Origin of the sequence: Vitreimonas sp., from assembly GCF_035627415.1 — a bacterium.
GTDB lineage: Bacteria > Pseudomonadota > Alphaproteobacteria > Caulobacterales > Aquidulcibacteraceae > Vitreimonas.
Genome location: NZ_DASPLU010000010.1, coordinates 1 through 93816, shown reverse-complemented (window position 1 = coordinate 93816; position 93816 = coordinate 1). Strand labels below are relative to the sequence as shown.

Below are 93816 nucleotides of genomic sequence, written 5' to 3'. Positions count from 1 at the left end.
TGAGATTCTCGACGACCGGGCGCACCTCGCTGGAGACCAGCTTTTCCTTTGTTTGCGAGGAAAATTTGGGGTCGGGCACTTTGACCGAGAGCACGCAGGTGAGGCCTTCGCGTGCGTCATCGCCGGTAATCTCGACCTTTTCCTTTTTGGCGATGCCGGACGATTGCATGTAGCTGTTGACGACGCGCGTCAGCGCGCCACGAAAGCCGGCCAGGTGCGTGCCGCCGTCCTTCTGCGGGATGTTGTTGGTGAAGCAGAGCGTGGTTTCGTGATAGCCGTCGTTCCACTGCATCGAGGCTTCGACGGTGATGCCCTCGCGTTCGCCGATGACGTAAATGGCTTCGGGTATGAGCGGCGTGCGCGAGCGGTCGAGGTGGCCGACATAGGCTTTGACGCCGCCCTCGTAGAACAGCGTCTCCTCGAACGGCTCGGGGCCGCGCAAATCCTTGAAGACGATGCGGACGCCGGAATTGAGGAAGGCGAGTTCGCGCAGGCGGTGTTCGATCGTCTTGCGATCGTATTCGGTCATGGTGAAGGTGGCGGGGCTGGCGAGGAAGCGCACGGCGGTGCCGCGGCGGGGCGCGCCTTCGTCCATGGGCGCTGCGCCGACTTCGGCCAGCGGCGCTTCGGGCTCGCCCATGCGGAAGCGCATGTAATGCTCTTTGCCGGCCTGCCAGATGCGCAGGTCGAGCCACTCGCTGAGGGCGTTGACGACGCTGACGCCGACGCCGTGGAGGCCGCCGGAGACTTTGTAGGCGTTCTGGTCGAACTTCCCGCCGGCGTGCAGCTGGGTCATGATGACTTCGGCCGCCGAGACGCCCTCCTCCGGGTGGATCCCGGTCGGAATGCCGCGCCCGTTGTCGGTGATTTCCGCCGACCCGTCCGGGTGCAGGATCACCTCGACCCGGGTCGCATGCCCCGCCAACGCCTCGTCAATGGCGTTGTCGACCACCTCATAGATCATATGATGCAGCCCGGACCCGTCGTCCGTATCCCCAATGTACATCCCCGGCCGCTTCCTTACCGCATCTAAGCCCTTGAGGACCTTGATGGATTCCGCGCCATAGTCGGGCGCGCTCGCCGGTGCGTTTTGGGGAGCGGTCATGGGTGTCGAATCGTCTTGGAGAACATCCCCCAATATAGGGAACGCCAGTCCGAAAGTCTTCGAGTCCAGTGCTGTTTTGGCGCCGCAGCGGCCGGGAAGTTAGCCGGCGAAAGCGTGCGCGATGAAGGGGACCGCGAGCCATAGGGCGGCGATGGTGAAGCCGACGCCGAGGCTGGTCAGAACGCCGTCGCGCGCCGTCATGCCGATCCCGAAAAGCACGACCGCGAGGCCCGGCAGAAGCGGACCGAACGGGATGATCGAGAGCGGGAACGTGACCAGCGCGGCGAGGACGACACAGAGCGCCACCAGCGCCGCGAACGGACCGCGGGTCAGCACTTCGAGGCGCGGGCGGATGAGATCGCCTTCGACACGCTCCACGTGCGGCCGGGCGCGATCGACGAAAGCGACGAACGGGCCGCGCGGGACGCGCAGCTCGAGCACGCGCCGCGGCAGCCAGGGACGTTTCATGCCGAACGCCATTTGCGTGGCGACGAGCAATGTCACCGCGGCGGCGACGCTGGTCATGCCGGGCAGGATGGTCGCTGGCGAGATTGCGAAGAGACCGATCACCAGCAGCAGCGGACCGTAGGAGCGGCGACCCACGGCGCTCAGCAGCACGCCCAAGCGCACGCCGTCTTGCGGGCTGTCGCGGTTCACGCGGGTCGTGAGCTCGTAGAAGACGTCGGACAGGCAATCAGGCTGTGCGGCGGCGGTGCGGACGTGCTGGGCGGTATCGAACGTGGGCGGCATGGCAGCCCGAGAACGTCACCTCGAGAGGCGTGTTCCTGGGCCGACGGCGCCCGACTGCGGCCCGATCAGCACATTGGCGTGATGGCCACACGAGCGGCGCCGTTAGATGAATCATGCGTGAATCTTCACCGGCAGCGTCTCGTATCCTTTCACGAAGGAAGAGAAGACGCGCCTTGGTTCCGCCATCACTTCGATTTTATCGAAGCGCTTGAGGATCTCTTCCCAAACGATCCTGAGCTGCATTTCGCCGAGGCGATTGCCGACACAGCGATGGATGCCGAATCCGAACGAGAGGTGACGGCGCACATTCTCGCGCTCAATATCGAACTGGTTGGGATTGGCGATCACCTCATCGTCGCGATTGCCCGATACGTACCACATGACGACCTTGTCGCCTTTGCGGATCAGCTTGCCGCCGAGCTCGATGTCTTCGAGCGCCGTGCGGCGCATGTAAGCGAGCGGCGTCTGCCAGCGGATCGTCTCCGAGACTAGCGACGGGATCAGCGCCGGATTGGCCTTGAGCTTTGCATACTGCTCCGGAAACTTGTTCAGCGCATAAACGCTGCCGGTGATCGAATTGCGGGTCGTGTCGTTGCCGCCGACGATCAGGAGCACGAGATTGCCGAGGAATTCCTGCGGCGGCATGTTCTTGGTGCTCTCGCCGTGCGCGAGCATGGAAATAAGATCCGGCTTCGGCGGCTCGCTGGCGCGCTGCTGCCAAAGATTCATGAAGTAGCCTAAACACTCCATCAGCTCGGCCCGACGCTGCTCATCGCTTTCGACGATGCCTTGTCCCGGGGCGGCAGTGGCGACGTCGGACCAGCGTGTCAGCTTGCGGCGGTCCTCCCAGGGAAAATCGAACAAGGTCGCCAGCATCTGCGTGGTGAGTTCGATCGAGATCTTGTCGACCCAATTGAACACCTCCCCCTTTGGCACAGAGTCCAGCAAGCCGGCCGCACGCTCGCGAATGACCGGCTCGAGCTGCGCCAGATGGTTCGGCGCGACGATCGGCGAGACGGTCTTGCGCTGCACGTCGTGCTTCGGCGGGTCCATCGCGATGAACATCGGCAGCGGGAAGTCTTCCTCCGGATCGAACAGCACGATCGACGGCTCGGACGAGAACGCCTGGTGGTTCGTATCCACCGCCATGATGTCGTTGTACTTGGTGACCGACCAGTAGGGGCCGTTGAGGCTGTCCGGGCAGTAGTGGACCGGATCCTCCTTGCGCAGGCGCTCGAAGAACGGCCAGATCGTATCGTCGCGGAAGCGCTCGCCGCGGCTCATGTCGAGCGTGGAGAGATTGGTCGTCCAGGCGTCTTCGTTCGGATCGTAGTCGAAGACGTAATCCGGGTTGTGCCGGCCGACATAATCTGGGTTCGCCATCGCGCTTCTCCGTTCGCGCGCATCGCACCAAAAAACGGCGACGTTGTCACGCGCGCTTCGGCGACGAGCGTGGCGCCGCAGCGGAAACTTAACGATCTCGAAAACAGTAACGTTAGGCCGATGTTAGCGCCGGCGCCCGTATGAGGCCCGGCGCGAGCGTCGCGAACGGCGCTGGGGGCCGTCTCATGCTGCGCGTATTGGCTTGCATCACGCTGGAGCACAATCCGTGGCTCCTGCTCCTTGCGGCGGTGATCTGCGCCATCACGAGCGTCTCCGCCTTCGTGATGCTCGACCGTGCGATCGCGCGGCGTAAACGGCTCGGTCATTATTGGGCGATTGCGGCCGGCGTGGTGGCCGGGCTCGGCGTCTGGGCTACGCATTTCGTCGCCATGACGGCCTACGATGTCGGTCTGCCGCTCGGCTTTGCTGCATTGCCACTGTTTGCGTCCCTCGCCGTTTCGCTCGTCGCGCAAACCGGCGCGCTCTGGATTGCCTACACTTTCTCAGATGTGCGGATTCGCGCGCTGGCGGGCGCCGGCGCGGGGCTCGGGATCATCGCCATGCACTATCTCGGGATGACCGGTCTCGAAGCGGCGGCTCTTATGCAATGGGACGCCACGCTGGTTGCCGCTTCGGTGTTCTTGAGCGTGCTGTTCGCGAGTGCGGCCGTCTCCATCTTCTATGCGTCCAGCCATCGCTTGCGCGCGCTCCAGGCCGGAGCGGTGCTGGTGTTGGCGATTTGCGCGCTGCACTTTACGGCGATGGGCGCGCTGACACTGATCCCGACAGGCGGGACGGCGTCCGAAGGATTGTCGCAGACGATGCTCGGCGTCGTCGTAGGCTTCGCCGCCCTTTTGTGCTTGATCTTCGCGTTGGCGGCTGGATTGGCCGACCTCTACCTTTCCGACCGCCAACGTCTGGAGAACATTCGGCTGCGCGACATGGTCGAAGAGCGTACGGCCGAGCTCGTGGCGTCGGCGGAACGTCAGGCGGAGCTCACAGCCCGGGCGGAAGCGGCAAACGCCGCGAAATCGCAATTCATCGCGCACATGAGCCATGAGCTGCGCACGCCGCTGAACGCCATTATCGGCTATAGCGAAATGATCCAAGAAGACCTGGCGGACACGAATCCAGACGCTTCGCAAGATGCGGAGCGCATCACGGTGGCGGCGCGACATCTCTTGAAGATCATCAGCGACATCCTCGATCTGTCCAAGGCGGATGCAGGACGGATCGAGCTGGAGCGGATTGATTTCACTGTCACGCAGTTGCTGTCTGAAACCGTAGATGCGGTCGCGCCTGTGGCGAAGGCAGGCGGGGTAACATTGCGCACGGAATGGTGTGACGAGTTGGGCGCGGCCCACAATGACGGGTTCAAGATCAAGCAATGCCTGCTGAACCTGCTCTCGAACGCGGTGAAGTTCAGCCAAGGCGGGGAAGTGACGCTGCGCGCCAGGCGCGAGCGGCGCGGCGGCGCTGACTGGCTTTGCTTCGATGTCGTCGACACCGGAATCGGCATGACGGAAGCGGAACTGCGGCGGTTGTTCCAGCCATTCATGCAGGCGGATGCGAGCGTGACGCGCCGTTTCGGCGGCACCGGGCTAGGTCTGGCCATCACCCGCGAGTTCGCGCAGCTGATGGGCGGCGATGTGACCGTGGCGAGCGCGCCGGGCGCGGGTTCGACGTTCACGCTGACGGTGTTGGCCGATCTCGACTCGACCGAAGCGCTGCGCGCGGCTTGATCTGCGCGACTGCTTGACCCGGTTGGCTGGGCGCTCGTCCAATAGACTCACGTGATCGCTCGGGAACCTGTGTGCGCGGCGCTGGGTTGAACGCCAGCAGGGGAAGGAGCCGCACATGAAAACCAGCCAAACACGAACCGCGTTGTTCATTCTCCTTGGGCTCACCGCGCCGGCCATGCTCGGCGGGTGCGCTTTGGCCGCTGGCGCCGCCGTTGGGGCGGCCGCCGTCGATTACTTCTCGGACGACAACGACGTGTGCAACGGGCCGAACGACGAAGGCTTGCTCGACAGCGACTGCAACGATTAGACCTCGCGCCGCTCACGCCGCCCGCACGTGCCCATCCCGCACTTCGAAGCATTGCGCGCGGGCGCCAAAGGCTTCGAACAGATTCGCGTCCGTGCCGGTGAGCCAAGCTTGGCCCGGATTGGCAAGTAGTTCATCGAACAAAGCGGCGCGGCGCACGGCGTCCAGATGGGCCGCCGCTTCGTCGATCAGGATCAGCGACGCGCCGGCGCCGGCGTCGTCCGCCAGCGCGCGCGCCTGAGCGAGCGTCACGCCGACGAGCAGCGCTTTCTGCTCACCGGTCGAGCATTGGTCCGCCTCCATGCCCTTTGCCGCGTGGCGCGCCTTGAGATCGCTGCGATGTGGGCCGTCGAGCGCGCGGCCGGCGCCAGCGTCTCTGCCGCGCACATCGCGCAGCAGCTCGGCGAAATCTTCCTCGACATCGGCGCTCTTTGCGCCGTTCTCGAACCGCGCTTCGAGCAGGCCCTCGAGCGAGAGGATCGCTTTCGGGAATGCCCCCTCGGGGCGCGCGTCGATCGCGTCCTGCAGACGCTGCCGCGTTTCGACGCGCGCGGCGGCGATGGCTGCGCCGTGGGCCGACATCTCGCGCTCTAGGCCGCCGAGCCAGGCGTCGTCGAACACGCGGTCGCTCAGCAAGCGTTGGCGCTCACGCATGGCGCGCTCGTACTGCGCGGCAGCCGTGCCGTGCTCCGAGGCGCGCGCGAGCGTCAAGCGGTCGAAGAAGCGGCGTCGGTCGCCGGCGGGACCGGACCAGAGCCGGTCCATTGCCGGCGTGAGCCATGTCATGCGGGCAGCTTCAGCAAGCTCCGACGCCGTCGCCGGCTGACCGTCGCGACGCGCAAGGCGCTTGACGCCGCCTTCCGGCGTGCGCTCGGCGCCGGCGCCGATCACGGTCTCTTCCCCGTCCTGCACAACGCGGGCGGAAACGGCCCAGGGCTGTGCGCGCATTTCGTCGCCCGCGCGCGCGACATCGACGAGAGAGGCGCTGCGCAGGCCCCTGCCCGGCGCGAGCATCGTCAGCGCTTCGAGAATGTTGGTCTTGCCAGCGCCGTTCGGGCCGAACAGGCAGACAGGACGCGCGTCGAGCGGAAGATCGAGCGCGGCGTGGTTGCGGAAATCGGTGAGCGTGAGTCGGGAGACGTAGAGCGAGTGCGTCATCTCCCCCTCCCCTCGAGGGGAGGGGGTTGGGAGGCGGGGTGAGGCGCGATGTTCGAACCTGCGGGCGCGTCATGGAGCGTGACGGCTTCAGAGTGCGGAGCTCCTCCCCGCCCCCTGCCCCCTCCCCTCAAGGGGAGGGGGTGAGGTGCGCTATCGCTTCTCAATGCCGCGCTCGTTCAGCCGCGAGCGGGCCGATGATCTCGATGCGGTCCGTAGCGACGCCGCCGCGCCAACCCCGCGGCACCGCCGCGAACGCTTTCGGCGTATCCACTCCGTTCACGCCGGGGCGTTCGCCGCGGCGGATGGCGTCGACGATGACGACTTCGCTGCCAGCGTCGTGCATGCGCTGTAGAAAGCGGTTGGGCCATCCCCAGGCGACCCAGCCATAGTTCGACGGCACGAAGATGATGCTGTGACGGCAGGCGTCTCCCACATGGCCGGTCCAGCCGGTGAGAATGTAGCTCTTGGCGCAATCCATCAGCTGGCGGCGGCCCGTCGTGCGCGCGTTCGGCAGAAGCTCGCGCATGCGCATCGCAGGCTCCGCGCCGTAATAGCTCAGACGTTCGATGTTGGCGTTCGGCACAGCCTGAAGATAGGCGAGGAGCCGGTCCGCTTCATCGGCTTCGCGGCTCTTGAAGTTGATGAGGAAGCGCCGATCCGGGAAGGCGTCGAGCACTTCGCGCAAAGTGGGCATCAGCCCGACGCCCTGCCCGCGCAGCGGGAACGTTTGCCCGTCGTCGGCGGTGTAGCCGTAGCCGAGATCGAGCGTCTTCAGATACTCCATCGAGAGTTCGCGCGTGACGCCTTCGCCATTGGTGCGGCAATCCACGGTCCAATCGTGGAAGACGGCGAACTCGCCGTCCGTCGTCGGATGGATGTCGATCTCGACCAGGGCGGCGCCGGCGTCGAACGCGGCGCGCATCGAGGGCAGCGTGTTCTCGATCAGCGCGTGCGTCGGCGGAAAGATGCGTTCGGCGGTGCAGGTCTCACTAGTAAGGCCCTCGCGCGCAAAGGTGTGATGCACGCCGCGATGCGAAAGCAGCGTGAGTTCGCCGGCGGGATTGGCCAGCAGCGACGTGTTCAGGAGAAAAAGCGCGCCGGCCGCAAGCGTGAGCGCGCCGAGCACGACCCAGCGCTTGCGCATGGCGTTACACCCGCAGCGGCATCAGCACGTAGAGCGCGGCGTCGTCGGCTTCGTCGCGCACGAGCGTGGGCGAACCGGAATCGGCGAGTTCGAACACCGCCTCGGCGCCTTCGATCTGTGCGGCGACATCCAGCAGATACTTGGCGTTGAAGCCGATCTCGAGCGCATCGTCGCCGTACGCCGCTGGCAGGTCTTCGGTGGCGACGCCGGCGTCCGGGTTGTTCACGGTGAGCGTCACCTTGTCCTTCTCGAGCGCGAGGCGCACCGAGCGCGAGCGTTCGGCCGATACGGTGGCGACGCGGTCGACCGCCTCGGAAAATTGCTTGTTGTCGATCTTCAGCCGCTTGGCGTTGTTCTTCGGAATGACGCGGGCGTATTCCGGGAACGAGCCGTCGATCAGCTTCGAGGTCAGCACCGCATCGCCGAGCGCGAAACGGATCTTCTGCGGCGAGACGGCGATCTCGGCCATGTCGGACGCATCATCAAGCAAGCGCTTCAGCTCGTTGATGGTCTTGCGCGGCACGATCACGCCCGGCATGCCGGTCGCGCCCATCGGCGCCGTCGCGTCCGCGAGCGCGAGGCGGTGGCCGTCGGTGGCGACGGCGCGCAGCTTGGCGCCGTCGTTCTCGACCGTGTGGAAGTAGATGCCATTGAGATAGTAGCGCGTCTCTTCGGTCGAGATCGCGAAGCGCGTCTTGTCGACGAGGCGCGCCAGTTCGGTCGGCTCGATCTCGAAACGCGTCTCGAAGCCGTCGGAGGGCATCGACGGGAAGTCGCCCGCCGGCAGGATCGGCAGATGCAGGCGCGACTTGCCGGCGGAGATGAAGAGGCGCGGATCGTCACCGGAGACGTCGAGCTTCACCGCCGCGCCGTCCGGCAACTTGCGGACGAAGTCGTAAAGATAGTTCGCGGGCGCCGTCGTCTGGCCGGCGCGCTCGACTTCGGCATGCGCGCCTTCGGAAATCTCGATGTCGAGATCGGTCGCGGTGAGGCGCAAGCTGTCGCCCTGGGCCGACACGAGCACGTTGGAAAGAATGGGAATCGTGTTCCGGCGTTCGACGACGCTTTGAACGTGATTGAGCGCTTTCAAGAGCGCCGAGCGCTCGATGGTCAGCCGCATTGCTTCTTCCTGCCCTCGCCCGCCAGACCGGCGCGGCCGGGGGCGGAAAACAATCACCCCCTGGGAAGGCGTGAGTCGCCTCCGCAGGGGGTGAGAAACTAGCAGAAAGGGGCCAATGCTAAAGGCCCTATTTGCAACCTGTTAGGGCCGGGCGTCGTCGGCCCTCCAGGTCTAGGGTTCGCGGCGGATGGCGCGCGCGACGTTCTCGAGCTCGGCCTTCAGATTGGCGTCGGTCTCGGCCAGCGCGGCGATGCGATCGCGCGCGTACATGATGGTGGTATGATCGAAGCCGCCGAAGCGCTGGCCGATATCCGGCAGCGAGGCGTGCGTCATCTTGCAGGCGAGATACATCGCCACTTGGCGCGGCCGCGCGATGGCGTGACGGCGGGTGCGCTCCAGCAATTGCGCCGGCGTCATGTTGTAATGACGCGCGACGACCTTCTGCACCAGCTGAACGGTGATGCGGCGCTCCGCTGCGTCGGACAGTTTGTTTTGAAGAGCGGTGGCGGCGGCGTCTAGCGTCACGATTGTCCCTCCAGAAATCTTCCACTCGATGAGCAGTTGGCACACGGCGCCGTCGAGTTCGCGGCCGGTGACGTGCATCCTCTCTGCGATCATGTCCAGCGCTTCCGGCGCAACGCTGAAACCCGGCGTGGCGCGTGCGTGGAATGCAACACGTTGATCAAGTATACGACGGCGTAATGAAGCGCCGGGTTCAGTGATTTCGCTCGCTGCTGCGCCTTTCAATTTCGCGCGCAGCGTATCGTCAAGCCCTTCGAGGCCCTCCGCGCCATGATTTGCGGCGAGAATGACTTGGCCGCCGCGGCGCGTGACATCGTAGAAAGAATCGAACGCCTCTTCCTCGGTCGCCTTCTTGCCGCAGATGCGATGGAAGTCGTCGATGATGAGCACGTCCGGCGCGCGCACCATGTCCTTGAACACGGAGGAGTCACGCTTCTTGTGCAGCGCGCTCTGAAACTGCTCCAGGAATTCCTGGCCCGTCAGCATCAGCACTTTGCGGCCCTGCGCCGTCGCTTCACGTGCGATCGCAGTCAGCAGGTGAGTTTTGCCGCAGCCGGGCGGCGAATGGACAAGCCAGGTTGGGAAAACGGTGGCGCCGGAGGCCAACATTTGCGCGACCGCGAAGGCGCGCTGGTTGGTCTCATCGACGCAGAAGTTTTCGAACGACAGCGGCGGCAGGCGCAGCGCGTCGGCTGCCGGCGCGGTACGAACCGGCTCGATGCGGGCGTCCGCGAGGGCGCGCACGTCATCGGGAATTTCGTGTTCGAGGAGAATTTCGGTCGGCCCCAGATTGGGGACGTAGGCGCGCATGCGCGCTTCCAGCCGGTGCTGGACCTGCTGACGCAGCCGCTCCTGCGCAACGCGCGATCCGGTCCGGAACAGAAGCACCCCGTCCATTTCCGCTACCAGCCGCAACGGGTCGATGTACGAGCGGAAGAAATCCGCACCGAACTCGCCAAGCAGCTCTTTGCGCACCAGCTCATAGGCTCGCGCTGCCCCAAGTCCCGCCGTGAAACGGCGGGCTTCCTCGCCCTGATCCATGCCAACCCCCGCGTGAATCGTTTAGTTTTTCAGCCCCTGCCCAGCGGGCGCACCTCTCCTGTTCGAGCCGAAATGCGCTTTCGGCCCGATGCTACGCATCGGCATCCCTGAGGTGTCGAACAGCGAGGAAGCTCGCCAGACGGGGGAAACGATGCGCCCTTCGAACGATGTCGTCAACAGGACTTTGTTTACTATTTCGATAGTTTCCACAGGCCTGTTTACAGCGGCCTATGTCTTTGTATTTATTAACCAAAATGGGAATAGTCCGGACGGCGTAAGTGCGCCGTACACAGATGATTATTCACCGCTTTTCCGCAGTGTTGGGAACCTGGAATTTTACAGATTCGAGACAGTCCCGCGACCTGAACGTCGCCGGAACAAGGCCGATTTTTACTTCGAAAGCGCGGCGACGCGCTTGGACAAGCGGGAGACCTTGCGGCTGCCCAGGTTCTTGTGAACCACGCCCTTGCCGACCGCGCGCATCGTTTCCGACTCCGCAGCGCGGAGCGCCTCCGTCGCCTTGGCGGCGTCGCCGGCGGCGATCGCCTCTTCCACGGTGCGCCACGTCGACCGCATGCGGGTGCGACGCGACTTGTTGATCGCCGTGCGGCGCTCAATCACGCGGGTCGCCTTCTTTGCGGACTTCGTATTCGCCATGTGGTTCGGTTCCAGGACTTATAGTTTCGGTGACGAAGCGGCGGGCTATAGCGGGCGCCAAGCGCTGCGTCAAACCCTCAGCGGTGCTTAAATTCGGGCGCCCGCTTTGCGATGAAGGCGGCCATGCCTTCCTTCTGATCCTCAGTCGCGAACAGGCTGTAGAACAGCCGCCGTTCGAGCCTGAGGCCCTCGTTCATCGGCGTCTCGAACGCGGCGTTTACCGCTTCCTTGTTGGCGATCGAAGCGAGGCGGCCGAAGCCGGCGATCTTCTTCGCTGCGGCGAGCGTCTCTTCCATCAACTTGTCGGCGGCGACGATGCGGGCGACGAGGCCGGCGCGCTCGGCTTCGGCGGCATCCATCATCCGGCCGGTGAGGCAGAGATCCATCGCCTTGGCCTTGCCGACCGAGCGCGTCAGACGCTGCGAGCCGCCCCAGGCCGGCATGACGCCGAGCGTGATCTCGGGCTGGCCGAATTTCGCGGTGTCGGCGGCGATGATGAAGTCGCACATCATCGCGAGTTCGCAGCCGCCGCCCAGCGCATAGCCGGAAACCGCGGCGATCAAGGGTTTGCGCGTGCGCGCCACGCGTTCGAGATTCTGGAACGGGTCGCGCTGGTAATAGTCGCTGAAATTGGCCTCGGCCATTTGCTTGATGTCGGCGCCGGCGGCGAAGGCTTTGTCCGAACCGGTGATGACGATGCAGCCGATCGCATCGTCGGCTTCGAACGCATCGAGCGCGGCGCTGAGTTCGGCGATCAGCGCATCGTTCAGCGCATTCAGAGCTTTTGGGCGATTGAGGCGCACGACGCCGACGCCGGCGTCGGTTTCGACGATGATGTTCTCGTGGGTCATGGGCGCTTGATTGCGCCGCCAGGACGCGAAAATCAATCGGCGTCCATCGCCGCAGGCCGGACCGCGAGCTGGACACGCAAGCGGACGCGACTTTCGCCTTCGCGGGTCAAGAACAGGTGCAGCCGCTCGCGGCCGCGCTGGAACACGATGGCGCCGCTTTCAACGCCCTCGGACCAGCCGAGTTGCGGCAGCGTAGCAACGTAGAAGTCACGCACCGCGAGACCGTCGCCCGGGCCGATCGCCTCGGCGAAGACGAGCCGGCCTTGGCCTTCGAACACAGGCGCCACGTCAACCTCCGAGAAACCAGACGGCAGCGGCAGATCGGGAATACCGGCGAAATAGCGCGTCTGCGCCTGCGCCGGCGCTGCGCAGACCAAGGCGGCGAGGAAGAGCGCGCGACTCATTGCGCGAGCGTAGCACAGTAGACGCCCGTCAGCGCTGACACCGCGGGCACCAGAACGTCGAACGGCCGCCGTGGACGGCGCGTTTGATCGCGCCGGCGCAGCCTTCCGTGCTGCAGGGCGCTCCTTCGCGGTCGTAGACGCGGAAGCGATGCTGAAAGCCGCCTTGAGCGCCATCGACCTGCGCGTAGTCGCTGAGCGTCGAGCCGCCGGCTTCGATCGCTTCTTCGAGCACCGCGCGAATGGCGTGATAGAGCTTATCAAGACGTTGTGCGGAGATGCGACCCGCCGGCTTGGTCGGCGCGATGCCGGCGCGGTGCAGGGCTTCGACCACGTAGATGTTGCCGAGACCGGCGACCACACGCTGATCCAGCAGCGCCGCCTTGATACTGGTCTTCTTGCCGGCCAACGCGCGCTTCAGATACGGCTCGTGGAATTCATTGCCGAGCGGCTCGGGGCCCATGCTTTTGAAGAACGGATGCGAGTCGAGTTCGCTCTCGGCGATCAGATCCATGTAGCCGAAGCGGCGCGGATCGTTGAACTCGAGAAGAACCTTGTCTCCTTTGGCGCCCTCCTCCATCTCGATCACGACATGCGTGTGCGCAGGATCGGGCGGTTCGGCGTAGTAGAAGTCGCCAGGCTGCCGCTTCTGGCCGAGAATCGACCAGCGCCCGGTCATGCCGAGATGCGTGATCCAAACCATGCCGTCGTCCAGATGCGCCAGAATGTATTTCGCGCGTCGCTCGAGCGCATCGACGCGCCGGCCGCTCAGCCGCGCGCCGAAGCGCGGCGGAAACGGAAAGCGCAGATCGGGCCGCTTGGTCCGCGCGCGCTTGATCCGCTTGCCGACCAAAGCCGGGGCCAGCCCGCGGCGCACTGTTTCCACTTCGGGAAGCTCAGGCATGCGGCGAAATGCCGGAAATCAAACGCAAAACCATGGCGCTCCGATATAGCCCCGCTGCGGGCCGCTCGCTATGGTCCGCCGCCATGAAAGACGACGCCGCAAACGAGACCGCCTCCTTTGGCTTCAAGGAGGTGCCGCGGACCGAGAAAGCCTCGCTGGTGCGCGAGGTGTTCAGCTCGGTCGCCAACAAATACGACCTGATGAACGACGCCATGAGCGGGGGCTTGCACCGGCTCTGGAAGGACGCTGCGGCGGCGAAGCTCAACCCGCAGCCGGGCGAACTCATCCTCGACGTGGCCGGCGGCACCGGCGACATCGCGCGGCGGCTGAAGAAGCTCGGCGACGCCGCCGCCCAGCGGCGGGGGCTCGAGCCGCCGGAGATTCACGTCATCGACATCAACACCGAGATGCTCGAGGCCGGACGCGCGCGTGGTGAAGACGGTCTTAATTGGCACGAGGGCGATGCGGAGAACCTGCCGGTCGATGACCACGCCGCCGACGCCTACATCATCAGCTTCGGCATTCGGAACTGCACCGATATTCCCGCCGTGCTGCGCGAGGCGCGGCGCGTGCTGAAGCCGGGCGGGCGCTTCTTCTGCCTGGAGTTCTCGCGCCTCGCCGTCGGCGGGCTCGAGCCGGTTTATGACTTCTATTCGTTTAACGCGATCCCGGCGCTGGGGAAATTGCTCGCGAACGATGCGGAATCCTACAGATATCTGGTCGAATCGATCCGCCGGTTTCCGGATCAGGAAACATTCTTGGGCATGATCCGGGAGGCGGGCTTCAAGCGCGCGGCTTATCGCAACATGGCCGGCGGCGTCTGCGCGCTGCATTGGGGTTGGGCGGTTTAGTGGTCTGGTTCTGGGTCATTCTGGCCATAGTCGTGGCGGTGTCGATGGGCCTCGCCACCGGCGTGGTCGGCCACATCTCGCGGCTGATGCGCGTGGCCTGGACGCTCGCGCGCTTCGACGTGCTGCTGCCGGAAGAGTATTACGAGCGCTATCCGGTGCCGCTGCAGGCGACGCACACCGCTCTGCGCATCATCACCAAGCGCCGCCGCGGCCGCAGCGTCGGCGAGCGGCTGGCGCGGGCGCTGGAGCGGCTCGGCCCCGCTTATGTGAAGGTCGGCCAATTCCTGGCGACGCGGCCGGACATGATCGGCGTCACCGTCGCTCAGGAGCTGGGCCGGCTGAAGGATCGGCTGCCGCCGTTCTCGCGCGAACGCGCGCTCGACACCATCAACGCCGAGCTGGGCGGCACCGAATTGCTGTTCGGCCAGATTTCCGAAGCGGTCGCCGCCGCCTCGATCGCCCAGGTGCACCAGGCGATCGTGCCGCGCGAGGGCGTGGTCGCGATCAAGGTGCTGCGTCCGCGCATCGAGAAGAAGCTGGCCAAGGAGATGGGCGCGCTGCGCTTCCTGGCGCAGGCGATCGAGTTCTTCTCGCCACGCTCGCGCCGGCTGGAGCCGGTGCAATTCATCGACACCGTGTCGGCCGCGCTCGAGCGCGAACTCGATTTGCGCCTGGAAGCAGGCGCGGCGGCCGAATTCCGCGAAGTGGCGGCCAAGGACGGCTATCTCACCGTGCCGGAGATCGATTGGTCCCGCTCTTCGAAGCGGGTGATGACGCTCGACTGGATCGACGGCGTCCCGCTCACCGACATCAAGGCGCTCGACAAAGTCGGCGCCGACCGCAGCGAACTCGCCATCGCGATCACGCGCGGCTTTCTCGCCGCCGCGCTCGACTACGGTTTCTTCCATGCCGACATGCACGAGGGCAACATGCTCTACGGCAAGGACGGCAAGCTGTGGGTGGTCGATTTCGGCATCATGGGCCGGATCGGCCACAAGGAGCGGCGCTACCTCGCCGAGATCCTCTACGGTTTCCTGAAGCGCGATTATCGCCGCGTCGCCGAGGTGCACCAGGAAGCGGGCTATGTGCCGGAGAAGTTCACCGTCGATGAGTTCGCCCAGGCGCTGCGCGCCATCGGCGAGCCGATCTTCGGCAAGACCGCCGACGGCATCTCCATGAGCCGGCTGCTTCTGCAGCTGTTCGACGTCACCCATATGTTCGGCATGCATCTTCGCCCCGAACTGGTGCTGCTGCAGAAGACCATGGTGCAGGTCGAGGGCGTCGCCCGCGCGCTCGATCCGCAACACGACATGTGGAACGCCTCGCGGCCGATCGTGGAACGCTGGGTGAAGCGCGAACTGGGCGCCGAGGCTGTGGCGAAGCGGACGGTCGACGAAGCGGCATTGGCGCTCGCGGCGATGCGGCGGCTGCCGCAGACGTTGGCCGCGGTCGAAGCCGCCGCGCGCAAGGTCAGCGAAGACGCGCCGCGCGAAGAGAAGCACTGGTACGAGATGCCGGCGGTGTGGATCGCCTTCCTCGGCGGCGCGTTGCTGGCGTTGGCGCTGACGGCGAACGATCGCCGCCCGCCCCCGGCGCCGCCGGTGACGGCGCCCGCGCGCATCGAAGCGCCGGCGCCGCTGCAGCGCACGCCAAACCGCGGGCCGATGCCGGACGTGGTCGATGCCCCGGCCGAGCCGGTGGAGACTGAAGCCGCGCCCGCAACCGAAGCCGCGCCGCAGACGGATGCAACGCCATGAGCAAGCGCGTTCTCCTGATCATCGGCGGCGGCATCGCCGCTTATAAGAGTCTCGAACTCATACGCCGGCTGAAGGAGCGCGGCGTCGCCGCGCGCGTGGTGATGACCGAGGCGGCGCAGCTTTTCGTGACATCGCTGGCGGCGGGCGCCATCGCCGGCGAGCGCGTATTCACCGATCTGTTCGACCAGGCGCAGGAGTTCGATGTCGGCCACATCCGACTGGCGCGCGAATGCGACCTCGTCGTCGTTGCGCCCGCGACGGCGGACTTGATGGCGAAGGCCGCGCACGGCCTCGCCAATGATCTCGCCTCCGCGGTGCTGCTGGCGACCGACAAGCCGGTGCTGATGGCGCCGGCGATGAACCCGCACATGTGGGCGCATGAAGCGACACAGCGAAATTTCGCGACGCTGACCGCCGATGGGCTCCGCTTCGTCGGCCCGAACGAAGGCGAGATGGCCGAGCGCGGCGAACGCGGGCTTGGCCGCATGGCCGAGCCGGAAGAGATCCGTGACGCGATCTTCTCCCTGCTGACCGACGGGCCGCTCAAAGGCAAACGCGCGCTGGTGACGGCGGGGCCGACGATCGAGCCGATCGATCCGGTGCGGTTTCTCTCCAATCGCTCGAGCGGCAAGCAAGGCTACGCGATCGCAGCGGCGCTCGCCGAACTCGGCGCTGACGTGACGCTGGTGTCCGGTCCAACCAACCTTGCGCCCCCTCAAGGCGTGACGCGCATCGACGTGGAAAGCGCGCGCCAGATGCTCGCGGCCAGCGAAGCCGCGTTGCCGCTTGACGTTGCGGTGATGGTTGCAGCGGTCGCCGATTGGCGGCCGGCGCAAACGGCGGACGAGAAGCTGAAAAAGGACAAGACCGGCGTTCCCGCTATCAGCCTGACCGAGAACCCTGACATCCTCGCAACGCTGTCGAAGCCCGGAAAGAAGCGGCCAAAGCTGGTCATCGGCTTCGCCGCGGAGACGGAAAACGTCGAAGAACACGCCCGCGCCAAAATTGCCAAGAAGGGCTGCGACTGGATCGTCGCCAATGATGTGTCCGGCGACGTCATGGGCGGCGCCGAGAACCAGGTGTTGCTGATCAAGAAGGACGGCGCCGAGAGTTGGCCGCGCATGGCTAAAGACGCCGTGGCGCGCAAGCTGGCGGCGGAGATCGCGGCGGCGCTGACGAGCAAGAGTCCGGGCCGGAAGTAGGCCGCTACGCACCCCGCCCCTGCGGAAACGCGGCGCCTTGCCCTCTTGAGCCAGCGCGTTCGGACGCTATGTAGAGCATCCGCAAATCTGACATTCCGATTCTAGCGCCGAGCGCGCCTCACGCGCGCCTTGAGGGAAGCCGACTGCATGAGCTTTCAGAACCACAACGAACGCCGCGAAGCCGCCGAAGCCGCCAAGAAGGCGATGCTTGAAAAATTCAAGACCAAGGCGGCCCCGGCTCAGCTCGATCCGACGGAGGCCGCCAAGCGCATCGCAGAGGCGCAAGCCAAGGAAGAAAAGCGTGTCGAAGCGGAGAAGCGCCGCCGCGAACGCGTGGAATTGGAGAGGCTTGAACGCAAGCTCGCCGCCGAAGCCGCCGCCAAGGCTGAAGAAGAGCGCATTGCGAACGAAGCCATAGCCCGCGCCCAGCGCAAACGCGCCGAGGCCGAGGCCGCCGAGTTGCGCCGCTTCGAAGACGAAGCGCGCCGTGACCTGATGAACGCCGCCCGCAAGGCCGCACGCAAGTAATCAGCCCTTTTTCTTGGCGCGCTTGCCGCGGGCGACTTCAGTCGCCAGCGCGTCGAGCTTGTGCTCCCAGAAACCGCGGAAGCGGCTGACCCATTCGTCGACCTGTTGCAACGGCGCGGCGTCCACGGTGTAGAGCCGTCGCGCGCCCTCGGCGCGCACGGTTGCGAAGCCGCCGTCGCGCAGCACTTTGAGGTGCTGCGACACGGCTGGCTGGCTGATGCCGAACTCGCGCTGGATCACTTCGACGATCTCGCCCGAGGCGCATTCGCCTTCGGCCAACAGTTCCAAAATGCGCCGCCGCACCGGATCGCCGAGGACGTCGAACGCGTGCATCAAGCCTCGCCGCTATAGAATTTCCGGGTTCGCTCCGCCGCCTCGGCGGCCCAGGCGGGATCGTCGCCGCCGGCGATGGCCGCGTCACGCCAACCTTCGGCGGAGAGCCTGATGAACAGCTTGGCTTCCGCGGACGCCATCCATGCCTCGTCCGCCTCCGGCGGCTTGGCGGCGGCCGGAGTCTCGATGTGGCGCGCAAGCCCCATCAGACCCAGCTCCCAGCCGATGCCGACCGCGGCCGGGCCGAACTGATCCCAATGCGCTTCGGGATGGGCGATATGATGGAGCTCGAGACGTGTCGCGCCGCCCTCCTCGCGCAAACTCACCGTCACCCAACTGACGCCGCCGCCGAACTCCCAGGTCAGCGCCAGCTCGCGCGGCGGTTCGCATCGCGTGATCGTGCCGCTGGCGTTGCCGGTGATCTGGTACTTGCCGCCAAGCTCAAAATCGCCGCTCACCGGCGCGAACCAGCGCGGCAAGCGCTCGGGATTGGAGATCGCGTCCCAGAGGTCGTCGATGTCGGTGTCGTAACTCCGCGCCGCCACGACGACCCGCGCCGGCTTGCCTTCGTATTCGATACTGCGGACTTCGCGCGTGACCGCGCCGATCAGGCTTGAAATGTCGCTGGTCATCAAAGCGCCTCCTGTTATATAAGCGCGTACTTATATAGTTTGAGACGCTTGGCAAGTCTGGAAAATGAAAAACGGTTGCAAGGCATGGCGGGAACACGGCATGGGCGCGGCATGAGACACTTGCTCGCCGCCCTCGCTCTGATTGGCCTCGCTGCGTGTGGCGAACGCGAAGAGCGTGATTTGCCCGTCGCAGAGATCGACTGCCGGACCGGGCTCTACCGCAACCAAACCGGCGATGTGCTCGCGCTGACGCCAACGAGCGGCGGCGGTTATCGTTGGCGCATGCTGGACGGCCGCACCGGCGCGCTGAAGCAAGCGGACGGGGCCTGGCGCAGCACATTGGGCTGGACCGAAGAGCCGGACGGTTTCGCCGTCGAACTGGGCGCGTGCGGCGACGATGCGATCCGATTCGGCCCGGATGGCGCTCTGCGGAGCTACGCGCGCGCACCACTCGAGATCACCGAAACGACGTTCGAGCATGACGGGCTCACCTTCACCGGCCGATTGATCTGGCCCGCGGGCGCCGAACGCGCGCCGCTCGCCGTACACGTGCACGGCTCGGAGCGCTGGTCGGCGGTGCGCAGCAATGCGACGCCCTATCTGCTCGCGGCCGAGGGGGTGGCGTCGTTCGTCTACGACAAGCGCGGCACGGGACAATCCGAGGGCGCATACACGCAGGACTTCCACGTGCTCGCCGCCGACGCGCGCGCGGCGCTGGCTGAAGCGCGGCGCCTAGCGGGCGCACGGATCGAGCGCGACGGCTTCATCGGCGGCAGCCAAGGCGGCTGGATCGGCCCGCTGGCGGCGAGCGAAAGCGACGTGGGCTTCGTCGTTGCGCTCTACGGTCTCGCCGTCAACGCGCTGCAGGAGGATCGCTACGAGATCGTCCAGAACCTGGCGCGCGCCGGCTGGGATGAAGAGGTGCAAGCAAAAGGCGCGGCGCTTTCGGACGCGGCTGGCGTGATCATGGCGAGCGACTTCCGCGAGGGCTACGCCGAGTTCAACCGGCTGCGGCGCGCCTACCGCGACGAGCCCTGGTATGAGGACCTGGACGGCGAATTCACCAGCGAGATGCTGCCCTATCCCGAAATTGGCCTGCGCATCATCGGGCCGACGCGCGACCTGGGCACGAGCTGGGAGTACGAGCCGATGCCGGTGCTGCGTGCGCTGGAAACGCCGCAGTTCTGGATGATCGCGGCCGACGACACCGAGGCGCCGGCCGGCGAGACCATCACCCGGTTGCGGGCGCTGCAAGCCGAGGGCCGGCCGATCGACGTCGCCATATATCCCGGCGCCGATCACGGCATGATCCTCACCGAGCGACCGGCGAACGGCGAAGTGCGCGAGACCGGGCATGTGCGCGATTATTTCAGGCAGATCGCCGCGTGGATCAAAACCCGGGAACTAACCTTCGCGCGCGCCGCGGGCGCTGAGGTCAGCAGCCCAGCGTCCAGTCCGCGTTAGACGATCGGCGCCAGCTCCGCCGGAACGCAGACCACCTCCCACGACTGCATATCGAACGGCGCCAGACGATAGCCGCCGCCGCGCGGCTGCAGCGTGTGGAGCACGTGATTTGGATAGAGCGCCGCGCGCAGCCGCTCGGCAGTTCCGAAGCCGCTGCGGTCCTCCTCCGTCAGTTCGACCAGTATGACTGGCCGGTCGCGGCGCACCTGCTCCGCCAATCCATCGAGCACCGCCGCCTCGTGGCCTTCGACATCGATCTTCAGGATGTCGATGCGCGGCAGCCGCTCGCGCGCGAACAGATCGTCGCCGCGCGCGACATTGACGAAGAACGCGGCGACGCCCGGCACCGCGCGCAAAGTCGCCGCGCCGAGATTGTGACTGTCGGGCAGCACCATTTCGGCGACACCGTTGTCACGCCCGAGCGCAAGTTCGAACAGGCGCACATTGACAAGGTCGTTCATTTCCATCTTGCGCCGCAGCTCGGCCGCGGCCCGCGTGAACGGCTCGAACGCGAACACCGCATCGGCGTGACCGGCCATGAACAGGACGTGATGGCCGACATTGGCGCCCACATCGTAGTAATTGACGCTGCCGCGCGCTTGGCGGAGCGCTGCGGCGGCGCGCTTCATGAACGCCAGCTCCGCCGGCGCGTAGGCGCCCATGAAATAGACGTGCCAGTCGATCCAGTTGCTGAGGTCTCCGGCGTAGCGCTTGCCGTAGAAATCGACCTCGAATGGCGTGGGTCCGAGCCGCTGGTGCGGCGCCAGCGCCTCGAACAGCCGGCCGCGCCGGCCGATGAAGGCCGTGCGGCACCCGACCTCGCGCAGCAGGCTATGAAATGCGTGCATGGCCTTGGTGGAACTGGACTGACGCCAACGCGCGGTGCCGTCGGGCCGTTCCTCGACGGCCGAATCGGGTCTATGCCGCATGCATGGACCCGCGCACCGTCACCATCCAAGTCACGCCGCTCGCGCACTTCGAAGGGTTGCAGCTGCCGGCGTACGAGACCGCGCTCTCGGCCGGCATGGATCTGCGCGCGGCCGTCCCTGAAGACGAGCCGATCGAGATCGCGCCCGGCCAGCGCGTGCTGGCGCCGACAGGGCTGACCATCGCGCTGCCGGCCGGCTACGAAGCGCAGGTGCGGCCGCGCTCGGGGCTAGCGCTGAAGCATGGGCTGACCTGCCTCAACACGCCTGGCACGATCGACGCCGATTATCGCGGCGAGGTCAAAGTGATCCTGATCAATCTCGGCCAGGAGCCGTTCACGATCCGCCGCGGCGAGCGCATCGCCCAGATGGTGATCGCACCGGTCACGCAAGGGGTCTGGGACGTGGTGGAGACGCTGCCCGAAACCGCGCGCGGCGCCGGCGGCTTCGGCTCGACCGGGCGCGGCTAGCGCGGCGCGCACGCACGGCCTAAGTCAGGCGCATGAGTTTGAGCGCTGAAGAACGTGAGCGTTATGCGCGCCACATCCTGCTGAAGGAAGTCGGCGGCCCCGGGCAGCAGCGGCTGAAAGCGGCGACGGTCGCGATCGTCGGCGTCGGCGGCCTCGGCGCGCCGGTGGCGCTCTATCTCGCTGCGGCTGGAATTGGACGTCTGCGCCTGATCGATCATGACACGGTCGCGCTGTCGAACCTGCAGCGGCAAATCATTTTCCGCAGCGACGAGGCCGGCGCGACGAAGACAGACGCGGCGGCGCGCGCGCTCACGGCGCTGAACGCCAATGTCGAAGTCGAGCAGCGGACCGAGCGATTGAGCGAACACAATGCGCACGCGCTGCTCGAGGGCGCCGATATCGTGCTCGACGGCACGGACGATTTCGCGACCCGCTTTGCCGTGAACGCGGCGTGCCACGCGCTGCGCATCCCGCTGGCGTCGGGCGCGGTGGGGCGTTGGGACGGGCAAGTCTCGGTGTTCATGCCGGAAGGCCCCTGCTATCGCTGCTTCGTGCCGGAGACGCCGCCGGACGCGGAGACGTGCGCGCAGGTTGGCGTCATCGGCGCGCTGCCCGGCGTGATCGGCTCGATGATGGCGCTGGAAGCGCTCAAGCACATCGCCGAGGCGGGCGAGACTTTGGCCGGCCGCGTGCTTCTGTTCGACGGCTTGGCGGCGACGGCGCGCACGGTGACGCTCAGACGCGATCCGCACTGCCCGGTGTGCGGGCATGACTGACGAAGAATGGCTCGCCGCCTTGACTGCCGCCGCGCGGCGGGACCTCGAAGTGCGCGCCCGCCTGGCGCGCAGCGGCGAATTGTTTGGCGGCTATCATCCCGAGATGGAGGCGGTGCATCTAGACAACGCCAAGCTGCTGGAGCGCGTGTTCGACGCGATCGGCTGGCCGGGGCGCAAGCGGCTCGGCGACGAAGGCGCCTCGGCGGCGTTCCTGATCCTGCAGCACGCCATCTCGCGCCCCGATCTGCAGCGGCGTGGTCTGGCGCTGATGCTGGAGGCGATCCCGCAAGGCGAAGCCAACATGCTCGACGCCGCCTACCTCTCCGATCGCATCGCCGTCTTCGAGGGCGGCGAGCAGACGTTCGGCACGCAATTCGACTGGGACGCCTCAGGTCAGCTTTCGCCGGCGCCGGTCCGCGATGCGGCGCATCTCGACGAGCGCCGCGCCAGCGTCGGCCTGCCGCCCATGGCCGACACGATCGCCGAAATGCGCGCCAATGCGGCGGCGGAAGGCGAGGCCGCGCCGGCCGATCACGCGAAACGGCGCGCGGAGTTCGATGCCTGGGCCCGCCGCGTCGGCTGGCGCGCTTGACCTCTCGCCCGCGCCCGTCACTCTAGCTGCGCGGAGGGCTTAAGATGTGGAAGTGGATTCTGGGCGGCTTGGCGGTTCTGGTCGTGCTGATCGCGGCCATCGCCGGCGGCGCCTACGTCACGCTGAAGCGGCCCGACATTCCATACGCCGACCTCGCCGCCGAGTACGAAAGCCCCGCCTCGCGCTATGTCGATTTGTCGAGCGGCGTGCGCATGCACTATCGCGACGAGGGCCAGAGCGCCGGCGCACCGACGCTGCTCTTGATCCACGGCTTCTCGGCGTCGTTGCACACTTGGGAGCCCTGGGTGGCGCGATTGAGCGACACGTACCGGATCGTCTCGCTCGATCTTCCAGGCCACGGCCTCACCAGCGCCCCGGCCGACTATTCCGCCTCGATCGAAGTTTTCCGCGACGAAGTGCACGCCTTCACGACAGCCATGGGCCTGCAGCGTTTCGCCCTCGCCGGGAGCTCAATGGGCGGAAACGTGGCGTGGGAATATGCGCTCGCGCATCCCGAACAGATCGAAGCGCTGATCCTGGTCGATGCTTCCGGATGGCAGGAGACGCGCGCCAACCTCGATCGCGATCCGCCGGTGTTCAGGCTGTTGCGCGATCCCAACATCGGCCCGGCGATCCGCGATCTCGACGCGACCGGGTTAACCCGCCAGGGGCTGCAAGCTTCGTTCAGCGACGCTTCGCTGGTCGATGATGCGATGGTGTCGCGCTACGTCGAGCTGGCGCGCGCGCCAGGCCACCGCGCCATCCTGCTGCAGATGACGCTCGGCTTCCGCGAGCGGAACTACGCCACGCCGGAGCGGCTGGCGCCGTTGGCGAACATCCCGGTGCTGGTCCTGCATGGCGACAGCGACCGCTTGGTCCCGCTGGAGCACGGGCGGCAATTCCAGACCGCGATCGACGGCGCGGAGATCATCGTGTTCGAGAACACCGGCCACATACCGCAGGAAGAGCGGCCCGACGTATCGGCGATGGCGGTGCGCGAGTTTCTCTACCGCGTGCATGAGCCGCCGGCGCTCGCGGTCGCCGACTGACGCATCACTATCATGGAGGCAGGCTAGGAGCGGGGCATGCTGATTCAACGTCGTTCGCTCCTGCTCGGCGGGGCTCTCGCCGCCGCCGCGCCACGCGCCGCCTGGGCGCAGTCGCTCTCCCAGGGCCTGTTCACCAACGGCGTCGCCTCCGGCGATCCGCTGCCCGACGGCGTCGTGCTGTGGACCCGCTTCGTCGGCGGCGACGGCGCCATCGCCTGGGAAGTGGCGGAGGACGAGGCGTTCGGCCGCGTCGCGCAGCGCGGCGAGGCGCGCGCCTCGGCTGCGAACGATTTCTGCGTCAAGGTCGATGTGCGCGGCCTGGCGCCCGGGCGGCCCTACTTCTATCGCTTCCTCTCCGCCTCCGGCCCATCCTTCACCGGACGCACGCGCACAGCGCCCGCGCGCGGCGGCGACCGGCTGACGGTTGCGCTCTTCTCCTGCTCCAATTTCGGTTACGGCTATTTCCACGCTTACGGTCATGCCGCGCGCCGTGACGACGTCGATCTCGCTCTGCACACGGGCGACTACATCTACGAGATCCAGCGCGGCTCGTATCCAAACAATTCCGAAACCGTGCCGGGACGCATCATCGAGCCCTACAACGAGATCGTATCGCTGAGAGACTATTGCCAGCGCTACGCCAGCTATCACACCGACCCCGACCTGCTCGAGCTGCGGCGCGTGAAGCCGATGAGCGTCGTGTGGGACGATCATGAGCTCGTGAACGACGCCGCGCGCGAGGGCTCGCGCGATCATCAGTTTCCGAGCGAGGGCGCCTACGCCGAGCGCATGGCTGCGGCTGCGAAGGCCTATTTCGACTGGATGCCGATCCGGCGGCCCGACGTGAACACGCCCCGGCTCTACCGCAGCCTCGATTGGGGCGACCTCGCCCGCATCGTGCTGCTCGACACGCGCTTCATCGGCCGCGACGCGCAGATCGACTATCGCACCACGCTGGCGCCGCGCTTGACGCAAGGCGGCGTCGACGCGCGCGCCGCGGCGGCGGCCTTCCGCGCCGGCGTGCTGGACGACCCCTCGCGCTCGCTGCTCGGCGCCGCACAGGAGCGCTGGTTGAGCGACACCTTGGCCGAGTCCAAACGCCGCGGCCAACCTTGGCAGATCATCGCGCAACAGGTCGTGGTCGCCGATCCCGCCGCGCCGAGCGGGCTGGCGCGGTTGTTGCCGGATGATGTCTCAGCCGGTTCGCGGCAATGGTTCACGGTCGGCGAGCAGATGAGCGCGCTCGGCTTGCCGTGGAATCTCGACACCTGGGGCGGCTACCCGGCGGCGCGCACGCGCTTCCTGGAGGCGTGCGCCACCCAGGCAAGCAACGCCGTCGTGCTCGGCGGCGACAGCCACAATTGCTGGGTCGCCAACCTCGACGCCGCCGGCGGGCGCCGCCGCGCCGCGCTCGAATTCGCCGGCGGCAGCGTCACCTCGCCAGGCTTCGAGCGCTCGCTCAGCAATGCGGCGGCGGGCGAACGCGAATCGATGATCCGCACGGCGAACCCGCACCTGGCGTTCTGCGATCTGACCAATCGCGGCTACGCCGCGCTGCGCTTCACCCGCGGCGAATGCGAAGCCGAGTGGCTCGCGTTTGCGGATGTGCGGACGCCCGTCGCGCCGGCGCCGCAAGTGTCGCGGCTGCATGCCGCCGCCGGCCGCAGCGCGGGCCCTGGAGCGTGGATAGCGGCTTGATTTGATGCGCGCGGTTCGCCAGCCTGCGGCGCATGAGTGATTGGCTGCGCGGCGCTGTCGTTTATCAGATTTATCCGCGCTCGTTCGCGGACGCCAACGGCGATGGCGTCGGCGATCTCGCCGGTGCGATCGCCAAGCTCGAGCACGTCGCCGATCTCGGCTGCGACGCGATCTGGCTGTCGCCGTTCTTTCGTTCGCCGATGAAGGATTACGGCTACGACGTCAGCGACTATCGCGACGTCGATCCGCTGTTCGGGACATTGGCCGAAGCCGACGCGCTGATCGCGCGCGCGCATGCGCTCGGCCTCAAAGTGATCATCGACCAGGTGTGGTCGCATTCGTCCGACCAGCACGCCTGGTTCGCGGAGAGCCGTGCGAGCCGAGACAACCAAAAAGCCGATTGGTACGTCTGGGCCGATGCGAAGCCGGACGGCGCGCCGCCGAACAATTGGCAGGCGATGTTCGGCGGCGGCGCCTGGAGCTGGGATGCGCGCCGGCGCCAGTACTACCTGCACAATTTTCTGCCGGAGCAGCCGGATCTCAACGTGCGCAACCCGGCGGTGCAGGACGCGCTGCTCGACGTCGCCCGCTTCTGGCTCGAGCGCGGCGTGGACGGCTTCAGGCTGGACGTCGTGAACTTCTTCACCCACGACGCGCAGCTGCGCGACAATCCGCCGATTACGACTTTGAAGCGGGCGCCGGCGCGCCCGCACCAGTTCCAGCGCCATCTCTACGACCGCACGCAGCCTGAAACCCTAACGTTCCTCGCGCGCCTGCGCGCGCTGCTTGATCAATACGGCGCCATCGCCTTGGGCGAGATCGAGGACGAAGAGCCGTTGCGCGTGCAGCGCGAATACACCGACGGGCCCGACCGGCTGCACACCGCCTATTCCTTCTACCTGCTGCGCCAGCGCGCGATGACGCCCGCGGTCATCAAGGACGCGATGGCGCAATGGGAAGGCGCGCGCGGGCTGCCCTCCTGGTCGCTCTCGAATCACGACGTGATCCGCTTCCCGACGCGGCTTGCCGACGATGATCCGCAACGCACGAAGTTGATGCTGGCGCTGCTGCTGGCGCTGCGCGGCGCGGCGTTCCTCTATCAGGGCGACGAGCTCGGCCTGCCGCATGCTGATGTGCCGTTCGAGCGCCTGCGTGATCCGGAGGCGATCGCGTTCTGGCCGTCGGGCATTGGCCGCGACGGCGCCCGCACGCCGATGCCCTGGGGCCAGAACGCAAACATGGCAGGATTCACGGAAGCGCCGGACGCATGGCTGCCGCTCGATCCACGCCATCGCCCGCTGGCGGCGGATGCGCAGCAAGGCGTCGCAGGATCGGTGCTCGAGTTCACACGGGCCATGATCGCGCTGCGGAAAGCGAGCGCGGCGCTGCGCGACGGCGAATTCGTCGCGCTCGATGCGCCGGAGCCGCTGCTGGCGTTCGAGCGGCGCGCAGGCGAGGAGCGGATGCTCTGCCTCTTCAATCTCGGGCCGGAGCCGGTGCGACGGCCGCTGCCCGAGGGCGCGCTCCGGCTCGCCGTCGGCCAAGCCGAGGTGCTGACCGGAGCGGCGTCGCTCGGCGGCTATTCTGCCCTCTTGGTCGCAATCTGACAGCGCCGATCTGGCCAAGTGCTCTGATATATTATAACACTGCCATCGGGATGAGACGTTCGCGACAGAATTCGACGCGACCTTCAGCGCGCCGGGCCAGCAGGTTCGGGCCGCTGCTGGCGGCGCTGCTCGCGGTCTTCCTGCAAGCCTTCGTCGTCCAGACCCACGTCCACGCCTTCGCGTTCGGCGCGCCGGCGGTGGAACGCTCCGAGAGCGCCGCCGCCGAGAACCACGCGAGCGATGTCGTTGGCGCCAAGCACGCCGGCGCGTGCGTCTTCTGCGAAGCGCTCCGGTCCTCCGGGCGCGCGACGCTGCCTCTCGCCGCAGAAATCTCCGCCGAGCACAGCGTTGCGGCAGAAGCGAGCACGCTCGCGATCCAGTTGGCGCCGTTCGCCGCTTCGCACTCTTGGCGCAGCCGCGCCCCTCCGCACCCCGTCTGAGCACCGCACGCGCTCGCTGAGCGCCTACCGCGCGCGGAGCAGCGCGCGCACCCTAATGCTTAGAGGCCATCCATGCAGTTCCCCCACCTATTTCGCGGCCTCGTCGCCGCCAGCGCACTCATCCCCACCGCCGCTCTCGCGCAGGACGAGACCGCCGAACCCGAGATCGTCATCACCGCGCCGCTCGAAGGTTCGCGGATCGAGAGCTTGCAGGGCGCCGAAGTCCTGCGCCGCGAAGACATCGTCGAGCAACTCAACGGCGGCCTCGGCGATACGCTCGACGCGACCCCCGGAATCGCCACCACCTTCTTCGGCGCCGGCGCCAGCCGGCCGATCATTCGCGGCCTCGGTGAAGACCGCGTGCGCGTGCTGCAGAACGGCATCGGCGCGATCGACGCCTCGACCGCCTCGCCCGATCACGCCGTGACCTCGGACGGGCTCGACGCCGAGCGCATCGAAGTGCTGCGCGGCGCGGCGGCTTTGGCCTATGGCGGCAACGCCATCGGCGGCGTCGTCAATGTGATCGATCAGTCGATCCCGACGCGGCAGAGCGAAGGCGTGAGCTTCAACGGGCTCGCGGCGTATTCGACTGTCGACGAAGGCCTGCAAGGCGCCGCCCGCGTCGGCTTCGGCGCCGGCCCGCTCGCCTTCACGTTGAACGCTTCCCAGCGCGACAGCGATCCGTACGAGACGCCCGAGGGCGAAGCGCTGAACCAGTGGACGGACATGCGCGCCTATGGCGGCGGCGCGTCTCTGGTGCGCGATTGGGGTTTCGCCGGCGTCGCCGTGAAACGCACGGAAGACTCCTACGGCTTGTTGCCGCACGAGCCGAGCGAACCCGGCGGACGCATCGAACTGGAGCAGACGCGGATCGAGTCGCGCGGCGACTTCCGCATCAATGTCGGGCCATTCGACCGGCTGGATTATGGCGTCCAGCACTCGGACTACCAGCACACGGAATTCGAAGGCGACGGCGCGCCGGGCACGCGCTTCTTCAGCGAAGGCTGGGAGGCGCGCTTTGAAGCGCATCACAGCGATGATCGCCATGACGGCGTCGCCGGCGTCCAATTCACCGATGTCGACTTCAACGCCGAGGGCGATGAGGCCTTCATCACCGCGACCAACACCCAGGATTCCGGCCTCTTCCTGATCGAGCGCTACGATCTCGGCCGCTGGGGCCTCGAAGGCGGCCTGCGCTACGAGCGGCGCGAGATCGACAACGTCACGGCCGGCGCGCGCGACTTCGATAATGTGAGCGGCTCGGTCGGCGCGTTCATGCGGCCGGCGGAAGGCTGGTTCATCGGCGCCACCGTGGCGCACACCGAGCGCGCGCCGACGGCGTTCGAGCTGTTCTCCGACGGGCCCCACCTCGCCACCCACAATTACGAGCTGGGCGACCCGAACCTGGACCAGGAAACCGCGCTTTCGTTCGAAGCCTCGGCGCGGTTCGAGCGCGGTCCGGTGCGGTTCGAAGTGAACCTCTATCGCATGGAGTTCAGCGATTACATTGCGCTGGTCGAACGCGGCGACGTGTTCTGGCTCGACGAAGCCACCGACACGAGCGGCTTCGCCCCGGATGAAACCGATCCGGGCATCCCCGCAGACGCGGAAATCCTGCCGGTGTTCAACTTCGTGCAGCAAGACGCCACCTTCACGGGCGGTGAGATATCCGCAGCGGCACAGCTGTTCGAGGTCGGCGGCTTCGCCATCAGCGGCGATGTCGCCTACGATCTCGTCCGCGCAGAGTTCGACGCCGGCGGCCACCCACCGCGCATCCCGCCAAGCTCGCTGACGCTCGGCGTCGAAGCGCAGAACGAGTTCTGGTCCGGCCGGCTCGAGGCGGTTGATACGGCGGAGCAAGACCGGCTCGCGCCGTTCGAGACGCCGACCGACGGCTACACGCTTATCAACGCCGGCCTCTCCTGGCGCCCGCAAGGCGAAGCCGGCGCGTGGACACTGCGGATCGACGGACGCAATCTCACCGACGAACTCGGCCGCGTGCACAGCTCGTTCCTGAAAGACGAGCTGCCGCTGCCGGGCCGCAATGTCCGCTTCACGGTGCTGACGAGCTTCTGACGCCTACCAGACGGTGACGCGCTCTTCCGGCGGCAGGTAGAGCGCGTCATCCGGCGTCACGTTGAACGCGGCGTACCAGGCGTCCATGTTGCGGACGACGCCATTGATGCGATAGCGCGCCGGCGAGTGCGGGCCGGTCATCACCTGATTGCGCAATTGCTGTTCGCGGATCAGCTGCTTGCGATGCTGCGCGCGGGCCATGAAGAAACGCTGGTCGCCGCTCGTGCCGTCCAGCACCGGCGCCTCCGCCCCGTTCAGCGCGATCTTGTAAGCGTGGTACGCCACCTGGAGCCCGCCATTGTCGCCAATGTTCTCGCCGAGGCCGAGGCGGCCGTTGAGATTCAAGCCAGGCAACGGCTCGAACTGGCTGTATTGATCGGCCAGGCGGTCCGTGGTCGCCCGGAAGCGCGCGACGTCGTCCGCATTCCACCAATCGCGCAGCACGCCGTGCGCGTCCGACTTCGCGCCCTGATCGTCGAAGCCATGACCCATTTCGTGGCCGATGACGCCGCCAAGCGCGCCATAATTCACAGCCGGATCGGCATTCGGATCGAACAGCGGCGGCTGCAGATAGCCGGCCGGAAAGACGATCTCGTTGAACGGCGGATTGTAATAGGCGTTCACCGCATGGGGGACCATGAACCATTCTTCGCGGTCGCTCGGCCGGCCGAGACGGGCGAGATCGTTGGCCCAATCCCATTGCGCATAGCGCATCTGGTTGCCGAACGCGTCGCCGGCGCGGATCTCAAGCCCTGAGTAATCGCGCCAGCGATCCGGGTAGCCGATTTTCGGCCGGAACGTCGCCAGCTTCTGCCGGGCGATGACTTTCGTCTCCGCGCTCATCCACGGGCTTGCGTCGATGCGCTCGCCATAAGCGCGGCGCATGTTCTCGACCAGCGCCAGCGCTTGCGCCTTCGTTTCCGGCGGGAAGTGCCGCGCGACATAGAGCTGGCCAATCGCTTCGCCGAGCACGGCGTTGCTGGCCTGGATCGCGCGCTGCCAACGCTCACGCTGCTGCGGCTGGCCGCTGAGCTGGCGGCCGTAGAAAGCGAAGTTCGCATCATCGATCTGGCGCGGCAGCACGTGCGCCTTGGTGCGCGTGTAATGGAAGGCGAGATAACCCTTCCATGTCGACACCGGCGTGCGCATCACCAGGTCGGCGAGCGGACCGATCGCGCTCAGCTCGTTGACGACCCATTCGTCCGCGTCCGCGAGTCCTTCCGCCTCGAAGTGCGCGGCCCACGGATAGCGCGGCGCGAGCGCCTCCACTTGCGCCCGGCTCATCAGATTATGGGTGCGCTCGCGCTCGCGGCGATCCGCGACCGGCCAATGCAGTTCGGCGATCTCACGCTCGAGCGCCAGAATCGCACGCGCCTTGGCTTCCGGCTCGCTGCGATTGATCAGCGCCAGCATACCGGCGCAAGCGGCCTCATATTGCTGACGAATTTCGGGGAAGTTGCGGTCGTCGCGGCGATAATACTCCCGCTCCGGCAGGCCGAGACCCGCATGCGTCAGCTGCGGCAAATACCGATCCGGGTTGCCCTCATCGAGGCTGATATACGTCGCCACCGGGAACGTGACGCCCGAACCTGGCCGGCCGACGAAGCGCACCACGTCCTCATGCGTGCGCAGCGCTTCGATCTCATCGAGCGCCTGTTGGATCGGCGCAAGGCCGCGCGCGTCGATCGCATCCTGATCGAGATAGGCGTTGTAGAAGTCGGCGATCTTTTTCTCGTTCGAGCCTTCGGCGCCGCCGGCCGCCGCGACCCCCTCGATGATTGCCCGCACATCATGCTCGGCTTTGACGATCAGCATCTCGTTGGTGCCCCACGAAGTGCGGTCGTCGGGAATCGTGTTGCCGTTCAGCCAAGCGCCGTTGACGTACTGGAAGAAATCGTCGCCCGGATCGATGCTCGGATCGATCGAGGTCATGTCGATGCCGAACGCGCCGATCGCAGCCCGCGCGCGCGTCGGTGATGCTGCGCCTCCGCTTCGCTGCGCGGCGCAACCGGCGGCGAGCGCGAGCGTGGACGCCGTGACGGCGCGGCGCGTGATCGTGATCATTTCTTACTCCCCCGGACGACTTGCCTCGAACCTCGGCGCCTGCCGGTGGCGGTTCAACTGCTTTGAGACGAACGGCCCTCCTCGTGCGCCGCACGATGCAAAACGGGCCCGGCTTTCGCCAGGCCCGTTGAGTTCGCCGGCGCGAGCGCTCAGCGGAAGCTGATCGTCACCGCAGTGCGGCGGTTCAGCGGCTCGCGCACACCATCCGCCGTCGGGCGGGCGAGATCAGTCTCGCCGCGCGCTTGCGTGGTGATCATGTTGGCGTCGATGCCGCGCGCGACCAGCGCATCGCGCACCACCGCCGAACGCCGCTCCGACAGCCCTTCATTGTAAGCCGTCGAGCCCGACGTGTCGGTGTGGCCGACGACGACAACGCTGCCGACATTGCACTCGCGCGCGCGCACCACTGCTGCGTCGATCGTCTCCAGCGCCGCTTGGTTCAGGTTCGAACGGTCCCACTCGAAATAGACCGTGAACTCCGATGTCGGACACACGGTTTGAGGCGGCGGCGGCGGTGGGGGCGGCGGCGGCGGGGGCGGCGGCGGCGCTGCGGCCGCGCCGAATTCCCAACGCAGGCCGATTGTCGCCGCTTGATGTTCATAACCGGAATCGGCGCCGAATATTTCGATGTCCTCGCCGTTGAAGTAGCGATAGCCGACGTCGAGCTTCAGACGATCGCCAAGGGGAAACGCGACGCCCGCAAGACCTTGCCAAGCAAGTCCGGTTTCATCCTCGCCGAACGTGTCGAGCTGTGCGTAACCGACGCCGACGCCGACATAAGGCTCGATGCCGCCGCCGCGGTTGAAGTCATAGATGCCGTTCAGCATCACCGACCAGACTTCGGCGTCTTCGCCGAACGGATCGATTTCGTTGTTGCGATAGGCCAGCTCGGCCTCGGCGCGGAAGCCGTTGGCGAAGCCGTAGCCGGCCCCAACATCGGCCATCCAATCGTCTTCGAGATCGAACGCGGTCTCATCGATCTCGATCTCGCCGTCGATGCTGTAGCCGGCGTCGACGCGACCGTACCAACCTTCCTCCGCGTGAGCGGCGCCCGCCATTCCAATAATCAGCGCCGCGAGCGCTACGCTGCGCTTGAGTCTGCGAAACATGATCAACCCCCTATTGGAGCGGACCCCCGCCCTACGTCCGCCAAGAGGAACCTTGTAATCCCGCGGACGGGGCGCGTTAACGGTGTTGCACCCGCCAGGAGAACGTAGCCTGGGCTACGCGGGTGTGACGGCGCTATTGGGCTCTGAAACTCAGGCCGATCTCGGTGACGGCAGGATCGGCGGCGCGGACCTCGGCGCTGTCGGAAGCAAACTCGCTGTCGCCCAATGCAGAAGTATTGTTCGGCGTGCGCGCATCGAAGTGGACGCGCGGCGTGCAGCCGCCTGCACTGGCGAAGGCGCCGCCGTTCCACTCGGACACCCAGCCGCCATAGTCCCAGCCGAAGCCCCACAGACGGAACGGCCGGCCGTTCAGCTCTTCGACACGCGCGAGATCGGCGCCTACGGCAAGGCCGCTCGGGCCCGTCCAGCCGGCGCCTTCCGCGCTCACCGCGGCGGGCGCCGTCTTGGCTTCATCGCGCCAGACGATCTCGAGCCGGCGCGCCGGATCATTCGCGTAGAGCAGAGTCGCTTCGTAGCTCTGGCCTTCGGGGCCGGGCACGATCTCGGTGGAGACGTTCTCGGCGCCATAGCGTTCGATCAGCGCGTCGTTATCGACCTCGGCGAACGCGGCGCAGGTCAGATCGAGCGTGAGCGGCGGCTCCGGCGGCGTCGGCGGCGCGCTTGGCCGTTCTGCGGCGCGCTCGCAGCCGACCAGAACGATGAGCGCGGCGGCGGCAAGAACACGGGTTCTCATTCGACGCCCTACAGCATCGCCGGAATGACGCGATCCGGCGGCTTGTGACCGTCGGCGAAGGTCTTGATGTTGATGATGACCTTCTCGCCCATGTCGATACGGCCTTCGATTGTGCCCGAGCCCATGTGCGGCAAGAGCACGACGTTCGCCAGCTTCTTGAGCTTCGGATTGATCGCCGGCTCATGCTCGAACACGTCAAGACCCGCGCCGGCGAGCTCACCCTTCTCCAGCATCCGCGCGAGCGCCGCTTCGTCGATCACTTCGCCGCGCGCGGTGTTGACGATGTAGGCGTGCGGCTTCAGCAGCGCGAGCCGGCGCGCGCTGAGCAGATGATACGTCGCCGGCGTGTGCGGGCAGTTCACGGAGACGATGTCCATTCGCGCCAGCATCTGATCGAGGCTGTCCCAATACGTCGCTTCGAGTTCGGCCTCGATGTGCGGCGCCACCTTGCGGCGGTTGTGATAATGAATCTGCAGCCCGAACGCCTTGGCGCGGCGCGCGACGGCTTGGCCGATCCGCCCCATGCCGATAATGCCGAGCCGCTTGCCCCAGATGCGGCGGCCCATCATCCAGGTCGGCGACCAACCGACGAACTTGTCCGCTTCGACGATCTTCACCCCCTCAATCAGCCGCCGCGGCACGGCGAGGATCAGCGCCATGGTCATGTCAGCGGTGTCTTCAGTCAAAACGCCCGGCGTGTTCGTAACCGTAATGCCCCGCTGCACGGCGGTGGCGACGTCGATATTGTCCACGCCCGCGCCGAACTGGGCAATCAGACGCAGCTGATCGCCGGCGCGCGAGAGGATGCGGCCATCGATGCGATCGGTGACGGTCGGCACCAGCACGTCGGCGCGCTGCACGGCCTCGGCGAGCTGTTCGGCCGTGAAGGGCGCGTCATCGACGTTGAGTTCCGCGTCGAAGAGTTCGCGCAGGCGGGTCTCCACGGCATCGGGGAGGCGGCGGGTGACGACGACTTTGAGCTTCTTTGACGGCATTCAGCTTCCATAAACCACGCTGCGCGCGCCTCCAAGGTTCGCGTTAGGGCCAGGTCGGCGCCCGTCGCGTTAAGCTCAATTTCACGGCGCGTGCGCATGATGCGCGTTCGCCTTCCCGGCAGAGGAAGCGAACAAAATAAAGGTTGGGTCATGCGTCGTGGGATCTTCGCCGCCCTAGCTGCGGCCGCCATGCTCGTTCCGTTGAGCGCCGCCGTGGCCGATACGCCGATCGTCGGGCCGGACTCCAATTTGCCTGTTCCCCGTTTCGTCAGCCTCAAGACCGCCGGCGCCAACGGCCGGCACGGGCCCGGCCTCGACCACCGGGTGGACTGGATTTATGAACGCGTCGGCCTGCCGTTGCAGGTCACGGGCGAGAGCGGCCCGTGGCGGCGGGTCCGCGATCCCGACGGCGCCGAAGTCTGGATGCACGCGCAGAACCTCGATCAGCGCCGCACCATCTATGTCAGCGAAGCGACGGCGCTGCGCCGGACCGCGCACGAAGGCAGCCAAGTCGTGGCCTACCTTGCGCCCGGCGTGGTGGCCTCTGTGACCGGCTGCAACGGCGAATGGCGTCGGGTGGCGATCGGCGGCCGGGTCGGCTGGGTCCCGAACGACGCCCTCTGGGGCGGAGATTGCGCCGGGCTCTGAGGCTCAGGCGTTCGCGGCGGGCGGCTCGAATTCCACCCGCTCGTAGATTTCCGTGAACGGCAACGCGCATTCCAGCGCCGAAAGATCGAGCGCGGCCTCCTCACCCGACAATGTTTCCGCCCGCCAACCGGCCCCTGCGCGGGTGCAGATGCGCGCACGCATCTTGGTCTGCGAGACGATGACGGTCTGCTGGACGGTGGGCGTGGATTGGAAATCCTCCAGCCGCTCCACCTCGTCGATCGTAGTATTGCTCGGGCTCTCCACTTCGAACACGACCCGCGGCTCGTCCGCCGCCAAATCGCGCATCGCCTGTGTTCGCCCGCAGTCCACAGTCACATCAGGATATCGATAATTGCCTCTTGGCGTAGCGACCTTCTGTTCTTGCATTGGAAAACACGGTCCGCGCCCCAGCTTCGTCCTGAGCGCCAGCGTGATGTTCTGGGCGATGAGCCCATGCGCGCGCGTACCCCCAGCCATGAGCCGAACCTGACCGTCTATGAATTCATAGCGGCCTTCCTGCTCGGCTTCCCAGGCCAAGTAGTCCTTACCGGTCAAGGACGGCGGCCGGATTGGGCGGCGCTCGACATTCCTCTTATCTATCACAGCCTTGGCGCCCGCGAAATGACGGCGTCCGCCGCCTCGCCTTGCCCCTGCCTCACCCGGCCTGTAAGTCGGGCGGGAAATTCCCTTCTTTCGCAGAGACAAACATGGCGATCAGCCAAGCCGAGCGGCCTTCCTCCCTTTCCTATGACGACCTGATCGCCTCGGGCGAGGGCCTGATGTTCGGGCCCGGCAATGCGCAGCTGCCGCTGCCGCCGATGCTGATGTTCGACCGCATCGTCCACATCAGCAAGGACGGCGGCTCCGCCGGCAAAGGCTTCGTCCACGCCGAGTACGACATCAATCCGGAACGCTGGTTCTTCGACTGCCACTTCAAGGGCGATCCGGTGATGCCGGGCTGCCTTGGTCTCGACGCAATGTGGCAGCTGGTCGGCTTCTTCATGTGCTGGGCGGGCTCGCCAGGCCGCGGGCGCGCGCTTGGCGTTGGCGAAGTCCAGTTCCGCGGCCAGATCACGCCCAGCACGAAACTCGTCAGCTACGAAATCGACATGAAGCGCGTGATCCAGCGGTCGCTGCATATGGGCATAGGCGACGGCGTCGTGAAAGCCGACGGCGTGACTATCTATACGGCCAAAGACCTGAAGGTCGGCCTGTTCTCGCCCGAACAGCTCGAAACGCAACTGAAGTAGGAGCGCCAGCCAATGCGTCGTGTCGTCGTCACCGGCATGGGGATCGTATCCTCCATCGGCAAGAACGTTCCGGAGGTGCTGGAGAGCCTGCGCAACGCCAAGAGCGGCATCGTCGCTGCGCCCGAGTACGCCGAGAAAGGCATGCGCTGCCAGGTGCACGGCGAGCCGCAACTGAAGCCGGAAGACGTCGTCGACAAGCGCGTGATGCGTTTCATGGGCGAAGGCTCGGGCTGGAACTATGTCGCCATGCAAGAGGCGATCGACGACAGCGGCCTGACCAAGGACGAGATCAGCCACCCGCGCACCGGCATCATCATGGGCTCGGGCGGCCCCTCCGCCGCGGCCATCGTGACAGCGGCCGATACGGCGCGCGAGAAAGGCGCAAAGCGCGTCGGACCTTTCGCGGTGCCGAAAGCGATGAGCTCCACCGCCAGCGCGACGCTCGCGACGCCGTTCGAGATCAAGGGCGTGAACTATTCGATCAGCTCGGCCTGCGCGACCAGCGCCCACTGCATCGGCAACGCCTACGAGCACATCTACGAGGGCAAGCAGGACATCATGTTCGCCGGCGGCAGCGAAGAACTGGATTGGACCCTGTCCGTCCTCTTCGACGCCATGGGCGCGATGAGCACGAAGTACAACGACACACCCGCGCGAGCCTCGCGCGCCTACGACAAGGACCGCGACGGCTTCGTCATCGCCGGCGGCGCCGGGGTGCTGGTGCTGGAAGAATACCAGCGCGCGAAGAAGCGCGGCGCTAAGATTTACGGCGAAGTCGCCGGCTACGGCGCCAACAGCGATGGCTTCGACATGGTCGCCCCGTCCGGCGAAGGGGCGGCGCGCTGCATGAAAATGGCGATGAAGTATCTCGATCGCCCGGTCGATTATCTGAACACCCACGGCACCTCGACGCCGGTCGGCGACCTCAGGGAGATGGAGGCGGTGCGGGCGGTGTTCGGCGCCAAGCCGCCGATGATCTCCAGCACCAAGTCGCTGACCGGCCATTCGCTCGGCGCCGCCGGTGTGCAGGAGGCGATCTACTCGCTGCTGATGTTGAACAATGGCTTCGCCTGCGAGAGCGCGCACATCGAGGAACTCGATCCGGCGTTCGAAGATCTGCCGATCCTGCGCAAGCGCGAAGATCGCGAGTTGAATTGCGTGCTGTCCAACTCGTTCGGTTTCGGCGGCACCAACGCCACGCTCGCCTTCACGCGCGTGGCGGCCTAGTTCAGCAGGCCAACGCCGGCGAACACCGGCGGCGCAGTCTTGAACTCGACCTGGACGGCGGACCGGATTAGCTCTGCTAAGCCTTCGTTGCCGATGAGCCGCGCCGCCTCTTCCGGCGCGAACCATGCACGCTTGCGCTTTTCGCGTTCAGGCCAATCCGGCAGCTCGTACTGCACGTGCAGCGCATACGCCGTGACTTCGTAGAACACTTTGCCGTGCTTCGTGCGTTTCCAATACTCGAACGTGCCGAGCGAATAGGGTTCGACTTCGCCGGTGACGCCCGCTTCCTCGAACGCCTCGCGCGCAGCGCACTCGGCAGCGAGAGAGTCGAGCATGGCCCAGCCCTTCGGCACGATCCATTCGCCCGGGCCACGGCTGGTGATCAGCAGCACCTCCGGCGAGCCGTCGACCCAGCGCACGGGTATGGCGGCGACTTGGCTGTCGAGCGTGCGAAGTTGGACGTGAACGCAGGCTTCGTGCGCAGCGAGATCGAACGGCATGCGAATCAAACGCACGTGATCGGAACAAGTTTCTACGGTAATGACGCGGCCAGCCGAAATGACGAACGCCGGCTCTTTCGAGCCGGCGTTCTCCCAAGCGATCCCTTTGAGACGAGGGGTTAATTCGTCACGGTTTCGCTGGTTGTGTCGCCGGTCCGGTCAGCGGTGTCGCCTGCCGTATCAGCCACGCTCGCGGTTTGCTGTTCGACTTGCGCGGCCACCTGATCGGCTTCGCGCGCCGCCTCCTGGAACGAGCCTTGACTGTAGACGAACGCGAGGAGCGCGCCGGCGATCAGCACGACGCCCAGCAGCAGTCCGAAACCAAAGCCGGACTTCTTCTTCGGGTGGTCGATGATCACTTTCGTGTCCGTCACCCGCCCGTTTTCGTCGCGCTTGACGTGGGTTTCGCGGATTTCGGCCATTCCTTGCTCCTAAGCGTAATCTTCGGAGCCAAAACGCCGCCCTGCGCACGCGGTTCCGCTTGACCGCTGGCGTCCAAGGCTTTCTAGGTGCGGCGAATTTCGAGGGAGCAGAACATGGCGGACGAGTGGGTTTTCCCGAAAGGCGAGCTGATGCGCGGCAAGCGCGGCCTCGTCATGGGCGTCGCCAATGACAAGTCGATCGCCTGGGGCATCGCCAGCCAGCTGGCGGCGCAGGGAGCTGAACTCGCGTTCACGTATCAGGGCGAGGCGCTGGAGAAGCGGGTGCGGCCGCTGGTGGAGTCGATCGGTTCCAAGCTCATGCTCGAGTGCGACGCCACCAACGATGCGCAACTCGACGCTGTGTTCGATCGCTTAGGCAAGGAATGGGGCAAGCTCGACTTCCTGGTCCACTCGATCGCCTTCTCCGACAAGAATGAACTCAAGGGCTCGTTCGTCGAGAACACGACGCGCGAGAACTTCCTGCGCTCGATGGACATCTCCGCCTTCTCGTTCGTCGCCGCCGGCAAGCGCGCGTCGAAGCTGATGGGCCGCGGCGGCTCGATGGTGACGCTGACCTATCTCGGCGCCGAGCGTGTGCTGCCGAGCTACAACGTTATGGGCGTCGCCAAGGCGGCGCTTGAAGCTTCGATGCGCTACATGGCCCGCGACCTCGGGCCCGATGGCATCCGCGTCAACGCGATCAGCGCTGGCGCCATGCGCACGCTCGCCATCGCCGGCATCCAGGGCGGCCGCGGCCTCATCCAGACCGGTCGCGAATGGTCGGTGATGAAGGAAGACACGAGCATGGAAGGCATCGCCGGCTGCGCGCTCTGGCTGCTCTCCGATCTCGGCCGCTCCACCACCGGCGAAGTCGTCCACGTCGACGCCGGCTTCCACATCGTCGGCGTGCCGAGCACCGGCGAAGAGTGAATGACGTTCTGGCGTAGCGCTTGCCGTCGCAGCCGCCGCCGCCGACCGCTCGGTGCGCGCAACAAACGCACTTAGCTCGACCGGCGCCCCGCATCGTCTGTCTGCGGACGCTCGATGGCATTGTCGATCTCGATGCCAATTTCGTCGGCTTCTCCATCGTGAGCCTCGGATGTTTGCTCCGGCGGTTCGCGTTGGACTGGGCCGCGCGTTCGCGGGCGCGTATGTGGGGACCGCAGATCATCCTCCGGATCGAGCGCGCTCGCCTCGTGCTCCTGATCCATCTCGGACTTCAGTTGATCCGTCGGCGCAAGATCTTTCGCGCGTGGCCCGCGCGGCGGAACGCCGGCGAGCGTGCTCGGCGTTCCGCGCGGTTCTGTGCGGCGGTCAGGCATCGGCGCTACTTGTTCTCGCGCGGCCGGCGCTTCGGGTCGACGCCCGTGCCGGGGCGGCCGGAATCGTTCTCGACATCGCCCGGAAACGTGTTCTCGCCCTCGGCGTAGAGATCGTCGACGTCGTCAGCGTCCGCGCCCGCCATAGTTGCGCCCTTGGACGCGCCGATGCCGGGATTGCGTTTCAGATCGTCGGGGCCGGCCCGTTGGCGCTCGCGCTCCTGCTCCTGATCGATCTCAATGTCGTCGGGATTGTCGGGCGGCGGGCGGGTGTTGCGCGTGTAATCGGGTTCGCGGCCGGTATCGCGTTGTTGCGGCATGATGGGTCTCCTCTCGGATGACCAACCAGCAGCGCCGCGGCTCGTTCCGGCGCTTACGGACCCAGCTGCGCTTCGAGCAGGATGCGCTGCGCCAGCGGCAGCTCCTCTTCCCGCACCAGCAGCCGCCAGCCGCCCATCACCCCGGCGTCGAGCTGACCCGCGACTAGGCCCTGCTCCGGCATCACGACGCCGACGCCCTCCGCCTCAAGCACCGATTTGGCCACCAGCGCCTCGGAAAACGACGCGTACTTCGCCAGCACAACCACCGCCATCGCGCCACTAAACAAGAAAGCCCGCCTCTTGCGAAGCGGGCTTTTCCGTTTGCTTTTAGCGCTAGAGCTTAGTCGCCCGAGCTTTCGCGGCGCGGACGGTCGCCGCGGTCACGACCGCCGCCGCCGCGGCGCGGGCCGCGGTCGCCGCGATCGCTGCGCTCACGGCGCGGGCCGTGATCTTCCGCTTCCTCGCCCATCTCCGCCGAGAGATCGGCGCCGGTGGCCTGGTCGACCACCTTCATCGAAAGGCGCACCTTGCCGCGATCGTCGAAGCCCAAGAGCTTCACCTTCACGGTGTCGCCTTCCTTCACGACATCGCCCGGCTTCTCGACGCGCTCGCGCGCCAGCTGGGAGACGTGGACGAGGCCGTCCTTGGCGCCGAAGAAGTTCACGAACGCGCCGAACTCCATCACCTTAACGACCTTGCCTTCGTAGATCTGGCCGACCTCCGGTTCGCTGGTCAGCGACTTGATCCACTTCACGGCGGCTTCGATCGAGTCGGCGTTGGCCGAGGCGACCTTCACCGTGCCATCGTCCTCGACATTGATCTTCGCGCCCGTCTTTTCGACGATCTCGCGGATGACCTTGCCGCCGGTGCCGATCACGTCGCGGATCTTGTCGACCGGGATGTTGATCTGAACGATGCGCGGCGCCGTTGCGCCGACGCTTTCACGCGGCGCGTTGAGCGCCTTGTTCATCTCGCCGAGGATATGCATGCGGCCCGCGTGCGCGCGGTCGAGCGCCACTTGCATGATCTCCTGCGTGATGCCGGCGACCTTGATGTCCATCTGCAGCGAGGTGATGCCCTTCTCGGTGCCGGCCACCTTGAAGTCCATGTCGCCGAGATGGTCCTCGTCGCCGAGAATGTCGGTCAGCACTTCGAAGCCGTAGTCTTCGAGAATGAGGCCCATGGCGACGCCGGCGACGGGCGCGGCGATCGGCACGCCCGCATCCATCAGCGCCAACGACGAACCGCAGACCGTCGCCATCGACGAGGAGCCGTTCGACTCGGTGATCTCGGAGACGAGACGCACCGTGTACGGGAATTGCTCCGCCGTCGGCAGCACCGCTTTCATCGCCCGCCACGCCAGCTTGCCGTGACCGATTTCGCGGCGCCCGGCGCCGCCCATGCGGCCGGTTTCACCGACGCTGTACGGAGGGAAGTTGTAGTGCAGCAGAAAGCGCTCCTTCGACGTGCCCGAGAGCGCGTCGATGAATTGCTCGTCTTCCGCGGTGCCCAGCGTCGCGACGACGATGGCTTGCGTCTCGCCGCGCGTGAACAGCGCCGAGCCGTGCGTGCGCGGCAGGAAGCCGACCATCGCTTCGATCGGGCGCACCTTGTCGACCGGACGGCCGTCGATGCGGCCCTTTTCGCGGACGACGCGGGAGCGGACGATGTCGCTTTCGACTTCCTTGAACACTTCCTTGAAGACGTTCGCGTCGGCGCCGTCAGGATTGGTGTCGGACTTCACGAGGACGCCCTTGGCCTTGTCGCGGGCGATACCGACCGCTTCGTGGCGCGCGTCCTTCTTCACCACCTTGTAGGCGTCCGCGAGTTCGGCGCCGACGAGTTCGACAATGCGGCCCTTGAGCGCCGAATTGTCGGGCGGAGTGAAATCGAACGGCTCTTTGCCGGCCTTCTCGGCGAGTTCGATGATCGCATCGATCACCGGCTGCATGCCCTTGTGCGCCAGCGTCAGCGCTTCGAGCATTTGCGCTTCGGTGAGCTCCTTCACTTCCGACTCGACCATCATGATCGCGTTGGCGGTGCCGGCGACGACGAGATCGAGATCGCTCGTCTTCATTTGCTCGATGGTCGGGTTCAGCATCGGCTTGCCGTCGATCCAGCCGATGCGGGAAGCGCCAATCGGCCCCATGAACGGAACGCCGGAAATGGTCAGCGCAGCCGACGCGGCGACCATCGCCAGAATGTCGGACTCGTTTTCGTTGTCCCAGCTCAGCACCGTGATGATGACCTGCACTTCGTTCTTGAATCCATCGACGAAGAGCGGGCGGATCGGGCGGTCGATCAGGCGCGACAGCAGCGTCTCACGCTCGGTCGGGCGGCCTTCACGTTTGAAATAGCCGCCAGGAATGCGGCCCGAGGCGAAGTATTTTTCCTGATAGTTCACGGTCAGCGGGAAGAAGTCCTGACCGGGCTTCGCTTCCTTCGCATAGACGACGGTGGCCAAGAGGGCGGTCTCGCCCCAGGTCGCGAACACGGCGCCGTCGGCTTGACGGGCGACTTTGCCGGTTTCGAGCGTGAGCTTGCGCCCCGCCCAGTCGAGGGAAACGGATTTCACATCAAACATCATCGTACTCCAGGCGATGAGGCCCCTGCCTCAGCGCCGCGTCGAATGCGCGGGCGGCGGCCGCCTGCGCGGATTGCCTCCGGCCCGGATGGCCGGAGGTTCGTTCTGTCTTCTTCGCCGGGGAAGAAGGCGGTGGTTTCTGGCTCACACCCATTCCCGGATTGGCGCGAAGCGCCAAGTCCGGGACCCATAACCACGAATGCGTGGCGCATAACCTCAAACGGTTGAGTTTATGGGCCCCGGGCCTCGCTTCGCTCGCCCGGGGATGGGTGCTAAGCCCCGGCGATCAGCGCTTAGCGGCGCAGACCCAGCTTTTCGATCAGCGCTTGGTAGCGCGCTTGGTCTTTCTTCTTCAGGAAGTCGAGCAACCGGCGGCGCTGCGAAACCATCTTCAGAAGGCCCTGGCGCGAGTGGTTGTCTTTCTTGTGCGTCTTGAAGTGCTCGGTGAGGTTGGCGATGCGCTCGGAGAGGATCGCAACCTGAACTTCGGGCGAGCCCGTATCGTTCGTGCTCTTCGCATTGTCTTTGATGAGCGCGGCTTTGCGCTCTGCAGTCACCGACATCGGAACTCCTATCAGTCCGGAATGTGAAACACGCGGGTCGGCGAAAATTTGCCGGCTCGCACGTCACCCAGCGCGACCGCTTTGCCCTGAAACAAGGCGACGGCGGCTCGGGAGGCATCCACGCCGCCAATGAAGCGATCGCGGAATTTCGGCTTCAGCGCCTCCACCACATGCGGGAGGAGGACGATGGGCCGTCCCTGTCTGAGCTTGAACGCGTCCTCTCCGTTGACGGCCAGTGCCGGGATGTCGTCCAGCGCGGTCTCAACGGGTTTCAGGCGTTCTGACGCGGCGCCCTTATGGCGCAAATCCTCGAGCGCGTCGAGGGTGACGGAGTCAGCCTCGGTAAACGGCCCGACGGCGGTGCGGCGGAGACGCCAGACATGGCCTTCCGCGCCAAGTCTTGCCGCCAGATCGCGGACCAGGGCGCGAATATAGAAGCCTTTGCCCGAGCGGAACCGGAACGTGGAGAGATCATCGCCCTCCGCGCCGATCAGCTCGGCCTCGTAAACCGTGACTTGGCGCGGCTCCAGCTCCACCGTCTCGCCCGAGCGGGCGATGTCATACGCGCGTTCGCCATCCACCTTCACGGCGCTGAACTGCGGCGGAACCTGCTCGATCTCGCCGACGAACGCCGGCAGCGCGGCGCGGATCGCCTCCGGCGTCGGCCGCACGTCCGAGCGCGCGACTTCCTTGCCCTCGCGGTCCTGCGTGTCGGTCGAGACGCCCCACTTGATGGTGAAGACGTAGGTTTTCTGCGCCTCCATCAGCCACGGCACCGTCTTTGTCGCCTCCCCCAGCGCGATCGGCAGCACCCCGGAGGCAAGCGGATCGAGCGTGCCGGCATGGCCCGCCTTCTGCGCATTGAAGATGCGGCGGATGGCGGAGACGGCGTGCGTGGACGTCATGTCATCGGGCTTGTCGAGCACGACCCAGCCCGAGACGTCGTCGCCCTTCTTTCTACGACCCATGTTCTCAAGTCCCAGCGGCAGAGCCAGTGGCTCCGACGCGCGCAGAGTGATATGTTCCAGATATGGCCAATCTCGACGCCACTATCGCGCGCTTGCGGGCGCTGCCGAAAGAGGAGCAGGAGTCCGTGGCCGCGCAGATCGACCTTCTCCTGGATGAAGCCGGCGAAGACTTGCTCAGCCCGGAACAGTGGGCCGAAATCGAAGCGCGCCTCGATTCAAACGAGCCCATGACGCCGCATGCGGAGGTCGTCCGCGCCTTTCGCGACCGCGTCCGCTGATGGAAGTCGTCTGGGCTGAAAGCGCCAGACGCGAGTTCGACGCCGCCATCGCTTTCATCAACGCGGAGAGCCCCTCGGGCGCTAGGCGCATCGGCGAGCGCATTCTGGCAGCGGTGGCCCTGCTCGAACATTTCCCCGAGATCGCGCCAGCCTCGCCGCGGCATCGCAACCTCCGCCAACTGGCGGCGCCCCGCACACCTTACCTCGTGATCTACCGAGTCCACGCGAACCGCGTCGAAATCCGCGCAATCGTTCACGCTAAGCAGCGCCGACGAAAGTAGGCTCACGCTTCGTCCTCGTGCTTCAGATCACGCGCCACTTCGGGGCTGGCGAGCAATTCGTCGATATGGCGCGCTTCTTCGTAGGAGACGTCCGGCTGGAAGTGCAGCTGCGGCGTGAAGCGCAGATCGACCGACTTCGCCAGGCGGCCGCGCAAGAACCCGGCCGAACGCGTCAGCCCGTTGGCGATGCGCTGCGGATCGCCGGGCCCGAGCGCCGAGACGAACGCGGTCATGTGCTTCAGATCGGGCGAAGCGCGCACTTCGCCGATCGTGATCGAGGCGCCCTGGAGATCGGGATCGCGCAAATCCTCGCGCGCGACGATCTCGACCAGCGCATGACGCACCAACTCGGCCGCGCGCAATTGGCGTTGCGACGGGCCGGCGCCCTCATGACTTCGCGACTTGCGTTTCATCTTCCGTCTTACTGCGCCGTGTAGGCGAACGCGCCGCACAGCTCCGGGTCGGCGCTCGACGGCGGCCGCGCCTCGCCCCGGAACGCCGCGATCTTGAACACCCAGCGCCCGCTAGAGTCCACGAACTCGCTAACCGCCATATGGCGCGTCGTCTCTTCGCCGCACAGGCCAGCCCTGCGCCCCGGAATGAGGTTCTCGTCCAGCACCCGATAGAGATAGGCGTCGACGCGCGGATCGCCGGCGAGGACGGCCGCGAAGCTCTGCCCGCCGGCGCCGGATCGCTGGTCCGCCGGCACCACGTTGTAGGGCTGCGCCCGCACCGTAATGCCGTTGGCGAACGCGAACACGACCGGCCCGCCGCGGCGCCCTTCGAGGCTGACGCGCAGATTGCCGGTGACGCTACGCGCCTGCTCGCTGGTCGCGCGCCACTGCGAGCGCGCCACCGCAGGCTCTTCCTGCGGCACCGCGTCGACCCGCGTTTCCGGTTCGACGACCGTCACCGGCCGTTCGCCCGGAAGCTGCTCGTCGCTGCGCTCGCGCTGGCATGCGCCGAGCGCCAGCACCGCCGCCATCGCCGCTACGACTACCCCGCGCATTGCCTGCCTCAGAGCGACCGCTGCACCACTTCGACGTTGAAGCACTCGATCACGTCGCCTTGCTTGATGTCCTGGAACGGACCAAAGCTCATGCCGCACTCTTGGCCGGCGACGACTTGATCGACCTCGTCCTTGAACCGCTTCAGCGTCGTCAACACGCCCATTTCCTGGATCACGACATCGTCGCGCAGGATGCGGACTTTGGCGCCCTTGCGCACGACCCCGTCGGCGACGCGGCAGCCGGCGACCTTGCCGACCTTCGAGATGTTGAACACCTCGAGCACCTGCGCATTGCCCAGGAACGTTTCGCGCGTTTGCGGCGCGAGCATGCCGGACATGACGCCCTTTATGTCGTCGATCAGATCGTAGATGATCGCGTAATAGCGGATCTCGACGCCTTCACGCTCGGCCAGGTCGCGCGCTTCCTTCGAGGCGCGGACGTTGAAGCCGATGATCGGCGCGCCCGAGGTCTTCGCCAGCTGCACGTCCGATTCGTTGATGCCGCCGACGCCCGAGAGCACCACGCGCGCACGCACTTCTTCGTGCGCCAGCTTGTCCAGCGAGCCGACGATGGCTTCGGCCGAACCTTGTACGTCGGCCTTGATCAGGACCGGCAGCTCCTTGGCCGTCGAATCCTTGAACTTCGCCATCATGCTTTCGAGCGACGTCCCCGTGCGCGTAGCGGCGGTCGCCGTCTTCTGCTTCTTGGTGCGGGCGCGATAGTTCGCGACTTCGCGGGCGCGGTTCTCGTTTTCGACGACGTTCAGCACATCGCCCGGATCTGGCACGCCTTCGAGGCCCATGATCTCGACCGGCTCCGACGGGCCCGCGCTCTGCAGCTGCTGGCCGCGCTCGTTGGTCAGCGCACGCACACGGCCCATCTGGGCGCCGACCACGACGATATCGCCGCGCTTCAGCGTGCCCTTCTGCACCAGCACGGTCGCCACCGTGCCGCGGCCCCGATCGAGCTTCGATTCGATCACTGTCGCTTCGGCCGGGCGATCCGGATTGGCCTTCAGCTCCATCACTTCCGACTGCAGCAGGATGGTCTCGACCAGCTTGTCGAGGTTCAACTTCTTGGTCGCCGAGACTTCGACCGCGAGCGTGTCGCCGCCGTGCGCTTCGGTGATGATCTCGTGCTGCAGCAATTCCGTCAGCACGCGGTTGGGATTGGCTTCGGGTTTGTCGATCTTGTTGATCGCGATGATGATCGGCGCGCCCGACGCCTTGGCGTGATTGATGGCTTCGACCGTCTGCGGCATGACGCCGTCATCGGCGGCCACCACCAGCACGACGACGTCCGTCACCTGCGCGCCGCGGGCGCGCATGGCGGTGAACGCAGCGTGGCCCGGCGTGTCGAGGAACGTCACGCGCTGGCCGTCCGGCAGGCGCACCTGATAGGCGCCGATGTGCTGGGTGATGCCGCCCGCTTCGCCCGCGGCGACATCGGTTTGGCGCAGCGAGTCGAGCAGCGAGGTCTTGCCGTGGTCGACGTGGCCCATGATGGTCACGACCGGCGGACGCGGCTGCAGGTTCTCTTCCGTGTCGACGATATCGCCGGCGAGACCTTCTTCGACGTCCGATTCGGCGACGCGTTTCACGGTGTGGCCGAATTCGGTGGCGATCAGCTCGGCGGTGTCCGCATCGAGCTCATCGGCCTGCTTCATCATCTGGCCTTGGCGCATCATGAACTTGATGATGTCGGCGACGCGCACCGCCATCCGGTTCGACAGCTCCTGGACCGTGATGTTCTCCGGAATCGTAACTTCGCGCTTGATCTGCTCGCGCTCGCCGCTGCCGCCCATCATCTTGGCGCGGCGCTCTTTTTCCTTCTGCTGCGCACGGCGGTAGGCCGCGAGCGAACGCACGCGGTCGTCGTCGCCGGCGACCTGGCGCTCGACCATGTCGAGCGTGAGCTTGCCCTTGCGGCGTTCCGGCTCGCCCTTCTTCGCCGGCTTTGCCGGCGTGGGCGCGAGCGGCTTGCGCGCCGACTTGATGCGCCCGCCCAGCTCGTCGAGCAGGCCAGCGTCGGAGCGCTGCGGTTGCTGTTGTTGCTGCTGCTGCGCAGCGGCGGGACGTTGCGCCGGAGCGTTGGCGCGTTGTTCGGCGGATTGCGCGGCAGCGTTCGCGGCGGCTTCTTCTTCAGCTTCGGCGCGGCGGCGCGCTTCGGCTTCGGCGGCGACGGCTGCATCCTCGGCCGCCTTGCGCCGTTGCGCATCTTCCAGCGCCTGACGCTTCTCTTCATCGGCCCGCAGGCGCTGTTCGCGCGCTTCGCGCTCGGCCAGCGCACGGCGCACGGCTTCGTCGCGGCGGCGCACTTCTTCGTCGCTGATGCCGCCCGGTTGCTGCTGCGGCTTCGGCGGCGCCGGCTCGGCGGCGGGCGCTGCGCTGCGCGCGGAGCGCAGCGGCGGCGGCACGCCAGGGCCCGGCGCGCCGGGCGCTGCGGCGCCGCCGGCGCCCGGCCGGTTGATCGCGCGCTTCTCGCGCACTTCGACGGCCACTTGCTTGGTGCGGCCATGGCTGAAGCTCTGCCGCACCGTTCCCGTCGAGGTCGTGCGCGTCAGGGTCAGCGGCTTGCGGCCGCTCGGAGCTTCTTTTTGTTCGTTGCCGTCAGACATGCAGTCGAGTTGCCAATCCTAAATTCGTCGTCAGTTCTTCGTCGCAGGTTCGTCAATATCGGAGCGCCCGTCGCGGCCCTGGTTGGCTCCAGCGTCCGCGCCGCCCAGTTTCCACGACACAGAGCGCCAGGAAGCGGGCCAAGAGGCTGGGACGATGGCGCGAAAGCCGGCGAGGCGGGCGATTTCCGCCGCCCAGCCCATCGCCAAGCGCTCTTGAAGCAGGCAAGCGTGTATCACACGTTCCCGCCCCAACGCCACGCCCAATTCCTCGGAGGCAAAGCACCCCACGGTGGGCGGCGGGCGGCGCCAGAGCCCTATATGGAGGCTCATCAGCTTTTCGCGACCCTCCTCGGCGCCGTCTTTCGCTTCGAGCAGCAGAAAAGCCGGCTTTGCGCGAATCGCAGCCTCGACTTGCGTCGCGCCGATGGCGATCGCGCCGGCGCGGCGCGTGAGCCCGAGCTGATCCAAACAGCGCCGCGCGAGCAATTGCTCAGTGAGGCCGGCAAGATCGTCGGGAACTTTGACCTGGGCTTTGAAGGCGCGCGCGAAATGGCCCTTCTTCGCCGCCGCTTCGATGCTGGTGCGGTCAGCACGCACCCACGCGCCGCGGCCCGGCAGCTTGGCCGCGACATCCGGCGTCACCATACCGTCAGGCGCCAGCGCGAAGCGGACCAGGCCCGCTTCGCTCTCGCTTTCACCGCTGACGATGCAGCGCCGCTCACGTCCGCGGCGCGGCCGTTCAGCCTCTATCTGGGAAGACGCTGGCGACATCGTCCGCGTCTCCTTCAGTTCGCACTTCTTCGACCGGCTCTTCTTCCGGCGGCGCGTCGATCCAGCCGGCGGCGATGCGCGCGTTCAGCACCAGCGCATCGGCTTGTTCCTGCGTCAGCTCGAAGCCTTCGAGCACGCCCGGCTCGCGCACGCGTTCGCCGTTCTTGGTCTCGAAATAGCCGCGCAGGTCGTCGCCCACGAGCCCGGCGAAGTCCTCCAACGTTTTCACGCCCTTCTCGCCGAGCGCGACCAGCATCTGCGCGGTCAGCCCCGGCACGTCCTTCAGCTGGTCCTCGACACCGAGTTCGACGCGCTTGGCTTCCAGTTCAGCCGCCAGCTTATCCAGATACTCGCGCGCACGCGCTTGCAGCTCGTCGGCGATTTCGTCGTTAAGGCCCTCGATCGAGGCGAGATCCATCTGCTCGACATAGGCGATCTCCTCGACCGTCTCGAAGCCTTCGGACGCCAGCAGCTGGGCGAACATCTCGTCCACTTCGAGGGCTTTGACGAAGAGTTCCGTACGGGTCGCGAATTCCTTCTGCCGGCGCTCGGACTCTTCGGCTTCGGTCATGATGTCGATCGACCAGCCGGTGAGCTGCGAGGCGAGGCGCACGTTCTGGCCGCGGCGGCCGATGGCGAGCGAGAGTTGCGCTTCGCCGACCACCACTTCGACGCGCGCCTCTTCCGGGTCGAGCACGACCTTGGAGACTTCGGCCGGCTGCAGCGCATTGACGATGAACGTCGCCGGATCGGGCGACCATGGAATGATGTCGATCTTCTCGCCCTGCAATTCGCCAACCACCGCCTGCACCCGCGCCCCGCGCATGCCGACGCAGGCGCCGACCGGATCGATCGAGCTGTCGTGGCTCAGCACCGCGATCTTGGCGCGCGAGCCCGGATCGCGGGCGGCGGCCTTGATCTCGATCACGCCTTCATAAACTTCCGGCACTTCCTGCGCGAAAAGACGGGCCATGAATTCCGGCTTGGCGCGCGACAGGAAGATTTGCGGCCCCTTGGTCTCGCGCCGCACATCATAGATGTAGGCGCGCGTGCGGTCGCCGACGCGCAGGTTCTCGCGCGGGATCGACTCGGACTTGCGGATCACGCCTTCGGCGCGGCCGAGGTCGACGATCACATTGTAGAACTCGACGCGCTTGACGACGCCGTTGATGATCTCGCCGACGCGATCCTTGTATTCGCCGTATTGGCGCTCACGCTCGGCTTCGCGCACCTCGTGATTGATCACCTGCTTGGCCGTCTGCGCGGCGACGCGGCCGAACTCGATCGGCGGCAGGCCCTCGACATATTCCTTGCCGACAAAGGCTTCCGGATCGCTCTTCTGGGCGACATTGATCATGATGTCGGTCGAGGGATTGAACGGGCGCGTTTCAGGATCGAGCACGCTCTCGTCCACCACCGTCATCACCCGCTTCAGCTCCATCTCCCCGGTCTTCGGATCGATGGTGGCGCGGATGTCGTGCTCGGCGCCGTAGCGCGAGCGGGCGGCCTTCTGCAGCGCGTGCTCCATCGCCTGGATCACGATCTCTTTTTCGATCGACTTCTCGCGCGCGACCGCATCGGCGATCTGCAGGATTTCCAGCCGGTTTGCGGAAATGCCGGTGCTCATGGTTCTTGTCCTTCGTTCCTTTTCAACTGCTCCCCGGCGTGCGGGGGAGCTGTCAGGCGTAAGCCTGACTGAGGGGGCGACCTCAGTCGGACTCTCCCCCTCCGCTCGCTTCGCTCGCACCTCCCCCGCTTGCGGGGGAGGAGTTTTCCTCGTCGCCCGCCGCTTCTGCATCGCGGGCGCGCTTCAAATCTTCTTCGATCAGCTTGTCGGTCAGCACGAGGCGCGCCTCCGACAAAGCCGAAAACTTCAGCCGCGTATCGCCGGTATCGGTCGCGAGCACGATTTCATCGCCTTCGACCGCCTTGATCACCCCGCGCCAGCGGTGCCGGTTGTCGATCATCGCCGCGGTTTCGACCTTTGCTTCGTGACCGATGAAGCGCTCGAAATCCTCGATCCGCATCAACGGGCGATCTATGCCGGGCGAGCTGATCTCCAAGTCGTACTCGCCCTGCACCGGGTCTTCGAGATCGAACACGGGCGAGAGCGCGCGCGAGAGCCGGCCGCAATCGTCGATGCCCATCTGCCCGTCGCTGACGCGCTCGGCCATGATCTGCAGCCGCTTCCTGCGATTGCCGGACAGGCGCACCCGCACGATCCGGTAGCCGAGGCCCGAAGCCGTCGGCTCGATCAGCGCGATGACACGCTCTTCAACAGGGTTCGTCGCGCGCAGAAGCGGCTCCCTAGGTAAACAAAAAGCGGCGGAGCCCGGGGCCCCGCCGCTGAACCTCCACCGGAGGCATCAGCGATGTAACGGATGGGATATAGCGGGTCCGGGGGCCTGCGCCAAGCCCTTAGGTTTGGCGCCCCTTCTCTTGGTTTAGGAGAAGGTGGCCCGCCGAAGCGTCAGCGTAGGCGGGCCGAATGAGGTTTACCGGCGTTTGCCATTGTAACCATGTCCGCTTCTGGCCCATTGCGGACAATGGCGGTTGAGACGTGCAGTGTCGGCTATGCCCGCTCCATGTTTGAACCCGCCTCAGCGAAAGTCGAACACTTCCCAGTGACCGCTTTCGTGAACCCATTCCGAGCTCTTGACGGTTGTGCTCTCATTCCAGAGTGCGTGCCGCATCCCGAAATCTCTTAATTGTCCTGCGTGCTTCGGCAGTGGTAGTCGCGCTCGCTCTGTTGGCGCAGTGCTCTGTTGGGGCGGACAATTTTCCAGTCGTCGACCGAGACAAGTTGACGATTACGCTGCAAAGGTCGGCGTGCTTCGGAGCATGTGCCGATTATTCAGTAACGATCCATGGCGACGGGCGCGTAGTGTTTGAGACCGATGGCGAAGCGGCCGATTCGGCCTCTGGCCTCCATCGGGCGATGGCCTTCTCCTCTGGTGTGCTTGTTCGCGGACGGCACGACGACCGGATCGACCCCGCCGCCGTCGCTGCATTGGTCCAGCAGTTTCGAGACGCGCACTTCTTCTCGCTGCGCGATGAGTACACGGCCCAGATCACAGACAATCCGACCTATGTGCTCACCATTGACACTGGGCACGGCAAGAAGACGGTCGTCGACTATGTTGGCCAAAAAGTTGGGATGCCGAGATCAGTATCCCACCTTCAGGAGGAAGTAGATCGCCTTGCCGGGACGGCTCGTTGGGTCCGGGGAGCCGAGGGTTTGGTCGAGGCTCTTGCGGCCACGGGGTTTGATTTTCATTCGAGAGAAGCGGCCGTGCTGGCGTTGAATGGCGTAAGCAGCGCGGACGACTCAACGCTAGTTGATCTCATTGAGCGCGGCGCACCACTTGAAATGCGTCTGTCGGACCTAGACCCGTCAGTGCAGTCATCGGAATATGCTGGAAGCGCGTTGGTCCGTGACGCCATTAGCTATGGAAGACCCGCGTTGTTCCAGGCGTTGGTCACACGAGGGTGGCTCGAACGACTGGGCGCGGCCGAAGCGAACGCTGCATTCGCGCGGTTTGCCGCGGGCTGCAACCCCGTCATGGTTGATGTTGCAATCTCATCGGGCGTGGCAGTTGATCCTCCACCAGCACAGCGGAGACCGCCCAGCGATGATGATTCCAATGACCACCTTGAAGGCTCGGCGCTAGCGAATCTCGCAACCACTTATCAGTGCCGAGATGAAGCGACGCGGGTCGCTGTCGCTGAGCGGCTACTTGCACATGGCGCCGATCCAAATCGGCGCAACGCCCGGGGTCAGACGGCGATCTTTGGCGTGGAGAACATCGAGCTCTTAAACTTGCTCCTCGCCAACGGAGCAGATCCGCGCGTGCTCGACTATGATGGCAATAGCGCCGTATTCGGCAGTTGGACCGATACCATCGTCCTGCGATTGCTGCAGTCGGGTGCAAGCCCGATAGGCCACTATTACGACGGCAGGACGCTCACCGAGCAGGCGCGTGAGAGGAACATGCCCAGGACAGCCATATGGCTTATGGCGCACCCGTCCGCGACGGCCCTTCCCGATTGAGATTCAAGACGACCGGCGTCTTTCGGCGAAAAGCGGACTCCGAAGGGGCTATTGGCGTGTCTGCGCCGACTTCCGCATTCGCCGGCAAACCTCATCCGGCCGCTTCGCGACCGCCTTCTCGTTAACCAGGAGAAGGGACGCGCGTTGGACTCAGCGAACAACAAAACAGCACGCCCCTATTCCCGCTTGTTGCGCAAACATCACGCCCTTGCACCATCGCGCAAAAATCTATCCTACACCTCCGGCGCGGCCTTAAGCTGCTCCCATCGCTCCGCTGGAGGGCAGTTGGCCAATGTTCACCCGATGCGACGAGCGATGTGATCGAGCGTGAACCTCTGCAGCGCGGTTGAGCAAAGCGGAGGAGAAGCCCGCCGAACATGAAAAGGCGGGAGGATGCACAGGGGATTCGTGTCGAACGCACGAACCCGCGCGCCATCGGCCGAGCCGCCTCCGAGAGTGAAACATCTCCCGCGACGGCGCCGATGCCCAACGATCACGGGACGCGGATTTGCCGCGTCGTTCCGCGCCGCCTCGAGCGGCGCACTGCCTGGCGTGACAAATCCGCGTCCCGCCCTCTCGTCCGCCAAAGTCTTGGCGCAGGCGGACCTCTCTTTCGATCCCCAGGATCAACAAGGATGACGCGCGTCCGCGCGCAAGGAAGGTGAGCATGATTAGCCGGCAAGCCTCCCACCACCGCCGTCGTTGCACTGGGCGATTAGATGTGTATAATTCCCCCGGAGCATACACATGGCCCGCGCCACACGCACCAACATCGAGATCGACGACGACTTGCTGCAGGAGGCCATGCAGGCCTCTGGCCTGTCCACCAAACGCGCGACAGTCGAAGAGGCGCTGCGCCAACTCGTCGACACACACCGCCGTCGTGAGGCGCTCCGCAATTCAGCCGGCATCGGCTGGGAAGGCGATCTGGAGCAAATGCGGCTCGACGATCCGCCCGGTCGATGATCGTCGTCGACAGTTCAGTTTGGATCGCGCACTTCCGCAACGAGGTGAGTCCTGCCGTGGCCGTGCTGCGCGGGCTCCAGAAGCCGACGGCGGTCGTTACTGGCGACCTCGTGCTGCTCGAATGTCTGCAAGGGGCGCGCGACGACAAGCACGCGGCGCAGATCGAAGCCACGCTGCGGGCCTTCACCGTCGAGCCCATGTTAAACGATACGCACGCGGCAGACGGGGCGCGGCTCTACCGCCGCTTGCGTGCGCTCGGTGTAACGCCGCGCAAAATGACAGACTTCATCATCGCGACATTCTGCATCGCGCGCGGGTATCGTTTGCTGCACCAAGACCGCGACTTCGAACCAATGGTGCAGCACCTGGGCTTGCAGGTCGTCGTCTAAACCCAAAACCGCGCCGCCATCATGCTTTCCAGCCAGTCGCCGCGCTGGAGGATGCTCATATGCGTCGTGCCCGGCAGCACGGCGTACTGTGCGCCAGGGATGAGCGAAGCCATGCGGGCGAAGTGCTCGGCGGTGATGAAGTCGCGGTCGCCCATCGCGAGCAGCGTCGGCGCGCGGATGCCGCGCAGCTGCTCTTCCGTATAGCCCTCCGACGTGTTCATCAGCGTGTGGAGCTTGGTCAGCACGTTTTGCAGCCCCGCTGCGCCGTCGGGCGAGACGCGCGCATACGTCGCCTGCCAAGACTCGAAATCCGCTTGCGTCGGCAACAGCGGGATGAGGTCGGCCGATGGCTGATGCTGCGGATTCCGGTTCATCTCGATCAGCTCCGGCAGCATGCCATCCGAGCTGTATCCAGTCGAAAGCGCGGTGACGTTGCGCGTGCGCTCCGGATGGCGGATCGCCATGCCGACGGCGATCGCCCCGCCCATGCTGTGACCGAAGAAATCGGCTTGGCCGACGCCGAGATGATCGAGCACGGCCTTGGTGTCGTCGATCATGCGCTCGTAGCTGATCGGTTGGCCGGCGCGATCGGCCGTGTGGCCGTGCGCCTGTTGCTCGACGGCGATGACGCGACGCGTGCGCGCGAAGCGGCGAATGAAATCCGGCGCCCAGGCCGACTCGATCGCCATCACGCCGCCATGCAGCAGCACGATCGGCACGCCCGAGCGGCGGCCGTAGGTTTCGTAATAGATGCGGTGGCCGTCGTCCGCGGCTGCGTACCCGGATTGGCCGCCGCGAACGGCGGTGTCTGCTTCGGCGGGCGTCGATATGGCCGCGGCGGCGATGACTGCGCTGGCGCCCAGGATCGTACGGCGGGAAACGTTGTTCACGGCAACCTCCAACTGTGTGTCGCTTCCAAGACGAGTCGTGGGGCCGCGATCCTACATCGGGCGCAAAATTTCAGGCCCGGACAAACCGCAGCCACACCGGCGCGCAGTCGCCGAGCCTTTTCGCTTCGTAGCGCGTCGTCGCATGGCCCGGCCAAGGCGTGCGCCAATCTTCGGCCCGCTCGGCGGTCCAGACAAAGCGCGGATCGCGCGTGAAATGCTCCAAGGTCCACGATGCATAGTTCGCCCAATCCGTGGCGAAACGCATTTCCGCGCCCGGCTTCATCACCCGCGCCAGCTCACTCAGAAACTCCGGCTGGATCAGCCGGCGCTTGTGGTGGCGCGTCTTGGGCCAGGGATCGGGGAAAAGAATGTACGCCAGATCGAGCGAACCGTCCGGCAGCCGCGCGATCACATCGCGCGCATCGCCCTGGTGCAGACGGATATTCTGCGCGCCGCTCTCTTCGATGTGTCGCAAACACGAAGCGACGCCGTTGAGGAACGGTTCGACGCCGATGAAGCGCGCATCAGGATGCGCGACCGCCTGCGCCACCAGGTGCTCCCCGCCGCCGAAGCCGATTTCGAGGATCAAGCCCTCCCCCCTTGCGGGGGAGGGTTGGGAGGGGGGTATCAGCGCCGCATTCTGAGAAGATGCGGCCGTTACCCCCACCCCCGGCCCCGCCCCGCAAGGGGGCGGGGAGAAGAGTTCATCCACATCGATCGCCCCCTCCTCCGGCACGGCCAGATGCGGCAGCAGCGCCTCGACCAAGCCAGCCTGGCGCGGCTTCAGCGTGCGCGCTTTGATGCGGCCGTAGGTGCGGAGGGGGCGGTTCTCGTCCATTTCAGGTGTCAGGTATCAGGTGTCGGGTGTCAGGCAATGGTCGCTGCCCTCGCGCGAACTCGCAGCCGCCTCCTATATCTGATACCTGACACCCGACACCTGACACCCCCGCGGAGGCCCCCATGCGCGAGAAGCTCAATTTCTACATCGACGGCAAATGGGTCGCTCCGGCGAAGCCCCGCATGCATGATGTGATCAACCCGGCCAATGAAGAGCCGTGCGGCCGCATCTCGCTCGGCTCGGCCGAGGACGTGAACAAGGCCGTCGCCGCTGCCAAGAAGGCGTTCGACACCTGGTCGCAATCGACCATCGACGAGCGCAAGGCGCTGCTCGACAACGTCATCGCCGTCTATCAGCGCCGCCTCGGCGAGATGGCCGAGACCATTTCGATGGAAATGGGCGCGCCGCTGCCGCTGGCGCAAAGCTCGCAAGCGCCGGCGGGCCTCGGCTATCTGATGGACGCGCGCAAGCAGCTCGACACGTTCGAGTTCGAGTACCAGTACAACGGCACGCACCGCATCCTGCGCGAGCCCATCGGCGTGGTCGGCATGATCACGCCGTGGAACTGGCCGATGAATCAGATTGCAGCGAAGGTCGGCCCCGCGCTCGCCGCCGGCTGCACCATGGTGCTGAAGCCGTCCGAACTCGCGCCGCTCAACGCCGTCCTGTTCGCGGAAATCCTCGACGAAGCCGGCGTGCCGCCGGGCGTGTTCAACCTGGTCAACGGCGACGGCCCCGGCGTCGGCGCCGCGCTCTCCGCGCACCCGGACGTCGACATGATGAGCTTCACCGGCTCCACGCGCGCCGGCACGTCGGTGATGCAGGCGTGCGCCGCCAATGGCGTGAAGAAGGTCGCGCTCGAACTCGGCGGCAAGAGCCCGAACATCATCCTCGAAGACGCCGATCTGCAAAAAGCCGTCGCGCGCGGCATGATGCACATGGCCAACAATACCGGCCAAAGCTGCAACGCGCCCTCGCGCATGCTGGCGCCGCGCTCGAAGTACGAAGAGGTCGTGCAGATCGCCGCCGCCACCGCGAGCGCGATCAAAGTGCAGGCGCCCGGCGAAGCGGAAAAAGGCGCGATCGGACCTTTGGCGAACGCCACCCAATTCCAAAAGGTGCAGGGCCTGATCCAGAAGGGCATCGACGAAGGCGCACGTGTTGCCGCCGGCGGCGTCGGCCGACCCGATGGCTTCAACCGCGGCTATTACGTGAAGCCCACCGTGTTCGCCGACGTGAACAACAATATGACCATCGCCCGCGAAGAAATCTTCGGCCCGGTGCTGGTCGTCATTCCGTACGAGAGCGAGGAAGAGGCGGTGAAGATCGCCAACGACACGCCCTACGGCCTCGCCGCCTACGTGCAGGGCCCCGAACAAAAGGCGCGCCAAGTGGCGAAGAAGCTCCGCGCCGGCAACGTGCACATCAACGGCGCGTTCGGCGGCATGGGCACGCCCTTCGGCGGCTACAAGCAATCCGGCCTCGGCCGTGAAGGCGGCCCGTTCGGCCTCGAAGAATTCCTCGAAGTGAAAGCGGCGATCGGCTGGGGCGAGCAAGCGTAAACGAGGCGCAAACAAGCGCTTCACGCGGTATTAGCCATGAGCAGTCAGAGTGGCTCGTATGAACCAGCCGCTCGACCCTTTCGCGCAGAACTTCGATTCGATCGACATCGCCCAAAGCGGCGTGCGCGCGGCGTTCGAACATGCCGTCGCGATTTCGGCGCCGACCGCCGCGCCGGAATTCGCAACACCCGGTTTCTACCTGCTCGACGACGCCGGCGGCCGCTTCGTCGTCGACCGCGATTTCGGCGTCGTCTCGCTGAAGGACGATGCGCTGCTCGCGACCGAGCACGGCGCCGTCCACGGCGTGCGGCTCAAAGTCGTCGAAGCCTCGGGCTCGAGCTACGAACTCGACATCCAGCTGCGCCTCACCGGCCGCGTGCCGCAAATGGTCGGCGCCGAGGACTTCGGCTTCATGCCCGAGCAAGCAGCGCCGGCGATCGTCACCCGGCCTCGCGCACAAATCGCGTGGACCGCGTTCGCCGCAACGCATGACGCCGGGGGCGCGCCGTGTCCGCTCAGCTCCTGCGGCGCCGCGCCGTACGGCGCGCTGGTCTGCGCTGCGCTGCCCGCCGCGCGCGTGCCGGAGGCAACGCTCATTCTCGGCGAAACGCCGCCGCACCCGTCGGGCAAGAGCGCCGTCTGGTCGATCTGACCGCCGCGGCATTGAATTCCGCGCACAACGGGCACAGAACGTCGCCATGACGTTCGCGACGGGAGCAGACGCGTGGCTGAAAAGAAGTGGCGCAAACGCACGCTCGGCAATCGCCCGCTGAAGCCCGAAACCCTGATGATGGGCTACGGCTACGATCCGATGCTGTCGGAAGGCTCGCTGAAGCCGCCGCAATTCCAGACCTCGACCTTCGTGTTCAAGTCGGCCGAAGACGGCAAGAACTTCTTCGCCACCATCCAGGGTCGCCGCAAGCTCGGGCCCGACGAAGAGCCGGGCCTCATCTATTCGCGCTTCAACAACCCAAATCTCGAAGTGGTCGAGGACCGCCTCGCGCTCTGGGACGAGGCCGAGACATCGCTCCTTTTCGCCTCCGGCATGGCCGCGATCTCGACCGCGCTGCTCGCCTATCTCCGCCCCGGCGACGTCATCCTGCAGAGCCGCCCCATCTACGGCGGCACTGAAACTTTGATCCATTCGATCCTGCCGGAATTCGGCGTGACGCCCGTCGCGTTCGAAGCCGAACTCGGCGCCGAAGAGATGCGCCGCGCCGCGCTGCGCGCGAAGGATAAAGGCCGCATCGGCGCGATCTTCATCGAAACGCCGGCGAACCCGACCAACGCGCTCGTCGACATCGACGCCGCGCGCGATCTCTCGCGTTCACTCACCAATGACGGCAAGCGCCCACCCGTCATCGTCGACAACACCCTGCTCGGGCCCGTCTATTCGACGCCGCTGCAGCACGGCGCCGACATCGTGCTGATGTCGCTGACCAAATATGTCGGCGGCCATTCCGATTTGATCGCCGGCAGCGCCTCGGGCTCGAAAGCCATGCTGGCCCCCGTACGCCGCATGCGCTCCACGCTCGGCACCATGGCCGACACCCACACCGCCTGGCTGCTGATGCGCTCGCTGGAGACGCTGAAAATCCGTATGGAGGCGGGCGCGGCCGGCGCACGCAAGGTGGCGGAATTCCTGCGCGATCACCCGAAGGTGCAAAGCGTCTGGTATCTTGACTTCCTGCCGGAAGATCACGCCGATCGCCCGATCCACGAGCGCCAGAACAAGAGCCCAGGCTCGACCTTCTCGTTCGAAGTCAAAGGCGGCGAAGCCGAAGCTTTCCGGGTGCTCGACAAGCTGCAGATCATCAAACTCGCGGTCAGCCTCGGCGGCACCGAAACGCTCGCCTCGCATCCCGCGGCGATGACACATTCGGGCATGCCCGCCGGCGAACTCGCCCGCTACGCCATCCGCCCCAACCTCATCCGCATCTCGATCGGCATCGAAGACCCGGACGACCTGATCGCAGATCTCGCGCAGGCGCTGGACGCGATCTAACCCTCGCCCCGCGCAGCGGGGGAGGGGAAATCATCGCGAACTCTCTATATGTTCGGTCCATGTCGATTCCCGCCGCCCTGCCCGATCCCGCCATCGCCGAAGCGCACCAGGCGCTCGCCGACCGCACGCCGGTTGTGCTGCTGATCGGCCGCGCCGGCACCGGCAAGAGCCATTTCATCCGCGGCCTCGTCGATCGCGATCCGACTTACCCACAAGCCTTGCTGGCCCCGACCGGTCTCGCGGCGATGAACATCGGCGGCCAGACCGTGCATTCGTTCTTCGGCTTTCCGCCGCGGCCGCTGATCGGCAATGCGGAGAAGCCGAGCTATTTCTTCACCCGCACCGCGCGCGCCATCAATCGGCTGATCATCGACGAAGTCTCGATGCTGCGCGCCGACGTGCTCGATGCGATGAACCAGCACCTGCAGATCGCCCGCAAGAGCTCGCGCCCGTTCGGCGGCGTGCAGATGCTGCTGGTCGGCGATTTTTATCAGCTGCCGCCAGTCGTGCGCGGCGATGAAGGCCAGCTCTTGGAAGACGCCGGCTATTCGACGCCCTACGCCTTCTCCGCACATTGCCTGCGTGATGCGCCGCTCGCCGCCGTGCAGCTCACCGAAGTGCACCGGCAGACCAATCAGGACTTCATCCAAATTCTCTCTTCGATCCGAGAACGGCGCGGTGTCGAAGAAGCGGTGACGATCCTCAACACTGTTTGTCTCGACCGCGCGCTGCCCAAGCGTCCGGTGCTGCTCTGCGCGACGAACGCCGTGGCCGATGGCTATAACGTGCGCGGTCTCGCTTCGCTCGAAGGCGCGGCGGCGCGCTACACGGGAGGCTTCGAAGGCGAAGCGCCGAAAGCGCAAGGCGATCGCTTCCCGGCGCCGATGGAGCTCGTGCTGAAGCGCGGCGCGCGCGTGATCTTCACGCAGAACGATCCCGAAGGGCGCTGGGTGAACGGCTCGCTCGGCACGGTGAAGTCGCTCGATGACGAGGTCATCGTCGTGCTGCTCGATTCCGGCGATGAAGTCGACGTCGAACGCGCCACCTGGCCGCAAGCGCGTTGGACCTGGAACGCCAAAGAAAACCGCATGGAGGTGAAGGAGGAATTCAAATACGTGCAATTCCCCCTCGCCCCCGCCTGGGCGCTCACGATTCACAAAGCCCAAGGCATGACGCTGGACAGCGTGGAGATCGATCTCGGCCGCGGCGCCTTCGCGCCAGGGCAGACGTATGTCGCGCTCTCCCGCGCGCGCAGCATGGAAACGCTGCGGCTGACACGGCCGCTCTCACCGCGCGACGTTCAGGTGGATGAAGCGATTGCCGAAGGGCTGGCGCGGTTAGGGGCTTAGGGTCTCTCGCTCTACATACGGTGCACGATCGTCTTCTGTAGGGTCGAGCAGATTGCTCAGCCCCTCTTCAACCCCCTCTTGGGCTATGTCTTTAGCCAGGTCGGCGACACCCTCACTTAAATCTTCCGCGATGCTCTCTTCTTGCGCGCTCCTCTGCTCCATTGAGGCGATGGCATCAGATTGTTCGACGCTCTCTCGGACGACCCGAATGGCGAGCTCATCACCCGACGGCGAAAGCTCGTGCGGGGCTTCCGTGGAAACGATGCGCCACCCTTCGTCACCGCCGGCCCGAGCACTTTGCTCCACTGGAATGGCGTGACCGCTCGCGCGAACAAGTCCGCGCCCTACATCGTCGGCGTTGCGCACGAGTCCAACCAAAAGGAGCAGAAAGCCGCCGCCAACAACCTTCGCGAGAAGGCTACCAATCGCATCGAGAAGACCTCTCTTTTCCTCCATGTCCGCTACTCTCAAGAGGTTGGGTCACATAAACGGCCGCCGCGGGCTGGCGCTGTGCTCCGCGCGCACGTTGCCGCTATCGTCCTGCTCGACCAATTTCACGTCGTAACCCCACAAATCGGCGACGTGCTGCAGCACTTTCTCGGCGTCCTTTTCCTCCAGCACGATGCCGTCCATCACCCGGTGCGTCAGGATGAGCTTGCGGTCGCCGGCGAGATCGACGTCGACGATCTGAATGTCCGGATCGCGATAGGCGATGTCGTAGTGCTTGGAGAGAGCGCGGCGAATCTTGCGATAGCCGCGCTCATCGTGGATCGCGGCGACATTCATCTCTTCCTGCTCCTCGTCATCGACGATGCGGAAAAGGCCAAAGTCGCGGATCACCCGCGGCGACATGTATTGCGAGACGAAACTCTCGTCGCGGTAGTTGGCCCAGATGTCGCGCAGCGCGCCGTACGCATCGCCCGAGCCGGCGATGTCCGGCATCCATTCGCGGTCCTCGTCGGTGGGCTCGTTGCAGACGCGCTCGATGTCGCAGCACATGGCAAAGCCCAGCGCATACGGATTGATGCCGCCATAGCGGCGATCGTCGAACCCCGGCTGCATCACCACGCTGGTGTGCGAATGGATGAACTCCAGGAATGCGCCGTCGTCGATCTGCCCCTTCTCGTGCAGGCGGTTCATGATGCGATGATGCACGTAGGTGGCGCAGCCCTCGTTCATCACCTTGGTTTGCCGCTGCGGGTAGAAGTACTGGTTGATCAGCCGCACCACGCGCAGAATCTCGCGCTGCCAGGGCGCGAGCCGCGGCGCCGTCTTCTCCAAGAAATAAAGCAGATTCTCTTCCGGCAGGCCGAGCAGCGCTTTGCGCCGCTCATCCTCGTCCTTGTTCCGCTTGCGCTTGCCGACCGGCACCGTGCGCCAGAGATCGTTGAACAGCTGCTCGCCGTGCAGCCGGCGCTCCTCCTCGCGCTTCTGCTCCGAGCGCAGGTCGGCCATGCGCTTCCTCGGAAAGCGGTGCACGCCATGGCTCTGCAGCGCATGCGCCGCATCCAGCATGCGCTCCACTTCCTCCTGCCCGTAACGATCCTCGCACTTGGCGATGAAATTGCGCGCGAACTCGAGATAATCGAGAATGCCGTCGGCGTCAGTCCACTGCTTGAACACGTAATTGTTCTTGAAGAAGTGGCTGTGGCCGTAGCCCGCGTGCGCGATCACCAGCGTCTGCATCGTCGCGGAGTTTTCCTCCATGATGTAGACGAGGCACGGGTTCGAGTTGATGACGATCTCGTAGGCGAGGCCCTGATAGCCCTTACGGTAGAGCGCCTCGTTGCGCGCGAATTCCTTGCCGAAGCTCCAGTGGCGATAGAACAGCGGCATGCCGGTCGACGCATACGCATCGAGCATCTGCTCCACCGTGATCACCTCGATCTGGTTCGGATAGGGATCGAGGCCCATCTCGCCAATACCGATCTCGCCGCACGCGTCGTGCACACGCCGGATGAGATCGAAGTCCCAGTCCGGACCCTTGTAGAGCAGTTGCGAGCCAGCCAGCGTCGTCATCACCCACCCTCAGCGGCGACGCCTTCCGGCCGCCGCGCAAACAATTCGCGGAACACCGGATAGATGTCCCGCCGGTGCCGGACTTTGCGCATCGCGAACGGCGCATCTACGGCGACACGGCGATAGGCGCGCCACAGATTGGTGCTCGGCTCGCCCGCGCCTGGATGATCGTCCTCGTCATCCATGCCGACTTCGACATAGGCGTAATACTGGCAGATCGGCAGGATCACGTCTTTCAGCTGCGCCAGCACCACGGCGTTATCGCTCGACGTGTTGTCGCCGTCGCTCGCCTGCGCCGCATAGATATTCCATTGATCGACCGGATACCGATCGCGCACGATCTCGGCCATTTTGAACAGCGCCGTCGACACCACAGTGCCGCCGGTTTCGCGCGAATAGAAGAACGTCTGCTCATCCACCTCCTGCGCCTCGTGGGTGTGGCGGATGAAGACGACATCGACGTGCTCGTAGCGGCGGTTCAAGAACAGATAGAGCAGCGAATAGAACCGCTTCGCCAGATCCTTCATGTGCTCGTTCATCGAGCCGGAGACGTCCATCAGGCAGAACATCACCGCCCTGGCGATCGGCTTCGGATTCGATTCCAAGCGCCGATAGCGCACATCGACAGGGTCGATGTACGGAATGCGCTTCGAGCGCGCCAAATACTGCTCGAGCTGCGTGCGCAGCGTCTGCAGTTCGTCGAAATGCCCGCCTTCGCGTTCGAGCTTCTCGATCTCGGCGCGCAGCGCGTTGATCTCATCCGCCTTCGGCCGCTTCAGCGCGATGCGCCGCGACATCGAGTGACGCAACGTGCGCGGCACCGAGATGCGCGACGGCGGCCCGGAGACCGAATACCCCGCTTGGCGCCACAGCACCGCCTTGGCGCCCGCGACCTGGCGCTTGGCCAGATCCGGCAACTCCAAGTCTTCGAGATAAAGATCGAGATACTCTTCGTCCGACAACGCGAAGCGAAACTCGTCCTCGCCCTCGCCGCTGTCGCTCGCCTGCGAGCCTTGACCGCCGCCCTGCTCCGGCCGCGGGATGGTGTCGCCTTCGATGTACTTCTTGTTGCCGGGCAGCACGTAGTCGCGGACGCCGCCTTCGCGCGAACGATGCAGATGCGGCTCATGCACGCCGCCGGTCGGGATCGAAATCTCCCCGCCTTTGCCGGCATCCTTGATCGAGCGCGAACTCGAAGCTTCGCGCACCGCCTTGCGCACCTGTGCGCGGGCGCGGCGCAAGAAGCGCTGGCGGTTGGCGAAGCTTTTGCCGCCGGGATTGAGCCGGCGGTCGATGATGTGCATCGGCTCGCCTACCCCGCTTGCTTCACGCGCATGTACCACTCGACCAGGCGGCGGACTTGCCGCTCGGTGTAGCCCCGCTCGGTCATGCGCATCACGAACTCTTCGTGCTTCTTCTCGGAGTCGCTGTCCTTCTTCGAGCCGAACGAGATCACCGGCAGCAGGTCCTCCACCTGCGAGAACATCCGCCGCTCGATCACTTCGCGGATTTTCTCGTACGAAGTCCAGGACGGGTTCTTGCCGCCATGGCCGGCGCGCGCCCGCAACGTGAACTTCACCACCTCGTTGCGGAAATCCTTCGGATTGGCGATGCCCGCCGGCTTTTCGATCTTCGAAAGCTCCTGGTTCAGCAGCTCACGATTCAAGAGCTGGCCGGTGTCCGGATCCTTGAAGTCGATGTCTTCGATCCAGGCGTCGGCGTAATCGACATAGCGGTCGAACAGATTCTGCCCGTAATCGTGATAGGATTCCAGATACGCCTTCTGGATCTCGTTGCCGATGAACTCGGCATAACGCGGCGCCAGTTCGGCCTTCACGAACTCCAACAGCTTCGCTTCCTGCTCCTGCGGATATTGTTCGCGGCGCACGTTCTGTTCGAGAATGTACATCAAGTGCACCGGATCGGCCGCGACCTCTGTGGTGTCGTGATTGAACGTCGCCGCCAGCACCTTGAACGCGAACCGCGTCGAGATGCCGTCCATGCCTTCATCGACGCCCGCGGCGTCCTTGTATTCCTGCAGCGTCCGCGCCTTCGGGTCGACCTCTTTGAGGCTCTCACCGTTATAGACGCGCATCTTCGCGAACAGGTTGGAGTTCTCGTGCTCCTTGAGGCGCGACAGCACCGAAAAGCGCGCCAGCATCTCCAAAGTCGCCGGCGCGCACGGCGCCTCCGCCAGCTCCGAGGTGCGGATCAGCTTCTCGTAGATCTTCTTCTCTTCGTCCACGCGCAGGCAATACGGCACCTTGATCACGTAGATGCGGTCGATAAAGGCCTCGTTGTTCTTGTTGTTCTTGAACGATTGCCATTCGGCTTCGTTCGAGTGGGCCATGATGATGCCGCCGAACGGAATGGCGCCGATGTTCTCGGTGCCGACATAATTGCCTTCCTGCGTCGCCGTCAGCAGCGGGTGCAGCATCTTGATCGGCGCTTTGAACATCTCGACGAATTCGAGAATGCCCTGATTGGCGCGGTTCAGACCGCCCGAGTACGAATACGCGTCCGGATCGTTCTGCGCGTGCATTTCGAGCTTGCGGATATCGACCTTGCCGACCAGCGAGCTCACATCCTGGTTGTTGTCGTCACCCGGCTCGGTCTTCGCCACCGCGATCTGCCGGAGGCGCGAGGGCATCAGCTTCGCGACGCGGAAGCGGGTGATGTCGCCGCCGAATTCGTCGAGCCGCTTGACGCACCACGGGCTCATCAGCCCGGTCAGCCGCCGCTCCGGGATGCCGTACTCGTCCTCGAGCCGCTGGCCCCAAACTTCCGGATCGAACAGGCCGAGCGGATGCTCGAACACCGGGCTCATTTCGTCGCCGGCCTTCAGCACATAGATCGGCTGCTCCTCCATCAGCGCCTTGAGGCGCTCGGCCAGCGAGGACTTGCCGCCGCCGACCGGGCCCAAGAGGTAAATAATCTGCTTACGCTCTTCCAAGCCCTGCGCCGCGTGGCGGAAGAAGGCGACGATCCGCTCGATCGTCTCCTCCATGCCGTAGAATTCCGCGAACGCCGGATAGAACCGAACCGTGCGGTTCATGAAGATGCGGCCGAGCCTCGCGTCCTTCGAGGTGTCGACCATTCTCGGCTCGCCGATCGCCGCCAGCAGCCGCTCGTGGGCGCTCGCGTACGCCATCGGGTCGCTCTTGCAGAGGGCGAGAAAGTCCTGCAGCGACATTTCCGCTTCGCGGCGCTGCTCGAACGAGCGGGCATAGCTGCGAAAGATATCTTCAGACATCGTGCCTCCGTCGCGCCCCGGCCTAGACTCTACATAGGTGGTCCAGCCGGCGGACGCTTAACAAACAGACATGCGAATCTGGCGGCCATGTGGTGGCCTTCGGCGTGGCTGCCGATCCGCCCATATGCGCAACGCGCAATGTGCCATGATTTGCTCCATCGCGACGCAAAGAAACTGGCAAAAACATTCGTAAAGCAGCGGCATGCGCGCTTGACCTGCGCGATCGCCTGAGTCGCGGACGCCCAAACGCGGCTAAGCCAATGTCAAAAGCCCCTATTTTACGCCGCCTTAAGCACGTCGACGGCATCCAGGACGAAGGCTGTGGCGAGGCTGCAATGAGTGAGCAATCATGGGTGCTGCGGGGCATCGATCCCGAGACCCGCGAACGGGCGGAAGCCGAAGCTGCGCGCCGCGGCATGAGCCTCGCCGACTATATGACCGACGTCGTGCTGCAGCGCGCGCTGCTGGAGCAGCTGACCACGCCGACGGATGCAACGGAAAACGCGCCGACGGCGGTCGATGGGGCTGAACAATCCCCGGCGCCGCCTCAAACCGACAATTTCCTTGTGCGTCATAGGCTTGAATCGCTCGAGCGGCGCCTTGGCCTGGCCGTCGGCGGGCTCGACGGCGCCGTCCACGCGCTCGACAGCTCCATGTTCGGCCTGGCCCAGAGAGTCGACGACGCCGAAGCGCTGGCGGCGCACACCGCCGATGCGCTCGAACAGACCGCGCACGATGTCGGCGCCAGCCTCAATGCGCTGCGCAAGCGCCTCGCAGATGCGGAAGAACAGACCGGCGCGCTCGGCGAAGCCCACGAGGCCGCGCGCGCCGAGTTCGGCGCCCGCTGCGAAACGATCGAGCAGCACGTCTCCGCGGTTGCTGACTCGATGCGCGTCGCCCACGGCGGCATCGCCCAGCTACAGACGGCGCAGGACGCGCTCAAATACGCCGTCGCCGACGATTTCAGCGCCTTCGCCCAGGAATTGATGGCGCGCCTGACCGCCGGGCTCGACGAGGTCCGCGCCGCCGCCGATGCCGCCGCCGAGCAGGCCGACGCCGCCGTCGCCCATCTGATCGTCGAGTTGCGCGGCGTGCGCGAGTCGCTCGAAGCGCGGGCGGCGGAAGGCCAGGCCGAGACCCGCCAGCGCATGCACGCCGCCTTCTCCGAGGCGGCCGAGCGGCTGAACGCCCTCTCCGAACGCATCACCCAGAACGAGCAGCTCACCCACCGCAGCGCCGATCAGCTCCGCAGCCAGATCGCCGACGTCGAGGACGCGGCGCAGACGGCGCTGGAGGAGACGGCCGAAACCCTCCGCCAAGCCGGCGCGGCGCTCGCGGCCGAATTCGCCCGCGCCAACCGCGACACCCAGACCGCGCTCGACAGCGTCCATTCCGATCTCTCGAACGAGATCGCCGATCTGCGCGAGCGTCAGGCGGGCGGTCTGGCGCGGCTGAAGCAGGTCGACAGCGGCGTCGCCGCCAACGCCACGGACATCGCCAATCTCCGGGGCCTCGTAGAGCAGAGCCTCGCTCAAACCGAACGGCAAACCCAAGCCGCGCTCACCGAAACCCAGACCGAATGGGCGAGCCGCCTCGCCTCGCTGACGGCTCGGATCTCCCAAGTCGAACTGATCGCCGCCGAAGCCGACCGCACGCTGCAAGCCGACATCGAGCGGGTCGAAGCCTGCACGCTGGCGGCGCTTGAAAAGCAGGCGGCGGACCGCGTCAGCGTCGCCGCTTCGGCGGAATCGCGCATCGAAGACATGCGCCGGCGCCTCGAAAGCCAGAGCGCGGCGCACGATGCGTTCCAGAGCGGGGCGCTCGCCCGGCTCAAGCTGCTGGAATCGGCGATGCCGGAATCCGCGCCGCTGAACGCGCGCCTCGACGGCATCGAAAACGAACTCGCCGGCCGCGCCATCGACCGCGGCTTCGACGAGCGCCTGCTGCGCCTCGAAGCCCGCGCCGAAAGCAACGAAACCGAGCACGCCCTCGCCGCAATGCGCGGCCAGATCGCCGGCCTCGCGGCCCAGGTCGACGCCGCGCGCGAAGATCCGGGCGTACTGCAGCTGGTCGACGAACTGCGCAGCCGCATCAGCGCAGCTGCGGCTCAGGCCGCCGACGCCGGCGAACGCGTGCACGGCGTCGCCCGCATGCTCGGCCACCTCGGCGCCCAGCATGCCGACGCGATGACCCAAACCGAGGAGCGACTGCGCAAGCTCGAACTCGCCGCCGCAGAGCCGCGCGGCCTCGACACCGAAGCCGCCGTCTCGAGCATCGAACAGCGCATCGCCGCGATCGAAACCCGGCAAGCTAACGCCTTCGAGGCCATGCGCGCGGACATCGAAGCGTTCGTGGCCGACAACATGCGCCGTCTCGAAACGCTGGAATCCGCCGCGACCGAACCGGCCTATGACGTCGCCGCCGATTTCCAGGCGCTGCGCAAGCGGATCGAAGAGCGCGTCCTTGGCGTCGAGCAGCGCAGCGTCCGCGCGCTCGAACAGGTGGCGGACACGATGGCCGTGCTGGAGCGCCGCTTCAACGGCGGCGAAGAGCAGATCTCGGCGGCGAAAACCGCCTAGGCGTAGCGCGGCATCGGATAGCTGCCGGGGTGGCTCGGCGCCGGCTCGGTCTCAGGACAGAGCAGATTGCTCGCCGTCTCCAGCGCCCGCAGCGCCTGGTCTTGCGCCAGTCCGATCAGCTTCGCGCGCCATTCGGCCGGCGGCGTCATCAAGCCCAGCTCCGCCCGCGCGATCTCACGCTCCGAAACGCCGAGAGCACGCGCTGTCTCGGCGCGCCAACCGGCGCCGAACAGCGCTTGGCCGGCCGCGGCCAAGTCGTGCGGCGCGAGGTCGGGAAAATCTGAAGCCACGGGCGGGATCGGAGCACGGCCTTGGTTCGCAAGCCATTAAGACCGCTGCAACTTTTGTCCTACGTTTCGTTAGCGCTCGCACCCGCCGCCGCGCTCGGTTTTACACTTTGTAAAACCGCCCGCCCGAACCCTTCCCGGCATGGCGGTTCGATTCCTTCGTTCCGGCGTCACGGCGCTCGCCGTCGCCGGCCTGGTCCTTGCGCTCGCGCTCACCTCAACGACGCCCGAAGCCCGCGGCGAGCCGAGCGCCCCGGCCCCCGAAGCCGTCAGTTGGCGCGTCATCGACGGCGACACCTTCGAAGACCTGGCGACCGGCGACCGTTATCGGCTGGAGAACATCGACACGCCCGAGACCGGCCCGCGCGCCCGATGCAGCGCCGAACGCGATCTCGGCGACCGGGCCACACAGCAAGCGCGCACCTTCATCGCGAACGCCCGCCAACTCGACATTCGCCGCACCGGCCGCACCGATCGCTATGACCGCATCATCGCCTTCATCGAGATCGACGGCCGCGACCTCGGCGAATTGATGATCGCGCAGGGCCTCGCCCGCCCCTGGCGCGGCCGCCGCGAACCCTGGTGCGACCCGAGCGGCAATCTCATTCGCTGACGCCCGTCTCGCTGTTCGGCGCCTGCACCGGCTTCGATTCCGGCGAGCCGCGCTCGCGCAGATAGATCGACAGCACCACGAGCACGGCCGTCGAAAGAAACTCGCTCTGCCAGTTCTGAAACGACTCGAACCAGAACTGCGAGTCGGCCAGATGCTCCGTCAGGCGGGGCGCAGCCTCGCCATGGAGCCTCGCCTCCTCAGCGGCATGCTCGGCGCTGTAGAAGAGGTGCAGCGCGAACGAGACGGCGAACAATAGCCCCATCGCGATGCCGAGCGAATGCGCGAAGAGCTTGTCCCAAAGACTTGGCCCAACCTTGTCGCGTTCGCGATCTGGATCGTCCGGATCGAGCGATTCCGCTGAGCCGCGCTGAAACAAGTGCGCCGTGAGCACCACGTACGCTGACATTTGCAGAAATTCGCTCTCCCAGTTCTCAAATACCGTCGCCAGGAACTCGCCGTCCGAAACATACTCGCCGAACCCCGGCGCGGCTGCGCCATGGCGGCCCATCTCCTCGATCGCCGCGAGCCAGCCGGCATAGGCTTGGCCGCCGATGCTCAGCCCAAACAGGGCCAGCAGCACTAGTGTGAGGCCGTTGTCGCGCAGCCAAGTCACTCATTCTGCTCCATTCTTACCGCTGCCAACGCGAGAAGGAGCTACTTTGGTTCCGTCCCGCCCGAGGCGGGGTTAGCGCAAAGGAGCGGCGCCCAGGGCAACCTTGTGCGCCTCGCCCCGCCGACTTATCGAGGGCGCGATCCTCCCGGAACCAGAGAAACGCACGCACATGTCCGCCATGGACGAACTAACGAGCATCCTCGCGCTCGAACCCATCGAAGTGAATCTTTTCCGCGGCCTCAGCCCGAAAGAAGAGCGCACCCGCATCTTTGGCGGCCAAGTCGTCGCCCAAGCGCTCACCGCGGCGTACAAAACCGTCGAAGGCCGCATCTGCCATTCGCTGCAGAGCTACTTCATCCGTCCCGGCGATCCGACACTGCCCGTGCTCTATCAGGTCGAACGCTCGCGCGACGGCCACTCGTTCGCCACCCGCCGCGTGCTCGCGATTCAGAAAGGCGAGCAGATCTTCAACATGGCCTGCTCGTTCCAGGTCCCGGAAACGGGCTTCGAGCACCAGAGCGAGATGCCGGAGCCGGCGTTCTCCGCGGAAGAGATGGGCAAGTTCGTCGACGCCTGGATCAAGAGCCAGCCTGAGGAATCGACGCGCTGGCTGCGCAATCTGCCGATCGAGATGCGCGCGATCGATCCCGTCGATGTCGCCAAGCCGGTGGCGAAGCCGCCGCACCAGATGGTGTGGCTCCGGACGCGCCAAGACATGGGCGACGACATTGCCCTCAACCAGTGCCTGCTCGCTTACGCCTCCGACTATTCCCTGCTCGGCACGGCGATGCGCCCGCACGGCGTCAGCTGGCAATCCGGCGTGCAGACTGCGAGCCTCGACCACATTCTCTGGTTTCACCGCCCCACCAATTTCTCGCGCTGGCACCTCTACGTCCAAGACAGCCCGAGCGCTTCGGGCGCGCGCGGCTTCAACCGCGGCGCCCTCTATCGCGAAGACGGCGTGCTGGTCGCGAGCGCCGCGCAAGAGGGATTGATCCGCTGGCGCGGCAAGAAGTGAGCTCCACCCATTCCCGAGGCGATGCGAAGCATCGAGCCCGGGACCATAAACACCCAGGTTTGAAGTCGTCGCTCTAACGCCGACCCGTTGTGTTTATGGATCCCGGGCGCTTCGCCGCGCGAAGCCCCGGGAACGGGTGTGACCTACGGCGTCACCACCTCGATCTCCAGCCCCAGCCCTTCCAGCTGCGGCCGCACCACTGACGCATCGCCGACGACCACCCACACGAATCGCGACGGATCGATCACCGCCCGCGCCGCCGCATCCATCTCCGCCGCGCTCATGGCCCGATAGCGAGAGGCCACCGCCTCCCAGTAATTGTCGGGGCGGTCGTAAAGATCGTTCGATCGCAGCGCGCCCAAGATCGAGCCCGCCGTCTCGTAAGCGCCCGGCAGCTGGCGGATGTTGCCGTTGATCGTGCGCACGTGCTCGGCTTCGCTGACGCCGTTGTCGCCATTAAAGCTGTTGATCTGCTCGATCAGCACGCGGATCGAATCGCCGGTGCGGTCTGCCTGCACCGGCGCGTTGATCACGTACGGCATGCGATGCTCGCGCCCCTGCATCACGCCGCTCAACCCGTACGACCAGCCGCGCCGTTCGCGGATCTCGGTGTTGAGCCGCGACAGAAAGCTCGCGCCCAGCACTTCGTTCGCCGCATTGAACGCCAGCGTGTCGTCCGAGCCGCGGATCGGCAGCACCGCGCCGGCATAGATGATCGATTGCGGCGATTGCGGACGATCGACCAGCACGATGCGCGGCCGCTCTGCCGGAATGCCGACGCCAAAGTTCTTGGCGCCCACCGGCGCATCCTCGGCGGCGCGCCAGCCGCCGAACCGCGCCTCCAGCGCCCGCCGCACCTCGCGCAGCGGCCGATCCGACACCACGAAGATCCGCGCCGTCTCCGGCCTGATCCAACTCGCATGGAAGGCCGCGAGATCGTCGCGATCGAGCGCGCCGACCGACTCCGCGCTGCCGAGCCCTGACAACGGCCGGCCATAGGGATGGTTTTCACCATAGATGATCGGCGGCAGCGTCCGTTGCGCGAGGCCGTTCGGCGAAGTCGCCTCCTGCGCCACCTGCGCCAATTGCTGCTCACGCACACGCTCCACATCGGCCGGCGCGAAGTCCGGCCGCATGACGATATCGGCGTAGAGATCGAGCGAGCGTTCCAGATTCGCCGACAGCGCCGTCAGCGACACCGTCGAGCGGTCGATCGAACCGAACGCGGAAATGCTGGCGCCCAGCCGCTCCTGCTCCTCGGCGATCTGCATCGCATCGCGCCCGCCCGCACCCTCCGTCATCGTCGACAGCATCAGCCGCTGCACGCCGAACGCGCCCTGCGGATCGGCGGCGATGCCGGCGTCGAAGTCGATCGCGATCAAAGTCGCCGGAATCGCGTCGCGATGCGCATAGACGATCTCGATGCCGTTCGAGAGCTGCGCCCGCTCGATATCGGGGAAATCGAGATCGGCGATTTCGCCGATCTCCGGCATCGGATCGCGCGGCTGCGCCGTCGGCGGCGAATTGTCCGGCGCCGGCCGGTTGGTCGCGCTCGCCTCCTGGTACGCCTCGCGCGCGCCCGGATCGATCCGCATCGCATGCACCGGCCGCGACAGCCACTCACTCGCCGCCGCGCGCACCGAGTCCGGCGTCACATCGCCGTACTCGAGCAGGTTGCGGCGGAAGAAGTTCGGATCCTCCGCCAGCACCGCGCCGTTCGCCAGCGCCACCGTCTTTCCGCTGAAGCCGCCGATCTGCTCGATGTTGAACAGGCTCCCCGCCACTTCCTGCGTTGCGACGCGCTGCACTTCGTCCGCCGTCGGCCCGCTCGCGATGAACTCGGCGATGATCTCGTCGAGCCGGCGCGACACCGCTTCCGCATCCTCGCCCGGCTTCACATCCACCGTGACAAAGAACATGCCGACGCGCTGGAACGGCAAGAGGCTCGAACTCACCGAGACCGCCGTCTGCTCCTCGCGCACCAAAATGCGATCCAAGCGCGAGCTGTTCAGCCCGCCCAGCACTTGCGCCGCGACATCGAGCTCCACCGCATCCTCATGCGTCAGCCCCGGCACGGCCCACGTGCGATAAAGCCGCGTATTCGAGACGCGGTCCTGCATCACATCGTCGACGCGCGCCTCCAGCGTCGGCACATCCGCCGCCGCCGGAATGTTCTCCGGTCCGCGCGGGATCTGCCCAAAATAGCGCTCCACCAGCGGCCGCGCCTCGGCGGCGTTGATGTCGCCGGCGAGCACCAGCACCGCATTGTTCGGCCCGTAATTCTCGCGAAACCAGGCGCGCATGTCTTCGAGCGACGCTTCATCGAGATCGGCCATCGAACCGATCGTCGAATGCCGGTAAGGGTGTCCCTCCGGGAACAGCCGCTCGAGAATCCGATAGAACGAGAGCCCGTACGGCTGGTTGTCGCCCTGGCGCTTCTCGTTCTGGACGATGCCGCGCTGCGCATCCAGCCGCTCCTGCGTCAGCGCGCCGAGCAGGTAGCCCATCCGCTCGCTTTCCAGATAGAGCACCCGCTCCAGCGCCGGCGTCGGCGCGGTCTGGAAATAATTGGTGCGGTCGAACCAAGTCGTGCCGTTCCAGTTGGTCGCGCCCATCTCGCGCAGCGGTTCGATCAGGTTCGGCACATGCTCGGTGCCGTTGAACAGCATGATGTGCTCGAACAGATGCGCGTAGCCGGTCTGCCCCGCCGGCTCGTCCTTGGAACCGACATTGTACCAGGCCGCCACCGCCACGATCGGCGCCTTGCGGTCCTCGTGCACCAGCACCGTGAGCCCGTTCTCAAGTTCGAACTGCTCGTAGGGAATGTCGACGCCGGCCAGCAATTGTTCCACCGACGCCGGCTCCCGCGACGTCTCCGCCGGCGAACTGGCGCATCCCGCGAGCGCGACGACCGCTGCGGTCGCCCAGAACAAGCGCTTCATCACCCACTCCCCTGATTTCACGTGCGCCACCGTAGCGGCTCGCCGCCACGGTTCCATAGCGCGCGTGCGACGAACGGCGGCGTTTCTTCGACGCGTCTTGTCGGCGCCGAATACGCCTTCGCTAACGGCGCGTTAGCCATGCCCGGCTAACATCAGCGCCGGCATGAGCAAGTGGGTCGACAATTCGGACTATTTCGGGCCCGACCGCCGCAAGCGTTCGGGATCGAAACTATGGAACGAACGGCGCCGCCGCGACGAAGCCGGCGATCTGCCGCCGCTCGGCGCGATGCTGCGGCGCCTGCGCGTGCAGATGGTGAGCCTGACGCCCGAAGGCGTGCCGCACACTCTGCAGCTGATCGCCGGCGCCATCGCCGAGGCCAACCGGCAGAACTTCCGCCAGTGCGCCGCCGCGCTCTACAGCGCCGATTCCGCTCTGCGCCAGTCCGGGTCCAGCGCCGCCTCGATCGCCGATGCGCACGTTCTGGACGCGATGGAGCACGCCGGCAGCCGCCGCTAGGCGCCGTACCCGAACCGCGCCGCCCATTGATTTAGCAATGGCAGCACCGGCGCAAGCTGCGCCTCATAACGCCGCCAGCGGCCGATCGAACGCGTGTAAAGCGGCTGCACCACTTGGCGCAGGCTCGGCGTCGCGATCTCGCGCTTCATCGCCGTCTCGCGGTAGTCGAGCATCGCGCTCTCGAACGGCAGGTCGAGGAACGCCGCGAGCTTGCGCGCCTCGCCCTCGAGATCCGCCACCACGTCCTCATAGCGCACTTGATGCACCGGCAGCCCGAGCTTCTCGCGGCAAAGCAGCATCAGCCGCATCACCAGATCGTAGTACGCCGCCGCCCGGTCGAGCTCCAGGAACTGCGCCATGCCGACATTCATGCCGAAGCGGTGCTGAAAGCACGACAACACCGCATCGCGCGGGTCGCGCAGCGCGAAGATGATCTTCGCGTCCGGAAACACCGCCCGGATCATCGGCAGCACGACGATGTTGAGCGGCAGCTTGTCGATGACCACGGCGCCCTCGATCGGGCCGGTTTCGCCCCGCACCTCGCGCCAATAGCGCTCCCGCACGGTCTCGATCTCATCCTCGCCGAGCGCCCCCATCGCGTTCAGCTTCTCGGCATTGGTGAAGACGGCCGCAAATGCGTTCGATAGATAGTCCTTCTCCTCCACGCAGACGGCGCGCGAGTGCGACGAAAGAATCTGATCCAGCAACGTCGTGCCCGATCGCGGGAAGCCCACGAGAAAAACCGGACTGGGCCAAGCCGATTGCACGTTCGTCCGCCAGGCGCCGATATCCGCGCCGCTCACGAACTGCGTCATCGCCGCGACGCCGGCTGGATGATAGAGATGCCCTGCGGCGTCTCGCAGCAGCCGATATTCCGCGAGCCGCAATTGGTTCGCCGCGGTGAAGGCGGCGAACGCGCCGCCGGTGTCGCCGGCGAGATCGCGCGCATCGCCGATGACGCCCCACGCCAGCGAACGATCGTTACGCGAAGCAGTCTGCGACTGCGCCAGCGGCATCGCCGCCGCTTCGGCGCCGGCGCTGTCGTTCTCACGCAGCAGCGCCCGCGCCAACGCCACGCGCGCGACAGCGTTGGCGCCATCCGACGCAAGCGCAATCGCGGCGTGGCGCTTGGCCTGCTCCAGCGTGTGGTGAATTTCGAACAGATGCGCGAGCTGCGCATTCGCGTCGGCGTCCGCCGGATCGATCACAATGGCGCGCTGGTAAGCCGCGATCGCCGCGGAGAACCGCTTCGCCGCCACCTCGCGCGCGCCCAGAGTGCGCCAATCAGAGATCGAACCCTGCGGCTCTGGCGTGGACAGCCGCTCGGGCGCCGTATCTTCGATCCCGCTCATCGTTACGGCTCGTAGCCGAACCGCACCGCCCACGGCGTCAACAGCGGCAGCACCGGGGCCAGCTCGTTCTCGTACCTGCGCCAGCGCGCCACCGAGCGCGTATAGAGCGGCTGCACGACTTGCCGCGCGCTCGGGGTGTTGATGTCGCGCTGCAGCGCCGTCTCGCGATAGCGCAGCATCGCCGGCTCGAACGGCAGATCCAGAAACGCGGTCAGCGCCCGCGCCTGCGCTTCGAGATCGGCGACCACGTCCTCGTATCGCACCTGATGCAGCGACAGGGCGAGCCGCTCGCGGCAGATATCCATCAGGCGCATCACGGAATCGTAGTACGCCGCCGCCGCGCCGAGGTCGAGAAACTGCGCCATCGCCGCGTTCATGCCGAAGCGCTGCTGAAAGCAGGACAGCACGACGTCGCGCGGATCGCGCAGCGCGAAGATGGCCTTCGCCTCCGGAAAGATGCGCCGGATCAGCGGCAGCACGACGATGTTGAGCGGCAGCTTGTCGACGACGAGCGCGCCGTCCGGCACGGTCGTCTCCGCGCGCACGCGTCGCCAATAATCGGCGCGCACCGTCTCGATCTCGCCCTCGCTCAGCGCCCCCAGATTCGCCAGCTTTTCGGCGTCGTTGATGACCCCGCCTAGCGCGTTGGCGAAGTGCTCGCGCTCCTCGATACAGACGATGCGGCTGTGCGAGGACAGCACCTGGTCGAGCAAGGTCGTCCCCGAGCGCGGGAAGCCGACCAGAAACACCGGCGTCTCCCCCGCTGGCGGCGCGCGCCATGCGCGCACGTCCGCCGCCGCCGCCAGCGCCCGCATGCGCTCCAGCCCTGCCGGATGATAGATCAGGTGCGTCGCATTCAGCAGCGCCTGGTTCTGCTCCAGCAACATGCGATTGCCCGCGGTGAACGCCGCGAATGCGCCGGCGGCGTCATCGAGCCGATCGCGCGCATCGCCGATCACGCCCCAGGCCAGTGAGCGGTTAGTCAGCGAGGCGCCGGCGCTCAACGCCAGCGGCTCGGCCGCGGCAATCGCGCCGGCATAGTCCTTCTGCCGCAACCGCACCTGCGCCAGCGCCAGCCGCGCGTTCTCGTTGCGCGGATCGCTCTTCAGCGCGCGCTCCGCGTGTGTGCGCGCACGCTCCAGATCGTGCCGGCGCTCGTACGCTTGGGCCAGCGCGCCGTGCGAAGCCGCATCCTCCGGCGCGAGCTGCAGCGCGCGCCTATAAGCGGCGATGCTCGCATCAGCGTTGTGCTCGAGCTCCTCCAAATTGCCGAGATTGCGCCAGCCGTCGATAAGGCCGAGCTCGCCCGCCCGCGCAAAATTCTTGCGCGCGCCATCGAGCTCGCCGGAGCGGCGCAGCGCCACGCCCAGCGTGTTGACGATGTGACCCTGATTGGGCGCCGCCTGCGCTGCCCGCTCCAGATGCCGCCGCGCCGCGGCCAGATCGCCCGCTTCGAGCGCCAGCGCGCCGAGCACGAGATTGGCGTTGGGATCATGCGGCCGGCCGAGCAGCAGCTGGCGCGCCATCGATTGCGCGCCCGCGCGGTCGCCCCGGCTCAACGCCGCCACCGCCCCCTGCGCCAAGCGCAGGCTCTCGGGATCGTACGGCGTCATGATGGGACAAGGAAAATCATGGAGCGGGCGATGAGCGCCAATCTACTGAACATGCCTACTCATACTGACCGTATCCCGCGATTTAATCCAAGGGAGTCTTGCGCTTAGCCACATAGCTTCCCACCGTTTCGCCTGCACAAAGGTGGGCCAGAAGGTGGGCTGTGAAGCATAACGCTCTCTCCGCGCTCGAAGCGAAGAACCTCGACAAGGGGAAAGCTTGCGGACGGCCAAGGTTTGTGACGAGAAAGCTTACGGGAAGTGGATTCTTCGCCTCGTCCGACACGGCTCGCGTCGAGAGGCGGGACTAATGCGCTTTAATTTTCGTGTCTGAAACTGACGCTCAAAATGCTTCCGCCTTCAGTCAATCACCACTACCAGCGCGGCACGCGAAGCGTCTTTCCCGTCCCGAAGCCCCACCGCACTTGACGCAATCGGCTGGGAAGCGAGAAGCCGGTATCGTGGCGAGCCGCTCGACAGCGAGCTCACGCTTACAGTCGCGATCTATTGGCCTGAACGCCGCAAGCACGACATCGACAATGCCTCGACGCCCTCACGGAAATCTTGTGGTGGGACGACGGGAAGATCACGGACCTCATCGTCCGCAAGCGCTAGGACAAGCATGAGCCCCGCGTCGAGCTTGCCGTCGAACCGACTTAGACGACGGTCCACCCGACAAACACGGCGGCGCTCACCACCAAGACCGCAAGCGGCACCGCGCAGGCTATGCTCCGATATGCTCGCTCCATCGCCTTGCCGGCACGACGGTGCGCTGCTCCCGTGGCCCGGTTTGCTTGGTTCGAATACCAGCGGTCCGACTTGGTGTATCTCCTCTTCACACGCCGCCCTCCTTCCGCGGGAGGCATCGTGGCCGAGTTCGCCGCCTTAAGTCCACAGATATGCCCCAGATGCTCCGCTTCGCTGCCCAGCATTTTGAGACCCTTCGCCCCTACCGCTGGCGGCTAGAGCGCATGCGCGACGCCTGTAAGCCGCCGTGCACCCGCGAGTACACGAGGCTTGCGGCGGCGCATCAAGCTTTAGACCGAGCGGCGAGCGATCACCTGTCGGCCGAAGAGTTTGCGAACTTCACCGCGCCCTGGATTCCGCCAGATCATTCATAAAGGCGACCATTGAAGTGCGGTTCGTCGCTATTAATATCAAAGGCAAAGGGGCGGCCTGACCCCATAACGAGGGTCCTCATGTGCGATCCGAAGACGTAAACGTCGTCCTGACTTTGTGCGGCCTCCTCCTGACCGTCGTCGGGCTAGGCATTGCCGTTCGCTCGCTTCCTCCGTCCCCCGAGCGGCCACCCATCGTTCAGCAGGAGCAGCCGGTCTCAGAGCCAGAACCGGAGCGCGAAGAGCTGCGTCCTGATGCGCTTCAGCGAGCGTCGCGCCAGCCGGAGAACTCCGACTTCTTGGACGATTTCGATGCGGCTTTCACCGAAGCCCGTCCGGAGCAGACAGCCAATTGGGAAATCTATTTCTCCGGCAACGGCTGCACGACGCGCGTCTACGGCACCGCTCCGCCCGGCTCTTGGGCTCACGAAAAGGCGCGAGAAGCGGCCCAAGAGGCATGTGCTCGCTGGCGCTACGAACGCAGGTACGCTGAGCCCTATTGGAACTGACGTGACGAGCCTCACCGCCCTCTGGTGTTCTTTGGGCTAAGCGGATTCTGTTACGTGCTTCTCCGCTTCGCGGTCTGGCCGCCAAAGAGCGGACGTGAGCTGCAAAAAGTGCAAATGGGCCAAAAGGTGGGCCAGCCTCCGAGTAACCTCTAAAAGAAGCTTCGGATCAACAGCTTACGTGCAACACCTGGAGCGGGCGATGAGATTCGAACTCACGACCCCAACCTTGGCAAGGTTGTGCTCTACCCCTGAGCTACGCCCGCATCCGTGGGGTGGCCCGGAGCTGCCCCCGGGCTGAGGGGCGGTCATATCGCAGAGCAGCGCGTCTGGCGCAAGGGGCCCCGCCGGCGCAACATCACCAAAATTTCCACCATGGCCGGCCCGCCTCCCGCCGCAGCGCCTTGAGCGCTCGCTGAACCTCCGGGTCGCGTTTCAACAGACCCAGCATTTCCTCGCCAGCGGCGACGCGCTCACCGGCCAGGGCGCGGCTCTGCGCCACGAACCCGGGCGCGGGATGATCGAGATAGGGGATCGTCAGCGGCCCAGGTTCGAAATAATCGAGCCCCTGCTGCAACGGGATAAGGTGCGGCGGCAGCTCCGCCGGCGCCTCCTCCGCCGGCCGCACCAGCACCCCATGCTGCGACTCCGACAGCGTCTCCTTGAGCAACAGGAATCGGTAAGCCGGCTTCAACAGCTCGGCCAACGAGGACAGCGTGATGTAGCGATCGTGCGGCGAATAGGTGAGCGGCGACACGTGGTCCGCGCCGCGCCATCGGATCAGCAGACCGCCGTCCTGTTCGGCGACGCAGAGTTCATCCCCGCGGCGCAAACGCGCCGCCACTTCTTCGACCAGCCACGTCTCCTCAGCGTCGTGATCGAGCCAAATGTAAGCGCCCGCCTCGTCGGCGCTTGGAAGCCCAACAGTCACTCCCCCGGCTCCGCCTTCCGCGGCGCTTTCAGCCGCCGGCGATTAATATGGCTGTCCGGCGCGATGTGGCCTTCCGGGGTGCGGCCGCGGAAATAGTCGCGCTGCCAGCCATGTTTCACCGCTTCCTCGTCGCGGTCGCCGAGGCGGTTCAGGAATTTGGTGCGGCTCTCGCCCCAGGCTTCGTATTGGCGCTTCAACTCCGGATCGTCGTGGATCGATTTCACGATCGGCTGCGTCGCGTCATATTCCTCGTGCGGGATCGGCATGATGAAGCAGAACGGCTCGCCCTTCTTGAACGAGATCATGCCCGGGCGGGTGAAGCGCCAGTTCATCGTGAACGGAAACGGCAGCCAATAGGTCTCGACCACGCCGGTCAGCGCCTGAATGCCGTCCTTCACATGATTGGGCGGCCCGCCGACCCAGACGTCCCAGCCCGGCTCGGTGCGGAAGAGATAGCCGGTGTGGAACGTCAGCACGCCGCCGGAGAAATGCGACACCGCCCAGCGCTTCAGCAGCCCGGCGGGCGTGTCGTCGTCCGGATCGAGGCGGATGTCCTCGATCCGCGGCCCGCCGTTCCAGGTCGCGGTGAAGCTCACGGGCGACAAAAGCGACCAGCCCGTCGTGTTCGCCACCACCAGCGGCAGGCATCGATAGGGATGGCGATCGGAGAATTTGTCCATCCAATCGCGATCCGGCGCTCCCGGCACGAGCTCGGCCGGCTGCGGATCGACTTGATAGCAGGTGAGTTTCATTACCGTCCTAAACGTCGTCGGCGCGGCGCGGCGCGGCCAGCCTGCGCTTGTGGATGTGATCGCCGACCGCCGCTTCGCCGCGCAGCGTCTTGCCCGCAAAATACGTGCGCTGCCAGACTTGCCCTGCGGCTTCGGGATCGCCGGCGCGCACCCGGGCGATGAATTCGCTGCGGCTTTTCATCCACTCTTTGGTCTCGGCCTCCAGCGCCGGCTCATCCTTCAACGCCTTGATCACCGGCGCGCATTCATCGATCGCCGCGTGCGGCACGGGCATGATCATGCAGAACGGCTCGCCGGCTTCGAACGACACCGTCCCCGGCGCGGTGAAGCGCCAGTTCATGGTGAAGGCTTGCGGCAGCCAGCTCGTCTCGACGATGCCGGTGAGCGGCTGGATGCCATGCTTGATCCAATTTGGCGGCCCGCCCACCCACATGTCCCAGCCAGGATCGGTGCGGAACAAATAGCCTGCATTGAAGGTGACGACGCCGCGCGCGAACATCGACGTCGCGAAGTGCTTGTGCACATCGCCCTCGCTTTCGAACGTGACGTCGCTCAGCGCCGGCCCCCCGTTCCACGCAGCGGTGAACGGCGCCGGCGTCACGATCTCCCAGCCGGTGCAATTGGCGATGGTGAGCGGCAGACAGCGGTAAGCGTGACGGTCCGTAAACGCGTCCATCCACGCCCGCTCCGGCCTTCCCGGACGGATTTCAGGCGGGTAGGTCTGCAGCGGATAGCACGTCAGCCTCATCGCCCCGAACTATACGGCCAAATGACCGCCCCGCCACACGACGCCCCGCCCCGGCGACCCGCGACTTCAGACGATTTGTTCGCGCTGTTCGATCGCCTCGGCATCGCCCATACGACCACGCCGCACCGGCCGGTCTTCACCGTGGAAGAAGGCCTCGACCTCAAGGCGCAGATGCCGGGCGGCCACTCCAAGAACTTGTTCTTGAAGGACAAAAAGGGAAAGCTCTTCCTCCTCTGCGCGCTCAGCGACACCGCCATCGACTTGAACGCGGTCTCCAAACTTCTCGGCGCCGGCCGCTTCAGCTTCGGCTCGGCCGAGCGGCTGATGCAACATCTCGGCGTCACGCCTGGCTCGGTGACGCTGTTCGCGCTGATCAACGATCCCGAGCGCCAGGTCACGCTGCTGCTGGACGAGGCCTTCTTCGCCCACGATCCGGTGAACTTCCATCCGCTGCGCAACGACGCCACCACCGCCATCAGCCCCGGCGACATGCTCAAATTCATCCGCGACCTCGGCCGCGAGCCGATCCGCCTCGCCTTCGACGCCGCCGGCCAACCGGCCAGAATTGAACCCGCCACCCCAACGGCCCATGTTCAGCCCTGAAATTCTAAGGGACACGGAATGACCATTCTCGAAGGCGGGCCCGCGCCCGCCGATCTGGTGAAGGACGGCTCCGACCAGGGCTTCATGGCCGACGTCATCGAAGCCTCGCGCGCGCAGCCGGTGATCGTCGATTTCTGGGCGCCGTGGTGCGGCCCCTGCCGTCAGCTTGGGCCGCCGCTTGAATCCGCCGTGCGCAAAGCCGGCGGCAAGGTGAAGCTGGTGAAGATCAATATCGACGAGCATCCCAGCGTCGCCGGCCAGCTCGGCGTCCGCTCGATCCCGGCCGTCTACGCCTTCGATCAAGGCCGCCCCGTCGACGGCTTCATGGGCGTCATTCCCGAAAGCCAGATCAAGCTCTTCGTCGACCGCCTCGGCGGCGCCAGCATGGAAGCGGAGATCGAGCCGCTGCTCGCCCAAGCCGCCGAAAGTGTGAAGCTCGGCGACATCGGCGGCGCCGCGCAAGGCTTCATGGCCGTGCTGCAGCTCGATCCCGCCAACACCAAGGCGATCGCCGGCATGGCCCGCATCGCGCTGCAGAGCGGCAATGCCGACGAAGCCCGCGAAATCCTCGACATGACGCCGCCCGAGAAGGCCAACGACCCAGAGATCGCCGGCGTCCGCGCCGCGCTCGAACTCGCCGCCAACGGCGCCGACGCCGGCGACAGCGACGAACTCGCCACCGCGGTCAAAGCCAACCCGGACGACCACCAGGCCCGCTTCGACTACGCCGAAGCGCTCTCCGCCCGCGGCGATCTCGAAGGCGCCAGCGCGCAATTGCTCGCCATCATCGCCAAGGAGCGCGACTGGAACGAGGGCGCCGCGCGCACGCAGCTCTTGAAAATCTTCGAAGCCGCCGGCCCCACCTCCGACGTCACCAAGCAGGGGCGCCGCAAGCTGTCGGCGATTCTGTTCTCATGAGCGCCTTCGGCTATCGCAAGCCCGCCGACCTGCCGCAGACAGTGCCGCTGTTTCCGCTGAGCGGCGCGATCCTGATGCCGCGCGGCGTGCTCGCGCTCAACGTGTTCGAACCGCGCTATCTCAACATGGTCGACGACGCGCTCGGCGGCGAGCGCCTCATCGGCATGATCCAGCCGGCGATAGGCGAAGAAAGCGATCCCGCGCCGCAGCTCTGCGACGTCGGCGCCGTCGGCCGCATCACCTCGTTCAACGAAACCGACGACGGCCGCTATCTCATCACCTTGACCGGCGTCTGCCGCTTCGATCTCGAACAGGAGCTCGAAGGCGGCACGCCCTATCGCCAGGCCATCGTCAATTACGAACCGTTCGCCGACGATTTCTCGCCCTCGCCCGGCCGCGCTATCGACCGCGACGGCCTGATCGCCTCGCTCAAGACCTACGCCGCGCTGCACGGCTTCCAGGTCGATTGGGACTCGGTCGAGCAGGCGCCCACCGAAACCATCATCAACGTCGCCGCCCAGGTCTGCCCGTTCGACGCCGCAGCGAAGCAAGCGCTCTTGGAAACCATCACCCTCGAAGAGCGCGCCAAGGCGCTGATCGCGCTCTTGGAATGGGACGCCGCCTCCGACGACGAGCACAGGCCGATCCAATGAGCGAACCCGATCCCAAGCTGCTCGAAGTGCTCGTCTGCCCGCAAACGCGCACGCCGCTGCGCTACGACCGCGAACGCCAGGAACTGGTCAGCGAACGCGCCCGCCTCGCCTATCCCGTCCGCGACGGCGTCCCCATCATGTTGATCGACGAAGCGCGCGAACTGGGAGTGGACGAGTAATGGCGCCGCTCTCTCCACCCATTCCCGGCGTGGCGCGAAGCGGCGAGCCCGGCACCCATAAACCCAACTCTCAGCCGCTGAAGCGCGGCGGGTTCGGCGTCTTATCCTCCACCACACGCGTTTATGGGCCCCGGACTTGCGCTGCGCGCAATCCCGGGATGGGTGTTCAGTCATGACCGCAGCAGCAATCACGCGTCCCTGGCCGACCGATCTCGTCTTCGACCGCGCAACCAGGCAGCTCATGATCGCCTTCGATGATGGCGCCCATTTCGAGATCCCGTTCGAACTCCTGCGTGTCGAAAGCCCCAGCGCCGAAAACAAGGGCCACGGCCCCAACCCGCCGCCGCCCGTCACCGGCAAGGCCAACGTCAACGTAGTGAAAGCCGACGCCGTCGGCCGCTACGCCGTGCGCATCAGCTTCGACGACGGCCACGACACCGGCCTCTATTCCTGGGACCTGCTCTACGACCTCGGCCGCACCAAAGGCGAGCGCCTGCGCATCTACCGCGAAACCCTCGCCCAACGCGCGCTCAGGGATGAGGCTTAGTGCCGTCGAAGGAAGACAAAGCCGCGCTCCGCGAAATCCAGCAGCGCGCCATCGAGATCGCCCGCGCGGACGGCGGCCTCATGATTTATCTCGGCGTGCGCGTGAAGCGCACCGGCCCTGAAGTCTGCTACACCTGCATTCAGTGTAAGCGCACAGAGCACCGCCCGGCCTATCCCGGTGTGCCGAACCTGCGCTGCCCAGTGTGCGAGCCGAACGCCGCCTGAACCGACGTCATGCTTAATTCGCGCCGCGGCGCGCGAACGCATTGGAAGCTGCGCCCGAGCGTGGATACTCTCTGCGCGCCCGCATGCCGCTTACGTCACTCTCCGCGCTCGACAGCGAATTTGACGCCATCGTCGTCGGCGCCGGCCCGGCCGGCCTCGCCTGCGCCTTCGACTTGCACGACCACGGCCTCAAGGTAGCGCTGCTCGAAGCCGGCGGCGCGCGCCCGATCCCGGGCGAGCCCGACATTCGCGCCGCCGAAATCGCGCATCCCGAATTCCACGATCCGGTCGACATCGTCGCCGCCTCCGCGCTCGGCGGCTCGACGCATTGGTGGGGCGGCCGCAGCATCCCGTTCGACCCCGTCGACTTCCGCCACTGGCCCATCAACTATGACGACATGCTGCCATGGTGGGAGAAAGCCGCGGCGTTTCTCGGCAGCAAAAGCGTCAGCGAGTCCGCCCCGCCGCCGGCGTTCCAAAAGCTCCAGCGCTTCGACGCGCTGCGCGACGAATGCTGGGGCCCCGAACTCAACATGGGCCGGCGCTGGCGCGCGCGCATCGCCGCCGCCGACGGCCCCGCCATCGTTACCAACGCCCGCGTCACCGGCCTCGACTACGCGAGCGGCCGCATCGCCGCCGTGCGGGTCGGCGAGAAGCGCGTGCGCGCGAAACAGATCGTCCTCACCAGCGGCGGCCTCGGCACACTCAAACTTCTACTGCTCTTGCAGCGCGAACATCCGCACCTCTTCAGCGACGCGCTCGGCCGCTGCTACATGGGCCATCTCACCGGCGCCATCGCGGCGATTGCGCCCAGCGACCCCGCCGACGTCGCCGCCTTCACCACCCGCCCGATCGGCGACAACATCTACGCCCGCCGGCGCCTGCGCCCCACGCCGCAAACGGTGACGGACGAAAACATCGTCAACATCGCCTTCTGGTTTGAGAACGGCGCCGCCGCCAATCCCGCGCACGGCGACGCGACCGCCAGCGCCCGCTATCTCGCCACGCGCATGCTGCGCCTCGGCCGCGGCGAAGGCGCGCTTGGGCCGCACCTCGCCAACGTCGCCCGCGCGCCGTGGAGCGCCGCCGCGGGCCTCACCAGCGCCGCCTACCTTCTCACCGCCGCGCGCCTCACCGGCCGCCATCCGCGGCAGACCAAATTGACGCCCGCCGCCGCCAACGCCTGGCGGCTCGACTATCACGCCGAACAGCCCCCGCACGCCGACAACCGCATCAGCCTCGGCGAGTCGCTCGACTCCGCCGGCTTGCCCAAGCTCCGCATCGACTTCCGCATGCGCGACGCGGAAATCGACTCCGTCGTCCGCGCCCACGAATTGCTCGACGCCGATCTCCAGCAAGCGCACGCCGGCAAGCTTCTCTTCGCCGGCGACCGCGACCAAAGCGTCGCCAGCGTCCGCGCCGCCGCGCGCGACGGCTATCACCAGCTCGGCGGCGCGGTCATGAGCACGAACGCAGCCGCCGGCGTGGTCGACACCGATCTCCGCGTCCACACCATTGAGAATCTCCACGTCGCCTCCGGCAGCGTGTTCCCAAGCGGCGGCCAGGCCAACCCGACCCTCACCATCGTCGCCCTCGCCCGCCGTCTCGCCGACACGCTCGCGCGCGGTCAGTCCGCCGCACAGCGCATCGCCGCGCCCGTCAACGCGGATTAAATCGCCGTCCATGTGGTAACGGCGCGGAACGCCGCCGCGCGTCGATCTGTTGTGCCTCCATTCCACGTAGGAGGACACGATGGAACGCAACCGTATGGGCGAGATTGCGCTGTCAGCCGGTTTGGGCTTCGCCGCCGGCGCGCTGCTGGCCAACCCGGCCCGCAAGCTGGCGATGCAGGGCGCCGAGGCGCTCACCTCGCGCGATTGGGTCGACGCCTTGACGATGGAGCACCGCGCCGTCGCGAAAATCTTCGACACCCTGCTCGAAACCGACGAAAGCGAGCCCGGCAAGCGCAAGTCCGGTCTGCACGCCATCGACCACGCGCTCACCAAGCACGCGCTGCAGGAAGAGCTCGCCATCTATCCGGCGCTGCGGCGCATCGACGAACAGCAGGCCCAGCACTTGTTCGCCGACCATGTCGAGGTGAAAACCTTCCTCTCCGAACTCCAGTTCGACATCGAGCCCAACAGCCCGGCCTGGATCGTGCGCCTGCGCGAATTCAAGGAAGCGATCGATCAGCACATCCGCGAAGAAGAAAACGAGATCTTCCCCGCCTTCCGCGACCGCATGTCCGAAGAAGAAAACCTGCTGCTGACCAAGCACATGCACATGCAAGGAATGAAAGTGGTCTGAGCCTAAAACAGCACCGCCGCTAAATCCGTCATCCTGGGGCAATGCGCAGCATTGAGCCCAGGATGACCGTGCTGTTAACTCAAACCGCCAGCCTCTCGTCAACCGGCGATCAGGGCCCTCCGAATGCACTTCCGCATCGGCGCATTGTCCGCCGCCTCGAACCCGCGCGCAGCGGCGGCGTACCAAGTGTCGCGCTCGAACCTGGAGAGATCGAGCGGATGTCCGGCGTGCTCGGCCAGATCTCGAAGGAATTCGCGGCTCACCCGCCCATTGCCCTCGATGAACGGGTGAACCGCATTGATCTCGTTGATCAGCTCGGCCGCGTGCTCGGCAAATGCGTCGGCTGTAAGGTCCTTTAGAACCGCATTCGCCGCCAGCTGCGCGAAGATGCGCTCCATGTTGTCGTCGATGAATTCGGGCAGACAGAACGGCGCTGAGCCGCGGCCGGTGGAGTAGTCGCGAATCTGACCGGCCCACCGATAGACGTCCTCGAACAGCTCGCGATGCAGCCCTTTGAACGCCTGGTACGTGAATGCTTCTAGTGGGGCGCGGAATTTAGAAGCAGTGGACACTGCGAAGCGCTCGAACTCCTCCAGCGTCGCAGCATCTCGGATATCCGGAATATTCCGCAGCACATCGGTGCCCGAATAGAAGTGCGTCGCGTGCGCGCGCCGTTCTCGAGCTGAGCGGCCGACAGCTGGCGGCTCGCCGCTCACTCGGCGGCAATCACGGGCGGTCTGCGCCGCTCCTCGTTCCAAAGGCGGAGCAACGCGCGCTCCTCTTCCGCCGCTACATTGAGTCCGAAAGCAAAATCGAAAAACGCCAATTCGTCTTCGCGCAGAGGCATGTCCTCGATTGCAAGATTGGCCTGAATCTCGCGCATACGCTGCTTATGCGTGGCCCACTCCGCCGCCGTCCGCTCCCCGCCCGAGCGGGCAGCCAGCGACCGCACTCGAGCGGCGGTCTCACGCGGTAGCGACTTGATGAACTCGTCGGCCATCGAGCCATTATAGCGCTGAAGACCGTCCTAGGGGAGCGGTTCTGTCCACACGGCAGAGTCCGATGAATCGTCATTCCGGGGCTCAGCGAAGCTGAGAACCCGGAATCCAGGGGAATCCAGCACAGCGCTCGCCCCTGGATTCCGGATCGCGCTCCGCGCGTCCGGAATGACGAATACCGGTCTGCGCAGAACATCTCGGCTATGCCGCCAGCGTCTCCCCACGCAGCAGCTTCGGCAAATCGCCCGCGGCGCCGCCCGCGTATTTCATGAAAAACCGCCGCGCCGGCCCAACCGCGTTCACGGCAGCCAGGCCGACACGCCGCGCCATCCGCAGCGGCCGCACTTCGTTCGAGAACAATTTGTCGAAGAACTCCATGCCGAGCGCCATCGTCACGTTGTCGAACCGCCGCCAGCGCTGATAGCGCTCCAGGATCGAGACATCGCCCGGATCCAAGCCCACCGACATCCCATCGGCAATGCACTCCGCCAACGCCGCGCAGTCTTTCAAACCGAGATTCAATCCCTGCCCCGCCAGCGGATGAATCCCATGCGCGCTGTCGCCAGCCAAACACACGCGCGCGTCGATCATCCGCTCCGCCAATTGCAGCGACAGCGGATAGCCAAAGCGCGGGCCTTCCAGCGAAAGTTCACCGAGGAAATCACCGAAGCGGCGGCCCAGCTCCGACAGGAAATCCGCTTCGTTCATTTTCAGCAGCGCCTCCGCCGCCGCCCGCGGCTCGGCCCAAACGATGTTCGAGCGATTGCCTTTGAGAGGCAAAATCGCAAACGGCCCGTTCGGCAAGAAGAACTCATGCGCCACCGCGCCATGCGGCTTCTCGTGCGCAATCGTCGCCACGATCGCCGTCACCGGATAGTCCCAGCCGATGGTGCGGATGCCGACCGCCCCGCGCACGAACGAACGCCGCCCGTCCGCGCCCACTAAGAGCGGCGCGCGCAAACGCTTCCCATCCGCCAACGTCACCGTCGCGCCCGCGGGATCGCGTTCGATCGCGCTCACCGACATCGGCTGAACCATCTTGATCGAGGCCCGCGCCTTCACGCCGCTATCCAGGGCCATCCGCACATGCCGCGCTTCGAGCATCAGGCCCAAAGGCTCCCGCTGCTCCTCGATGGAGGAGCTGTCATCGCGACCCGTCCGCCGTAGCCTTGGCGAAGGCGGAAGCGATGACTGAGGAGGTGAGGCCAATGGTCGTGACGAGCGAGCCTCCGGAGGCTCCTTCTTCGTCTTCCGCGCGCGCACCTCCTCCGGCCGCTTCGCGGCCACCTCCTCCATCGAGGAGGAGGTGCGGCGTCCGAACAACTCCGCCGCATCGAAATGCAGATGCAGCGGCGACGGCCCGCCGCGCCGTGCGCTTGTGCCGAGCTTGCCGTCCGTCACCATGATCTGTTCGATCGGCTGCGCCACCGCGTCGAGCTGATCGCCCAGCCCCAGCGCCCGCCACATCCGGTACGACGCGAACGCGATCGCGAACGCGCGCCCGTCGAACGCCGGCGCCAACGTCTCGGCCGGCTTCGACGCATCGATCACGATCACCGAAACGCCGGCCTGATCCAAAGCCAGCGCCAAGGTCTGCCCCACCAGCCCGCCGCCGGAGAGGATCACGTCAGCGTCGAAACCGCGTCCATTGCTCATGACCAACGATTAGTGCGCGGCGCCGCGCCCGTCGATGCGTCCCGCGCGCGCAAGCTTGAGGCAGGGCGCCGCTTTTTTGAGCGGCGGCGCTGCAGCGCACAGGCTTCGTCCGGAAAGCATTGCCCGATCCGCGGGCGCACGACCCAATCGGCTTCCGAACCTAAGGGGGTTGGCATGACCGCACATCAAACTCTTCGTCATTCCGGGCGCGCAGAGCGCGACCCGGAACCCAGGGGCCAACGCACAGCTCTTCACGCCCTGGTTTTTTCCGGGTTCTCGCTTCGCGAGCCCCGGAATGACGAGCGGCGCCGCAGCGTATTCGTGTTGGTCGCCGTTTTCGTTGTAGCGCTTGCTTTAGCCGCCTTCACGCCAGCGCCGGCCTCCGCGCAAGAAGGGGCGGCCGCCGTCGTCGAAACCATCGCGCCGGCGCCGCCCGTCGCCGCCCTCGAAGCGCCGCCCGAACCCGCGCCCGAAGCAGCCGCCCCCACAATCGACAAAGGCGACGTCGCCTGGATGCTGATCTCCACAATCATCGTGCTGATGATGATCATCCCCGGCCTTGCGCTCTTTTATGGCGGCTTGGTGCGCGCCAAGAACATCGTCTCGCTCTTGAGCCAGGTGTTCGTCGTCACCGCGATCGGCATGGTGATGTGGCTCTTGGTCGGCTATTCGCTCGCCTTCACCGACGGCGGCGATCTCAACCGCTTCGTCGGCGGCTTCAGCAAAGCCTTCCTCGCCGGCGTCGACACCACGACTATGGTCGAAACCTTCTCGGTCGGAATCTCCATCCCGGAGTTGGTTTTCGTTGCCTTCCAGATGACGTTTGCCTGCATCACCGCCGCGCTTGTGTTGGGCGGCGTCGCCGAGCGGGTGAAGTTCTCGACCATCGTCGTCTTCGCCGTGCTGTGGCCGGTCGTCGTCTATTATCCGATGGCGCACATGGTCTGGTGGTGGGGCGGGCCGATGATGGCGTCCGATCCCGCCAATTCCGAAGCGCTCGCCGCCGGCGCTGGCCTCATCTGGAGCTTCGGCGCGCTCGACTTCGCCGGCGGCACCGTCGTGCACATCAATTCCGGCGTCGCCGCGCTCGTCGGCGCCGTGCTGCTGGGCAGCCGCACCGGCTATCGCAAAGAACCGATGCCGCCGCACAACCTCACCTTCACCGTGATCGGCGCGGGGCTGCTCTGGGTCGGCTGGGTCGGCTTCAACGCCGGTTCGAACTTGGAGAGCAACGCCTACGCCGCGCTGGCGCTGGTCAACACCTTCGTCGCCCCCGCCGCCGCCGCGCTCTCGTGGATGCTCACCGAATGGATCTTCAAGCGTAAGCCGAGCCTCCTGGGCCTCGCCTCCGGCGCCGTCGCCGGCCTCGTCGCCATCACCCCGGCCGCGGGCTTCGCCGGCCCCGTCGGCGCGCTCATGCTCGGCCTCGTTGCGGGACCGATCTGCCTCTTCGCCTGCTCGGCCCTCAAATCCTGGCTCAAATACGACGACAGCCTCGACGTCTTCGGCATTCACGGAATCGGCGGCATTGTCGGCGCCATCGGGACGGGCATTGTCGTCAACCCCGCCTTCGGCGGCGCCGGCATCGTCGACTACGCCGCCGGCGGCGCGGCCGTTTATCCCGGCATCGTTCCGCAAGTGATCGCCCAGCTCAAAGGCGTCGCCGTCACGCTGGTCTGGTCGGGCGTCGGCTCGCTCATCGTCTGGGTCATCGCCCGCGGCCTCACCGGCGGCCGCGTCAGCAAAGAAGTCGAGTCCGAAGGCGTCGACTACGCCGAACACGGCGAAGTGGCGTATCACTCGTAGGGGCTAGGGGCTCGGGGCTAGGGGCTAGGTTGAGCTGCCCGCTCCCTAGCCCCTAGCACCCAGCCCCTAGCCCCGCGATTTACCTTCGTAAATCGCTCCTTTTTCGCAACCCAAATGACTGCCGCGGTAACCCTGTTCGCCTCCGAATCTTCACCGCTCGTTTACCGGGAAGGCCAACATTCCCGCTTCAAGACAGCCGCAGAACGAGCGCCTTCACCTCAATGTCAGAAGCCTACAGCCAAGGGGCGCGCGCCCCCTCCTTCGCCACTTCCGCGGCGGCGCGGCTCGCTTTGAAGCGGGCGGCGCTCTCTGTCGGCGCGGCGATCGTGGGCGCCTACGGCCTCGGCGCCGTCGTCACCTATTCACCAGAAGATCCGAGCCTCAACACCGCGACGGACGCGGCCGTCACTAACCTTTTTGGCGGCCCCGGCGCCGTCGTCTCCGATCTCATCATCCAAACTTTGGGCGCCGCCGCCCCGCTCGCCATGGCCGCCTTGATGGCCGCCGGCGCGCTGCGCGTTTGGCGGCGCCAACTCGTCGCCCGCATCGACAAGCGCCGCGTCGGCGCCTGCCTCATCGGCATCCTCTTGCTCGCCGGCGCCGCCTCCACCATCCCGACGCCAGACGGCTGGCCGCTCGCGACCGGCTTCGGCGGCCTGTTCGGCGACTGGACCTCCGGCCTCATCGCCGGCCTCGCGTCGATGCCGGGCCTGCCGTTCCCGCACGTCATCACCGGCATCTTGTGCGCCATTGTCGGCCTGCTCGCGGTCGGCTGGTCGTTCCAAGTGCGCGCCGAGGACGTGAAGAGCGCCGCCCAAGTCGCCAAGCGCGCCGCTGTCGGCTCCGCCGCCGCGACGCAACGCGCCATCGGTTACGTCTCGGAGAAGACGCGCCGCCCCGACGAAGACGAGGAAACGCCCCGCCAGGACCGCCCCGCCCCGCGCGTCAGCGAACGCCCGCGCCCGGCGCCGCGTCCCGCCCCGCGCGCGCCGCAGCGCGTTGACGCCGAAGCGCCGCGCCAGCCGCGCCAGGCGCCGAAGCCGGAGAAGAAACAACACAAGCAGCACGCGATGGCGCTCGATGACGACTTCGAGCTGCCCGACACCGACCTGCTCGCCACGCCGAAGCAGCGCGTCACCCACACCGACGCGCAGACGCTGCACCAAATGAGCCGCCAACTCGAAACCGTGCTCGCCGATTTCGGCGTGCAAGGCGAAGTGCTCTCCGCGCGCCCCGGCCCCGTCGTCACCCTGTTCGAGTTCGAACCCGCCGCCGGCGTCAAATCCTCCCGGGTCATCGGCCTGTCCGACGACATCGCCCGCACCATGAACGCCACCGCCGCGCGCGTCGCCGTCATCCCCGGCCGCAACGCCATCGGCATCGAGCTCCCCAACGCCAAGCGCGAAACCGTCTTCCTGCAGACGCTGCTCAACTCCACCAGCTTCGCCGGCACCCAGGGCGATCTGCCTCTCGCGCTCGGCGAGACCATCGAAGGCGATCCCTTCGCCGCCGATCTCACCAAGATGCCCCACCTGCTCATCGCCGGCACCACCGGCTCGGGCAAGTCGGTCGGCATCAACGCCATGATCCTGTCGCTGCTCTACCGCCACACGCCGGACGAGTGCCGCTTCATCATGATCGATCCGAAGATGCTGGAGCTTTCCGTCTACGAAGGCATCCCGCACCTCCTCCACCCCGTCGTCACCGATCCGAAGAAAGCCGTCGTCGCGCTGAAGTGGACCGTGCGCGAGATGGAGGACCGCTATCGCCGCATGTCCAAGCTCGGCGTGCGCAACATCACCGGCTACAACGATCGCGTCCGCGACGCGCTCGAACGCGGCGAGCGCCTCGAGC

The 93816-nt window shown here is 66.0% G+C and carries 91 protein-coding genes and 1 tRNA gene; 42 read left to right on the top strand and 50 right to left on the bottom strand.

Annotated elements, in window-relative coordinates; all coding sequences use genetic code 11:
* The 3 genes from VEA80_RS08025 to VEA80_RS08015 all read right to left on the bottom strand — a co-directional run.
* Window positions 1-1105 (bottom strand): ATP-binding protein (locus VEA80_RS08025; protein ID WP_325060195.1); only part of this gene is annotated, 1105 nt, incomplete at its 3' end.
* 99 nt (window positions 1106-1204) lie between these two features.
* Window positions 1205-1855, bottom strand: coding sequence for an exopolysaccharide biosynthesis protein (locus VEA80_RS08020; protein ID WP_325060194.1), 651 nt, complete (start codon window positions 1853-1855; stop codon window positions 1205-1207).
* A gap of 111 nt (window positions 1856-1966) precedes the next feature.
* Window positions 1967-3238, bottom strand: a complete 1272-nt coding sequence (locus tag VEA80_RS08015) for a cytochrome P450 (protein ID WP_325060193.1) — start codon at window positions 3236-3238, stop codon at window positions 1967-1969.
* 185 nt (window positions 3239-3423) lie between these two features.
* On the opposite strand from VEA80_RS08015, the gene VEA80_RS08010 reads away from it, so the two are divergent.
* Window positions 3424-4980 carry an ATP-binding protein gene (locus VEA80_RS08010; RefSeq protein ID WP_325060192.1) on the top strand — a complete coding sequence of 519 codons (1557 nt, stop codon included), beginning with the start codon at window positions 3424-3426 and terminating at the stop codon, window positions 4978-4980.
* A 115-nt stretch (window positions 4981-5095) separates the two neighbouring features.
* On the top strand, window positions 5096-5287 hold the full coding sequence (locus VEA80_RS08005) for a hypothetical protein (RefSeq protein ID WP_325060191.1): 192 nt from the start codon (window positions 5096-5098) through the stop codon (window positions 5285-5287).
* A gap of 12 nt (window positions 5288-5299) precedes the next feature.
* Here VEA80_RS08005 and recF read toward each other — a convergent pair whose 3' ends face one another.
* From recF to mutM, 8 genes are all read right to left on the bottom strand, one after another.
* A complete protein-coding gene (gene recF / locus VEA80_RS08000) occupies window positions 5300-6442 on the bottom strand; it encodes a DNA replication/repair protein RecF (protein WP_325060190.1) in 1143 nt (380 codons plus the stop codon).
* A 160-nt stretch (window positions 6443-6602) separates the two neighbouring features.
* Window positions 6603-7586: a glycerophosphodiester phosphodiesterase family protein gene (locus VEA80_RS07995; protein WP_325060189.1), complete on the bottom strand. Its 984-nt coding sequence runs from the start codon at window positions 7584-7586 to the stop codon at window positions 6603-6605.
* A 4-nt stretch (window positions 7587-7590) separates the two neighbouring features.
* Window positions 7591-8706, bottom strand: coding sequence for a DNA polymerase III subunit beta (dnaN, locus tag VEA80_RS07990; RefSeq protein ID WP_325060188.1), 1116 nt, complete (start codon window positions 8704-8706; stop codon window positions 7591-7593).
* Between the two features lie 171 nt (window positions 8707-8877).
* Window positions 8878-10269 (bottom strand): DnaA ATPase domain-containing protein, encoded by a 1392-nt coding sequence (locus tag VEA80_RS07985; RefSeq protein ID WP_325060187.1) that lies wholly within the window; start codon window positions 10267-10269, stop codon window positions 8878-8880.
* Between the two features lie 390 nt (window positions 10270-10659).
* A complete protein-coding gene (rpsT, locus tag VEA80_RS07980) occupies window positions 10660-10926 on the bottom strand; it encodes a 30S ribosomal protein S20 (protein WP_325060186.1) in 267 nt (88 codons plus the stop codon).
* Between the two features lie 77 nt (window positions 10927-11003).
* On the bottom strand, window positions 11004-11777 hold the full coding sequence (locus VEA80_RS07975) for an enoyl-CoA hydratase (RefSeq protein ID WP_325060185.1): 774 nt from the start codon (window positions 11775-11777) through the stop codon (window positions 11004-11006).
* A 32-nt stretch (window positions 11778-11809) separates the two neighbouring features.
* Window positions 11810-12181: a hypothetical protein gene (locus VEA80_RS07970; protein WP_325060184.1), complete on the bottom strand. Its 372-nt coding sequence runs from the start codon at window positions 12179-12181 to the stop codon at window positions 11810-11812.
* Between the two features lie 28 nt (window positions 12182-12209).
* On the bottom strand, window positions 12210-13082 hold the full coding sequence (gene mutM / locus VEA80_RS07965; protein WP_325060183.1) for a bifunctional DNA-formamidopyrimidine glycosylase/DNA-(apurinic or apyrimidinic site) lyase: 873 nt from the start codon (window positions 13080-13082) through the stop codon (window positions 12210-12212).
* 83 nt (window positions 13083-13165) lie between these two features.
* Here mutM and VEA80_RS07960 point away from each other — a divergent pair, with 83 nt between their 5' ends.
* The 4 genes from VEA80_RS07960 to VEA80_RS07945 all read left to right on the top strand — a co-directional run bounded on the left by VEA80_RS07960 (window position 13166) and on the right by VEA80_RS07945 (window position 17420).
* Window positions 13166-13933 (top strand): class I SAM-dependent methyltransferase, encoded by a 768-nt coding sequence (locus VEA80_RS07960; RefSeq protein WP_325060182.1) that lies wholly within the window; start codon window positions 13166-13168, stop codon window positions 13931-13933.
* Window positions 13933-15690: a 2-polyprenylphenol 6-hydroxylase gene (gene ubiB, locus VEA80_RS07955; RefSeq protein ID WP_325060181.1), complete on the top strand. Its 1758-nt coding sequence runs from the start codon at window positions 13933-13935 to the stop codon at window positions 15688-15690. Before VEA80_RS07960 ends, ubiB begins: the two co-directional genes overlap by 1 nt.
* Window positions 15687-16892 carry a bifunctional phosphopantothenoylcysteine decarboxylase/phosphopantothenate--cysteine ligase CoaBC gene (gene coaBC, locus VEA80_RS07950; protein ID WP_325060180.1) on the top strand — a complete coding sequence of 402 codons (1206 nt, stop codon included), beginning with the start codon at window positions 15687-15689 and terminating at the stop codon, window positions 16890-16892. Before ubiB ends, coaBC begins: the two co-directional genes overlap by 4 nt.
* A gap of 147 nt (window positions 16893-17039) precedes the next feature.
* Complete coding sequence (locus tag VEA80_RS07945; RefSeq protein WP_325060179.1) at window positions 17040-17420, top strand: hypothetical protein; 381 nt, start codon at window positions 17040-17042, stop codon at window positions 17418-17420.
* Here the strand turns inward: VEA80_RS07945 and VEA80_RS07940 are convergent, their stop codons facing one another.
* Entirely contained in the window at window positions 17421-17753 is a 333-nt protein-coding gene (locus VEA80_RS07940; protein WP_325060178.1) for a metalloregulator ArsR/SmtB family transcription factor, read from the bottom strand.
* Window positions 17753-18385, bottom strand: a complete 633-nt coding sequence (locus VEA80_RS07935; RefSeq protein WP_325060177.1) for an SRPBCC family protein — start codon at window positions 18383-18385, stop codon at window positions 17753-17755. The genes VEA80_RS07940 and VEA80_RS07935 overlap by 1 nt, the downstream gene beginning before the upstream one ends.
* Window positions 18386-18496: 111 nt before the next feature.
* Here VEA80_RS07935 and VEA80_RS07930 point away from each other — a divergent pair, with 111 nt between their 5' ends.
* Entirely contained in the window at window positions 18497-19849 is a 1353-nt protein-coding gene (locus tag VEA80_RS07930) for a hypothetical protein (protein WP_325060176.1), read from the top strand.
* Here the strand turns inward: VEA80_RS07930 and VEA80_RS07925 are convergent.
* Window positions 19846-20697: an FkbM family methyltransferase gene (locus tag VEA80_RS07925; protein ID WP_325060175.1), complete on the bottom strand. Its 852-nt coding sequence runs from the start codon at window positions 20695-20697 to the stop codon at window positions 19846-19848. The two genes, VEA80_RS07930 and VEA80_RS07925, sit on opposite strands and share 4 nt — an antisense overlap.
* Window positions 20698-20780: 83 nt before the next feature.
* On the opposite strand from VEA80_RS07925, the gene dut reads away from it, so the two are divergent.
* From dut to VEA80_RS07885, 8 genes are all read left to right on the top strand, one after another.
* On the top strand, window positions 20781-21245 hold the full coding sequence (gene dut, locus VEA80_RS07920) for a dUTP diphosphatase (protein ID WP_325060174.1): 465 nt from the start codon (window positions 20781-20783) through the stop codon (window positions 21243-21245).
* 32 nt (window positions 21246-21277) lie between these two features.
* Window positions 21278-22021: a HesA/MoeB/ThiF family protein gene (locus VEA80_RS07915; protein WP_325060173.1), complete on the top strand. Its 744-nt coding sequence runs from the start codon at window positions 21278-21280 to the stop codon at window positions 22019-22021.
* Window positions 22014-22613 carry a DUF6624 domain-containing protein gene (locus VEA80_RS07910; protein WP_325060172.1) on the top strand — a complete coding sequence of 200 codons (600 nt, stop codon included), beginning with the start codon at window positions 22014-22016 and terminating at the stop codon, window positions 22611-22613. The genes VEA80_RS07915 and VEA80_RS07910 overlap by 8 nt, the downstream gene beginning before the upstream one ends.
* 44 nt (window positions 22614-22657) lie before the next feature.
* Window positions 22658-23662 (top strand): alpha/beta hydrolase, encoded by a 1005-nt coding sequence (locus tag VEA80_RS07905; protein WP_325060171.1) that lies wholly within the window; start codon window positions 22658-22660, stop codon window positions 23660-23662.
* 36 nt (window positions 23663-23698) lie between these two features.
* Window positions 23699-25360 carry an alkaline phosphatase D family protein gene (locus VEA80_RS07900; protein ID WP_325060170.1) on the top strand — a complete coding sequence of 554 codons (1662 nt, stop codon included), beginning with the start codon at window positions 23699-23701 and terminating at the stop codon, window positions 25358-25360.
* Window positions 25361-25392: 32 nt separating this feature from the next.
* Window positions 25393-26967 carry an alpha-amylase family glycosyl hydrolase gene (locus VEA80_RS07895; RefSeq protein WP_325060169.1) on the top strand — a complete coding sequence of 525 codons (1575 nt, stop codon included), beginning with the start codon at window positions 25393-25395 and terminating at the stop codon, window positions 26965-26967.
* 50 nt (window positions 26968-27017) lie between these two features.
* Window positions 27018-27407 carry a hypothetical protein gene (locus tag VEA80_RS07890; protein ID WP_325060168.1) on the top strand — a complete coding sequence of 130 codons (390 nt, stop codon included), beginning with the start codon at window positions 27018-27020 and terminating at the stop codon, window positions 27405-27407.
* Between the two features lie 72 nt (window positions 27408-27479).
* Window positions 27480-29483, top strand: coding sequence for a TonB-dependent receptor (locus tag VEA80_RS07885; RefSeq protein WP_325060167.1), 2004 nt, complete (start codon window positions 27480-27482; stop codon window positions 29481-29483).
* Between the two features lie 3 nt (window positions 29484-29486).
* Here the strand turns inward: VEA80_RS07885 and VEA80_RS07880 are convergent, their stop codons facing one another.
* The 4 genes from VEA80_RS07880 to VEA80_RS07865 form a co-directional block, all read right to left on the bottom strand.
* A complete protein-coding gene (locus VEA80_RS07880; protein WP_325060166.1) occupies window positions 29487-31547 on the bottom strand; it encodes a M13 family metallopeptidase in 2061 nt (686 codons plus the stop codon).
* Window positions 31548-31696: 149 nt separating this feature from the next.
* Window positions 31697-32656, bottom strand: a complete 960-nt coding sequence (locus VEA80_RS07875) for an OmpA family protein (protein WP_325060165.1) — start codon at window positions 32654-32656, stop codon at window positions 31697-31699.
* 133 nt (window positions 32657-32789) lie between these two features.
* Window positions 32790-33410: a hypothetical protein gene (locus tag VEA80_RS07870; RefSeq protein WP_325060164.1), complete on the bottom strand. Its 621-nt coding sequence runs from the start codon at window positions 33408-33410 to the stop codon at window positions 32790-32792.
* A gap of 8 nt (window positions 33411-33418) precedes the next feature.
* Window positions 33419-34405, bottom strand: a complete 987-nt coding sequence (locus VEA80_RS07865) for a D-glycerate dehydrogenase (protein ID WP_325060163.1) — start codon at window positions 34403-34405, stop codon at window positions 33419-33421.
* 150 nt (window positions 34406-34555) lie between these two features.
* On the opposite strand from VEA80_RS07865, the gene VEA80_RS07860 reads away from it, so the two are divergent.
* Entirely contained in the window at window positions 34556-35053 is a 498-nt protein-coding gene (locus VEA80_RS07860) for an SH3 domain-containing protein (RefSeq protein WP_325060162.1), read from the top strand.
* Window positions 35054-35056: 3 nt separating this feature from the next.
* Here the strand turns inward: VEA80_RS07860 and VEA80_RS07855 are convergent, their stop codons facing one another.
* The gene (locus VEA80_RS07855) at window positions 35057-35608 is read right to left on the bottom strand and encodes a Uma2 family endonuclease (protein ID WP_325060161.1); all 552 of its coding nucleotides are present in this window, start codon (window positions 35606-35608) and stop codon (window positions 35057-35059) included.
* A gap of 152 nt (window positions 35609-35760) precedes the next feature.
* Between VEA80_RS07855 and fabA the strand changes: the two genes are divergently transcribed.
* Both fabA and fabB read left to right on the top strand, forming a co-directional pair.
* Window positions 35761-36303 (top strand): 3-hydroxyacyl-[acyl-carrier-protein] dehydratase FabA, encoded by a 543-nt coding sequence (fabA, locus tag VEA80_RS07850; protein WP_325060160.1) that lies wholly within the window; start codon window positions 35761-35763, stop codon window positions 36301-36303.
* A gap of 12 nt (window positions 36304-36315) precedes the next feature.
* On the top strand, window positions 36316-37530 hold the full coding sequence (gene fabB, locus VEA80_RS07845; protein ID WP_325060159.1) for a beta-ketoacyl-ACP synthase I: 1215 nt from the start codon (window positions 36316-36318) through the stop codon (window positions 37528-37530).
* On the opposite strand, the gene VEA80_RS07840 is transcribed toward fabB, so the two are convergent.
* Both VEA80_RS07840 and VEA80_RS07835 read right to left on the bottom strand, forming a co-directional pair.
* Window positions 37527-38045 carry an NUDIX hydrolase gene (locus VEA80_RS07840; protein ID WP_325060158.1) on the bottom strand — a complete coding sequence of 173 codons (519 nt, stop codon included), beginning with the start codon at window positions 38043-38045 and terminating at the stop codon, window positions 37527-37529. The genes fabB and VEA80_RS07840 overlap by 4 nt on opposite strands.
* A 104-nt stretch (window positions 38046-38149) precedes the next feature.
* Window positions 38150-38452, bottom strand: a complete 303-nt coding sequence (locus tag VEA80_RS07835) for a hypothetical protein (protein WP_325060157.1) — start codon at window positions 38450-38452, stop codon at window positions 38150-38152.
* Window positions 38453-38566: 114 nt separating this feature from the next.
* Here VEA80_RS07835 and VEA80_RS07830 point away from each other — a divergent pair, with 114 nt between their 5' ends.
* Window positions 38567-39382 carry an enoyl-ACP reductase gene (locus VEA80_RS07830; protein ID WP_325060156.1) on the top strand — a complete coding sequence of 272 codons (816 nt, stop codon included), beginning with the start codon at window positions 38567-38569 and terminating at the stop codon, window positions 39380-39382.
* 397 nt (window positions 39383-39779) lie between these two features.
* On the opposite strand, the gene VEA80_RS07825 is transcribed toward VEA80_RS07830, so the two are convergent.
* The 5 genes from VEA80_RS07825 to truB form a co-directional block, all read right to left on the bottom strand.
* Window positions 39780-40091, bottom strand: coding sequence for a hypothetical protein (locus VEA80_RS07825; RefSeq protein ID WP_325060155.1), 312 nt, complete (start codon window positions 40089-40091; stop codon window positions 39780-39782).
* A 53-nt stretch (window positions 40092-40144) separates the two neighbouring features.
* On the bottom strand, window positions 40145-40378 hold the full coding sequence (locus tag VEA80_RS07820; protein WP_325060154.1) for a hypothetical protein: 234 nt from the start codon (window positions 40376-40378) through the stop codon (window positions 40145-40147).
* 53 nt (window positions 40379-40431) lie between these two features.
* Window positions 40432-42675, bottom strand: coding sequence for a polyribonucleotide nucleotidyltransferase (gene pnp, locus VEA80_RS07815; RefSeq protein WP_325060153.1), 2244 nt, complete (start codon window positions 42673-42675; stop codon window positions 40432-40434).
* A gap of 293 nt (window positions 42676-42968) precedes the next feature.
* Window positions 42969-43238 (bottom strand): 30S ribosomal protein S15, encoded by a 270-nt coding sequence (gene rpsO, locus VEA80_RS07810; protein WP_325060152.1) that lies wholly within the window; start codon window positions 43236-43238, stop codon window positions 42969-42971.
* Between the two features lie 11 nt (window positions 43239-43249).
* A complete protein-coding gene (truB, locus tag VEA80_RS07805; protein WP_325060151.1) occupies window positions 43250-44206 on the bottom strand; it encodes a tRNA pseudouridine(55) synthase TruB in 957 nt (318 codons plus the stop codon).
* Window positions 44207-44268: 62 nt separating this feature from the next.
* Here truB and VEA80_RS07800 point away from each other — a divergent pair, with 62 nt between their 5' ends.
* Together VEA80_RS07800 and VEA80_RS07795 are read left to right on the top strand one after the other, a co-directional pair.
* Complete coding sequence (locus tag VEA80_RS07800) at window positions 44269-44484, top strand: hypothetical protein (RefSeq protein WP_325060150.1); 216 nt, start codon at window positions 44269-44271, stop codon at window positions 44482-44484.
* Entirely contained in the window at window positions 44484-44765 is a 282-nt protein-coding gene (locus VEA80_RS07795; RefSeq protein ID WP_325060149.1) for a type II toxin-antitoxin system RelE/ParE family toxin, read from the top strand. The genes VEA80_RS07800 and VEA80_RS07795 overlap by 1 nt, the downstream gene beginning before the upstream one ends.
* Before the next feature lie 2 nt (window positions 44766-44767).
* On the opposite strand, the gene rbfA is transcribed toward VEA80_RS07795, so the two are convergent.
* The 6 genes from rbfA to rimP all read right to left on the bottom strand — a co-directional run bounded on the left by rbfA (window position 44768) and on the right by rimP (window position 51460).
* Entirely contained in the window at window positions 44768-45178 is a 411-nt protein-coding gene (rbfA, locus tag VEA80_RS07790) for a 30S ribosome-binding factor RbfA (RefSeq protein WP_325060148.1), read from the bottom strand.
* Between the two features lie 8 nt (window positions 45179-45186).
* Window positions 45187-45774, bottom strand: coding sequence for a hypothetical protein (locus tag VEA80_RS07785; RefSeq protein ID WP_325060147.1), 588 nt, complete (start codon window positions 45772-45774; stop codon window positions 45187-45189).
* Between the two features lie 8 nt (window positions 45775-45782).
* Window positions 45783-48392 carry a translation initiation factor IF-2 gene (infB, locus tag VEA80_RS07780; protein WP_325060146.1) on the bottom strand — a complete coding sequence of 870 codons (2610 nt, stop codon included), beginning with the start codon at window positions 48390-48392 and terminating at the stop codon, window positions 45783-45785.
* Window positions 48393-48422: 30 nt separating this feature from the next.
* The gene (locus VEA80_RS07775; RefSeq protein WP_325060145.1) at window positions 48423-49163 is read right to left on the bottom strand and encodes an RNA-binding protein; all 741 of its coding nucleotides are present in this window, start codon (window positions 49161-49163) and stop codon (window positions 48423-48425) included.
* Window positions 49132-50790: a transcription termination factor NusA gene (gene nusA, locus VEA80_RS07770; protein WP_325060144.1), complete on the bottom strand. Its 1659-nt coding sequence runs from the start codon at window positions 50788-50790 to the stop codon at window positions 49132-49134. The genes VEA80_RS07775 and nusA overlap by 32 nt, the downstream gene beginning before the upstream one ends.
* A gap of 82 nt (window positions 50791-50872) precedes the next feature.
* Window positions 50873-51460: a ribosome maturation factor RimP gene (rimP, locus tag VEA80_RS07765; protein WP_325060196.1), complete on the bottom strand. Its 588-nt coding sequence runs from the start codon at window positions 51458-51460 to the stop codon at window positions 50873-50875.
* 506 nt (window positions 51461-51966) lie between these two features.
* Between rimP and VEA80_RS07760 the strand changes: the two genes are divergently transcribed.
* The 3 genes from VEA80_RS07760 to vapC all read left to right on the top strand — a co-directional run bounded on the left by VEA80_RS07760 (window position 51967) and on the right by vapC (window position 54569).
* Complete coding sequence (locus VEA80_RS07760) at window positions 51967-53214, top strand: DUF6438 domain-containing protein (RefSeq protein ID WP_325060143.1); 1248 nt, start codon at window positions 51967-51969, stop codon at window positions 53212-53214.
* 747 nt (window positions 53215-53961) lie between these two features.
* Window positions 53962-54180, top strand: coding sequence for a type II toxin-antitoxin system VapB family antitoxin (locus tag VEA80_RS07755; protein ID WP_325060142.1), 219 nt, complete (start codon window positions 53962-53964; stop codon window positions 54178-54180).
* Entirely contained in the window at window positions 54177-54569 is a 393-nt protein-coding gene (gene vapC / locus VEA80_RS07750; protein WP_325060141.1) for a type II toxin-antitoxin system VapC family toxin, read from the top strand. Before VEA80_RS07755 ends, vapC begins: the two co-directional genes overlap by 4 nt.
* Here the strand turns inward: vapC and VEA80_RS07745 are convergent.
* Both VEA80_RS07745 and trmB read right to left on the bottom strand, forming a co-directional pair.
* Window positions 54566-55459 carry an alpha/beta hydrolase gene (locus VEA80_RS07745; protein ID WP_325060140.1) on the bottom strand — a complete coding sequence of 298 codons (894 nt, stop codon included), beginning with the start codon at window positions 55457-55459 and terminating at the stop codon, window positions 54566-54568. The two genes, vapC and VEA80_RS07745, sit on opposite strands and share 4 nt — an antisense overlap.
* Before the next feature lie 70 nt (window positions 55460-55529).
* Window positions 55530-56309 (bottom strand): tRNA (guanosine(46)-N7)-methyltransferase TrmB, encoded by a 780-nt coding sequence (trmB, locus tag VEA80_RS07740; RefSeq protein WP_414731500.1) that lies wholly within the window; start codon window positions 56307-56309, stop codon window positions 55530-55532.
* Window positions 56310-56419: 110 nt separating this feature from the next.
* Here trmB and VEA80_RS07735 point away from each other — a divergent pair, with 110 nt between their 5' ends.
* From VEA80_RS07735 to VEA80_RS07720, 4 genes are all read left to right on the top strand, one after another.
* Window positions 56420-57859, top strand: a complete 1440-nt coding sequence (locus tag VEA80_RS07735; RefSeq protein WP_325060138.1) for an aldehyde dehydrogenase family protein — start codon at window positions 56420-56422, stop codon at window positions 57857-57859.
* Window positions 57860-57917: 58 nt separating this feature from the next.
* Window positions 57918-58511, top strand: a complete 594-nt coding sequence (locus tag VEA80_RS07730; RefSeq protein ID WP_325060137.1) for a hypothetical protein — start codon at window positions 57918-57920, stop codon at window positions 58509-58511.
* Between the two features lie 72 nt (window positions 58512-58583).
* Window positions 58584-59864 carry a cystathionine gamma-synthase family protein gene (locus VEA80_RS07725; RefSeq protein ID WP_325060136.1) on the top strand — a complete coding sequence of 427 codons (1281 nt, stop codon included), beginning with the start codon at window positions 58584-58586 and terminating at the stop codon, window positions 59862-59864.
* A gap of 59 nt (window positions 59865-59923) precedes the next feature.
* Window positions 59924-61213, top strand: a complete 1290-nt coding sequence (locus VEA80_RS07720) for a DEAD/DEAH box helicase (protein ID WP_325060135.1) — start codon at window positions 59924-59926, stop codon at window positions 61211-61213.
* Here VEA80_RS07720 and VEA80_RS07715 read toward each other — a convergent pair.
* From VEA80_RS07715 to VEA80_RS07700, 4 genes are read right to left on the bottom strand one after another with little or no spacing between them, the layout of a single operon-like run.
* Window positions 61202-61669, bottom strand: coding sequence for a hypothetical protein (locus tag VEA80_RS07715; RefSeq protein WP_325060134.1), 468 nt, complete (start codon window positions 61667-61669; stop codon window positions 61202-61204). The two genes, VEA80_RS07720 and VEA80_RS07715, sit on opposite strands and share 12 nt — an antisense overlap.
* A 24-nt stretch (window positions 61670-61693) precedes the next feature.
* Entirely contained in the window at window positions 61694-63232 is a 1539-nt protein-coding gene (locus VEA80_RS07710) for a SpoVR family protein (protein ID WP_325060133.1), read from the bottom strand.
* On the bottom strand, window positions 63232-64536 hold the full coding sequence (locus VEA80_RS07705; RefSeq protein WP_325060132.1) for a YeaH/YhbH family protein: 1305 nt from the start codon (window positions 64534-64536) through the stop codon (window positions 63232-63234). The genes VEA80_RS07710 and VEA80_RS07705 overlap by 1 nt, the downstream gene beginning before the upstream one ends.
* Window positions 64537-64544: 8 nt before the next feature.
* Window positions 64545-66485, bottom strand: coding sequence for a PrkA family serine protein kinase (locus VEA80_RS07700; RefSeq protein WP_325060131.1), 1941 nt, complete (start codon window positions 66483-66485; stop codon window positions 64545-64547).
* Window positions 66486-66820: 335 nt separating this feature from the next.
* Between VEA80_RS07700 and VEA80_RS07695 the strand changes: the two genes are divergently transcribed.
* Window positions 66821-69064 carry a hypothetical protein gene (locus VEA80_RS07695; RefSeq protein ID WP_325060130.1) on the top strand — a complete coding sequence of 748 codons (2244 nt, stop codon included), beginning with the start codon at window positions 66821-66823 and terminating at the stop codon, window positions 69062-69064.
* Here VEA80_RS07695 and VEA80_RS07690 read toward each other — a convergent pair.
* A complete protein-coding gene (locus VEA80_RS07690) occupies window positions 69061-69354 on the bottom strand; it encodes a hypothetical protein (RefSeq protein ID WP_325060129.1) in 294 nt (97 codons plus the stop codon). The two genes, VEA80_RS07695 and VEA80_RS07690, sit on opposite strands and share 4 nt — an antisense overlap.
* A 139-nt stretch (window positions 69355-69493) precedes the next feature.
* Here VEA80_RS07690 and VEA80_RS07685 point away from each other — a divergent pair, with 139 nt between their 5' ends.
* On the top strand, window positions 69494-69964 hold the full coding sequence (locus VEA80_RS07685) for a thermonuclease family protein (RefSeq protein ID WP_325060128.1): 471 nt from the start codon (window positions 69494-69496) through the stop codon (window positions 69962-69964).
* On the opposite strand, the gene VEA80_RS07680 is transcribed toward VEA80_RS07685, so the two are convergent.
* Window positions 69954-70577 (bottom strand): DUF6766 family protein, encoded by a 624-nt coding sequence (locus VEA80_RS07680; protein WP_325060127.1) that lies wholly within the window; start codon window positions 70575-70577, stop codon window positions 69954-69956. The genes VEA80_RS07685 and VEA80_RS07680 overlap by 11 nt on opposite strands.
* A 169-nt stretch (window positions 70578-70746) precedes the next feature.
* On the opposite strand from VEA80_RS07680, the gene VEA80_RS07675 reads away from it, so the two are divergent.
* On the top strand, window positions 70747-71595 hold the full coding sequence (locus VEA80_RS07675; RefSeq protein WP_414731499.1) for an acyl-CoA thioesterase: 849 nt from the start codon (window positions 70747-70749) through the stop codon (window positions 71593-71595).
* A gap of 143 nt (window positions 71596-71738) precedes the next feature.
* Here VEA80_RS07675 and VEA80_RS07670 read toward each other — a convergent pair whose 3' ends face one another.
* Window positions 71739-74537, bottom strand: coding sequence for a pitrilysin family protein (locus VEA80_RS07670; RefSeq protein ID WP_325060125.1), 2799 nt, complete (start codon window positions 74535-74537; stop codon window positions 71739-71741).
* 163 nt (window positions 74538-74700) lie between these two features.
* On the opposite strand from VEA80_RS07670, the gene VEA80_RS07665 reads away from it, so the two are divergent.
* Window positions 74701-75054 carry a hypothetical protein gene (locus VEA80_RS07665; RefSeq protein WP_325060124.1) on the top strand — a complete coding sequence of 118 codons (354 nt, stop codon included), beginning with the start codon at window positions 74701-74703 and terminating at the stop codon, window positions 75052-75054.
* Here VEA80_RS07665 and VEA80_RS07660 read toward each other — a convergent pair.
* The 6 genes from VEA80_RS07660 to VEA80_RS07635 all read right to left on the bottom strand — a co-directional run bounded on the left by VEA80_RS07660 (window position 75051) and on the right by VEA80_RS07635 (window position 82071).
* Window positions 75051-76406, bottom strand: a complete 1356-nt coding sequence (locus VEA80_RS07660) for a tetratricopeptide repeat-containing sulfotransferase family protein (RefSeq protein WP_325060123.1) — start codon at window positions 76404-76406, stop codon at window positions 75051-75053. The genes VEA80_RS07665 and VEA80_RS07660 overlap by 4 nt on opposite strands.
* A gap of 2 nt (window positions 76407-76408) precedes the next feature.
* On the bottom strand, window positions 76409-78019 hold the full coding sequence (locus tag VEA80_RS07655) for a tetratricopeptide repeat-containing sulfotransferase family protein (protein WP_325060122.1): 1611 nt from the start codon (window positions 78017-78019) through the stop codon (window positions 76409-76411).
* 1812 nt (window positions 78020-79831) lie between these two features.
* Window positions 79832-79906, bottom strand: a tRNA-Gly gene (locus VEA80_RS07650).
* A 92-nt stretch (window positions 79907-79998) separates the two neighbouring features.
* Window positions 79999-80571: a hypothetical protein gene (locus VEA80_RS07645; protein ID WP_325060121.1), complete on the bottom strand. Its 573-nt coding sequence runs from the start codon at window positions 80569-80571 to the stop codon at window positions 79999-80001.
* Window positions 80568-81323, bottom strand: a complete 756-nt coding sequence (locus VEA80_RS07640; protein ID WP_325060120.1) for a DUF6065 family protein — start codon at window positions 81321-81323, stop codon at window positions 80568-80570. The genes VEA80_RS07645 and VEA80_RS07640 overlap by 4 nt, the downstream gene beginning before the upstream one ends.
* Before the next feature lie 7 nt (window positions 81324-81330).
* On the bottom strand, window positions 81331-82071 hold the full coding sequence (locus VEA80_RS07635) for a DUF6065 family protein (RefSeq protein WP_325060119.1): 741 nt from the start codon (window positions 82069-82071) through the stop codon (window positions 81331-81333).
* A 21-nt stretch (window positions 82072-82092) separates the two neighbouring features.
* On the opposite strand from VEA80_RS07635, the gene VEA80_RS07630 reads away from it, so the two are divergent.
* The 8 genes from VEA80_RS07630 to VEA80_RS07595 all read left to right on the top strand — a co-directional run bounded on the left by VEA80_RS07630 (window position 82093) and on the right by VEA80_RS07595 (window position 87502).
* Window positions 82093-82674 carry a prolyl-tRNA synthetase associated domain-containing protein gene (locus VEA80_RS07630; RefSeq protein ID WP_325060118.1) on the top strand — a complete coding sequence of 194 codons (582 nt, stop codon included), beginning with the start codon at window positions 82093-82095 and terminating at the stop codon, window positions 82672-82674.
* A gap of 18 nt (window positions 82675-82692) precedes the next feature.
* Complete coding sequence (locus VEA80_RS07625; protein WP_325060117.1) at window positions 82693-83592, top strand: co-chaperone YbbN; 900 nt, start codon at window positions 82693-82695, stop codon at window positions 83590-83592.
* Window positions 83589-84245 (top strand): LON peptidase substrate-binding domain-containing protein, encoded by a 657-nt coding sequence (locus tag VEA80_RS07620; protein WP_325060116.1) that lies wholly within the window; start codon window positions 83589-83591, stop codon window positions 84243-84245. The genes VEA80_RS07625 and VEA80_RS07620 overlap by 4 nt, the downstream gene beginning before the upstream one ends.
* The gene (locus tag VEA80_RS07615; protein WP_325060115.1) at window positions 84242-84424 is read left to right on the top strand and encodes a Trm112 family protein; all 183 of its coding nucleotides are present in this window, start codon (window positions 84242-84244) and stop codon (window positions 84422-84424) included. Before VEA80_RS07620 ends, VEA80_RS07615 begins: the two co-directional genes overlap by 4 nt.
* 172 nt (window positions 84425-84596) lie before the next feature.
* A complete protein-coding gene (locus VEA80_RS07610; protein WP_325060114.1) occupies window positions 84597-84971 on the top strand; it encodes a gamma-butyrobetaine hydroxylase-like domain-containing protein in 375 nt (124 codons plus the stop codon).
* A complete protein-coding gene (locus VEA80_RS07605; protein WP_325060113.1) occupies window positions 84971-85195 on the top strand; it encodes a hypothetical protein in 225 nt (74 codons plus the stop codon). Before VEA80_RS07610 ends, VEA80_RS07605 begins: the two co-directional genes overlap by 1 nt.
* A gap of 83 nt (window positions 85196-85278) precedes the next feature.
* On the top strand, window positions 85279-86868 hold the full coding sequence (locus VEA80_RS07600) for an FAD-dependent oxidoreductase (protein WP_325060112.1): 1590 nt from the start codon (window positions 85279-85281) through the stop codon (window positions 86866-86868).
* Window positions 86869-86947: 79 nt separating this feature from the next.
* Window positions 86948-87502, top strand: coding sequence for a hemerythrin domain-containing protein (locus VEA80_RS07595; protein ID WP_325060111.1), 555 nt, complete (start codon window positions 86948-86950; stop codon window positions 87500-87502).
* A gap of 98 nt (window positions 87503-87600) precedes the next feature.
* Here VEA80_RS07595 and VEA80_RS07590 read toward each other — a convergent pair whose 3' ends face one another.
* The 3 genes from VEA80_RS07590 to VEA80_RS07580 all read right to left on the bottom strand — a co-directional run bounded on the left by VEA80_RS07590 (window position 87601) and on the right by VEA80_RS07580 (window position 90156).
* On the bottom strand, window positions 87601-88218 hold the full coding sequence (locus VEA80_RS07590; RefSeq protein ID WP_325060110.1) for a Fic/DOC family protein: 618 nt from the start codon (window positions 88216-88218) through the stop codon (window positions 87601-87603).
* A complete protein-coding gene (locus VEA80_RS07585) occupies window positions 88215-88502 on the bottom strand; it encodes a hypothetical protein (RefSeq protein ID WP_325060109.1) in 288 nt (95 codons plus the stop codon). Before VEA80_RS07585 ends, VEA80_RS07590 begins: the two co-directional genes overlap by 4 nt.
* Window positions 88503-88701: 199 nt before the next feature.
* A complete protein-coding gene (locus VEA80_RS07580; protein WP_325060108.1) occupies window positions 88702-90156 on the bottom strand; it encodes a UbiH/UbiF/VisC/COQ6 family ubiquinone biosynthesis hydroxylase in 1455 nt (484 codons plus the stop codon).
* 321 nt (window positions 90157-90477) lie between these two features.
* On the opposite strand from VEA80_RS07580, the gene VEA80_RS07575 reads away from it, so the two are divergent.
* Window positions 90478-91962 (top strand): ammonium transporter, encoded by a 1485-nt coding sequence (locus tag VEA80_RS07575; protein WP_325060107.1) that lies wholly within the window; start codon window positions 90478-90480, stop codon window positions 91960-91962.
* A gap of 221 nt (window positions 91963-92183) precedes the next feature.
* Window positions 92184-93816: DNA translocase FtsK 4TM domain-containing protein (locus VEA80_RS07570; protein WP_325060106.1), on the top strand; the 1633-nt coding region annotated here is incomplete at its 3' end.

Bases quoted from the DNA above. Each gene is read 5' to 3' on its own strand.
- VEA80_RS08020 (WP_325060194.1), bottom strand. From the start codon at position 1,855: ATGCCGCCCACGTTCGATACCGCCCAGCACGTCCGCACCGCCGCCGCA.
- VEA80_RS08015 (WP_325060193.1), bottom strand. From the start codon at position 3,238: ATGGCGAACCCAGATTATGTCGGCCGGCACAACCCGGATTACGTCTTC.
- VEA80_RS08010 (WP_325060192.1), top strand. From the start codon at position 3,424: ATGCTGCGCGTATTGGCTTGCATCACGCTGGAGCACAATCCGTGGCTC.
- VEA80_RS08005 (WP_325060191.1), top strand. From the start codon at position 5,096: ATGAAAACCAGCCAAACACGAACCGCGTTGTTCATTCTCCTTGGGCTC.
- recF (WP_325060190.1), bottom strand. From the start codon at position 6,442: ATGACGCACTCGCTCTACGTCTCCCGACTCACGCTCACCGATTTCCGC.
- VEA80_RS07995 (WP_325060189.1), bottom strand. From the start codon at position 7,586: ATGCGCAAGCGCTGGGTCGTGCTCGGCGCGCTCACGCTTGCGGCCGGC.
- dnaN (WP_325060188.1), bottom strand. From the start codon at position 8,706: ATGCGGCTGACCATCGAGCGCTCGGCGCTCTTGAAAGCGCTCAATCAC.
- VEA80_RS07985 (WP_325060187.1), bottom strand. From the start codon at position 10,269: ATGGATCAGGGCGAGGAAGCCCGCCGTTTCACGGCGGGACTTGGGGCA.
- rpsT (WP_325060186.1), bottom strand. From the start codon at position 10,926: ATGGCGAATACGAAGTCCGCAAAGAAGGCGACCCGCGTGATTGAGCGC.
- VEA80_RS07975 (WP_325060185.1), bottom strand. From the start codon at position 11,777: ATGACCCACGAGAACATCATCGTCGAAACCGACGCCGGCGTCGGCGTC.
- VEA80_RS07970 (WP_325060184.1), bottom strand. From the start codon at position 12,181: ATGAGTCGCGCGCTCTTCCTCGCCGCCTTGGTCTGCGCAGCGCCGGCG.
- mutM (WP_325060183.1), bottom strand. From the start codon at position 13,082: ATGCCTGAGCTTCCCGAAGTGGAAACAGTGCGCCGCGGGCTGGCCCCG.
- VEA80_RS07960 (WP_325060182.1), top strand. From the start codon at position 13,166: ATGAAAGACGACGCCGCAAACGAGACCGCCTCCTTTGGCTTCAAGGAG.
- coaBC (WP_325060180.1), top strand. From the start codon at position 15,687: ATGAGCAAGCGCGTTCTCCTGATCATCGGCGGCGGCATCGCCGCTTAT.
- VEA80_RS07945 (WP_325060179.1), top strand. From the start codon at position 17,040: ATGAGCTTTCAGAACCACAACGAACGCCGCGAAGCCGCCGAAGCCGCC.
- VEA80_RS07940 (WP_325060178.1), bottom strand. From the start codon at position 17,753: ATGCACGCGTTCGACGTCCTCGGCGATCCGGTGCGGCGGCGCATTTTG.
- VEA80_RS07935 (WP_325060177.1), bottom strand. From the start codon at position 18,385: ATGACCAGCGACATTTCAAGCCTGATCGGCGCGGTCACGCGCGAAGTC.
- VEA80_RS07930 (WP_325060176.1), top strand. From the start codon at position 18,497: ATGAGACACTTGCTCGCCGCCCTCGCTCTGATTGGCCTCGCTGCGTGT.
- VEA80_RS07925 (WP_325060175.1), bottom strand. From the start codon at position 20,697: ATGCACGCATTTCATAGCCTGCTGCGCGAGGTCGGGTGCCGCACGGCC.
- dut (WP_325060174.1), top strand. From the start codon at position 20,781: ATGGACCCGCGCACCGTCACCATCCAAGTCACGCCGCTCGCGCACTTC.
- VEA80_RS07915 (WP_325060173.1), top strand. From the start codon at position 21,278: ATGAGTTTGAGCGCTGAAGAACGTGAGCGTTATGCGCGCCACATCCTG.
- VEA80_RS07910 (WP_325060172.1), top strand. From the start codon at position 22,014: ATGACTGACGAAGAATGGCTCGCCGCCTTGACTGCCGCCGCGCGGCGG.
- VEA80_RS07905 (WP_325060171.1), top strand. From the start codon at position 22,658: ATGTGGAAGTGGATTCTGGGCGGCTTGGCGGTTCTGGTCGTGCTGATC.
- VEA80_RS07900 (WP_325060170.1), top strand. From the start codon at position 23,699: ATGCTGATTCAACGTCGTTCGCTCCTGCTCGGCGGGGCTCTCGCCGCC.
- VEA80_RS07895 (WP_325060169.1), top strand. From the start codon at position 25,393: ATGAGTGATTGGCTGCGCGGCGCTGTCGTTTATCAGATTTATCCGCGC.
- VEA80_RS07890 (WP_325060168.1), top strand. From the start codon at position 27,018: ATGAGACGTTCGCGACAGAATTCGACGCGACCTTCAGCGCGCCGGGCC.
- VEA80_RS07885 (WP_325060167.1), top strand. From the start codon at position 27,480: ATGCAGTTCCCCCACCTATTTCGCGGCCTCGTCGCCGCCAGCGCACTC.
- VEA80_RS07880 (WP_325060166.1), bottom strand. From the start codon at position 31,547: ATGATCACGATCACGCGCCGCGCCGTCACGGCGTCCACGCTCGCGCTC.
- VEA80_RS07875 (WP_325060165.1), bottom strand. From the start codon at position 32,656: ATGTTTCGCAGACTCAAGCGCAGCGTAGCGCTCGCGGCGCTGATTATT.
- VEA80_RS07870 (WP_325060164.1), bottom strand. From the start codon at position 33,410: ATGAGAACCCGTGTTCTTGCCGCCGCCGCGCTCATCGTTCTGGTCGGC.
- VEA80_RS07865 (WP_325060163.1), bottom strand. From the start codon at position 34,405: ATGCCGTCAAAGAAGCTCAAAGTCGTCGTCACCCGCCGCCTCCCCGAT.
- VEA80_RS07860 (WP_325060162.1), top strand. From the start codon at position 34,556: ATGCGTCGTGGGATCTTCGCCGCCCTAGCTGCGGCCGCCATGCTCGTT.
- fabA (WP_325060160.1), top strand. From the start codon at position 35,761: ATGGCGATCAGCCAAGCCGAGCGGCCTTCCTCCCTTTCCTATGACGAC.
- fabB (WP_325060159.1), top strand. From the start codon at position 36,316: ATGCGTCGTGTCGTCGTCACCGGCATGGGGATCGTATCCTCCATCGGC.
- VEA80_RS07835 (WP_325060157.1), bottom strand. From the start codon at position 38,452: ATGGCCGAAATCCGCGAAACCCACGTCAAGCGCGACGAAAACGGGCGG.
- VEA80_RS07830 (WP_325060156.1), top strand. From the start codon at position 38,567: ATGGCGGACGAGTGGGTTTTCCCGAAAGGCGAGCTGATGCGCGGCAAG.
- VEA80_RS07825 (WP_325060155.1), bottom strand. From the start codon at position 40,091: ATGCCGCAACAACGCGATACCGGCCGCGAACCCGATTACACGCGCAAC.
- pnp (WP_325060153.1), bottom strand. From the start codon at position 42,675: ATGTTTGATGTGAAATCCGTTTCCCTCGACTGGGCGGGGCGCAAGCTC.
- rpsO (WP_325060152.1), bottom strand. From the start codon at position 43,238: ATGTCGGTGACTGCAGAGCGCAAAGCCGCGCTCATCAAAGACAATGCG.
- truB (WP_325060151.1), bottom strand. From the start codon at position 44,206: ATGGGTCGTAGAAAGAAGGGCGACGACGTCTCGGGCTGGGTCGTGCTC.
- VEA80_RS07800 (WP_325060150.1), top strand. From the start codon at position 44,269: ATGGCCAATCTCGACGCCACTATCGCGCGCTTGCGGGCGCTGCCGAAA.
- VEA80_RS07795 (WP_325060149.1), top strand. From the start codon at position 44,484: ATGGAAGTCGTCTGGGCTGAAAGCGCCAGACGCGAGTTCGACGCCGCC.
- rbfA (WP_325060148.1), bottom strand. From the start codon at position 45,178: ATGAAACGCAAGTCGCGAAGTCATGAGGGCGCCGGCCCGTCGCAACGC.
- VEA80_RS07785 (WP_325060147.1), bottom strand. From the start codon at position 45,774: ATGCGCGGGGTAGTCGTAGCGGCGATGGCGGCGGTGCTGGCGCTCGGC.
- infB (WP_325060146.1), bottom strand. From the start codon at position 48,392: ATGTCTGACGGCAACGAACAAAAAGAAGCTCCGAGCGGCCGCAAGCCG.
- VEA80_RS07775 (WP_325060145.1), bottom strand. From the start codon at position 49,163: ATGTCGCCAGCGTCTTCCCAGATAGAGGCTGAACGGCCGCGCCGCGGA.
- nusA (WP_325060144.1), bottom strand. From the start codon at position 50,790: ATGAGCACCGGCATTTCCGCAAACCGGCTGGAAATCCTGCAGATCGCC.
- VEA80_RS07755 (WP_325060142.1), top strand. From the start codon at position 53,962: ATGGCCCGCGCCACACGCACCAACATCGAGATCGACGACGACTTGCTG.
- vapC (WP_325060141.1), top strand. From the start codon at position 54,177: ATGATCGTCGTCGACAGTTCAGTTTGGATCGCGCACTTCCGCAACGAG.
- VEA80_RS07735 (WP_325060138.1), top strand. From the start codon at position 56,420: ATGCGCGAGAAGCTCAATTTCTACATCGACGGCAAATGGGTCGCTCCG.
- VEA80_RS07730 (WP_325060137.1), top strand. From the start codon at position 57,918: ATGAACCAGCCGCTCGACCCTTTCGCGCAGAACTTCGATTCGATCGAC.
- VEA80_RS07720 (WP_325060135.1), top strand. From the start codon at position 59,924: ATGTCGATTCCCGCCGCCCTGCCCGATCCCGCCATCGCCGAAGCGCAC.
- VEA80_RS07715 (WP_325060134.1), bottom strand. From the start codon at position 61,669: ATGGAGGAAAAGAGAGGTCTTCTCGATGCGATTGGTAGCCTTCTCGCG.
- VEA80_RS07710 (WP_325060133.1), bottom strand. From the start codon at position 63,232: ATGACGACGCTGGCTGGCTCGCAACTGCTCTACAAGGGTCCGGACTGG.
- VEA80_RS07705 (WP_325060132.1), bottom strand. From the start codon at position 64,536: ATGCACATCATCGACCGCCGGCTCAATCCCGGCGGCAAAAGCTTCGCC.
- VEA80_RS07700 (WP_325060131.1), bottom strand. From the start codon at position 66,485: ATGTCTGAAGATATCTTTCGCAGCTATGCCCGCTCGTTCGAGCAGCGC.
- VEA80_RS07695 (WP_325060130.1), top strand. From the start codon at position 66,821: ATGAGTGAGCAATCATGGGTGCTGCGGGGCATCGATCCCGAGACCCGC.
- VEA80_RS07685 (WP_325060128.1), top strand. From the start codon at position 69,494: ATGGCGGTTCGATTCCTTCGTTCCGGCGTCACGGCGCTCGCCGTCGCC.
- VEA80_RS07675 (WP_414731499.1), top strand. From the start codon at position 70,747: ATGTCCGCCATGGACGAACTAACGAGCATCCTCGCGCTCGAACCCATC.
- VEA80_RS07670 (WP_325060125.1), bottom strand. From the start codon at position 74,537: ATGAAGCGCTTGTTCTGGGCGACCGCAGCGGTCGTCGCGCTCGCGGGA.
- VEA80_RS07665 (WP_325060124.1), top strand. From the start codon at position 74,701: ATGAGCAAGTGGGTCGACAATTCGGACTATTTCGGGCCCGACCGCCGC.
- VEA80_RS07660 (WP_325060123.1), bottom strand. From the start codon at position 76,406: ATGAGCGGGATCGAAGATACGGCGCCCGAGCGGCTGTCCACGCCAGAG.
- VEA80_RS07655 (WP_325060122.1), bottom strand. From the start codon at position 78,019: ATGACGCCGTACGATCCCGAGAGCCTGCGCTTGGCGCAGGGGGCGGTG.
- VEA80_RS07640 (WP_325060120.1), bottom strand. From the start codon at position 81,323: ATGAAACTCACCTGCTATCAAGTCGATCCGCAGCCGGCCGAGCTCGTG.
- VEA80_RS07635 (WP_325060119.1), bottom strand. From the start codon at position 82,071: ATGAGGCTGACGTGCTATCCGCTGCAGACCTACCCGCCTGAAATCCGT.
- VEA80_RS07630 (WP_325060118.1), top strand. From the start codon at position 82,093: ATGACCGCCCCGCCACACGACGCCCCGCCCCGGCGACCCGCGACTTCA.
- VEA80_RS07625 (WP_325060117.1), top strand. From the start codon at position 82,693: ATGACCATTCTCGAAGGCGGGCCCGCGCCCGCCGATCTGGTGAAGGAC.
- VEA80_RS07620 (WP_325060116.1), top strand. From the start codon at position 83,589: ATGAGCGCCTTCGGCTATCGCAAGCCCGCCGACCTGCCGCAGACAGTG.
- VEA80_RS07615 (WP_325060115.1), top strand. From the start codon at position 84,242: ATGAGCGAACCCGATCCCAAGCTGCTCGAAGTGCTCGTCTGCCCGCAA.
- VEA80_RS07610 (WP_325060114.1), top strand. From the start codon at position 84,597: ATGACCGCAGCAGCAATCACGCGTCCCTGGCCGACCGATCTCGTCTTC.
- VEA80_RS07600 (WP_325060112.1), top strand. From the start codon at position 85,279: ATGCCGCTTACGTCACTCTCCGCGCTCGACAGCGAATTTGACGCCATC.
- VEA80_RS07595 (WP_325060111.1), top strand. From the start codon at position 86,948: ATGGAACGCAACCGTATGGGCGAGATTGCGCTGTCAGCCGGTTTGGGC.
- VEA80_RS07585 (WP_325060109.1), bottom strand. From the start codon at position 88,502: ATGGCCGACGAGTTCATCAAGTCGCTACCGCGTGAGACCGCCGCTCGA.
- VEA80_RS07580 (WP_325060108.1), bottom strand. From the start codon at position 90,156: ATGAGCAATGGACGCGGTTTCGACGCTGACGTGATCCTCTCCGGCGGC.